Raw genomic sequence first — 87,425 nt, 5'->3', positions numbered from 1 at the left:
GGGTGGGGGCGGGCGTGGCTTCCTCGGCCCAATCTTCGGGATCGTCCTGCGCCAGCAGGGTCATCGCCTGCGCCGTGCGCCGGCCCGCCGGGGTCAGCCGCGCCGCGCCGCGAATATCGTCGAACAGGCGATAGCCCAGCCGCATTTCCAGCGACGCCATGTCGCGCTCGATCACGGCGGATGAAACGCCCAGCGTCTGGGCGCAGCGCGTCAGGCTGCCCGCGGCCACCATCTGCGCGAAAATGTCGAGTTGGCGCAGGGACGGGTTGGTCATGGCCGAGCGATAGAACAAAGACGAGGCCGGGTTAAGAGGCGTTCTCGCGCATTTACCATCAATGGGCTGTTGACGAGCCCCGGTGAATGATGGCAGGGCGCGTCACCTGACGGGCGGGTATAGCTCAATGGTAGAGCACTAGCCTTCCAAGCTCTTTAAAATCCAGCAATCTCGGGCGCTCCGCTGTAAAACTGCCCTAAATCAGCTTGTTTGTTATCAATAGGTTGGATTTTCGGTGTAAACCGATTTCAGGCAAAAATGCGCTGGGTCAGTCTTGTTCACCTGCGCGCCTTTCACTATCGTTTTCCGGCTCCTGGCGCACCTTATCGTCATCGCGGCGCGCGTCAGGGGCACGCTTGACCGCCCGGCCGAGCGCCTTTGCAGCGGTCACGACATAGCCCAGCGCCTCAAACGCGAGCCCGACCTTGCCGAGCCCGCGCGTGATCTTGCCCAGTCCCATTAGCGCGCCCTCGTCAGATAGTTGGCCAGGATGCAGGCGCCGCCGCCGAGGAGAGCCACGGTCAGCCAGAAGGCGGTCATAATGTCGGTTAGGTTCATGGCTGCGGATCCTGCGCAGGAGGATTGGCCGGCGGCGCGTTGGCGAGGCTCTGGCCCATGCGATCAAGGCTCCGCTGCTGCCACCGCTCCTTGATAGCGTTGATGATGGCCATAAGGATCGCAGTCCATGCCGAAGCCTCGCCCGCGCTGTTGTCGCGGATCGCGAGGCCCATCAGCACCATGACGCCGATCGAGATGATGCCGAGCAGAACGATTTCGGAGAAGTGATCGTTGGGCGGGGTCATCGCGCCCACTCCCCGGTCTTCTTTTGCAGCCAGGTCAGGAACTCGCCCACCGTCTTGCCCTTCAAGATCGAAGGGTTTGCCTTGGTTGCGGCAGGGCCGGCAAGGGCTTCAGCGCTCGCCTTCACGTCGGCACCAATGATCGCAGCGGCAGTAACGCGGCCGAGGAAGTGCGCAGCGTACAGCGATGCCCTGTTGATCGGGATGCCCTTGCCGCGCAGATAGGCGGCGTTCTTTGCGGTGAACGTCTTGGCGCGCGCAAGCTGCTCATCGGCCGATGGCATCAGGCCGCCGAAGGCCTTGGACATGTCGGCGCCCCATTTGCCGCCTTCGCCGAGCCAGGTTGATTTGATGAACTGATACAGGCCCGAAGCACTGGAGGTGCTGGCCTTGATGTAAGGCCGGTCACCGCTCTCGATCTTGGACAGCATCGGCCAATAGTCATCGGGCAAGCCGGTTGCCGGCGCAGGCTTGGGCGGTGCCAGCTTGTCCAGCATCGCGATCGTGTCGAGGCCTGCCCAGCCGTCGATCGGCGAAAGGCCGGTGCGCTCCTGAAACAGCCGCACGAAGTCGTCATCGGAAATGGTGGTCATTGCAGTCCCCCTTGCCGTAGCTGTTCGATGTTCGCGCGCTCATGGCGCCAGTGCCGCATCATGCGGCCGATGAAGTAAATAAGGACGCCGATCGAAAAGAGCGTGGTGGCCCAGCCGTCGAAGGGGCTGCGCTGACCTTCCCAGATGACTGTCACCGTCATGAGCGAGCAGCCGGCGGCGAGCGCCATGCCGTTGCGCTCCCATGCATTGAACAGGCCGGGAAAGCGAACCAGCTTCCAGACGAGGATGATGGTTATCGCCAGCCGTGCCAGCGAGTTGAGGATGTCCCACGCGATCATTGCATGTCTCCTGTCCCAATGAGCCGCTCAAGCTTCTGGATGATCCAGGGCAGGATGATGTGTGCGGCGATCGCAAACAGGTAGGTCAGGGCCACGATAGCCCTTGCGTCATCCTCCTTTACCCCGACGAACTCGCGCGCCGCCCACGGCGTCACGAACATCGCGAACGTAGCGCCCATCAGGATCGCAAGCGCCATTTTCGTCTTCGTCATCGATCGCCAGCGCCTTGCGCCAAGCGACGAAACGGCTCCCATCAGCGCGGCGAGCGGGATGTAGACGAACCGCACCATCATATCATCATGTGCCACTGCGCGCCGCCCCCTGTTGTGTGTGCATTGTAGCCTCCCTATCAGCGCGGATGACCCGCTCGTGACGACGCTCGGGTTGCCGGCTGCTCAGCGGTTGCCAGCGATCCCGGCGCCTGGCCTTTGGCGGGGACGCCGGGGTCATCGGTCAATCGGCTGATTTACTGCACCCCAGTCACTGACGCTCACGACACCATGGAGCATCATCTGTTGGGCGGCGGAGGTGATCATGGTTTCCACACTGCGCGTGACCACGCGCTAACCAGCCTCGCTTTCCGCGCCGCGCCCGCAGCCGTCGGATGCAGATCATCACCTAACAGCGTGGCCTTGTTGGCCAGGTTTGCGCCAAACAGATCATGCATAGGTAGAACGGCCACCTGATTACGACGCCCTGCCGCGATGATCGCGTCCTGAAACTCGGACAGATAGACGCCGTTTACGTTAGGATTTACATTACTGTCGCCCAGCACTGCCGCTGGCCCGCGCCACCAAGGCGTCACCAGCGCCAATTCGATTAACGGGTAGGCGGTCAGAATGCGGCTGATGGCCAGATTGATACTGCCGCGCAGGTCATATTCGGAGGCGCTATCCGCAGCGCCGATGGCTCTGCCCGCCGACCAGTCGTTGGTGCCCCAATCCATGATGATGCGGGTGACATTTGCATAGTTTGTCGCCGCGAGCGCCGCCGCCTGCGGTCGGTTGTCGTCGCCGTTAAATGCAAACAGGCTATCCGCCGCATTGATCAGCGGCGTCCATATCCCGGTACGGACGCGCTCTGCCAGCCGCACCATGCTCATCTCGTTGGTGTAGGCGTCCGGTTCGCTCGACGTGACGCGCGGCGTCCAGCGACATCCGCCAAAACCACCGTTAATGACCGTCGCACCTGTAAGGGCGGCGACCGCCGCAGGGACGCCGAAGCTCTCGGTGATGCTGTCGCCAAAATAAACCCACGTCTCTCCCGCAAAGGGTAGCTTGGCGACCGTATCGACTTGGCGCTTGATGTCGCGCAGGCGATCGCGACGGGTGATCGCCGGATACCAATCGTCCTGCACTACATCATCGATCGTCAGTGCAGACTTGTGCTGCACATAGGACCATCCGCCGATCTGTGCCGTGCCGGTCACGGTCGCCAGCACACCTATGCGTAGCGCGGTCAGGTCAGCGCGGTCAGGCAGTTGACCGGCCACATGATAGAGCCGAGTTGTGCTGTCGATCTGGATATAGGAGGTCATAGTCAACCCGCCCACATAGATGGCTCCGGCATACCAATAGACGCCGCAAACCGGCCACGTCACACCATCCGATGCGTATGCATATAGGCTGGCGACAAAGTATTGGCCGCTCGATCCGGCATTGAGTATTGCGGCTTCCCGCAACCGGTTGCTGCCGCCCGTCCCGACATTGACGGCTTTGTATATTCCGCGCGCCATCATCTCCGCAGATGCCGGATCGACGGTCGAACTGCCGTTAATCCAGATCGGCGCGGCCTCCAGCGGATCGTTATTGCCGTTCGGCCAGATGTTTGACCATGGCTTGTCGCCGCGACGCAGCTTGTCAGCGCGTGCGTTGATGGCTGTGTTGTTGGTCGCTATCGCGCTGTCAGTAGAATCGCGCCATGCATCCCGCGTCGAGTAGCCAGACCAATCGACCATGCTCACCGCATTTGGGCTTAGTGCGTTTTCGGCGATAGCAGCGGTCCATCCGCCAATCTCGACCGCCGCGCCCGCCGCAAGTGTGTTAAGACCGTAAGCCATTGACGCCAGTGTCCCGCTGGCAGGCAAACGCGATCGGCCCCAATACCAACGCACCTTGTCGCTGATTTGCACATGGCCGCCGATCGCCTCAGATTGACCTGATACCTGCGATCCCCCCGAAAGTGCGTTATAGACGTAGATGGAGAGCATGGGCGAGGCGGGCCAGGTCGTGCCATCGGCGGACCTGACCAATGCGCCGACAACTACATATTTGCTTGCCGTTTGCGCTGGCAATGCATCACGCTTGTAGAGGGATGCCGCCGTGGTGCCGGTCCCGATCGGATGCACGCGCGACACGCCGAGCGCGGCCAGTTCAGCGCTGGCCGCCACCTGGACGGGTATTGATCCAGAGCCCTGGTAAGCACCTGCATTGAGCGCGCCAGACGCATCATAGGCGATGTTGCGCGCCCGCGATGCCTGCGCTGGCGGTACGTCGATCAGGCGCGGCGCAAGCATGAGCGGGGTCGCGGTCGCCGAATTGACCAGTACGCCGGTCGCCAGCTCGTGATAGTCGATGTCCAGCGTGATCTGGATGCTGCTGCTGGCGATAACACGCCGGGTCGGCCCCGATGCAGACTTGGCGATGGTCGCCTCCGTCGTGTCGATGACCGCGACATTGTCCGATGCGCGCCGTATGATGATGCGATCACCCACCGCGCCGTCCCCATGTGCGAACACGGCGATATAATAGTGATCCGCGCGATCCCACCCATAACCGACAACCTCACGAACGCGGATCGCCCGCGCGACCGACTTGTGCGCGCTGGTCCATGTCAGTCCGCTCGCAGGCCCGGTCAGGCTGAGCGCATCCGGTGCAAGCCACTGCGCCCGAAGCCCCTCCCGCTCCCCCGCCGCCATGCTGACCTTGGCGGTGCCGTCCGCGATCTGATCGGCCGTGCCGATCGCCGGGACGGACGGGTCCACCGCAGGAAAGTTGCCCAGCGTCTTAATCGGACTCGCAATATCAGCCATTATTTGACCTCCACCGGCACGGTGCCGGTCAGCTTGTTGGTGGATCGGATGAGGATGTAGTCGGCGGTGTGGCCGGCGGCGGTGGTGACGCTGACCACCGTCTTGACGTAGGACTCGCCAAAGCCGCCGATCGCGTAGCCGGTCGGATCGCCCAGGCTCGCCAGATAGGCGATATAGACATATTGGTCGGCCGCCGTGACGGTGAACGCCTTGGCCCGCGTGCTGGATAGCTCGCTGCCCGCCAGCGCAATCACCTGCGCCCCTGTCAGCGCCGTGTTGGCCGACACGCCCCAGAACCTGGCTGGAACCGGGGAAGTGCTATGCACCCATGCGCTGACGACCTCCGCATACTGCGCACGGGCGACAAGCTGCGGATGGGTGCTGTCCACCATGCTTTCGACACGCGCTCCCGTCAGCGCATCGGTGCTGTCCGTCGAGACCCCCCAGCCAGTCTCGCCGCTGATATGCTGATACCCGCCGATCAGCCAAACTTTGGCATCACCGCCAACGCGCTTGATCTCGATCGCGTCAGTCAGCCATGTGAGTATCGGCCAGTAAGCCTCGTACCATTCTTCGTCGGCGCCATCCGTCCGTCCTTCGCCGCCGACCATGAAGCCGATATGTGCGTCAGGGCAGGCGGATCGACTGCTGTCATAGAATGCGTTGAAGGCGCGCTGCACCTGCGCCAGTGCAGTCGCAGGTGTCTGGAAATTAATGTCATTGCGCAGGACATCGAAAAAGATGTGCGTCGGATCATCATAACCGAAGCGGGTCAGATAATGATCCATACTCCAGCGCTGTCCGTTATAGACGTTCGCGCCCGGAGAACTGGCGACCAGATATGGATTATAGCCGCGCTTCTGCTCGTCGGTCATCGCGCGATAGGCTGCTTCCTGACCAGCAGGGAGCGGGATAGCATAGTCCGTCAGTTCGTTGGTGTAGTGAGCAGACTGAATGCCCTCGCGGCCCTCGCCGCCATAAGACGGGGCATTGTTGGTTCCGCCGCCACCATTGATCATCGTCCCGACGCACTGAACCGCGTAGCCCAACGCCTCCAGAACCTTCGCAGCTCGAACTGGCGCTTCCCGGTTGACGATGCTGTTGCCCACAGCATGCAGCCGGACGGCGCCTGCCCCAGACAGGGGGCCGACATGGAAGGTTGTATCCATCGTGAATCGGCGCGACGGCTTGTCATGCGGGCGCAGGGTTACGCCGCCAGCAGCCTCCTTGATCTTGGCAGCGTCGATATAGATGCGATCACCCTGGCGCTCGTAAGGAGCATTACCGAACGTCGCCCCGCCGGCATAGATCGTGGCGACTAGATCAAGGAAATCATCCTTACGCTGGCCAATCTGACTCATGTAGAAAGGGAGATCGCGACCGCTGGTCAGGAAGATATGGCGAGATGCGCAAAAGCGCCGTGACGCCGTGCAGACCGGATAATCCTGCAACCCGATCGTGTAGACTTCGCGATCACCGACATAGAGTTGAGCACCGGTCAACCCAGCCTTGGCAGCGCCTGAAACGCCTGCTGCAAGACCGACGCGGATTTCGCGGACATTGTCCTGGTCAATGATGAAGCGACCGGCGAACACATATTCGTAGTCGGACAGCTTGCGCTCGCACGGCACGTCTTTGGTCGCGAGATAAGCGCCGCTGTCATTGAACAGGTGGAGTTGCATCACCGCGCCGGAAAGATCGGTAAGCGCGTCCAGCCCGACATACATACGGACAAAGCCGAACTCGCCACGCGACCGGATAGACCGGGAGCGCCAGTTCACCAGCACCTGACCGCCGTTGACACCAGCCTGCCACCATTTGGTGAAGCCCCGTCCGGTGATGTTGCCGCCAAGCGTCGGGCCATATACGCCGGTTGCCCCGTCAGTCGTGACTCCAGACATGTCCCAGCCGTCCATGGTCCGACCGTTGGCGATCAGGTTTTCGCCCACTGCATTGGCGAGGTCCACGACATCAAGCGTGGTATCGAGCGTTTCGCCCCATTTGCTGATGAGGATTTTGACGCGGCCGGGCTTGCTGTCGAGCAGCGCCTTGGCGTCGTTGAACAGCATGCCAGCCAGCAGCTTCGTGTCCATGTCCAGCACCAGCGCCCAGGCGGCATCAGTGGCAGACAGGACGATCTTGCTATAACCGAGCAGTTCCTCGCATTCGGCGTTCGCCACCGTGTTCGCGAGGTCGTCGCCCATGACGATATCATAGGCCCGCGAATTGAGCGGCCAGTAGATGCAGTTCATGCCGCCGCCCATGAGGTCGTGGCGGTCCCAGATGACGCGGGGGCCTTGGGCCGCGACGGATTGGGGGCGGATCGTAGCGAGATTGGCGTACAGGAGCCCGTCAATCCGGGTATCCAGGCGCTCGACTTCCGCATCGAGCCGGAGATTTTCCGGGGTGATTTGGATGACCTCATATTCTTCGATGATCGCTATGCTCACAGCTTGGTCACCCCTGGTTTCACGATGAAATCGCCCTCGATCCAGACACTCGGCATCCCGCCCGGCGGCACCACGCGCAGATCATACGGAAAGGCCTGGGCGGCATTGACTGCCGGCACATGGAGACCGGGCAATCCGTTTATGTCCGCCTCCGGAATGACGAGGTGCAGGCGGCCCTGGGCCGCGTCGACGATGCGGATGCCTTTGGCGTTCTCGGTCGTGGTCATCGCAAGATCGATCAGGACAGCAGCGGCGGCGCCATATTGGCGAAGCTGCATGGCGAAGCTGTAGCCTGTCAGGTCGATCGGCGTGAGCGCGCTCATCACCTGGAAGCGCCATTCAAAAGGCGCGTTCCTTCGCGCCTTCAGCGTCTTGTTCGCTGCGGTCGTCATCTCATCTCCGATGTTGGTCGGTCAGGTCAGGGCCAGGTGATGGCCGAATAGGCCGCCTGCTTGGCGGCGCTGGTTGTTGCGGCGCGGATCGCGCGCTTGGCCTTGGTTGCTGTCGCCTCCACGGCGGCGATGCGGCTGCGGGATATCTCCATGCCGGTTTCAAATCGGGAAATGACCGTCGCCAGATCGTCGGCGCTCGCGCTCGCCTCGGCCATGGCGAAGGGGTAGCGGGCGGTGCGTTGCGGTATGGTCAGCGCCGTCAGCAGGGTGCCGACGACATTGCGATAGTCATAGACCTCCTGCGCCTTCTGGGCATAGGCGTAGGACTGGCCCTCACCTTGCGTCATGACGGCCGCGCGCAGCCTTTCGCGCTCATGGTCGACTTCCGCCAGAAGCCGTGCCTCCAGTTCGATCAGGTCGCCAGCGGCATAATGGTCGGCGGGCAGCACCTCGATCACCGCCGCGTCATAGCCCTCAGGATAGACCAGCGATCCGTCGGCCTTCAGCCGGTGAGTGGGTCGAGCCATCAACCGTTCCACCCCACGGTCAGCACCGCTTCCGGTCCGACGGTCAACGTGCCCGTGCCGATATAGCGCCGGGTGAGCAGTTGGAATTCCCAAGTCGCGCCGGTCGCCGGCCCGGCGATCGAGGCGGAAATCGACAGGGTCGACGGCTCGCCCACGCTCGCGCCGTAAGGATCCTGCGTTTCCGCTGCCAGATCGGTCCATGTGCCGCTGCCGGGCGTGGTGCGATACTGGATCTTGCCGGCGAGCGCGCCTGATCCGGACGACGCGCCATAGGGAAGATTGACGTCCACGCTGACCGATCCGTCCGGCCCGACCGCCAATGATAGCGGGCCGCCGCCGACCGGGCCATAGCTGGCGCTGTTGTTGATCGACAGCGTCGTGTCGGTCGCCGAATTGACCGATCCGCCATCACGCACCTTGGTGAAGTTGACGTTTGCGACGCCGACGGCCGTGCCGTTATAGCTGGCGATGATCTGCGCCGTACCGCGATCGGCGGTGATGGCATCGATCGTGAGCGTCCGGTTGCTGGTGCCGCCAAGCGATGCGACCAGGTTGGAGGTGGTCAGGCTGTAGGTGGTCAGCGGATCGTCGCTGATATCCTCGGCACCCCGGTAGACGAGAAAGCTGGTCGACAGCGGGAACTGGCCGGCCTTGGGAACGCCGGCATAGGTGCAGCTGATCGCGCGAACCCAGCCTGATGGAGCCATGGAATAGCCGTCGGCGCCCTTCACAACCTCGGTCGCGATGTCGTCGCGATCCTCTCCGGTCGACAGCGCGGGCGTCGGCGGCGCGGTGCCGGTGCGGCCCAGCGCGAAATCATGCTTGCCGGCCGTCTCCGACATCAGGGTGAAGGTGACCACCATGGTCTCCGGGTCCAGCTGCCGCTTCAGGATGATCGCATCCTTGCCGGCCAGGCCATGCTCGGGCAGTTGCAGCGTGATCATGTCGCCCGGCCCGAAATGACGCATGTGCGGCTTGCACGGGATGATGATCGGCGCCAGCTCGCGCCCGTTCAGCAGTTTGTAGGCGGCCAGCTGGGCGGCCTGGTCCTTGTTCTGGACCAGGTCATATTGCTGTTCCTCGATCTTCGGCTCGCCATCCTCGGTCACATAGCTGGCGATGCTGACGAGATCGGACTGGACATATTCCCACTTGTTCGCCTCCGACCGATACTTCGGGCGGATGCCGTTCAGCCGCTGCGCCCATGGCTGCATGGCGGTGACTTCGGCGTCAGGGTCAGCCAGATCCGCGTCGGTCAGCGTATAGAGCGAGATCCGGGGGGCGTTGAACTTGAGGCCCAGCTTGCCGCCGCGCCACATCGGCTCGGCCGCACCTGCCTCCAGGATGCGCTTCAGGTTCGCCCAGCGGTCGCCCGGCTCATAGACCACGCCGCCGACCTTCCAGCCGTTGGCATCGCAGATGTTCGACAGGGTGACGAAGTCCTGAATGATGATGCCGTCCGCCGGCAGACCGACACCGAACACCTTCTTCCCATTGCGGAACCGGCCCAGCACATAGGCCAGAGCATGCTGGCCTGGGCATTCCGAATAGGCCCAGGTCGTCTCATCCGCGATGCGGTGCGATCCCGAGCCGCCCGCATAGGTGCTGTCCTTGCGCGCGTCATAGGTCATGACGCCCTGCCAGACTGCGCCCGAGGCGGGGAAACCGGATGCGAATCGCTTCCCGTCCTTGTCGAACAGCGCGTTCCACAGGATCGCCGCCTTACTCGACAGCTTGTATGCACTGCCCCATCGCGGCATTCCCGACCAGTGCGGCACCAGCGCCGTTTCGCTGAACAGGCCGCGCCGGAAATCGCGGTAAAGGAACCCGGAATAATAGCCGGTCGCAGCGGATCCGCTCACCGGGATCTGGGCATAGTCGAGATAGATGCCTTCCAGCGACTGGCATGGGCCGGCGACCGAATATTCGATCACCATGCCGCGATAGGGGTTCTTCACCTTCTTGAGCGTCGCGCCATAGCCGACATCATGACGCAGCACGCCGCCGCTATAGGTCCGGCCCAAGAGGCCGGGCGCTACAGGCTCGGCGGCGATGATGACCTGATTGATGGTGCCGCGCGCTGGCGGCTTCTTGGCCGTGATCTGGGCGCCGATTGTGGCCACAGTAGCGGCGAGCGTCGCATACGTCGCGATGCTCGTGGCCGTTGCAGATATGGCGGCGGCCGAAGCAGCACCCGCCGTGGTGCCCGCCGTAAACAGTCCTGCGCCCGCCGCTGCACCGACGCCAGTTGCCACAAGCGCGACCGCGCCTGCGATAACTGCTACAGTTCGCAACGTCTTGGACATATGGCGTAGGTCCCTTTGGAGGAATTGAATGCGATTTGCAGTTGGTGCGGCGCTGGTTGCGCTCGGCGGATGCGTCTCGGTCAGTGACGTTCGGGCAAAGCCCGCCTACTTCACTGGCAGCTCTGTAAAGCCTCCGAACTCTGTGGCTGCTTGCGCCGCTAGCGCGCTTCAATCTGGAAGCGGAACTTCGGTTGCATCCGTTCCGATCGAGAATGGCACTTCCGTCGTTCTGTCGGCTCAATCGCCCCAAGGATTGACGCCTTTTGTGATTGTGGACGTTCGGGGGCACGGGAATGGTTCAGCCATCGAAATACGCGCAAATGGTCCTAGGCCTGACGATCCGAGCAAAAACTTCGCGAACGTGATTGCCTGCCTCTAAAGTCGCCAAGCACCGACGACCTGATTCAGCGACAAAACCAGCTGCGGCTTTACGCCGCTGGGATCATCCTCATGCCAGCCGACCAGCTTGCCTGCCGTGTCGGCAATGACGATCGAGTCAAAGGCGTCATCGCCGGGAAGCAGCGCGAGATCCCCGACCCACATTTCTGCGGGAGTGATGCGCGGCAACAGGCTGTCGAGCAGCGCGGCGACATCGGCGAACCCTGTCTTTGCCAGGGCCGTGCGAGCGCCCAACGCGGATCGGAAATCCGGGATCGCCGGCGGCGTGTGCCCCATGTTGCGCATCTGGGTCCGGGCGAGATGAATGCAGGTCGCCCGGTTCTTCCAGCTGAAAGGCCGGTCGAACTTGGCCAGGGTTTTCAGCGTCGCGGCGACGCGGCGATTCATCTCAGACATTGTCTCTTGGGTTCCAGAAGTTGATCGCGTTCCACCCGCTCGACGGATAGATCTGCGCGCTGCCGCCGTTCGATCCCGGCTGCGCCTCGGTGCCCCACGCTACGGCCGACGTCAGGCCCGTCGCATTCTGCTCGCCTAGCTCGCCGGGATAGACGTCTTGATGGAAGGCGTCCGACAGTGAGTTGCCGTCATTGGAGTTGAAGAACCGCTCACCCATCGGCACGAAGCTCATCTCCAGCTCACGCTTGCCCTTGCCGATGATCAACTTCGTCTGGTCCAGTTGACCGTCGAATTGTTGATCCGGTTCGCCTATGATCTGACCGGTGGCCATGTCCAATTCGGCGATCCAGAGCCGCAGGCGCGATCCCTGCATTCCTGGCGCGGACAGCTCGGCCGCAGCCGCCGTGCTGACCGGCAGGAATGTCATGGCGAAAGCAGGAACCTCGTCGCTGACACCTTCCTCGAAACCCTCCATCGTGCCGACGACGCCGAACGTGTCATCCTTCGACATGAAGGTTTCACTGCCCCATTGCGAGAAGCCGCCGTCGCACAGACGAATGGTCCGTCCGTCCCGAAGCTCCAGCTTCAGGAGGCCGGTGAGAGCCACGCTTTGCATGGATCAGGGCCGGGCCAGCACGCCGCCCAGGGCGAAGCCTGTGCCGATCAGGAAGCAGATGAGCGACAGGATGGCGGCCGCGATCGCGGCGATCTGGGCATTCTGCCCCCGCCGCCATGGCGCGCGCGGATCATGTCGGGCGGCGGCACCAATCATTTCATCTTCCACCTTCCACGCCGAATATTGGGCAGTCAGGTAGAACTGGTCCTGCGACAGATGCGCAGCCAGATAGGCCGCCATGTTGCAGACCAGGCCGGCCGCGAAAGCCGCAAACGCCGTCCAGATGCACTGGAAATCGAACCGCACGACATTGGCAGAGCCGATGAAGGTGAACAGGGCGACCAGCGCCCCGCCATTCACCAGCGTCAGGGCCTGCAATCCTGACTGGGCGAAGCCGATGGCGAAACCAAGACGATGCTCGGCTTCCTTCGTCTGCTGGTCATAATGGCGCATGCTGGCCGCTTGCCGCATCGCCCTATCATCCTGCATCACGCCGCTTCCTCAATGGTGAAAGACAGATTTTCGACCAGCCCGCCCAGCGCGAGCGACCATCCCATTTCATTGCCCTCCACCAGTCCTTCGATGGTGGGCCTGGCCAACTCGACAATCGCTCCGTCGGCAAAGGGGTAGCGGAGGTTGGGCTGCACCTTCAGCACGATCTTGCCATCCGCGTCGGCGAAAGACTGCGCGCCGACCTGGTGCAGATAGCCCTGGCCAGTTGCATCATGGATGGCGAGCCAGAAACCTTCTTCCGCGGCATAGTGCGGGGTCAGTCCACGCAGATTGATCAGCGCGCCTGACTGCCCGGCGCCATCAACGACCGGAGCACCGGGGTATCCCTGGTCGACACCCTGAAGCGGATATTCGACTTTCAGGCCCGCCGCCATTCCTTGGACCAGACGGGACACGATGCGCTGCGCGGGCAGGCCCATGCTGACGGGGATGGTCATGGCCACGCGGAAGCGGTTGCCGTTCCGGTTGATGCGCAGCGCCGCACCGCCGGTCGCGCCCTTCTGCACGCCGCCGAAATCGACCAGCGCCGGATTGGCGCCGTTGGGATGACAGCCCTCGGGCAGTTCGATCACGCAAGCCTCCGGCCGTTACGGCGAGCGGTCGCCCGCTGCGCGCCCACCGATGCACCAGTCGCCGCCTGCACCGACATGGGTGCCGCCACGCGCGCCGCGCGCCCGTCGACCACGACATCGAAATAGGCGGACGGGACCACCTCGACCCGGCTGCGGCCGCCGCCAGTCGCTTCCGACCCGTTGGCATGGACATAGCCCGAGCGCTTCGCGGTGAAGAGCTCCGGCCCCCGCTCGCCCACGACATAGGTGCTACCGGCGGAAACCGGCCCGCCATTGGCGCGAAAGCCCGATATTGGCGTGAAGTTGGCGAAGGACGTTTGGAGGTTCTTGCCGAACGCCCCGGTGCCAGCGATCGCGCCGAAGGCATTGAATGCGCTCGACAGGATATCCAATATGCCGCCGCCCTTGATGGCATTGGCCAGATTGGAGAGGGCGTTGAGCGCCGTGTTCGCCATGTCGACGAAGGATTTGCCGGCATTGTCATTGGCGGCCCTGAGCGACTTTGCGGCGTCTTCGCCCGCCTTGGCCAATGTCGCATAAGCATCATCCAGCATGCCGGTGACGGGCGTGATGTTGCCCAGCGCCGGCGACGTTTCTTCGCGGGCAGCATCGCGCGCATCCAGCACCCGGCCAGTCTGCTTGTCGATCGCCGCCTTGCGCGCATCGCCCGTCAGTGTGGTGTCGTTCTGGAGGGCGATCAGCGCAGCCTCTTCCTCGCGCAGCTGGGCGACCTTGGGAAACAGATCGTCCATGATGCCGCCGACCTTCGCCGCCATCTCGCGGAACTTGTCGGCGGTTTTCTTGGTCGCCTTGTCCGTCTTGTCGACCATCAGGGCATCGAGGCGAGCCATGTTGGCGCCGATCGCGTCGACCATGTCCGGCACATAGGAATGGCCGACAACCACATCCCACAGCCATTTGAACTTGTCGGCGACCGCCTGAATTTGCTGCTTGGCCCGACCCCAGATGACATCGAGCTTCACGCCCATCCACTGGCCGATGCCGACAACCAGGCGCTCAATTCCCGCCATGGCGGCATCGTAAAGGCCGCCGATGACACCGCCAATGGCCTGCACAGCGGCGACCACCGCCCCCTTTGCATGCTCCCATGCGCCGGAAAAGTCGCCGGACAGGAGCGCCGTCCATGCGCGGATCCCTTCGGCAAAGACCTTGAACACGCCGCCAACCAGCGAAGAGAAGGCCCTGAAGAAGCCGGGCAGCTCGGCGCCAATAACGCTGGCGACCAGCGAGGCAAACTTGCCGATTTCGGTCAGCACGGCGCCGATGACATCGACGAAGCCGCTATTCCATAGAGCGGTCGCCGCATCCTTCAGCGCATCGAACAGGGCGATTGCCGACGGTCCGATCGCCGCCACAATGGCATCGCCGACTTCCGACAACAGCGGCCCGATCTTGTCCCAGTTCTGCCAGGCCAGCCAGCCCGCAGCGAGAACCGCCGCCACAGCCGCAACCGGCGGCACCAGCGCACTCATCACCGCCGCCCAACCGCCCGCCGCCGTCGCGGCCGTACCGATCATCGCAGCGATCGGCGCAACCGCGCTCAGGAAGCCGCCGATCGCGACGGCTACCGGGCCAAGGATCGCGGCGACGCCGGCGACGATGGACACGAATTTCAGGATGGCCGGGTTCGTCTCCGACAGCCGATCGACGATATTGCCCACGGCCGTCACCAGCTGCGTCGCCCATTCCAGGAAGCCGGATTGGGCGATGGCGATCGACAGGGTTTCTACCGCACCTTTCAGCTGCTCCATCTGGCCATTGAAGCCCTTGAGGCGCTGGGCCGACTGCGCAGCGGCATCGGTCTCGGCGATCTTTTCCTTGATCGTGTCGATGCCCTTGGCGCCCTGGTCCATCAGGCCGATGGCCGTGCTCATGGCATCGGTGCCGAAGATCGTCTTCATGACATCGGTCTTGGCCTGGTCGTTCAACCCGCCAAGCTTCGTGCGCAGCTCTTCGGCAATCTCGGCCATCGACCGCAGGTTCCCCTGCGCATCATAGAATTGAAGGCCATATTGCTTGATCGCCGCAATCGCGGGCTTCGAGTTGCCAGGCAGGGCGAGCAGGAACGTCTTGAAGCTGGTACCGGCATCCGACCCGCTGGCGAATAGCGAGGATGTTCCAGCCAGCACAGCATTGAAATCCTGAAAGGATACGCCGACGCTGCCGGCAACGCCGCCCGCCTGGGCGATGCCCTGGGCAAAGTCGGTGAAGTCGAGCTTCGACTGATTGACCGCACCGGTGATCTGATTGACGGCGTTGGGCAGTTGATCCGTGGTCAGCTTGAACTGGGCCATCACGTCGGTGATCGCGTCAGCAGCGGGGGCAAGCTCCGATCCCGCCGCCGATGCCAGATTCACCGCTGCGGTCGTGGCCCCGTCCAGGATCTGACGCGCATTCAGGCCGTTCTTGGCCAGCATGTCCATCGCGTCGGCCGCGTCGGTGGCGCCGAACACAGTATCCTTGCCCAGCTTCAGGGCCAGATCATTCATGGCCTTCATCTCGGCCGCAGTGCCCTGCGTCGAGATGGCGACCTTGTTCATGCTGCTTTCGAAATCCCCGCCCATCTTGAGGACGGCAGCAGCCGCGCCAGCGACGGGCAGGGTGACATATTTGGACAGGTTCTTGCCGATGTCGCTAAAGCCGTCCGCAGTGCGCTGGATGGACTTTTGCGCGGCCTTCAGGCGCTTTTCCGCGTCCGTCAGCCCCTCTTCGAAAGCGAGGCTGTCAAAGCCCAGCACATAGCGCAGGTAGCCGAGCACGACCCCCTTACCCTGTCCGTTCGCCATTCAGCACTCCAGTTTCATGATTGTCGCGCGGCTGCGCGTTCGTCCTGGTCCGCCTTGAACCGGCGAACCATGGCCAGCATTGCCGAAGTCCCGCTGGGCTTGGGCGCATTGCCGGGCTTGGGCAGATAATGTTTGACCTCCCGGAGCGTCTTCTTCCGGGCCATCGATTCAATCTGATGGGCAAGGATGACGATCCGCTCCTGGTGACCGCGCGCGCGACCACGCATGATCACGCCATAGGATCGGAACGTCTGCCTCCAGAAGGCCGCGGGCTCTAGGCCTTCTGCTGCCCAGTCTTCTTGCGCTTCGTCCCAGTCCCAGCGCTTGGCATCGCCTTTCCCTCCGCACTCGGGTCCGGCTTTGGCATCGCCCCCGTCAGCGCCTTGCCGATCGCTTCGCCGGCACCAGGCGCATTGAGCAGACGAATGGCATCGGCATGGCTGACACCGGGATGGTGCGCCCGCAGGCCGCCGAACAGGATGGCGCCCAGATGCTTCAGCCGGGGCTTTTTGATGATATTGCCCTTGGCGTCGACCTTGGGCGACAGCGCCTTGAGCAGATCTTCCACCTCCATATCGGCGGCTTCCTCGGCCTCGGCGAAGGCGTTCATGTCCATGACGATCAGATAGGAAACGCCGCCATGAACGAACGACGCCTCGCCGCGTTCGATATTCGCCATGGGCGTCAGGCCTCGTAGGCTTCGATGTCGTCAATGGTGACGACGCGGAACGTCGCGGTAGCCTCCATCACGCCATCGATCGAAACTTCGCCGCGATCATAGCCGATGCATTTGGCCGTGCCGGTGATCTGCGCGACCGGAACGCCGTTTTCCGGCAACACCGCCTTGAAAGGGCGGACATCGCCGGCCTTCAGCGCCGCTTCGCACAGCGTGTCGGTGTCGGACAAGGCGCGGGTGTTCATGACGACTTCGAAGTCGCTGTCTTCATAGAAGGTGCTGACATATTCGCGGCGCCAGCCCGGCGACTTGAGATGCGTCGTTTCGGTCTGCTCGCGCGTGCCGCCGCTGGGCACGCCGAAGCTCTTGACCTGGTTCAGTTCATACAGCGTCGTCGCGTTCTGGAAGTGGAATTCCCCCATGTAGCCGACAGTGGCTTCCTGCGTTTCACCGGGCATTTCAATCTCCTACATGCCAGATAAGAAGATCCACCGACTGCCGATGGATATATGTGCCGCTGGACTGGGTAGCTTGCCCCGAGCCTACGGATTCCCCAAGGTCGCGCTGGCCATCGACCAGCGCATTCCCGAATTTCTTGCCACCCACGGTCGCCGGCGGCTGCAATGTGTCGATCAGGGCCTTGGCGAGCGCGAGCGCCTGAAGCTGGGTTTCAGCCCAGCAGTCGCCTTGCAGGCGGGTAAAGCGGGCACCATCAATGCCTTTCAGGTGCGCAGGGCGCGGATCGGACACGACCTGCAAGGTCACAGCCGGCAGCGGCTCACCCTGCGGACGGATGCCCCAGTTGATGCGCTGCTCGACAATGGCCGTCACCAGCGGGCTGTCGAGCAACCGGGCGGTAACGCCTTCATGGAAGTTCATGCGCCACCCTTTCGCGCCGCGCGCTTGGCCTTGCGGATTACCGCCGCGTCGATCTCGATCGGCAGCAGGACGGCAAAGGTGTCGTCCATTTTCTGGCGGTTGCTATCGACCGCTGGCCGGAAAACCGGCGTTGCGGCCTGGTCGCTATTGCCGAATTCCAGCTGAACGCCGGCGATGTCGGCCAGCACCACTTCGACCGCGACGCCCTTCTTCTGCTTGGCCGGCTCGACATCGACGCTTTCATAGGTGTCGCCGGTCAGGTTGTGCGGACCAACATTCGCCCGCACGCCCCGCGCAAGGATCTCGGCCGTATCGGTCAGCGCGCGTTTGCCGACATTCCGGGCCATGGCCCGGCTCATGTCATTGAGCTGGCGCGACGCCTCCCGGAAACCCTCCAAGCGCGAAGCCGAGCGGCGTGCCATCAGGGCACCCGCATCACAGCGTTGATCTTGATGCCTTCGCGGCCGATCGGCACGACGGCGCGAATATCCCAATGCCCATTCATGAAAGCGATACGATCAGCGGTCGTGATCGCCTTCGTCATGCTGCTGGCCAGCACTTCGAAGCTCGCGGCCTGCGTCGCCTCAGTCTGCGCGGCGGCGCGCTGCTCTGCACCAGTGCCAAAGAAGACGTTGGCCCAAAGCTTCGCGTGCTCGGTCCAATCCATGATGGGCTGGTTTAAGCTGTCGCGGCTGACCTCAGTGAGGCGCTCGATCACAATGCGGGTGTCGCGACGGCCCGCCCGGAGTGACGATACGGCCATTATACCCGCCAGTCCTTTAGACCTCGGCATAGCGCTTTGGCGGCTTCCTCAACATCGGCTGTCAAGCCCCCGGTCTCGCGGTCATGGTAGTAGCCTGCAATCAGAAGCTTCATCGCGCGCATGAGGTTCGGAGAGAACTCTTTAACGGCATCCGCCGAAGCGAAGCCCGCCGTCAGCTCCACCGTGATGCGGCTGCCGAGGTACAGACCAGGCCAGCTTTTGCCGAGCAATGCGCCGGGCCGCGCTGCAATCTGCGAAACATAGAGCGAGGCATCCAGCAGCTGCCCCACACCGTTCGCGTCGATATACGTCACACTGTCGATCGTATCGATCGGCCAGCTGCGCAAGCGAGAGGTGAAGCGAGGCAACACCTCTCGCACGGTGCGCTGGGTGAGGATCAGCCCCGTATAACTCTCAATCCATCCGCGAGCGTCGACGATGATGTCGCCAATCAATCCGTCTTCATCGCTGCCATCAACCCGTAAATGGGCCTTGGCTTGCTCAACGGTAATAAGCTCCGCCATCGTCGCGCTTCCTGGTTACTTCGCCTGCTCGGCGAGGCTTTTCTCGACCGCCTCTTGGCCGGTCAGGGTCGGGTCGTTGAAGTCAATCTGGTTCTGCTCGACCGTCGTGCCGGCGCGCGGATCATTGTCCACTGCAGGATGATCCAAATCGACGTCGGGGACGATCTGCTGGGGAGCGCCCGACGTGTCGACTTTGTCGGCGGGCGCAATGTAGGCTGCCTTTTTGGCGGTATCTTCCGCCTCGGTCTTCTTGGTGGTCATGGTGTCCTCCTGGGGTTGACCGAAACGGCGCTGCACGCCGCTTCGATGAACCGGGGCGACGTGAGCCGCCCCGGAGGTATTCAGCGGCTTATGCGCCGGTGCCGATCTTGATCGCTTTCATCGAATCGGGGTTCTTCACCCCGCCGCCCACGCGCTTTGTCGCGTAGAAGCAGATGTAGGGCTTGTTGGTGTAAGGGTCGCGCAGCACGCGAAGGCCGATCCGGTCGATAACCAGATAGGTCTCGCGCATATCACCGAACAGCGCCGAGATGGCGTCAGCGGCGACGTTGGGCATGTCCGGCACGTCGATGACCGGGTAACCCGCCAGCGTCGAAGGCTGGCCTGCCACAAAAGTCGGCTGCCAGAGGAAGTTGCCCTGGCCATCCTTCAGCTTCCGGATCGAACCGAGGGACGTGCGGTTTAGATACCACTTGGCGTTGGGGGTATAGGCTGCCGGCAGCTTGTACATGGCATCGACCATGCCATCGGCAGTGAACAGGGCAGCCGCGCCACTGTTCACGACCTCGATCGCGCCCCACGGGTGACGGTCATCATGGGCGCCGCCGTCGACATAACCAAGGATGCCATGCGGCTTATTGGTCCCATTGCCGGCTACAAAGGCAATCCCTTCCTGGCGCGAGAATTCGGTGTCGATTTCACCGATGAGCCATTCGTCCAGATTGATTTCCGCGTCGTCAAGAAGATCCTGGCTAGCAGCGGCATTGGCGTAGATCTCGCCCAGGCCGAACGGAAGGGCGGTGAACTGCGGCGTGGAGGTAGCCGGGCGCGATGCCGTTTCGCCTACCCAGCCGCTGCCGACTGCACGGTCGGTGAAAAGCTTGGTGAAGCCGCGCTTACTGATGCGGATCACGGTCGCTTCCTGCCGCATCGGCGAAATCAGCTTCAGGCGCCCGCTGATGGTGCGGTCCCATTCGACAGGAGTGAGCAAGCCACCGTCGGCGTCGACACCTTCCGACATTGCCGCGCGCGGCCCCTTCTTCTGCTCGGCGCGCAGCGTTTCTTCGTCTTCTCGGCGACCATCGCGCATGAAGCTGGAGAATGCAGTGGTATAGGCAGGGTCGGACGGATCGGTCGGCCCGCCCGGGTTCATCGACGCTGCAGCGATCTTGAGCGCGTGCTCGTTGAGCGTCACCTCCAGCGCGTTCATCGTGCCGTTGAGCGCGTTCAGCTTCTCCGTAACCTCCGCGCCATCGGCCTTCTTGCCGATATTCGCTTCGATCGTGTCGCGGAATTCCTTGTGAGCGGCCTGAAGCTGCTCAATCATGGCCTTCGGATCATTGGTAGCGTCAGCGCGCACGGTTGCGCCGATGAGCGCGCGCGGCAGCACAGGCAGTTCAGCGCGCGCAAGCGTCGGGGGCGTGAGGGTCAGTTCCGCCTTTGGGGCGGCGAACATCGAACGGAACGGATGGGCGAGCAGGGTCGCCACCGCCGTGAGGGCGGTTTTCGTGTGGTAGCGCATAAAAGCTCCTATTTACGTGCGGAGGTCAGTGAGCAGCGACTGCGCGGCAGCCATCCACCCATCGTCGGTGCCTTCAGCGCCAGGCGTGTCGGCGGGGCCAGGGGCAGCGCCGGGCGTGCCCTTGAGGCTCTTGATGCGGGCGCGCGCCTGTGTGCGTGTCATCCCGCTCGAAATCAGCGCCATTTCCATGGCTCGGACGTCGTTGATATCGCGATCAGAAGCTTTAGCCTTTTCATCGACCTTGGTCTGATCGGCGGCCAGCAGCTCGTCAGCAAAGCCGCGATCGATAGCGACCGAGCCGGACATATAGGTCTCGGCATCCATCCACTTCGCGCAATCCGCGACCTTCTGACCGCTACGCTGGGCATAGACATCCGCCATGGCCTGATCGAACGGTGCCAGATAGTCCGCGACCTCCAGCATGTCGTTGCGGTTGCCAGCGGCATACACCCAGCAATTATGGATCATCAAAAAGCTGGCCGCGCCGATCTGTACCGTGTCACCCGCCATTGCGATAATGGAAGCGGCAGAGGCTGCCATGCCCATCACCTTGATTGTCACATCCTGCGGATGCTCGCGCAGGACATTATAGATGGCGAGGCCTTCGAACATGTCGCCGCCGGGGCTGTTGATCTGAACCTCGACGGGCCGGTCACCGATCGCGCGCAGCTGGGCAGCCACTTTCTTGGCTGTCACGCCACCACCGGTCCACCAATCCTCGCCGATGATGTCGAACATCGTAATGACGTTGTCGCCCGTTTCCAGCGCTGCGGGACGGATGCCGGCTGCATCTGCGTTCCAACGATCCAGAACGGTGGCAGGCGAAAATGCACTGACTTCGCGGTTGGCAGGAATTGGCAGCGCTCCTGGTCGGGCGCGCCCTTGCGGGCGGCCGAGAACGGCAGGCGGTCGACCTGGCTTGGGACAAGAGGGCTTGGCACCTGGCAGAGGGCGAGTGCCGACCGTTTTCACAGCAGCCGGCTTACCCGGCGTGGACTTATGATCACTCATCGTCTTTTCCCTTCGCCGATGGCGTTGATTTGGACGGCTGCGGCAGATCGTCGCCGCCATCGATCGGATTGAGATCGAAGGCGCCACGAACTTCGTTGGCGGTCCGATACGGATTGGTTTGGCCCAGCGCCTTTGCGAAGAATTCGGCCTGATCCTTGAGCGAGCCGCGCAGCAGCGCGCCCTCGTTGAATTTCACATAAAGTTCGTCGGCATCCTGCTCTTCGATAGTTAGGCAGGAACGCTCTATTGCCTGCTCCCAAGAGACGAACCAAAGCATGAGGCAGTAGGTTACGAAGAACAGGCCCAGCTGCTCGATCCCACTGCCCCAACTCGTTTCATCGAACATCAGCAATGGCCGAGGCACACCTGTGATGCGCGAGACTTCTTCGGCCTGGCGCTTGCGCATCTCGTCATACTGAGCGTCTTTTGCCGACGTGATGAATGGCTTGGCCTTTAGGCCTTCCTCCAGCACCATCCACTCACCCGCGCTTTCTGCGCCGGAATGATCTTCGCGAAGGCTGTCGCGTAACTGTTCGATCGCTTCGGAGCCGAGCGTTTTGTCCGTCTCCAGTGCGCCGCCCGCCATCACGCCCCCGCTGAGCAGCTTACCAGCGGCCTTTTCGGCCTGACTGGCGATGCCGATCGCATTTGCTGCGATGTCCACCAGGTCGAGGCCGCGCAGCCCGTCGCACGTCACCGGATGCCGGAAATGGAAAACATCGGCTTGTTGGAGCGTGACAGTACCGCCTTTGGGCCGGCGATACTCAAATGTCAGCTTCCAGTCGTCGGACAGGTGCGGGGTCACGCTTTTGCGTGGAAGCGGGATCAGGGCGATAACCTGATTTGATTTACCACGTACCATGCCGCGAACGATCAGAGCATAGGCATTGCCGTCGAGCAGAGCCAATGTCTGCATATAGCTCTTGAACTCGAACGCAGTCTGATACTGGTTCGGCCGTTTGTGCAGGATGCGATAAAGCGCATGATCCCGCGCTTTCTCGATCCGCTCCCGCCCATTGACGATAGACCGGCGCATCAAATGCGTCGGCAACATGCCAATACTGCCTGCAATCAGGTTGACGGCGCGGAAGAAGGTACTGTTACGCAGCGCCATCTTTTCCGAAACGGGCACGCCAGATGAGCTGGTCCGACCGCCCCGCATAAATTCTTGAAGCACTGGACTGTCGAAATCCATGGCAGTCAGCGCCTGTACGGCCGGGCGCATCTTGCGATCGACGCGGGGTCCCCCAGCGCTGGACCGCCGGTAACCGGCGGAGGCGCGATAGTCGTCAGGCGATGGCATCAGCGCTCAGACCCGAACGATGCCACGAGAGCGATATACTGAAAGCGGCTTGGCTGCCGGATTCATCTCCAGCAATTTGGTCGCATTGAGAGCGGCGATCACCGGGTCGATCTTGGCCTTGCCGGAGATCTGCTTCGTGATCACGACTGCATTACCCTTCTGTTCGATTTTTGCATTGCTGACCGACCAGTTGATCAAGCCAGATCCACAATGGACTGCGCGGCTGCGCTTCAATTTTCGTTCCAACGACCAGACAGCCGATGCCAAACGGTACCCCTGAGAGACGGACACCAACTGCGGGAAGACGATCCCGATCTCTGCCAGAGCGTCGACGAGTGCCCCGACACCTTCAGGATCTAGGCCGACGCCGCTTTTTTCGGGCAGTAACCCTCGGTCTTTCACCTTTTCGACTATCGCGACAATCTCGCGCACGTCTCTCTCATCATCCAGCAAATCAGCCGGTGGCGTGTCCTCGTCGTCATCGTCGTCCAGCGGTGGTCCACCGTTGTGACCCATGATGATCAGATCGCCGTCGCGCTCGAAATCGCGCAGGCGGGGCGCAATTTCCGATCGCAATTTCAACACGCCCTCATCGACCCAGGCGCGGACCCAATATAGCCACCGCTTGGTCTCGCGTTCGCGACCTGCAACGCAAATCGCATAAAGGTCATCCAGGCCGCCACCATCGACGCCGATCACAGCGACTTCGCAGCGGTCGAGCAGGCTATCCAGCGTCAGGGTCGGATCAGCCGCCGCCTCCCAGTAGTCTGCACCGCGCCAGCGATCACGGCTCAACCTCAAGCCGATTTCGACATTCAAATGTTTCGCGAGGAATACCTGCAGCGCACCACCGTCACCGCGCTGGGCTTCCGCCAGCTTTTCGGTCAGCCAGATCGGATCGACTGACCGTCCAATGTTCGGATTGGTGACATAGAAATTCGAAGGATCTAGGTAGGCCTGATCCTCAATCATTGCCGACGGAAACTCGTACAGCACCCCCAGCTTCCGTGGATCGGCGATCACTCCGTCCCGAACATCCCGGAAGAGCTGAAGCTTTTCCTTGAACACTCCCGCCGGAGACTCGTCGCTATGCGTTGAAAGATATACGACGAAACCTTCCGGCCGCGACACCATACCGCCGGTCGCTTCCATCAGCATCGCGTCCGCGTTCGCGCGTTTGCCGAACAACCATAGCTCTTCGACCAGGACGAAAGCGGCTTTCTTGCCGGACACGATGTCGGTGTCCGCCGCGACCACCTTCAATTCAGCTTCGGTCACCCGATGCTTGATGATGCGCTGATGCTCGACAACATGGAGCAGTGCGGCCAGTTCCGGATCGTTCCGCACCATGCCGGCCGCCGGCACGAATACGTTATTCGCTACCTCTTTTGTCGGCGCCAGCACCAGCAACTCGGCCGAGTGCCGCCAGTTGCGGATCAGCGCGGTGACCATGATACCCGCCGCAATCGTAGACTTGGCGTTCTTCTTGCTGATGAGCAGAAGGAACTCAGTGATCAGCCGCCGGGCTTGGCTGTGGTCGTAAGCGCCGAAAATCGCAGCAACGAAATCGAAGACGAACGGCTCGCACGCTTCGCCGAAGGTCGGCATGCCTGGCACGTCGACAATCCGCAGCGATTTGAAAACCGCCAGCGCCGCCGCCGCCTCATCCGGGAATAGCGGGTCAAACGGGATCAATGACCGCCGCTCAACTATCCTCGCCTCCCAATCGAGGCAGGCGGTCGACCAGACCGGCATGCTCAACTAGTTTATCAACCTGGGCGCGGCAGGCGGAGCGAACTTCCCACCGACCTGACCCGCAGCGTCCTTCGCCGCCGCCTTCTTGCCCAGCTTCTCGACCTTGGCTTTCGGTGCATGATCGCGGTGGGCAACGCGATCGGACAGATCAGCGAGAGCAGCTTTGTCGAGCCGCTTCAGCAATTCCTTCTCAGCGGCGACATTGCCGCCCTGCGCCGCCGAGTTGAGGCGAGCCAGCTGCGTCATTTCCATGCGCAGACGGGCGGCTGCTCGTTTCGCAACCTCGGCAAAATAATGTTTGCGCAGCGTGGGGACCGAGACCCCGATAGCCATTGCCGCCTCTTTGACACTCAGACCCCGCGCGAAGGCCAGCAGCACCTTGTTCGAATTTTCGAGCGACCAGCTATGTTCCGGTCGCCCACGGCCTTCCTGACGCGGAACAATCGGGTCACCGAATAGATCGACACCCGGAAATTCCTCTGTCACGAAAAAAATCTCCAAATGAGAGGGACGGCGGTGATGAGGCCGCCCGTCTCCTAGACTTTTTACCCACCCCCCTCCGGCAGAAAGGACACGACCACGAGGCCGGTCACCCGCTCGATCGATACCTGTCCGCGCACCCGGTCGATGACCACATCGCCCGCCACGTCGACCTCGTGTCGGTCGACCCATCCGGCCTCGGCATCGTAAGCGACAACACGATGTTGCTCGGTGCCGTTCAGTTCGATCCGTAGCCGGGCAGCGATGTCCCAATCGATATCAGCGTCGTCAATGGAAAGGCGTGATGGGATATCCATCATTGATTACTTCCCCAATGTCTCGCCCCGCGCCCTCGCGGCACGGGCTCGCGCCGTCTTCGCCTGATGCTCCGAGTTGGTCAGCCATTCGGTGTTGGCCGGATCGAGGTCCGCGCCACCATCCTTGCGCTCGACCTTGTGATCGAGGATCAGCCGCTCGCCGCGCTTCGCCCGAGCTTTGGCCGCCGAATAGTCAGGGTCGCGCTTGCGATCCCGGACCAACTCTCGCCACGCTGGCGACGAGTAGAAGCCTTCAGCAACCTTGGGCGCAGCTCGCACCTTCGCAGGCATCGAACCAAGCCGGGAGCCAAGGGCTTTCAATCGTCCCATACTCTGGCTCCGGTTCAGTTCACAAAGTTCATAATGACGATGGCAGCGTGAACCGCCGACCGTCGCGCCTCGCCCCACCGCACTAGGCGGCCCCACCCCGGAAGGACCCGAAGGGGGGAGGGGTGACCCCGCCTTGCCGGAAAACGACAACGCCCCGCTGGGCAAGGGCCAAGCGGGGCGTTGTCTAGGTCAGGAGAGGATCGCCTTGAGCCGCCATAGGACTGCCCCGAGCGTAGATAGCTATATGCTCAAACAGGCCGAGAAGTGGACAAACTTAATTGTAAGGCCGCAACTTATACCGTTTGACATGTGTATCATACTGAAATTACGCGATTAGCTGCCTTTGTGACCAGATGCATGGCCCGTTCGTAGCGCTTGCGAAGGCCATGCGCGCCCAGCTTGATCCCCATCGGCTTGCGCAATCGCATCCATGGTATCCGTTTCTCGCCCTGCGCCAGCGCCCCGATGGCCAGCGCGATCAGCCGCCGGTCCTGTTCCTTGGCCGCCAACACCCATGCGAACGCTTCCTCCATCTCGGCGATGTCGCGGCGCGTGGCGGGCAGGGGGCGCAGGCTCGGCGCCTCCATGTCGACGCCGCGCGCATCATAGTCGCCCATGTTGCGCTCCCGCACGATGTCAGGCCAGCAAGCCTTGACCCGCAACCAGCCCGCTTCCCGGTCCGAAAGCCGCCGCATCACCAGCACCGCCTGCACCAGGCGCTCTTCCACATCGGCAAAACTCTTTATCCTCCCTTCCTCCCTATCTTGGGAGGGAGATTTGGGAGGGAGAATAGTAATAATATCAATAGATTGAGTATCATCTGGGAGCATGGGAGGAATATCCTGTAAAGTCTGCGCGCGCGTGCGCATGTGTGTATACGCGCGTACGTGCGCGCCCGTGGGTTTTGAACTTTTCCCTCCCAAGCTCCCACAAGCTCCCAAACTCGCGGAAAACTGCGAAAAATGAGCTTTGCCCATCCTCCCAGTTTTGGGAGTGTGGGAGGATCAAGGCGGCAAATGCATCATGCTGGGCCTTCATGGTTTCGCCACATCGGGGCGGGAGTGAATGCGCGTTTTCAATCATTCTTCACGCGCTCTATAAAAGTTTGCTCGATCTCCCTCCCAAGCTCCCATTGCCTCCCAAAGGCGCAGAAAACTGCGGAAAATGATCGTTTTCTATCCTCCCAATCATGGGAGCTTGGGAGGATCAGGGCGGCAGATCGTCGTCATCAAATCCTGCCGGCGGTAATGGAGAGGGGGGCACGGGGGGCGCTTCAGCAGGCCCGGGTGCAGGCGCACCAGCAGGCAGACCGGCCGACGGCTTGTCCGCATGTCGTGGCGGCGGCAGGTCGCGTTCCACGGGCTTGCCGCCGTCCATGAAGTCGATCGGATCGAAGCGCAGGGCGATGTCCTGCCACTTCATCGTGCTCGACTTGTTGATCTTGAAGCTCTTTCGCTCCATCTCGGCGCGGAGCTTCTTGGCCGACCATGCCTTGCCGGTCTGGGGCAGGTTTTCAGACCATGTCTGCCAGGCGACGAACAGTTCGTGGAGCGCCATGGAGCCGACGGTGTTGCCGGCGTCGCGAGCGACGCACTTGGTCAGAAACTGGCCCAGCAGGTCGTTATCTTCATGATAGGCCTGCGTGGCCTCGATCATGGCATCCGGCTTCGTCAGCCCTTCGGTCAGATAGGCGAGAGCTCCCCTGATCATCTGGTTTAGGATGCCCGACATTTCATCGCGCAACTTCGCCTTCAGCAGCGGGTCTTGATCTTCCTTGGCGATGATGATGGTCCAGGGGGCGACCTGCATGCGCCGCCGGATGCCGAAGTCGGTGCCGATGCGGGGAAGGTTGTTCGCCATAACCGTATTGGTGAAGGTGATCAGCAGTTCGAACGCAGGGCCGTAAAGCTCGCGCACGCCGCCGATCGGCTCGTCCGATGTCAGCGATTTGACCAGGCCGTCGGAGAACTTACTGTTATCCTCCGGCTCATTGGCATAGACCATGCGCCGACCTTGCAGCGCCGCCAGATGGGGGGAGGGGCCTCCGCCACTCTTCTTGAAACCCGAGTCCATGAATGTGTCGATGCCGGTCGCCCAGGCATAGTCGCCAAGGATATGGGCATGGGTCTGCACCCAGACGCCCTTGCCGTTCGATCCCTCGCCGTAAAACAGTGCCATGACCTGCGCATCGGCAATGCCGAGCGCATTATAGCCCGACCAGCGCATTAGCCATTCGCGCATATCCTCGGCAGGCTGCACCTGCGCAAGGAAGGCATTGAACTGCGGGCACGTCGCACCGGGTTCATAGGCCGCCCGCGCCAGCTTCGTTATCTTGTCCTCGCGCCGATGCTCGCGCAGCTCGACGCGTGCCGGGACGGTCGTCCCGTTCCGGTCCTTTTCCGGCCGATGGAAGATCAGCGTGCCGTTCTGGACGTTCAGCGCCAGCGGATCGGCGTCGAAATCCTCCGGCCGCGCCGATAGGCGAGGGGGCGCCAGCTTGCGCAGGCACTCGATATGGCCGCTGCTCTCCGACGTGCGGCCCCATGCCGCCAGCTTGTCGGAGAACAGGACGATATCGCCATTGCTCTTAACCTGAAAGATGAAGTCATAGCGCGGCCCGTCATGCCGGTGTTTCCGGGCGAGGGAGCGCTGCAGATACCACATGGCGCTGCGCCGCCGCTCTCGCTTCGCCTCGGCCGTCATGAAGGCCTTTTCCGCCGGCGACCGATCCTCTTCGGCGACACCGTCGTCGGGTTCTTCTGACGCATCCTCATCATCGTCGGGCAGGTCGCCTTCCTCCGGCGGAAACGGCACACCGCTGGCGCGGATGAAATCGGCCTCATCCTGTATCCGCCGCACCATGTCCTGCACCGCGATGCCGAACAGGGCGTCGGCCATGCTGCGGTTCCAGCGGCTGCCGTCCCATGCGATATAGCCCGGCGACGAACTGCTCTCTGCCCAGGCCGCCACGCACAGGAAATCGCGCCCCGAATAGGCCAGGAACCGCTCCAGATTGCCAAGGTCCGTCATCGGGTACTGCGCGCATTTCAGCGTCAGGGCCGGGTCTATAGGCTCCCCCGCCCCCTTTTTGCCGTCTTGGCGTCCTTCCCCTCCCGCGTGGGAGCTTGGCTCGCCATTATCAGTCGAATGGGGAGGGGCGGAGGCCGAGGAGGAAGCGGAGCGGGAGGGACGATGCGGACGCTCCGCGCGCTGGCGCGCGCGCGTCGCGACGTCGGTCAGGTCACGGGGAGTTGCCTCCCCGGCGGTCCAGCCGCTGTTGATCGTGGCGGCGAGCTGCCGATCGTCGTCGTCGCCGGGATTGTCGCGCGCGGCCGCCTCGATCGCGGATCGGGCAAAGCGGGCGTCCAGCGCCGGCGTCGGCGTCGACACGGTCAGCGAGGCGATCTTGAGCGCGCTCTCGTTCAACTGATCGTTGCGTGCACCGGACTTGGCCGTCCGCACCAAGCGGCATTCGGCCTCCAGTGCCGATAGGCCATATTTGCGGATCGCGTCGAACTCGGCCTGACCAACGTCGGCCGGGCGCGAAGGGGCGGCCGGGCGCGAAGGGGCGGCCGATCCCGTCGCCGGCGATGCGCCCGGCCGATCGGCCGCCTCGCGATCCGCCTTCTTCTTCCCCTTCGTCCGCAATATCTCGACCAGCGCCGCCGGCGCCTCTGCCGGATCGTCATGTCGGTTCGACAGCCAGCGATAGCGGCCTTCGCTCCCGTCGGCGTGATAGAGGATGCTGGGCGGGGCGATGACATAGCCGCCCAGGCCGCGCACATCGACATGCCGGGGCAGGTTGCCACGATTCCTGATCGGTTCCCCGCCGTCCTGCGGCTGTTTCAGATAGACATGGACACCCTCGCTCTGCGTGACGGCCGTCAGGCTGCGGGGCAGGTCGCACCCCATCTGCTCGATCAGCGCCTCCTTCAGCGTGTCGAGCGTGAAGACTTCGCCGCTGTCCGCGTCGATGCGAGGATCGAAGTCGAGCGCGAACAGGCCATTATGCCCCATCGCCAGCCCGATCATGGCATCGGGCCAACGCCGCCACCATCCCGTGATCACGCTCTCGTCACGGGTCGCGTCCTTCACGCCGCTGCCGCTATAGGGGGCTTTGGCCTTGAGCATCAGCTTGTCGCCATTGCCCTTGGTCATTTCGAAATCGCGTTCGCGGCACGGGAAAACCGGCCAGCCCCGACGCGCATAGGAGAGGGCGGCCTGGCCCAGCGGCGACAACAGTGGCTTCTGTTCGTTCACGGTCAAAAATTCCCCCCGGCGCAGCGCATCCGCCCCCGGTCAAATCATCGTCATGTCAGCTGGCGTCACGCGGGCGCTGCCCGCGCCGGCGTCAGAATGGTACCTGATCGTCCAGGTCGTCGCCGGCGGCCCGGTCACGCCCCGACGGCTCCTGCCGGGGGGTATCGTCCTGCCGGCGATCCATCAGCTTCAACTCGCCCCGGCCGGGCGCCAGCACGATCTCGGCAATCGTCCGCTCGACCTGGTTGCGGTCGGTGTAGCGGCGATAGCGCAACTGACCCTCGACATAGACGGCGCTGCCCTTGCGCAGAAACTGCATGGCGATCTTGCCGAGACCTTCATTATGGACGGCGACGCTATGCCATTCGGTTGCGGACTTCCGATCGCCGTTCGCCGCCTTCCAATGCTCGGTAGTGGCCAAGCGCAGATTGACGACGCTGCCGCCATTCTGGAATTCCGCCCGCTTCGGATCCTCGCCCAGAAAGCCGAGCAGCGCCGTCTTATTGATGCAGGACGTCACCAGCTTTTCCTTTTGCCATTGTTCCAGTTGGCGATGGCAGCGGCATCGTTGCGCGCGCTATCGATCGTCTCGGCACCAGCGCGCTGATCTCCGGGACATTCCACCCAGGTGGACACATCGCCATCCTCGACCACGCGACTGCGAATGATTGGGTTGCGCCCACAGGCGCAGCGCTCAGGACGCTCGACACTCATCATGCCGCCTCTCCGATATCGGTCAGCAGGCTGAACAGGTCGCCTGTAGCGCGGCCCGCATCCTGCTCGCGCAGCAGGCTCACGCCGTCGCGGAAATAGTCGGGATTGAGCTCGGCCGCGCTGCCCCGACGCCCATGCTTCACGGCGCGCAGAGGCACGGTCATCAGGCCGCCGAACGGATCATAGATCAGGTCGCCCGGGTTGCTCCAATTGGTGATTGCCCGGTCGACGATATCGAAGGGCAGGGGGCACAGATGCTGCTCGTGGCCCTTGGCCGACTGCATCGTGTTGGCGCCATACATGCGCGCGACATCGGTCCAGACGTCTGGATGCCAGCTTTGCACCGGCATCAGCGCGAAATCGGTGGGCAGCGACCAGCGGGCTTCCGCGCCCTCCATCAGGGCGACATGGCCCTCATGATCATAGGGCGTGGCCCAGCTCCATGCGCGCACCCGCTGATAGACCGCGTCCCACGGCAGGCCCGCCAGATCCTCGGGCAGCAAGGTGCGATTGCCGTTCGACCGCCAATAGCCGGCGGCATCGGTCTGCCAGCGCGCCCGCGAATAGCCGGTGCCCGGCACAGGCCGGGCGCGCAGCTCACGCACAGCCTTGTCGTCCCACGGCTCCAGCACGTCGGACAGACCTTCATCCTCGATCAGATCCTCGTCGCGGACGAACTCGACCAGAGGCTTCTCCTTCGTGACCGGCACATCGGCATAGCCGTTGCTCCGGTCGGTCGGCGGCTTGCGGAACAGCAGCAGATATTCGGGCAGGCCGACGCCCATGCCGCTGGCATCCTTGCACTGCTCGGTCCAGCCCAGCCGATAGGTGCCCGCATTCTCGCGAACGACATCGGTGACGATCGTCACCATGCCCAGATAGGCGAAGCCATGCCGGCGATAATGCTCGATACAGCGCGCATGGAACGGCTCGATCGTGCGGAAGCCCAGACCCGTCATGCCCGACGGAACAACGCGATCCTTCACATGCACCGCCAGGCGCCGGCCCGGCTGCAAGACGCGCAGCAGCTCGGGCGTCAGATAGTCCATCTGCGCGAAGAAATGGTCGGCGTCGTCGGTATGGCCGAAATCATTATAGCTCGGCGAATATTCATATTGGGTACCGAACGGCACGCTGGTGACAATCAGGCCGACGCTGTCGCTCTCCATCTGGCCGGTCTGGATGACGGTATCGCCTTCCCATACCTTCCAGCCCGACCCCTCCGCGCAGTCCACCGCCGGGGCCGTGGTAACCGTCCGCGCCAGCACGTCGCGCGCGCCGGCAAGGCCCAGACCATAGGTGCGGATGATCTCGCTCATCCGCTCGGCCGTCTTCTTGTGCCGCGCCCATTTGGCTTCCAGCGACCGCCGCACCGCGCGCTCGGCCTCCGAATAGATCAGGTCGATGCGGACGCGATGCGTCTGCAGAAACCGCTGGATGCGGTGGATAGCCTGAATGAAGTCGTTGAACTTGAAACCGATGCCCAGGAATATCGCCCAATGGCAATGGCGCTGGAAGTTGCAGCCGGAGCCGGCCAGCACCGGCTTTGCCGCCAATTCCTGCAGGTTGCCGTCGGAAAAGGCGATGATCCGTTTTTCGCGCTCGTCGAGGCCCTGCGCACCATAGATGCTGGCGACATTGGGCACGGCCCGCTCGATCGCCTCGCGCTCGCGCTCCAGATCGTGCCAGATGATCCGGTGCGCTGCCGGGTCTTCCGCCCGGATCTCCATCATCTTGGCGATGCGTGCATCCAGGCTCTCGCGCTTCTCGCGGGACGCGTCGACGATGCCGATCGCGTCTTTCTTCAGCAGCAGTCCCTGGCCGCCCTTGTCCTCGCCGGCGGCACTATGGTCGGACGGCACCTCATGCCAGCGCACGTCCAGCTCGGGCAGGTCATAGCCCTCGTCGGAAAAGCCCAGATCGCTCGGCCGCTGGACGAACGCGGCCCAGCTATTCACCCACAGCCAGAATTCCTCTTCCTTGTGCGGGTGAATGGTCAGCTCGTCGGCCTTCTCGCTGTTCCGCTTGAAGAACCGGGTCTTGGCCTGGCCGACATCCATGATCTCCAGGAAGGCGGCATAGGCCAGCAGCTCGATATAGTCGTTCGGCGACGGCGTGGCCGTGGCGACGAACTTATATTGCATGCCGTCGAACAGCCGCATGAACTCGCGGAAGGTCTTGGTCCCGCCAAAGCCGCGAAGGCACGACGCTTCGTCCAGGGACGCGGCATTGAAATGCGTCAGGTCGATCTTGCCTTCGCGGACAGATTCATAGTTGGTCAGGTAGAGCTGCCCGCCCGGCCGATCCGCATGCAGCGCGATCTCGGCCGTGCTGCGGATGAAGATCGGGTCCATGCCCAGCATCAGCGCGTCGCGCTTGAATTCGATCAGCACGGTCAGCGGCACGACGATCAGCTGCCGCCCACCCAGCTGGGCGCCAAGCTGGCGCATGATCTCCAGCTGCATGACCGACTTGCCTAGGCCGAATGCAGCAAAAATCGCGCGGCGCCCGCCCTCGACGGCCCATCGGACCAGCTCGGCCTGGTGCCCCTTCAGGATCGGATGCACGTCATTGGCGGCGACCGGCAGGCCCAAAGGCGGCAAGGTAATTATCTTGGCGCGGATGAAGTCCAGATAGTCGAGCGGTTGCGCGGCCGTGCTGGCCTTGAGCGCCGGAGCGTGCCTCATGCCATCACCTCCGGCATATCGTTATGGTGGCGGCCGTCGAGATATCGACCGGTCATCGCCTTCACCGCATGCAGCGAGTGCCCGCTACCATTTGACCAGATTTTGCCGCCGGCGGTCATCTGGCCGCAGGGGAGCCACTGGCCCCATTGCTTGAAGAAGAACGGTACGCCTGCATCAGCGCACTGGTCGCGCAAGCTGCGTGCGGCCTCCAGATCCATAGCCCGTGCGTTAGGTCCGCTCTCGCCGCCGACAACGACCCAATCGACTCCTGACCGTTGCGGCGCACCCGGCTCATATTGCCGACCATCACGCTGGCAATTCCACATCGGCGGATGACCGTTCTTGCACCAGCCGCAATCACCCCAGCATTCGCTGTTGAGAGCGCTTTCGCCATGCCACGCCTCTTCCAGGCTGATGAAGTCCAGCAGCGGTTCGCAGGAAAGCCAGCGGACGGCGGCGGGCGATGCCATCAGATTTGGTATGCGCTCATTCGCACGTTGCTGATCTTCGACCGATACGCCCAACCAGACGTTGGGCAGGGGCCACGTCATCGCTTCAATGGCGTCGATCCCCCGCTCTCGGGGAAGGCCTGCCACCTGCGCAACATGAGCAAGAGCTTCGCCGAACGCTTCCGGCCGCTCTTCGAACGTCGCCATATAATCGCGCATCCGCACAGAGCGTTTCGTCAGCACCTGATGGATATGGTGGGGCGTCAGGGCCATTACGGCGAAGCACCGGTCGATCCATTCACCGGGCACGGCATCATGAAACGTGTCGCCATGCGCATTCCAGAAGATCATGCGCGGCTTGGCCCAGCGCAAAGGCTGCAACAAGGCTGCCTCATTCAACCGGACATCGCCGGTCCAGCGAGGCCCGGCACTGGTTTGCCGTGTCAGACCCTCGCGCGTGGGATGGCTGCGCATGCGGGTGCCGGCCAGTCTTTCGGCATAGCAGCCGCCATGCGGACCAGGGCCACCACAGCCAGGAGAGACGCGCGTGCAGCCATTGATGGCGTTGACTGTGGCGTCAGTCCACTCGATCTTGGTGCCGTCAGCCATGGGCTGCCTCCAGATTATCGATATTGCCCTTGCGGACGTCGAAGCTGACCGCCGTTACCCAAGGATTGCGGGCCCAAGCGCCTTCGCCGTTGATGCTGTCCCAAAGAGCAATCCACGCATCAAAAGCGCGTTGAACGGGCTTGAAGTCGTAGATGCTGGATCCGAGCCCTTCGGCGCAGATGTCGCCCAAGGTGATCGCCTGTAGGCGTTGAACCCGAACGTCTGTAACTACCAGCGTCAGGCGGCTTGCCCAGCGCGGCATGAAGCGCCCATGGCGATAGCGGCCATGATAGTCGCAATTGTCCCGGTCCAATTCAGGCCAGACCGTTTCTTCGCCGCCCAGCTCGCTAGGCTTCAGATCGTCATAGGCCTTGTGGGTGCGCCATGCTTCGCGCACCCAAAGCCGGTCGCCCGGCGCATAGCCGGAGAAGAAACGCACATCGCCTTCCTCATCACCGAACCAGCCCGGCTCGCTCGGTACGTCAATCTGGACGACATGAACTAGATGTTCGTCATTGGCGTGCCGGCATAGGCGCCGGGTCTGCGTCTTGCGTCCAGCCAGCAGGGCTTCGATCATAGGGCCTGAGAAAAGGATCGGGCGGTCCGTCATGCCGCCAGCCTCTGCAGCGCTCTATGAACAGGCGTCGGGCTATAAAGGCCCAGCTTGCGAGCGATGGCGGCAGCGTTGCGCGGCTCGCCCTCGGCCAGGAGCGACCGCACTTGCGGCACGATCTCCAGCGCGACACTGGCGCGAACGCCCATCCGCTTGTCCTGGGGTTTTGTGGCCGGCAGGAGGCTTGCTGCCCTCCCGCCGGCCTGCGACCCGCCGGCTCGCGGGAACTGCTTGCCCGTGCGCCGGGCGTAATAGTGGAAATTCTCGTCCCCACTGCCGTGCAGGCGACGCTGGCGATACAGCTCGACCACGCCGGATGCCGCCAGATCGCGCAGCCGTTCGGCCACCCGCGATCCATGGGGCAGGGACGTTGCTCGCGCATAGGGCAGGACATCCCCCTGCACAGCGGTTTCCAGCCAGCTGGTGACCTGCCTGTCTGTGACGATCATGCCGCCAGCCCTTCGGCGCGGGGCGCATCGACCCGGTTCCAGAATTCCCCGGCGCTACGCTGGCGCCGAATGAAGTCGATGCCGCTGTCGAGCGCCGCGCGCATTGCGACGGCCGTGCTTTCATTGAGGCACAGCGCCAGGCCGCACCCATTCAGCACGAAGCCTTCAGTAAAGCGCGTATCGTTGATCGTGTGGAACAGCTGTCCTGGCGGCAGCGCGCCGCCGAGCGCGCCGAGCGCGGGCAGGTCGGCCGCTTGCGAAGGCGCCGAAGCCGGGGCAGGGGTGGTAACCCCGGGCTCCGGCGCCTTCTCGACCGCGCCTGCGCGGGGGGAAAAGTCAGGCGCGATCATCTCGGTAAGCGGAACCGGCAGGCCGAACATCTCGGGCAGCACCGTGCCCTCGGTCATTTCGGCCAGTGCCACCGCGAAATCTTCCTCGGGCAGGATGTCACCGGCCAGGATGCGCTCGATCGCGCAGCCACTGTGCAGCGGGTGACCGCCCGGCTTGGGCTTGGCGATGAAGTCGGCATGCAGGATGATCCAGTCGGCCAGCGCCTTCGCGCCCTTGTTGACCGGCTTGCCATCGACGAAGCCCAGATGCTTGACCTGGCATGCGATGATCAGCTGCATCGGCTGATAGATGCCGGGCGTCAAATGCTCGGCGAAATCCTTCAGCGAAAAGGGACGAAATCCCGTCAGGTCCATCATCATTGGCCTCCCTTGATCTTCGATTGAAGCTTGTGGCGTAGCTGGGCGGACACCCGATCCAGATCGTCCAGCGCGGCGAGAGCGGTGCGGGCCTCGGCGGCGTTGACCTCTTCGCCATCTGGCCCGTGCGGGCAGACGGCATCGGCTACCGCGCGGGAGACATCACCGAATTCGGCCGCCATCTCGGCCACGGTGCGCATCATGCCATCGGCATCGGCCCCGCCCTGCGGCAGCGGCACGAACACACCGCCGCGTCGCCGGCAGAGCCAGCTGGTGACATGCGGCCAACCGGGCAGGCCGACGGTGCGATCTTCCAGCAGGTCGATCAGATCCAGTGTGGGGTATTCGGCGACATTGGCCAGGCCCATGTCGCTGATCTTCTGCCGCCGCACGCCGCTTTCCTCGGCAGCGGCGTCCTGCCCGCCAAAGGCCTTGACCAATGCCTTGAAACCGGCCTTGCCCGATTGCTGGTCGGGCGATAGGGCGACAGCGCGCGACATCACGCTGCCTCGCTCTGCTGCGTGGCGGCAAAGTCGTCCGTTTTGCCGGGTGACTGACAGGCGAGCTCGACCGATACGGTGTCGTCATGACAATCGAGGCCATAGAAATCGTTAGGCATGACCTGCCCGGCAGTCTCGCGGACGATGAACGACATCGTTTCGCGGTCAGGGATGCGGCTGCCATTGGCATACCGTCGCACTGCCTCGGCCGTGCGAGAGATCGCGCCTCCGAACTGACCATATGTCAGGCCCTCTCGCGCCAACCAATCCTGAAGCTGCATGCTGTTCCTCCGTTCGACACCGATATGGTGTTATCGACACCAACTTGTCAACACCAAATTGGAGTATGGGCGCATTGCACCAAATTGGTGCAAAAGGAGGCATGACAATTGCCAACAATATCGCTGCTCTGCGCGAACAGCGCGGATGGGCGCGCCCGGAGCTTGCCAAGCGCATGGGCACCTCGACGCAGCAGGTCGAGCGATTGGAAAAAGGACAACGCGGCCTGACGACCGATTGGATCGACAAGGCTGCGCGCGCATTGGGCGTGCCAGCAGGCGACATCATCACGCCTGGTGCTGCGAACTCAGATGATCCGCTGCCCCATCTTGCTCCTGATCGCCTCCCCACGCGTGGAGCGTCGGACGATGACGGAACCGTCGACGTCATTGCGCTCGATCTCTCCATTTCGATGGGGCCGGGCACACTTGTTGATGATTTCGTTGAGCAGTCGCCGGTGAAGTGGGACATCGGGCTCCTTCGCGTCATCACGCGATCGCCGTTCCACGTCCTGCGGGAGGTACGGGGTATCGGCGACAGTATGGAGCCGACTTTGAGAAGTGCCGACCGGGTACTGATCGACACGTCGGAACAGATGCTTTCGCGGGTACATGGCATCTACTGGATCGACCATCTTGGTGCGCATGGTTTGAAGCGGCTGCGTGCCGCCGGGCAGGGCCGGGTGCTGATCATGTCGGACAATCCGAACGTGCATGACTATGAAGTCGCGGCCGATGAGCTGCGCATCCACGGTCGGGCAATCTGGTACGGGCGCGAGCTTTGAAGAGGCTTTCGTTGGCAGTGGTCGGCGCCGACCATCCCAACAAGAAGGGGCCGACACGCAGGTTTGAGATCGCCCTTTGTCTGCCGGGCGAAGCCGTGCACCTAATTCCTGAGCCCAAGAACAAATTCGATCGCAGAGCCATCGCCGTCTATTCCGAGCGTCATGTGCAGATCGGCTATGTTCGCGCGGAGCGCGCCCAACTGATTGGAACAGCCATGAGCAAGGGCCCCGTCTCAGCGATCTTTCAACGAGCGGAGCAATGGGGGGCTTCGATACGGGTGCATCTGGACGGCACCCCGGCCGCGCTTCCCGAGGTCGATGATAGCCGTGCGAATGACTGGCCACCGCCCGGATCCGATGACCCGGATTGGTGGCCTGACGAGGTATACGACGACTAGCACCAAAATGGTGTTGACTTAGAACACCGATATGGTGTTAAAGGCTTCCCGTCACCAACGGGAGGCATCCATGTCCCACATCGAAATTCGTACCCCTGCGTCGATCATGCGCGCTCAGGCGCGCGATGATCTGGCGGCGGCCCAGCGGCTCAATCGCCAGTCGTTCGGCTATCTGATCGTTTCCGTCGCTGCCTTGCTGGCCGCCTGCGCGCTCGTTGCATGGGCGATCTGGGCATGAGCCCCTTCGAACAGTCGGTCGCCGACGCGATCGAGGACGGGCGCTTGGCGCTCGACGCGAAGGTCGGGCTGGGGACCATCCGCCAGATCGAGCGTGATACGCTCGCCATGCTGCTGGAGGCTGTTGCCGGCCCCGGCATCGAACTGCGCACCAAGGCGACGATCGCCGCCACCCGTGCCAGCGAGGCGGTCCATGAGCTGCTGCTGTTCGCCCGCGAGGGCAATCAGATGTCCAGCGCCGCCTTCTCCATCTCCGTCGCCGAAAATCTGGCTGATGCCATCCGCCTCGCGATCGATGCGCAGGGCGGCCCGGAGGATGACGAGGAAGCAAAATTTTACGCCGCCGTCGCGCGATACCTGGATGGGGAGGGGGAACAATGAAGCACGCGCTTTTGCTCGATGCCGAGCGCGCAGCCGCCACTCGCGATTGGAGCGATGGTATCATCGTCGACAACTTCGCCGGCGGTGGCGGCGCGTCGACCGGCATCGAGCTGGCGCTGCGCCGGCAGGTCGACGTCGCGGTCAACCACGATCCCGAAGCGGTCGCGATGCACGCCGCTAATCATCCGAACACGCGGCACCTGTGCCAGAGCGTCTGGGCGGTCGATCCGCTGGAGGCGGTCACCTTCGCCAACGATAATGGCGAGATGAAGCCGCGCCCGGTGCGGCTCGCCTGGTTCTCGCCCGACTGCAAGCATTTCAGCAAGGCAAAGGGCGGCAAGCCGGTCGAGAAGAATATTCGCGATCTCGCCTGGGTGGTGCATCACTGGGTCGACCGGCTCGGCCCGGCCCTGCGCCCAGCGATCATCATGCTGGAGAATGTCGAGGAATTCCGCACTTGGGGGCCGCTGGGCGCCGATGGGCGGCCATGCCCGGCGGGCAAGGGCAAGACGTTCGACCAGTGGGTGGCGAAGCTGCGCCGCGCCGGCTACCGCGTCGAATGGCGTGAAATGCGCGCCTGCGACTATGGCGCCCCGACCTCCCGCAAGCGCCTGTTCCTGATCGCACGCTGCGACGGGCAGAAGATCGTCTGGCCTAAGCCGACCCATGGCAAGCCAGATGCGCCCGCCGTCCGCAGCGGCAAGCTGCTGGCCTGGCGCACGGCGGCCGAGATCATCGACTGGTCGATCCCGTGCCCGTCGATCTTCACCCGCGCCCGGCCGCTGAAGGAAGCAACCTGCCGCCGTATTGCCGCCGGCATCATGCGCTATGTCATCAATGCGCCGCATCCGTTCATCGTGCCCGTCTGCAATGGCAACTGGGCCGCTGATCGGGCCTACGCAGGCGACGAACCGCTGCGCACGATCACAACGGCCAAGGGCGGCGAGTTCGCCGTGGTGACGCCTTATTTTGCGCCGCTGACGCATCAGGGCGGGCGTGATCGGATCTATGGACCGAAACAGCCCCTGCCAACCGTGACGAGCGCCAATCGTGGCGAGATAGCTCTGATCGCCCCGCACGTCATGACGATGCGTAACAGCGGAAAGCCGCATACTGGCTCGGATGAGCCGACGCACACCATCACGGCAGGCGGCGCGCATCAATATCTGGTCGCCGCGTTCATGGCCCAGCACAATGGCGGTGCGATCGGCCGCGAAGCGTCGGCGCCGCTGTCGACCATCGTTCATCGCGCGACCCAGCAGCAGCTGGTGGCGAGCCATATCGTCAAGCTGCGCAACAACCAGACGGCACAGAGTCATGGCGAACCGATCGGGACACTGACCAGCGGCGGCGGTCACTATGGCGAAGTTCGCGCCTTCCTCGTCAAATATTACGGCAATGAGCAGGACGGGCACGGCCTGGCCGCGCCGCTGGGCGCCGTGACAACGAAAGACCGCTTCGGCCTGGTCATCGTCACGATCGGCGGCGAGGATTATGCGATTGTCGATATCGGCATGCGCATGCTCAGCCCGCGCGAGCTGTTCTTGGCTCAGGGCTTCCCGCCTGATTACATCATCGACCTGATGGTCAACGGCAAGCCGCTGACCAAGACGGCGCAGGTCCGCATGTGCGGCAACAGCGTCTCTCCCGTCATGTCCGAAGCGCTCGCGCGCGCGAACGTCGCCAATGACGACGGCGCAGGCGAGGAAAGGATCGCCGCATGACCGGCCTGACGCGATGCGTCCCGCTGTCGCGCGAAGCCGCCGCAGCGCTCGAGCGCCGGCAGGAGCTTTATCCGGCGCTGGTGGAAAAGGGCGCGCTCTCGGCCGAGAAGGCCGCGTGGGAAATCCGCGTCTGGACCGCCATCGCGGCGGACTGGCACTGGGTGGTGACGATGGAGCGCCGAGAGGTGGCCAAGGTCTGGACCTATGAGAAGATCGAGGCACTGGAGGATAGCGTCAAGCGCGCGAACCGGGCGCTGCTGAAGGCCATCGACGCAGCGCCGGGCGAACTGCGCCGACAATGCCAGGAAGGCGAATGCCTGCACGACCTGCTTGATCGCTATGGTGACGACTTTGCCCCGATCCTCGCCGCCCATCATCAGCGCGATCGTTTCATCGACCTGCTCGACTGGTATCGCCGGGAACGACCGTGCAGCGGCCAGGCGCCGATCAGCTTTTACGTGGAAACCAACTTCGCGCTGAAGGAGCGCGCTCGCCTCGATCGCGAGGCAAGGGAGGCCGCATGAACGCGCATGCCACACCTGCCCGCCGGCGCCGGGAAAAGGCAATCTATCCCGGCAAGGTCGCGATCCGCCACGCCAAAGAGGCGGCGGTAGAAATGGGGATTGACCCCGCCGGCCTAGAGATATGTCCTGATGGGACGATCCGTATTTTTGACCGCGCCGCGATTCCTAACGCCGCGCCAAAGGATGAGTTCGACGAATGGCTGCAAAGCGGACGACTGGGGTAGAGGGCGTTCACATCGTAACGTCGCGCAAGGCGGGCAAGCCAGTGCGCTATTACATCTATGCCTGGCGCGGCGGCCCGCGCATCCGCACCGTCGAGGGCGGTGAAAAGCCGACTATCTCAAAAGACGACGTGAAGGCCATCGCGGCCGCGCTGGAAGCGGCAAAGCCCGTGCCCAAGGACACGATCGGCGGCCTCGCTGTTTCCTATCGCTCTAGCCCCGAATGGAAGGCGCTGGAGGCATCTACCCGCGACACATGGGGCAGGGCGCTCGACAAGATCGAGGCAAAGTGGGGAGAGGTGCCGCTGCGCCTGTGGTGCAACCCGCGCATGGTAACGCAGGTCGTGAAGTGGCGCGACGCCATGGCGGAAACACCGCGCGCAGCCGATATCGCCATCGCCCAGCTTAGTCGCCTGTTGGAGTTCGCACGCCTGCGCGGGCAGGTGACCGTCAACATCGCCACCGGCATTCCGACGCTCTATCGCAGCGCCCAGCGCGCGGAGATCATCTGGACGGAAGACGACTTTGCTGTCTGGAACAGCCACAAGAAGGTCAACCAGGCACTGCGCGACGTTGCGGCTCTGGCCGCCCAGACCGGCCTGCGCCGCGCGGATCTGATCGGCCTGACCTGGTCGGAGATCGGCGAGGTCGCCATCACCCGGATCGCGCGCAAGAAGAGCAAGGGCAAACGCCGGCGTGTCGTCATGCCGATCCTGCCTTCGCTGCAGCGGCTGCTGGACGATCTGAAGGCGCGGCGGCGCAAGCCGGGCGTCGAGACCGTGCTTGTGACCAGCCATGGCACCAGCTGGTCTGGCAATGGCCTCTCGGGTGCATTTGGCAAGGCGATCCGGGAAACGGATCTGCATCACGTCGACAGCGATGGCGAACGTCAGTGGAAGCACCTGCACGACATTCGCGGCACCTTCGCGACGAAGCTGATGGCCACCGCAGGTCTGAATTTGACCAATGCAGAGATCGCCAATTTGATGGGCTGGTCGCCCGAACAGGTCGAAGAAATTCGCACGCACTATGTTGACGACGCGGCCATTGTCGTGGCAGTGGGCGAACGTCTCGCACAGGCAGCTGTAAAACGCTCTGTAAAACGCTAGGCTGAAATGGCTCTAAGTCATTGAAAAGCGGGTATAGCTCAATGGTAGAGCACTAGCCTTCCAAGCTTGTGATGCGGGTTCGATCCCCGCTACCCGCTCCAGTCCGTCATCCCCGACATATCAGCGGCACCGCAGCTTGATCCGCAGGATCGGGCCGGGTGCCGCTGCGGCGTTCAATCCTCCTTCGTCCAGCCCATCGCCTTCAGCATCACATCGAACAGGCGGGTGTTGGCGAAGAAGCCATGGACCTGATCGGCGCCCGGCCCGGCGGCGGCGGCAATCACTTCCTCGCCGGTGTGACTGTCCTCGACGCCGATGATCGCATTGCTGGCGACCGTTGCCCCCGGCTTGGCGGCGGCCGCCGCATATTGCTGCGCCATCGGCGCGTTGCGCTTGCCGCTGGTCATGCGCAGGCCGAAACTATGGTCGGCGGTGAACAGGATCAGCGTATCCTTGCCCGCGATCGCGCTGACCCGGCGGATCATCTCGTCCATCTCGATCACATGTTTCAGGCCATTTTCCGGCTTGTCGGTGTGCATGTCCCATTCGACCATCAGGAAATAGCCCTTGGGATTGCGGGCAAGCTGGCCGATCGTCGCCTCGACCGCCGGGATCGGCGCATAGTCGGCATCGCGCAGCACCGCCGCCCGGCCGCTATCCTTCACCAGTGCCGGATCGTCCCCGAACCGATAGCCCGCCCTGGCAAAGGCCGCTTGCGGGGTGGTGCCATCCTTGGCGAAGGACGCGACCGCATCGGCCTGCCCCTTGCCGATCAATATGTCGACGCCATTGCCAAAGCGGGGCGTCAGCATCTGGCGGAAAATCTGGTCCTTGTCCTTGCGCGTGGCGACATGGGCGAAGCAGGCCGCCGGGGTCGCGTCCCAGATCGGCATGTTGGTGACGACGCCGGTGGAAAGGCCGCGCTGCTCGGCATATTCCAGGAAGCTCTTGACCGGGGTGATCGCACCATCGGCCGCCGGCAGCGCCGATATCATGCCGCTGTTGGTCTTGTGCCCGGTCATGATCGCACTCATGCCCGCCGCCGAATCCGTCACCCAATTGTCAAGCGCCGACGTATCGGACAGGCCGACATGGGGCATGGACTGGATGAACAGCGACTGCGGCCGGTCATGCGCCATGATGCCCGCGGCGTTCAGCGTCGGCACGCCGCCGGCATCGCCCAGGAACAGGATGATGTTACGCGCCCGCTGCGGCGCAGCCCCGTCATCATTGCGGGCCTGCGCCGGAGCGGCGGCGAGCATCGTGCCCGCCGCCAGCATGATCCCGATCGATCGCATCGTCATTGCCGTCCTTCCGTTCAGAAACGGGCGCGCACGCCGGCCATCAGCGTGGTGCCATAATCGGTGTAGCCCGCGAAGCGATCGTCCCGGACATATTGCCACTGGACGCCGCCGGCCACGTTGATGCCCTGCACCACGAATGTGACATTGGGCGTGACCTTGTAGGAAATGTCGAAGTCCAGGCTGCCGAACGCCGCGTCGTTATTGGCCGCCAGCCCCGCGCCGCCGACATCGCGCAGCACCTTGCCGCGCCAGCTATAGCTGGCCCGTGCGCCGACCGGCCCCTTTTCGTAGAAGGCGGTCAGGTTGAAGCTGTCGCCCGCCACATCGGTCAGGTCGTCGCGGAAGGTGGTGCCGTCGGACAGGGCATAGGTGCCCTTGCTCTTGGTATGGGTATAATTGGCCTGGAAACCCAGGCCATCGAACGGCGCCGGCAGCATCTTGAACAGTTGCTGATAGGCGATCTCGATCCCCGCGACATAGGCATTGCCGCCATTTTGCGGCGCGGTCAGGCGATAGATCTGGCCGTCCAGGTCGAAATTGCGGGTCTGCTGGAAGACGAAGGTCGTGATGTCCTTGTAGAAGGCGCCACCGATCAGCGCGCTGCCCGGCGCGAAATACCATTCGACCGTGCCGTCATATTGCCACGCCTCGAACGGCCGCAGTTCGGGATTGCCGCCCACCGCCGTCAGCACCGTCGGGTTGGAATTGATCGTCAGGCGCGGCGCCAGGTCGGCCAGCGACGGCCGGGTGATGACCTTGGACGCGGCCAGATGCATCTGCAGATTCGATGTGAACTCCGCGACCAGGTTGAGCGAGGGAAGAAAATTCCCGTAATTGCGCTCATAGCTGACCGGCAGCGCTGCACTGCCATTGTCGGCATAGCCCGACGATGTCTGGCGGGTATGGGCATAGCGCAGGCCCGCGTCGCCCCGGATGGTCACGCCGCCCAGCGGCAGGCTGAACTCCGCCATGCCATAGCCGCCGATGATCCGTTCATCGATGGCATAGCTGTTGCGCCGGTCGCCACGGGTCAACGGCGCGTCGAGCAGCGCCTCCTTGCCGGTCGCCGCGTCCCAGAAGCGGTCAGGATCGGGCATGACCCAGTTCGTCGGCAGATTGCCGCCCACGCCGCTCAGGAAATCGTCGACCGGGAAGGCCTCGAAATAGCTGTCGTCGAAGCGCTGGCCGGATATGCCGCTGGTGAAATTGATGTCGCGGCGATTATAGGTGCGGTCGCGCTTTTCATATTTGGCGCCGAAGCGCAGCGCCTGCACCACGCCGCTCAGTTCGCGCGTCACGTCGAAGGTCGCGGCCCGCTGGCGATCGAGCGAGTCATTGACGCGATATTCGATCCGGCGGCCGGGCAAGGTGGTCGATTCCGTCAGGTCGGCGGTCAGGAACTCCAGGTTCGGCAAGCGCTCGCCCACCTTGCCATAGTCGAATGCGACCTGGCCCACGCTGCCGAGCAGGCGGGGGGGGAAGGAGGGGGGGGGGGGGTTGGGAATAGGCCGGGCCCAGGCTCGCGTCGGCGGCCAGCGTCCAGCCATTGGCGGACCATTTGGCGTTCGCGCCGATCAGCCAATTCTCATATTCCAGCCGTGACGTCTCGCGCCCGATCTGGGTCGACGTAGTGACGGTCGCAGCGGTCAGCACGCCATTTTCGATCACCGCCGTGCCCGGCACGATCGCACCCGGCGTGGTCGCGGAAAAATCGGTCGAATAGGTCAGTTCGTCATAATCGATGTTGAGCCGGCTCCACAGGCCATCGACATTCAGTTCGAACCGGTCGTCGGGCTTCCACTGGATCGCGCCATTGAGGCCGATGCGGTCGCGGTTCTCGCGCTCCAGCGTCGGGCGCGTGCTGGTCGGCACCAATATGGTCTCGCTGTCCAGCGTGCCGTCGCCATCCGCATCGATCCGCCCGTCGGCCCAGCCCACGCCGGTGACACGGTCTTGCCGCGTGGTGCGCTCGTCATAGACCGCCGCGATCAGCGCGCCGAACGTGCCCTCCTCATTGACCCAGCTGGCCATGCCGGACAGGCGCGGATCGACCGTATCGGCCAAGCGCGGCGAACTGGCGGTGGCGGACAGCGCCAGCACCGGCTTCTTGAGGTCGATCGGGCGGAAGGTCTGCAGGTTGACGATGCCGCCGATGCCGCCTTCGGCCAGGTCCGCGCGCGGGCTCTTGATGACTTCGACCGCCGACATGAGTTCGGACGGCAGCGTGTCGAAGCGGAACTGGCGCCCGCTCTGGCCGCTGTCGCGCACATTCTCGTTCACCGCGGCCGACCGGCCATTGAGCGTCACGACCTGGAAATTGGCGCCCAGGCCGCGGATGCGGACGAACACGCCTTCGCCGCGATCGCGCACGATCGATACGCCGGGCACGCGCTGTAGCGCTTCGGCGATGTTCTGGGCGGGGAATTTGCCGATATCCTCGGCCTTCACCACGTCGACGACATTGGTCGCCTTGCGCTTTTCGGCCAGCGCGCCGGACAGGCTGGCGGCATAACCGGTGACGATGATGTCGGGCGCGACTTCGACGCCGCCGCTGGCCACCGTCTCCTGCGGCTCGGCCGCCGCCGCCACGATCAGCAGCGCGCCATTGCCCTGCCGCCGCACCGCCAGCGGCTTGCCCTGGATCAGCCGCTCGACCGCGACCATGGCGTCCATCCGGCCGCTCAGCGAAGGGCCGCTCATCCCGGCCACCAGTTGCGGCGCGAACAATATGTCGGTGCCGGTCTGGCGGGCCAGCGCCTCCAGCGCGGTCCCCAGCGGCTGCGCGGCGATCTGGACGGTCGCCTGGCGCGGCTGCGCCTGGGCCGGAACCGCGCAGAAGGCGGCAAGAGCGGCGCCCAGCACCAGAGAGCGGCGCAAAGTGCGCGAAGAAGAAACGGTCACGATCATCCCCCGTGGACAGCGGCAGAAGGCGCCGCGCCTCCCCGACGCGCCAGCGGGATTTTACCCCACCCCGGCATCGGCCTTTTTTTCAGCCGCCCAGCAGCACCCGGTCGTCCACCTCGCGGACGGGCACGGACAGCAATTGCGACAGCGCCTGGCCCAGCGCGACATTGTCGCCCATCCGGTACATGCCGCTCACCCGCAGCGCGGCGGTGGCGGGATCGGCGATCACCAGCCGGGTCAGGCTGTAGCGATTGGCCTCCGCCGCCACCGCATCCAGCCGGTCGTCGTGAAAGGCCGCCCGGCCGCTCAGCCAGGCCTGGGTGGTTTCGACATCGGGCCGATCAAGCTGCACGACATTGGCGGCATCGGTGCGGATGCGCTGCCCGGCCGACAGGCTCCGCTGCCCGCCGGCGACCGCGACATCGGCCTGTCCCGCCAGCGCCGTCATCGCCAGCCGGTCATCGCTGTCGCGCCGTACATCGAACCGGCCGCTGCCGGCGACGAAACGCCCCCGGCCGGCATCGATCGCAAAGGGCACGGCGGACGGCTTCACCGTCAGCGCCACGCGCCCGCGCTCCAGCCACAGCCGCCGCCGGCTGGCGCTTGCCAGCACGCGGACATCGGTATCGGCATCCAGGAACAGGGCCGATCCTTCCGGCAGGGTCAGCCGGCGCTGCTCGCCGATGGCGGTGCGATAGCGGGTGCCCGCCATTGCCGTCTGCATGATCGCCATGCCACCGCCGCCCACCACCAAAGTGCCGGCGCAGGCCGCCATCATCCGCCGGCGCGACAGGGGGCGTGCGGACGCCGGCGCAGGACGCACCGCCGCGTCGGTGCCGGGCACCAGCGCCCAGATATCGGTCGCCCGCTCGAAATCGGCCGCATGCGCGGGGTCGGCGGCGATCCAGGCGCGAAAGGCCTGCTCGTCGTCCACCGTCCGTTCGTCCGCATTCAGCCTTGCAATCCACTCGGCGGCGGTCCGGGCCATGGGGCGCTCACCGGGCATGTCGGGGCTCACCAATCCTTCGTCCATTCGCCAAGGAAGCTCATCGCCCTGGCCATATGCTTCTCGACCGCGCTCTGGCTGATGTCCAGCCGTTCGGCAATTTCGCGATATTTAAGATTGTCGATCCGCTGCAGCAGGAACACCTCGCGGGTCCGTGGCGGCAACTGGTCGATCCCCTCCGACACGCGCCGCAGCCGCGCCTGGGCCATCAGCGCCTCGTCCTGCAACGGCGCGCCGTCGCGCAGCAATGCCAGCGCATCCTCGCCGCCTGCCGGCCCGCGCACCTTTTCCCGCCGATAGCTGTCCCGCGCCCGGTTGACCGCCGCACGGACCAGAAAGGCTTCCTCATTGTCGGGCCGTTCGGGCCGGGCCGCCATGCGGACATAGGCATCGTGCAACAGATCCTCGCTGTCGGAACGCCGGGTCATCCGCTCGACCTGCGCCAGCAGCCCGGCCCAGCCGGTCCATAGCCGCCGCGGCGCCCGCAGCGCCTGTTCAGAAGGATGCTCGCTCATGCGACCGGCCGCTTAGCGGGCGCTGCGGTCAGTTTGATGACCAAGGCATTTCAATTGGATGACGCTGCCATCTTGTGACATGCCGACGTGAACACGGGGGATTGTCCGAAGCGCTGCAAGCGGCAATATGCGGCTGTGCAGGGCGAAGTGCCAATGGGTGCTGGGGTTCGATCTGATTACAGGGGCAAGACCGGTCGATGGATATGGTGGACAATGCGGCGGCAATTGGCCGGATCATCGCAACCTGCCGCGCGCTCTGCCTGGATTTGCGCTGGCATGATGCCTACGCGCTCGCGGCGTCGGTCGAGCCGGAAGAAGTCAACACTGCTCTGTTGCGCATGAAGCTGACAGCCGCCTGCGCGCTGAACGACAAAACGCTGGTCGCGGCCGTGGGAACGGAAATCGGGGCCTTGCCGGATGGCCATGCCCTTTTCTTTCCGCTGGTCGGGCAGTTGCAGCGAAGCGGTCATGGCGATATCGCGGCCGACATGCTGCTGGCGCGCGCCAATGCCGCGGCCGATCAGCGATACGCCCTGTTTCTGCGCCGTTCGATCAGCCTCAATCGCGGTGACGACGGGCGCATAGCCGCGCTGGAGGCGGCGCTCAATGCCGCGACAAATGGCGGCTGGGACATGAAGGGCGAACCCTCGTCCCATCATTTCCCCGCGCCGCTGCCGGCCCTGATGGGGCCGCCGGTGCAGATCGTTCCCGCGCCGGGGCTGGATCGCCAGCATATCGACCGGCTGACGGGCGACACCGCGAAATTCCTCGTCAGGATGCAGAAGCCCGCGCCCGGCTATGTCGTCGAAGAAGCTTTCCGCCATTTTCGATGCCGACTTGCCGTCGCGCGACCGGGTATAATCGCCCCTGGTCCACAGCGCCAGGACTTTCGACGGATAATCGTCGGGGCATTGCCCTGATATTGCCACAGGATATTGTCGCGGATCGTCCGCCGGGCGCCGCAGTCCACAGCGTTCTGGGGCACCACCTTGGTCAGGTGATAGGGCATTCGGTCCGTCGACGTGAGGTCGCGCCGGTTCTTGCAGCGCGCATCGGTGGGGATCATGCCCATGATGATGCTCCAGGCAGGTCGACGGGGCAGGGCGCGCATGAACGATAGGGGCGCGAATGAGCATGACGGCCCGCGCCGCTTTCGGTTCCCTGTGTCGGGGCGGACGGACGGATTTTTCGCTGGCAATGCCGGGCCTTGCTTTCGTTTTACGGCGTCGCCGCTCCCGTGCTGCCGCGCGCGACCAGCGAGAAGGTGAAGCGCGGCGGTTCGCCCGGACCGTTGATCAGCGCGTCGATCGCGGCGCGGCCCATATGGTCCAGCGGCTGGCGCACGGTGGTCAGCGGCGGCCAGCTGGTGCGGCTCGCGGGCGTATCGTCGAACCCGGCCACCGACAGATCCTCGGGCACGCGCAGGCCCAGGTCATGCGCCAGCGTCAGCACGCCCAGCGCCATCGGGTCGTTGGTCGCAAAGATCGCGGTCGGCCGGTCGTCCCGCTGCAACAGCGCCTCTGCGCAGGCGATACCCGATGCGAAATCGAAACTGCCCTGCATGAACAGGCTGTCGTCGATCGGCAGGCCGGCCGCCGCCATCCCCTCGCGAAAGCCCTCGACGCGCTGCAGGGCCGCCTTGTGGGTCGGGGGCGGGGTGATCACCGCGATCCGCTTATGGCCCAAGGACGCCAGATGATCGGCCACCATCCGCCCGGCGGCATGTTCGGGCGTCGGCATGTTGATGCCACCCCTGGATGCGTCCGCCGTGCCGGCGATCCGCGCGCAGGGCAGGTTCATTTCCGCCAGCCGGTCGAGCAGCAGCGCATCGTCGGACAGCGGCGGCACCAGGAACACGCCGTCCGGGCGCAGCGCCGCGACCAGCCGGTCCAGCACTTCGATCCGCTCCTCGCCGCCGTCGGAAATCGGCTCCACCACCAGATGATAGCCAAGGTCGCGGCAGCGCGCCGCCGCACCCGACTGGATGCCGCCGGTATAGGCGGGGGCGGGGTTGCTGTAGAGATAGGCGATCATGAACGACCGGCCACCGGCCAGCCGCCGCGCCGACTGGTTGGGGCGATAGCCCAGTTGCTCGATCGCCGCGTTCACCCGCTCGCGCAGTTCGTCGCTGACGTTCGGCGCCTTGTTGACAACGCGGGACACCGTCTTGATCGAGACTTTGGCGAGAGCGGCGACGTCATGGATGCTGGGCATGATTTTCCTGTATGGCCGGGCCGAAGGCGACTGGTGCTGCCGCGGATCTTTGTGGCACTATTCCCCATAGGACCAAGGATTGAAGATGAGCAACGTCATTAATTTTCGTCTGGCGCGCAAGGCCAGGGATCGCGCCGACAAGGCACAGGCGGCAGACAGCAATCGCGCCAAGTTCGGCCGGACCAAGGCGCAGAAACTTGCCGATGAATTAGAAGAACGTCGAAAGACATCTCTGCTGGATGGTGCGCGTCTTGAACGGAAGGATGATGATGGAGAGGATATTTGAAGTTGTGAAGTCATGATGTAAATCTGTTGTTCATATTCGGAATGAACATCCGTTCATATTGAGAAGGCATTTTTCAATTCATCGATATTGAAAAACAGATCGTCCCGCATTTGACGATATGTTTGAGGCCAATGGAGATGGTCGGCGGTTGATCTATCGCTATGACCAAGAATATTCGATCCATCCGTCCCGCCTCGGCCGCGATCGCCGCTGTCCTGGCATTGTCCGCAACGCCCCTGTTCGCGCAGGAGGTGATGACGCCCCCGCCGGCCGCGCCCGCAACGGCGCCGACCGCGCCGGTCGACATCGCCCCCGCAGTGCCGGCGGCAGAGCCCGCACCCGCTGCGCCTGTCACAGCGCCTGCAACCCCGGCGGCGGCGGTCTTCGCGCCCAGCCAGCCGGTCGTGCAACAGACCCCGCCGACCCCGGAGCCGCAGGCTGAAGCGCCCGCCGCGCAGGAAAGCCGCGCTGCCCCGGCCACCCCGGCACCGCGCCGCGCGGAAGTCCGCCAGTCTGAACGTGCTTCTGAACCCGCCCCGGTGCCTGCTCCGACCCCGGTCGCGGCTGAACGTACCGAAGCGCCGGCACCCGTAGCCCCGGCCGCAACGCCGGCTCCGGAACCGGCCGCCGTCACCCCGGTTGCCGAACCGGCCCCGGCTGCCGCGCCGGCCGAACAGCCTTCGGCCCTGATCGATCCGGCGCTGCTGCTGGCGCTGGGCGGCGGTTCGCTGCTGCTGGTCGGCCTTGGCGCCACCGCCATCGTCCGTCGCCGCCGCCAGCGTGTCGAAGCCGAGCGCGAAGCGATCGCGCCGATCGAAGCTGGCCCGGCCCCGGCACCGATGCCCCTCCCCCCGGCTGCTCCGCCTGCTGCTCCGATTGCGGCACGCACCCCGCTTGCCGCCGCCGCGCCGGGCAATGATGTCGAAGCGATGGTCGCCGCTGCCCCCAGCCGCGACAATCCCTTCCTGACCCAACGCAACCGCCGTCGCCGCGCCCATTTCCTGCTCGCCCAGCGACAGGCGCTCCGCACGGCCGATCCGGTCGCCCGCGCCGCACCGGTGGCAACCCCGGCCAGCGCCGCGGCGACCGATCGCAGCCAGACCGTCTATCGCTTCGGCAGCGACCGCGCCCGTCCGGGCCTGTTCAAGCCGCGCACCAGTTGATCGACGCCCTTAGCTGACAATGAAGGGGACGGTGGCCCGCCATCGTCCCCTTTGTCTTGCCTGTCCTACAGTCCGCTTTGCCTGATAGAAGCAGGGGATAGGGGAGGACATCGCCCTTTCCGATAGGATCAGCGTTCAGCAAGATTATGTCAAAATCTGCGGGAAATATGGGAAGTTAAGGCCCGCAGCTTCCAACAGGCGCCCCCGCGCTGTTGCGCTTGCCCGTCCCGCCTGTTACCGGCGCGCGGTTTATATCCCACGCCAATATTGGCCTGCAGAAGAGTCGCCCACCATGTCCGACAAGATCAATCGTATCGTCCTCGCCTTTTCGGGCGGCCTCGACACCAGCGTGATCCTGAAATGGCTGCAGCAGACCTATCAGTGCGAAGTCGTCACCTTCACCGCGGATCTCGGCCAGGGCGAGGAACTGGAACCCGCCCGTGCCAAGGCCCGCCTGATGGGCGTCAAGGAAGAGCATATCTTCATCGACGACCTGCGCGAGGAATTCGTGAAGGATTATGTCTTCCCGATGATGCGCGGCAATGCGCTCTATGAAGGCCTCTACCTGCTCGGCACCTCGATCGCCCGTCCGTTGATCGCCAAGCGCCAGATCGAGATCGCCAAGAAGCTGGGCGCCGACGCCGTCAGCCATGGCGCGACCGGCAAGGGCAATGACCAGGTCCGTTTCGAGCTGGGCTATTACGCCCTGCAGCCCGACATCAAGGTGATCGCCCCCTGGCGCGAATGGGATCTGACCAGCCGCACCAAGCTGATCGAGTTCGCCGAACAGCACCAGATACCGATCCCGCGCGACAAGCGTGGCGAAAGCCCCTTCTCGACCGACGCGAACATGCTGCACACCTCGTCCGAGGGCAAGGTGCTGGAGGATCCGTGGGAGGAAACCCCGGACTTCGTCTATTCGCGCACGGTCAACCCGGAAGACGCGCCCGACGCGCCCGAATATATCACGGTCGATTTCGAGCGTGGTGACGGCGTCGCGATCAACGGCATCGCCATGTCGCCCGCGACCCTGCTCGAAACCCTCAACGACTATGGCCGCAAGCATGGCATCGGCCGTCTCGACCTGGTCGAGAACCGCTTCGTGGGCATGAAGTCGCGCGGCATGTATGAAACGCCGGGCGGCACCATCTATCACCTCGCCCATCGCGGCATCGAGCAGATCACGCTCGACCGTGGCGCTGCCCATCTGAAGGATGAGCTGGCCCCCAAATATGCCGAGCTGATCTATAACGGCTTCTGGTTCTCGCCTGAGCGCGAGATGCTCCAGGCGGCGATCGACCACAGCCAGGAAAAGGTGACCGGCACCGTCCGCCTCAAGCTCTACAAGGGCGGCGTCTATGTCGTCGGCCGCAAGTCGCCCTACACGCTCTACAGCGAGAAGGTCGTCACCTTCGAGGACGACGCCGGCGCCTATGACCAGCGCGACGCCGCGGGCTTCATCAAATTGAACGCGCTCCGCCTGCGCCTGCTGGGCCGCCGCGACGGGCTTTGATCTAGCGCGACACTGATGTTTCGGGAAAGGCCCCGGTCCGCACATAAGCGGACCGGGGCCTTTCTCTTTCCTTCCCGATACAAATTGCGACAAACTATTGGGTGACATGACAAAGTTGCGGGACAAGTCTTGCCGATAAGCGACGTCAAGGATGGTCGACACCATCCACGACTGAACTTGGAAGGAAAGACCCAATGCTCCGCAAATTCTTCACCACCGTCGCGGTTGGTTCGCTGTTCGTCGGCGGTCTGGCGGCGTCGCACCTCGCCTTCGCGCAGGATGGTGGTCCGGGTCCGCGCGGCATGCGCGGCGGCCCCATGATGATGGCCGACGCCAACAAGGACGGCACCATCACCAAGGCGGAACTGACCGCCTCGCTCGAAGCCCGCTTTGCCCAGCTCGACGCCAACAAGGATGGCAAGCTGACCAAGGAGGATCGTGACATCCGCCGCCAGCAGCGTCTGGACGAACGCTTCGCCGCGCTCGACACCGACAAGAATGGCCAGATCAGCAAGGCCGAGTATCAGGCCGGTCATCAGCCGCGCGCCGATCGCGGCCCGGAAGCCGGCAAGCCCGGCGGCCCCGACGGCAAGCGCTGGGGCGGGCGTGGCCATGGCGGTCCCGGCCGCGGCATGATGCACCGCGGTCCCGGCTTTGGTGACGCCGGCAAGGACGGCACCGTGACGAAGGCAGAGTTCATGGCCGGCCCGCTCGCCATGTTCGACAAGGCCGACGCCAACAAGGATGGCAAGGTCACGGCGGAGGAAATGAAGGCCGCCCGTCAGGCGATGCGTGGTCCGGGTCGCGGACATGATCGTGGTCCGGGCCGTGGCCCCGGCGCCGACCAGGCACCGCCGCCGCCGGCCAACTGATCGGCTGACAGCGCTGACGATCCGGAGCGGGGCTTTTCCCCCTAGCGCCCCGCTCCAGTCGATCGTCCCAAGGGGGAAGGGCGAAGGTTCCCCTGCCTTCGCCCTTCCAACCCGTTCCCCGGCATGACAGACAGGCACAATGAGCGAACGACCCCATCTCCTGCTCGTCGATGACGAGCGATCGATCCGCGAGCCGCTGGCCCAATATCTCTCCCGCAACGGCTTCCGTGTGACCGCCGTCGAAAATGCGGCGGAGGCGCGGCTGCGTCTGGCCGCCAATGCCATCGATCTCGTCATCCTCGACATCATGATGCCGGGCGAGGACGGCCTGTCGCTGTGCCGCCATATCCGCGAAACCAGCGAGATTCCGGTGATCTTGCTCACCGCCCGCTCCGAAGAGACCGACCGCATCGTCGGGCTGGAAATGGGCGCCGACGATTATGTGCTCAAACCCTTTTCGCCGCGCGAACTGGTCGCCCGTATCAAGGTCATCTTCCGCCGCGTCGCCACCGGCGGCCAGCGCGTCACCGCGCCCGACGGCGCCACCTATGCCTTTGCCGGCTGGCTCTTGAAGACGCAGGAACGCACCCTGGTCGATGCCGAGGGCGTGTCGCTGCCGCTTTCCACCGCCGAATATAATCTGATGCTCGCCTTCGCCACCCGGCCCAATCAGGTGCTGAGCCGCGACCAGCTGCTCGACATCACCCAGGGGCGCGAGGCCAATGCCTTCGACCGGGCGATCGACAACCAGATCAGCCGCCTGCGCAAGAAGATCGAGCCCGATGCGAAGAACCCGACGCTGATCAAGACGGTCTGGGGCGGCGGCTACACCCTGTCGTCGGAGGTTCGCAAACTGTGAAGCAACTGCGCCTCTGGCCGCAAAGTCTGGTCGGGCAGATCATCATCCTGGTCGCGATCGCGCTGTTCGTGGCGCAGGCGATCAATTTCGGCCTGCTGCTGCGCGAACGCAATCGGGTCGAGCTGACCAGCCAGACCGCGCCGGTCGTCTATCGGGTGATCAACGCACTCGATATCCGGCCCGATCGTCGGCCAAGGCGCGGCGATCACGAGCAGGAAGAGGAACGTGACCGGCGCAATGTGGAATTTTCGACGACGCGGCCCGTCCTTGCCGGCAAGCCGCGACCAGATGTCGAGACGCGAGCCGTCGCCATGTTCGAGGATATCGGCCTGACCGTCCATTCGGTGGTCGCGACGGAAGATAGTCGCATCATGCCGCAGCGTCGCTGGGAACAGATACGCCGTCGCGCGACGGGAGAGCAGCCGGGCGATCGTCGTCTCGGCCGTCTCTCTCTGGCGGTCGAATATGAACCGGGCAAATGGGTGACCGCGATGGCCCGCATCGGCAGCCGCCCGCCGCGTTTTGGCGGCTGGCTGGTGGCCCAGACGCTGATCCTCAACGTCATCGTCCTCATTCCGCTGCTCTGGATGGGCCGCCGCTTTGCCCGCCCGCTCAAGCAACTGACCGGCTCCGCCCGCCAGTTCGCGAAGACCGGCGCGGCCGATCCGGTCGAGGAAAGCGGGCCGGGCGACGTGCGCCAGCTCACCACCGCCTTCAACGCCATGCGCGCGCGCATCATCGCCATGCTGGACGAGAAGGACCGGATGCTGGGTGCCATCGGTCATGATCTGCGCACGCCGCTCGCATCGCTACGGGTCCGCACCGAATCGGTCGAGGATGAGGGCGAACGCGCCCGCATGTCCGAAACGATCGAGGAAATGAACCGGATGCTCGACGACATCCTCTCGCTCGCCCGCGCCGGCCGCAGCAGCGAGACGGCGCAGAAGGTCGACCTGACCTCGCTCGCCGATGCCGTCGTGGAGGATTTCATCGAACTGGGTTCACCGGTCGACATGATCGACAGCGATCGCGCCGTCGCCTTCGTCCGCGCCCAGCAGATCCGCCGCGCGCTGCGCAACCTGATCGAAAATGCGATCGTCTATGGCGACCGCGCCCATGTCAGCGTCCAGCATCAGGACGGCATGATTCGCATCATCGTTGCCGACGAAGGCCCCGGCATTGCCGAGGACAAGATGGGCGAGATGATGGAGCCCTTCACCCGGCTCGAAGGCTCGCGCAACCGCGAGACCGGCGGCGCTGGCCTCGGCCTGGCCCTCGTCCGCGCGATCATGGCCGAACATGGCGGCGCGCTCCAGCTCGCCAACCGCCCCGGCGGCGGCCTCGAAGCCAGCCTCGTCCTCCCGGCCTGACTGGGTCATTCCTCCCCAAGCGCGCTTGGGGAGGGGGACCGCTCGCGTAGCGAGTGGTGGAGGGGCACAGGCCCGATGGCGCAGCGTCGGAAAAGCGCTGGCCCTAGCTCGCCAGCGGCCGGATTATCGCCGGCGTCTCGACTGCGACCGGCGCGACCGGCGGCAGGTCGGGCAGCGCCTTGTCCACTGTCACCGGTTCGCCGCTTTCGACCAGCGCGATCGCCTCGGCTTCATTCGCCACCGCCGGCGGCGATCCGCGCAGCGGCATGCCCGCCGTCTCGCGCACCGTCAGCATGGTCAGCAGGCCGATCAGCGCCGCCCCCATCAGATAATAGGCCGGCACCAGCGGATCGCCGGTCTTCTGCACCAGCCAGGCGGTGATCAGCGGCGTCGTGCCGCCGAACAGCGAGACCGAGATGTTGAACGCGATCGACAGCGCGCTGTAGCGCACCGGCGTATAGAAGAGCGCGGGCAGGGTGGAGGGCATGGAACTGGTGAAGCAGACCAGCGCAATCCCCAGCAGCATCAGCCCCAGAAAGATCAGCGCGTCATTGCCCGTGCCGATCAGCAGCATGCACGGCACCGACAACAGCATCAGCGCGACGCAGGCGCCGATGATCATCGGCCGCCGGCCCAGCCGGTCGCTGAACAGCCCGCCCACGACATTGAGCGGCATCATCACCAGCATCACGATGATGATCAGCAGCAGCCCCTTGGTCTCGGCATAGCCCATGGTCACGCTGAGATAATTGGGCATGTAGGTCAGCAACATATAGTCGGTGACGTTAAACACCAGCACCAGCCCGACGCACTTCAGCAGCTGTCGCCAGTGGACGCGGAACAGGGTTCCCAGCCCCGGCCGCTCGCTTTCGCGCGCATCGATCTGTTCGCTATAGGCCTGGAATGCCGGCGTCTCCTCCAGCTTCAGCCGCATATAGAGGCCGAGCAGGCCCAGCGGCCCGGCGACCAGGAAGGGAATGCGCCAGCCCCAGTCGAGCATCTGCGTCTCGCTCAGCGACATCTGCAGGGCGGTGACGGTGCCGGCGCCGGCGATATAGCCGCCCAGCGTCCCGAACTCCAGCCAGCTGCCCATCAGGCCGCGCTTCCGGTCGGTCGAATATTCCGCGATGAAGGTTGCCGCGCCGCCATATTCGCCGCCGGTCGAAAAACCCTGCACCAGCCGCGCGGCCAGCAGCATCAGCGGTGCGCCGATGCCGATCTGCGCATAGGAGGGGATGAGGCCGATGGAAAAGGTGCCGACCGCCATCAGGATCATGGTCATCGCCAATATCTTGTGCCGGCCATAGCGATCGCCCAGCGGCCCGAACACCAGTCCGCCCAGCGGCCGGGCCAGGAAGGCGACGGTGAAGGTGGCGAAGGTCGCGATCAATTGCAGCGCCGGATCGCTCGACGGGAAAAAGACATGGCCGAGCGTAACCGCGATATAGCCGTAAACGCCGAAATCGAACCATTCCATCGCATTGCCGAGCGCTGCCGCGCCGACGGCGCGGTTCAGCAGGGACCGGTCGACGACGGTGACATCATCGACTTCCAGGTCGCGGCGGCGCTTGAACCAGCCGAAATGGGTGTGGCGCGCGGCATGCGCGGCAGATGTGGACACAGTAATCTCCCGGCCCGTCCAGGCGGGCACGCGGGGCGCGCCTCACAGCCATCGGACAGGCAATGTCGGCCAATAATCAGGGCCTTGGAACGTTGCGACGCCGCATGGGGCATCAAGCGAGGAGGAGCCCATATAGGCAATCGCCCGCAAAAAGGTGCAACAAAGGGGCAGGCCGTGTCCCTACGGGGGTGAGCCGACCCCGGCCTGTCCTATTGGCGCATCATGGCTTATGCTGCGTCGCGATGGAATTGCGGGCGGACATGACGAAGCAGGGGTTGGAAACAAGATTTCCAACCCCTGCATCAAAATTGCCGAATATGCGGGAAATATGGGAAGTTAAGGCAGCGATTTCCTATTTTGCCGCCCCGACTGTCTGCCTCAATGCTTGCCCGGCTTGGACGATGTCCCGGCCGCCGTCGGGTTGATCAGTGCCGCGCCGCTGGGCAGGCCGGTGCCGCCCATGTCCAGCTTCTGCGCCTGTTCCCGCGCGACCCGCTGCGGATCGTCCCGCTCCTTGATCGCCGCCTGGGTTTCGGGATCCTGCGCGTCATCCTCGTCGGCCGAGGCATTGCCACCACGGGTCCAGCCCAGGATGACCGACATGCGCCGGTTGCGCGGATCATAGGCGTCGGTCTTCACGAACGGCTCGCGATCGGCGACCCCCTCGATCCGGGCGAAGCGGGCATTGGGAATGCCGGTTTCGGCGAGCGCCTTGCGGGTCGATTCCGCACGGGCCGACGACAGCATCCAGTTGTTCATGCTCCGGCCCGACGCATAGGGCAGGCCATCGGTATGGCCGCGCACGATCAGCGGGTTGGGCATGGTCGCCAGTGCGTCCGCGACCTCGGCGATCAACGCCTTGGCTTCGGGCAGCAACTGGTCGGTGCCCGACCGGAACATCGCGAAATCCGCTTCGTCGATCAGGTCGATGCGCAGCCCTTCGCGGGTTTCGGTGAAGCGGACATTCTTGCGCAGCCGGGCCAGGCCCTTCTTGGACATGCGCTCCTCAAGCTGCTTCTTGATATTCTCGAACTTCTGCCGGTCGGCCGCGCGCAATGCCTTGCCGCCCTGGTCCTTGGTGCCGGTGGCGTCGCGCGGGATGGTGATGGCCAGGTTGCCCTGACCGCCGGTGGTCGGGTAATTTTCCTTCGCCATCAGGCTGTCGCCGCCGAACATCCCGGTGGACCCCGCCGAATTCATCTTCAGCTCGACCAGCGTCGGGGTGAAATAGTCGGCCAGCGCCTTGCGCTGCTTTTCGGTGGTCGCACCCAGCAGCCACATCAGCAGGAAGAAGGCCATCATCGCCGTCACGAAGTCGGCATAGGCCACCTTCCAGGCGCCGCCATGATGGCCGCCATGCCCTTCGACGATGATCTTCTTGACGATGATCGGCCGGGGTTCGGGCTCGTTCGCGCCGCGCTTCTTCTCCGCCATGGCTTATTTGTTCCGCATGCCGTCGAACACTTCGGCAAAGCCGGGCTGGTTCGCATGGATCAGGCTGGAACGGGCGGCCTCGATCACCAGCGGCTGCGGATGGCCGTGCAGCGAGGCGATGATGATCTGCTTGACGACATGATAGATGGCGCCGTCCTGCTCGATCACCGCGCGGCAGCGATTGGCGAAGGGATTGACCATGCCATAGGCGAGCAGCACGCCCAGGAAGGTGCCGACCAGCGCCGAGCCGATCATCGCACCCAGCACCGAAGGCGGCTGGTCGATCGAGCCCATGGTCTTCACCACGCCCAGCACCGCGGCGACGATGCCGAGGGCCGGGAGAGCGTCGGCCAGGCCCTGGAGATTGTCGGCGGGCTTGAGCGCTTCATGATGATGGGTCTTGAGGCTGTTATCCATCACTTCCTCGACCGCGTGGGGATCGAGCGTGCCGGACGACACCACGACCAGGCGCAGCGTGTCGCTGATCAGGTGGATCAGCGTCTTGTCCTTCATCAGCTTGGGATATTCGCCGAAGATGGGCGATGTGCCCGGATCTTCGATATGCGGCTCCAGCGCCACCGGGCCTTCGACGCGCAGCGTCTTCATCAGCTTGCTGACCAGGAAGATGCAGTCCAGGAAGTCCTGCTTCTTGTACTGCGGTCCCTTGAACACCTTGCCCAGGCCGCCGCCCAGCGCCTTCAGGTCGGAACCCGAATTGCCGATGATCAGCGCGCCGACGGCGGCGCCGCCGATGATGATCATTTCGTGGGGCAGGGCGTGCAGCACCGGTCCGATGTCGCCCCCGGTGAAGATGAACCCACCGAAGACCATGCCCAAAAGCACGACAAGGCCGATGACTGCAAACATGTTGATCCCCGAAAATGCGCCTGGAGGCGGTGGCTCCGTCGGCGCCCCGTGGCGCCAGTCCCTTTCTGGTTAATACGGACTGGTTACCGTCCCCTTTAGGACGGCGACGCTTTTTCGCCGCCTTTAACTGATCAGGTCGAACAAGGTCTGCTGGTTGATCCGCGCAAAGGCGGACTGGGCCGCCTCCAGCTGCAGCAGCTGCGCCTTCACGTTCGAAATGACCGTGGTCAGATCGGCCGATTCCAGCGTGTCGCGCCGTTCCGACAGGTTGATGTCGACATCGGTCAGCCGCGTGCCGATCACATCCAGCCGGTCGGCGCGCACGCCTTGCTTGGCGCGCTCCACCACGACCCGGTTCTGGCCGATCTGGATCGCATCCAGCGAGCTGGCGAGGTCGGTGTCATTGCCGCCCTCGACCGCGTCGATCGCCTTGCCCAAGATATCGTCCAGCGACATCGATGTGCCGTTGACGTCGATATTCTCGGAAATTTCCTGCTTGGTGCCGACCACTGCCAGGTTGAGGCCGCGGCTCACCGGCACCAGCACGCTCTGGCCGTCGTCGAACACCGACACGCCCTGATAATCCTTCTGGTTCAGCAATTCGCCGACCGTGGTGCGGATCGTCTTCAATTCCTCGGCGATGGCGGCGGCGCTGGTGTCGTTCAACGCGCCATTGCGCGCCGACGTCACCAGTTCCTGCGCCCGCGTCATCAGATTGTTGATTTCTTCCAGATTGGCTTCGGCATTGCCGGCGCGGGTCGTGCCATAGCTGACATTGGTCTGCCAGGCCGACTGCTGCGCCTGGGCGCGGCCGATGTCGGACACCTGGACCCAGGCAAGCGCGTCGTCCGACGGCTTGTTCAGGGTGATGCCGGTCGAAATCGAGGTCTGCCCGTCGACGATGCTCTGCGACAATTGCTGTTGCCGACGGATCTCGGCGAGCATGATCTTGTTGGTGATACCTACCATGTCTCAGCGTCCTTCCGTCACATGATCTGCAGGATCGAATCGACCGTGTCCTTGGCGACCTGCAGGATCTTGGCGCAGCCCGAATAGGCCTGCTGGATCCGCAGCAGGTCTGCCGCCTCCATGTCGAGATCGACCCCGCTCACCGCTTCGCGCGCGGCGACCGCCTGGTCGCTGCGGCTCTGGGCCGTGGTCTTTTCCGCCGTGCTGGCAGTCAGCAGATTGGCGTTGCTGGTGATCAGGGTCGTCCAGCCCTGTTCGACGCTGCCGCTGCCGCGCAGGGTCGATGACACCGTCAGCAGATTGCCGTTCAGCGTGCCGTCGGCCGACTTGGTCGCGAGCGCGTCCGGCTCCACGTCCAGCGCGACCAGCGTCGCGGCGCTGCCGCCATAGGACAGCAGCGGCACGCCGCTGGCGCCGGTATCGGTATAGCCCTGCGCATGCCAGGCATTGACGTCGGTGGCGAACTGTTCGGCCAGCGTGTCGAGGCTGGCACGGCGTTCGGCGGTGGTGTCGGCCGATGCGAACAGACCGCCCAGCGTGCCGTTGGACGGGGCGGCAAGTGCCGTGCCGTCGGACAGGGCCAGCGACAGGCGCCCATCGGTGGCGGACGCGGTCACCGCGACCGACGCGGCGGTATCGCCCGACACCAAAGTGGTGCCGTTATAGCTGACTTCGGCGCTGTCATGCGCGCCGAAGCTGATCGTCACATTCAGGTTGGAAGACAGCGTCTGCAGCGCGGAATCGCGGCTGTCGAGCAACTGGGCATAGGCCGACGTGCCCGGCTGCGCGCGCAGCAGGCTGTTGTTGATCGCGGCCAGCGACGACAATTGCTGGTTGATCGTCTGGGCCGACGCCTGCGCCTCGGTATTGATGCCGGTCGATATGGTTTCCAGATCGGCGGCGGTCTGGCGGAAGGATTCGGCGACGCGGCCGATGCTGTCCAGCGTGGTGACGCGCAGCGACGTGTCGCTGGGACTCGCTGCCAGCTTGTCCAGATTCTGGTACATCGTCGTCATCAACTGGCCGACGCCGGTGGCGGTGTCATTGAGCGCGGTTTCGATGTCGGTCTGCCAGCGGACGCGCGCGTTCGCGCTGCCCAGCGCCATGGCGGTGATGCGCACCGACGCATCCAGATAGGGGTCGGTGCCGCGATTGATGCTGGCGACCTGGGTGCCGCCGAAATTCGCCTTGGCGACATAGGTCGCCATGGTCGCGGTCGACGATCCCGATTCCACCGTCGTCACCGACCGGCGGGCATAGCCGTCGGTGCTGGCATTGGCGATATTCTCGGAAATGGCGGCCATCGCCGTGCGATAGGCCTTGGTGCCCGACGCACCGATGATGAACAGGTCGCTCATGCGCCCTTAGCCGTGGTTGCCGTGCCGGTCGCGGCCGTGCTGCCGGTCTGGGCCGGGCTGTCGTCCTTCACGCGGGCGCCGAACTGGTGCATCAGCAGTTCGGCGATGCCCATCGCGCCCTTGGTCGACATGGCGTCGGCGGTGCGCGCATCGGCCATGTCCTGGAATTGCTGGGTCGCGCTCGAATCGGTGATGCCCTCGGCCAGGCTGGCCGATCGCATCGCGCCGATCATCTGGCGCAGGAACACTGCTTCGAACTGCTGCGCCGCCTTCTGCAGCGCAGCCTTGGTCTCGAAGGGGTTGGACGTGCCGCTCGCCGCGGTTGCGTTCGATACCTGCATCACAACACCACCAGTTCCGCTTTCATCGCGCCCGCCTGTTTCAGCGCCTCAAGGATCGCGACCATGTCCGCCGGGGATGCCCCGATGGCGTTGACCGCCTTGACTATATCGGCCAGCGACGCCCCACCTTTAAAATTGACCATCGGTTTTTTCTGTTCGTCGATGCTGATGTTCGACGATTGCTCGACGGCGGTCTGGCCCTGGCTGAAGGGCGCGGGCTGGACCACGCGCGGGCTTTCATTGACGCTGACGGTCAATTTGCCATGGGCGACGGCGGCCGGATGGATCTTCACCGCGCCGTTGATGACGACGGTGCCGGTGCGCGCGTTGACGATCACGCGGGCCGGGGCATCGGCGGGCGTGATCTCGATATTCTCGATCATGCCCATCATCAGGATGCGTTCCTCGGCACCCGGCGTCGCGTCGATCGCGACCGACACGGCATCCATCGCGCGGGCGCGGCGATCGCCGAAGGTCTTGTTGATGCCGTCGGCCACGCGCAGCGCGGTGGTCAGGTCGGCTTCGGACAGGTTGAAGGTCAGGGTCGGCGCGGTGTCGAAGCCGGTGGCAACCGCACGCTCGACCGTCGCCCCTTCCGGGATGCGGCCGGCCGACGGGATGTTCACTGACACCTGGCTGCCATCGGCACCGGACACGCCCAGGCCGCCAACGGCCAGATTGCCCTGCGCCATCGCATAGATTTCGTTATCGGCGCCGCGCAGCGGCGTCATGATCAGCGTGCCGCCACGCAACGACTTGGCCTTGCCCATCGCCGACACGGTGACGTCCAGCCGCTGGCCGGGCTTGGAAAAGGCGGGCAGGTCGGCCGTCACCAGCACGGCGGCGGCGTTCTTGAGCGCCGGGTTGACGCCGGCAGGCAGGGTCAGGCCAAAGCGCGAGACCACGCCCTTCATGCCCTGCACCGTATATTCGATGCTGTCGTCGCCGGTGCCGGCCAGGCCCACGACGATGCCATAGCCGGTCAGCTGGTTGGGACGGACGCCCTGGAAGGTGCCCAGATCCTTGACGCGTTCGGCATGGGCCGGCGCGGCGATCAGCGCCAGCAGCGGCAGGAGGAAGCGGAACAGGCGTGTCATGGCGGTCCGGGTCTCCATCAGAAGGGGCTGATCATCGAGAAGAAGCGCTGCAGCCAGCCCTGGCGGCTGGCGCGGGCGATTTCGCCCTTGCCGGTATAGATGATCTTGGCGTCGGCCACGCGGGTCGACAGGATGCGGTTGTCCGGGCCGATATCGGCCTGGCGGACCAGGCCGCTGATCTGGATGAACTCGTCGCCGCGATTGAGCGTCAGCGCCTTCTCGCCCTTCACCAGCATGGTGCCGTTGGGATAGGCGGCCGCAACCGTCACGGTGATCTCGCCGTTCAGCGCGTTCGACTGGGTCGCCGCGCCCTTGCCGGTGAACGTGTTGTTGCCACCCATAGCGATGTCGCTGGACGAGAAGAGCTTGGACAGCGGGCCGGTGGTCGGCGGGTTGAGGCCGATCGAGCCGCTGCGGTTGGTGTCCGCGCTGTTGCTCTTGGTCGCCTGGGTCCGTTCGACCAGCACGATGGTGATGATGTCGCCGACATTGCCGGCACGCGCGCCGCTGGTCAGCGGCGTGTAGCCGGTCGACACCTGGAAGATCGATCCATTGGCCTGCGGGGCCTGCGGCTGGGCGATGACGGTCGGCGCATAATATTCGCGCTCGACCTCGCGCTTCTTCTTGGCAGCGAAGGCGGGCGACGCGGCCATGGAGACCATGGCGAGGGCGACGAGCGAAGTGGAGAGCGCGCGCATCAGTCAGCTCACATATTCTGGTTGGCGTACTGGAGCATTTCGTCCGTCGCCTTGATCATCTTGGAATTGACCTCATAGGCCCGCTGGGTCTCGATCATGTCGACCAGTTCCTCGACGATGTTGACGTTCGAGGTTTCCAGATTGCCCGAGCGGATGAGGCCGCGGCCTTCCAGGCCTGCGGTGCCGACCTGCGGCGTGCCGCTGGCGGCGGTTTCGACCAGCAGGTTGCCGCCGATCGACTGAAGCCCTGCCGGGTTCATGAAGCTCGCCAGTTCGATCTGGCCCAGCTGGGTCGGTTCGCTCTCACCCTGCAGCGTCGCCGACACGGTGCCGTCATTGCCGACGGTGACCGACGTCGCGCCCTGCGGCACGGTGATCTGCGGGATCAGCGGCAGGCCGTCGCTGGTGACGACGGTGCCTTCGGCGGTGACGCTGAAATTGCCGGCGCGGGTATAGGCGGTCGAACCGTCGGCCTGCTGCACCTGGAAATAGCCCGATCCCTCGATCGCCATGTCCAGCGCATTGCCGGTTTCCTGCAACGTGCCCTGTGTGTTGATCTTGCTGGTGCCCTGCAACGAGACGCCCGAACCCAGATTGAGGCCGGTGGCGAACTTGTTCTGGCTGTCGCTGTTGGCGCCGGCGGCGACGATCTGCTGATAGGCCAGCGTCTCGAAGTCGGCCCGGTCCTTCTTGAAGCCGGTCGTGTTGACGTTCGCCAGGTTGTTGGCGATCACGCGCATCTTCGTGTTCTGCGCGTCAAGGCCGGTGCGGGCGACATGAAGGGCGGCGTTGGTCATCGTTCAATCTCCGTGCGGCTCCCCGAAGGGATGCTCATGCGTCGTTCACAGCAAGATGCGTGCCAAAATTAACCATCCAGTTTCATGAGCGATGCGCCGCCGTCGTCCATCTGCTTGGCGGTGTCGATCATCTTGATCTGGGTTTCCCACGCGCGGCTGGCCTCGATCATCTGGACCAGCGCGGCGGTCGCGTTGACGTTCGATCCTTCCAGCGATCCCGATGTGACGGTCGCGATCGGATCTTCGGGCAGGGCGCCGCCATTCACTTCGCGGAACAGCCCGTCGGTGCCCTTGGCGATGCTGGAACCGGCGGCATTGACCAGCTTCAGCTTGTCGACCTGCTGCGGATTGGCCGGATCGCCGCCCTGGGGCACGCCCCAGATGCTGCCATCCTGGGCGATCGACACGCTGTCCATCTGGGGCAGGGTGATCGGACCGCCCTGGCCCAGCACGGCCAGGCCGTCGCCGGTGGTCAGCAGGCCGCTGTCATTGACCTTCAGGTCGCCACGGCGCGTATAGGCTTCCTGTCCGTCCGGGGCCTGAACGGCGAGCAGTGCGTCGCCGTTCATTGCCACGTCCAGCGGATTGCCGGTTTCGGTGACCGCCCCCTGCGCCATGTCGGCGGCGATCACCTGTTCGGATGCCTGGGCTCGGGTATCGAAGGTATCGCCCTTGATCCAGCGCGTCTCGGCATTGGCGATTTCGGCACGAAAGCCGACCGTGTTGGCGTTCGCGAGATTGTTCGCGATCGACGCCTGGCGGGCCATCGCACCGCGCATCGCGGTCAGTGCCGTGTTGACGAGCCGGTCCATGGGCTACCCCTTCTACCCTAAGCCTTAGCTACGGATGTTGACGATGGTGGTGGTCAGCGTGTTGGCCGCCTCGATCGCCTTCGAGTTCGCCTGGAAGTTGCGCTGGGCAGCGATCAGCTGGACCAGTTCGTCGGTGATGTCGACGTTGGAACGTTCCAGCGAGCCCGAGTTGACGGCGCCGAACATGCCCTGGTTGGGCGTGCCGATGATCGCGCTGCCGCTTTCCACGGTCGAGGTCCAGTGCGCGTCGCCCTGCTGGCGCAGCCCTTCCAGGCTGTTGAACGACGCCATCGCGACCTGGCCCAGATAGACGGTCGAACCGTCGGCATAGATGGCCGACACCAGGCCGTCCTTGCCCACGCCCACGCTGGTCAGCTGCGCGCCATCGGCCTCGCCCTTGTAGGTGGTCGGGATCTGCAGGTCGGTCAGGTCGTTGGGCGTCGTCGAATTGGTCGGCGGGGTGGTGATCTCGCCGGTGTCGGGGTCGACCGCGAACACCTGGATGCGCGAACCGGTGGTGTCGACGGCATAGCGGTCATTGTCGACCGAGAAGGCGCCGTTGCGGGTATAGCTGATGGTGCCGTCTTCGCCCTTCACGGTGAAGAAGCCTTCGCCCGAGATCGCCATATCCAGCGTCTTGTCGGTGGTTTCGATCGTGCCCTGGGTGAACTGCTGGGTGATGCCCTGCACGCGCACGCCCTGGCCGGCGACCTGGTGGGTGGTCTGCATCGGCGCAGCGGCGAAGATGTCGCCGAACTGGGCCTTGCTCTTCTTGAAGGCGGTCGAGTTCACGTTGGCGACGTTGTTCGAGACGGCGGACAGGTCGGCCTGTGCGCCCTTGAGGCCGGAAAGCGAAACATAGAAGGACATGGCGTAGCTCCTTGGGTGAAAAGGATGGGTGAAATTACATCAGGCTGATCGCGTCGGTCGGCGCATAGCTGCCGAGCGCGGTGATCAGTTTGGAGGAGGAACCGTCGGCGGGTGACTGGACGGCGGCGATGGTGGCCCAGGTCGCGACCTGGCTGGTGGTGCCGCCATTGACCTTGACCTGCAGGGCGGAGGAGGAAACGGTCTCGCCCGCATCATCCTTGCCGTCCCAGTAGAAGGCGACTTCGCCGGCGCTCTGCGCGCCCAGGTCGATCGACTTGACGACATTGCCGTCGCCATCGACCAGGTCGACGCTGACAGCATCGCTGGCGCCGCTCAGCGTAATCTGGCCGGCATAATAGCCGCTGGAATCGGGCACCGCGACATTGCTCTGGACCAGCATCGACTTGCCGATCCAGCTGGCCGCATCGCCAAGCCGCGTGCCGCTCAGTTCCGAGGCCAGGGACTTCAGCGACTGGTTCATTTCGGCAATGCCGGTCGACTGGGTGATGGTCGCCATCTGCGACACCATCTCGGTATTGTCGACCGGTTCGAACGGATCCTGATACTGCATCTGTGCGGTCAGCAACGTCAGGAAGCTCGACTGATCCATGGTTGCGCTGCCCGTGCCGACATTGGCATTCGGGTTGTAGACCGAGAGGCCTGCGCTATCGGTGACGGTAGACGTCGTCGTCATTTGCCGATCCTTATGGTTTCGAGCATCAGGGATTTGGCGGTGTTGAGCACCTGCACATTATTCTGGTACATGCGGGCGGTCTCGATCATGTCGACCATCTCCGCATTGCTATCGACCGCAGATTCCCAGACATCGCCATTGGCATCGGCCAGCGGATGATTGGGGTCGTGGCGCTTGGTCGGTTCCGCATTGGTGGTCACGACATTGGCGACCTTGACCGTCGACACGCCGGGGCTGTCCGTAACCGACTGGAAAACCGGCTTGATCGCGCGATAGGCTTCGGCGGCGCTGCCGGTGACATTGCCGGCATTGGCCATGTTCGATGCGGTGGCGTTCAGACGCACCAGTTGCGCGCTCATGGCGCGGCCGGCAATGTCGAACACATTCATGGGGCCTGAACCGCTCATGCTCATTCTCCCTTCAGCGCGCGGTTGATGGTGTTGATGCGGCCCTCCAGGAAGGAGAGGGTGGTGCGATATTTCACCGCATTTTCCGCAAACAGGGTCTGTTCGGTGCTCAGTTCGACGGTGTTGCCGTCAAGGCTGGGCTGCAACGGCACGCGATAGCCCATGGCATCGTCCACAGCCTGGCCGACATCGGTCGGGCCGCGGTCGCTCTGGGCCGTCGCTTCCTTGAGCGCGGCATCGAAATCGATGTCGCGCGCCTTGTAATTGGGGGTCGAAGCGTTCGCGATGTTGGACGCGAGCAGGGACAGACGCTGCGAGCGAAGCGCCAGCGCCTTTCCGTGGATCCCGAACAAACCGTCTTCCAGCGACATTTCCCGTCAGTCCCTTTTTGCCCTTTCGGGCCTAAAGCTTTCGATCGTCCCGCCGTTCTCCTGCCTGATGGCGTTCGATGCGAGCGATCCAGCCGGATATCCGCAAGGACCGTGCCAATTTGCGTGGGTGACGCAGGATGGCGCGGCAAACTGCCGGAAATCCGGGCTTTCGCGGCATCGGGCGGCAAGGGCGGCAAAAATTTGCCGGGTGGCGGCAATCTTTTGCCGCCCGGTCAGCATGGCGGAACGGAAGGTGGGATGATCGGGATTTTAGCGCATCTGTTCGATCCGCTCACGCTCGCCGCAATGCTGGGTGGCGTTGCGGTCGTGGCGCTGGCGCAGAATGGCGTTCAGGCGGTCGGCCGGGCCTGCGTGGCGTTGCGACCTTTGCTGCGCGCCGATCCGCTGCGCGACCGGGATGCGGCGCGCACGGCCCTGCTCCAGATCGACCAGGTGGCCCAGTTGCGCGGCCTGATGTGCATCGACCGGGTGAAGAGCGACAGCGGCTTCATGGTCGATGCCGCGCGTCGCCTTGCCAATTGCGATCGCGTCGAACAATTCGAAACCTGGGCGTCGCAGGCGCTGGCCGATCGCGCCCAGCGCCACGCCAGCGTGCGCAATGTCTGGCTGTCGGTCGCCGATGCGGCGCCGGCGCTGGGCATGGCCGGCACGATCATCGGGCTGGTTGGCATGTTCGCGGCGATGGATGATCCGTCCGCGCTTGGCCCTTCCATGGCGCTTGCGCTGCTCACAACCCTTTATGGCGTGGTTATCGCCAATCTGCTCGCCGCGCCGATCGCCGCGCGGCTGGCGACCCTGTCCGAACAGGAACTTGCCTGGCAGCAGGAGGCGGTGGCCCGCATGCTGGCGATTGCACGGCGCGAAAATGCGCCGCTGCGCCGCGCATCGATCCGCGAAGTCGCATGACCGCGCCTGCAATCCCATCGGCAGCAACGGCGGCCCGGCGCAATCGCTGGGCCGTCAGCTTTGCCGATCTGCTGATGCTGTTGCTCGGCTTCTTCGTGCTGCTCCAGGCGACCGGCAGCCAGCGCCGCGATGCGATGCTGGCCGAGGTCAGTCGCCAATTTGGCGGCCGTCCCGCCCGCACCGCGATCGAACTGCGCGCGGCAGAGCTGTTTGCGCCGGGCGAAGCGATGCTGACGCCGCAGGGGCAGATACGCCTGCGCGCGGCGGTGCGGCCCTATATGCAGGATGATCGCATCATCGAACTGCGCAGCCAGGGGCAGGACCGGGCGCGACAGCGTTTCGACGATTGGGATCTGGCGGCAGCGCGGCTTGGCGCCGTGGCGCGCGCGCTCAAGGCGCAGGGCATAGGGGGCGATCGCCTGCTCATCCGCGGCCTGGATCAGGCGGACAGCGCCGACGGGCAGGGGCAGGTGATCCGCATCGCGCCGGGCGAGACCGTGAAGCCCTGAGCCTCAACTGGCACGTTTGTTGCTTTTAATCATGGCGAAAGTCCGCATTTTCGGAGAAGCGCCGTGACCAGACCCGTTCAGTTCCTCGCCATCGCCCTGGCCTGCGCCGCTGCGCAGCCCGCGCTGGCGCAGCAGAAGTTCGAGAATCTGGATCGCATCGACAGCCTGGTCGCGATGACCGTCGGCGCGAATATGGGCGAACCCGGTGGTCCGCTGGCGCCGGTCGATCGTCGCCTCCGCCTCGCAGCCTGCCCGACCACGCCCAGCGTCGAGGGGCCGATCTTTGGTGCCGCCATGGTCAAGTGCGATGCACTAGGCTGGCGTATCCGCGTGCCGCTGGTCGCGGGCGCCGCCGCAGCTGCCTCCGGCCCGGTCGGTCGCTATGCCCCGGCCGCGCGGCCGGTCGTCAAGGAATCGGTCGTCAAACGCGGCGATCCGGTTCAGCTCATGGCCGGCAATGCCAGTTTCAGCGTCTCGCGCATGATGATCGCCGATGAAGATGGCGCAATTGGCGAGACGATTCGCGTGCGCGAAGACAAGAAGTCATCGCCTGTACTTGCCCAGATCGTGGACATGGGCGTAGTGCGCATTCCGGGATTTAATAATTTTTGAACTTGTCCGTTATAGCGTTCAAGGGACGAGTGAAGGAATGAACCAATGATCAACTCAGTCGGCCAGAGCATCAGTTCGGCAATCGAGGCAAACCGCTTGCGCGAAGGGGGCAAGACCCGCGCCGCATCGGCAACCGGATCGACCGGCACCACCGCGTCGGCATCGACGTCGGCCAGCCCGGCGGCGCGCATGGCGGCCGAAGGCGCGCCTGTCGACATGGACCGCATCGCCGCCATCAAGGCTGCGATCGCTTCGGGCAATTACCCCGTCAACCCGTCGGTGATCGCCGACCGGATGATGGCGCTCGATCTTCCCGCCTAAACAGGACATTCCTTCATGCCCCTCGGCCTTGCTGCACTGGATGGTCTCTTCGCCGCATTTGACGACCTGCGCGCTGCGCTGGACGGCAATGATGCGGCCGCGATCGAAGCTGCCAGCACCAGGGTCAGCACGGCGGCGGCCGCCGCCCGTGCGATCGGCGCCTGGCGTTCCGAACCCGATGTGGTCGAACGGCTCAACCGGCTCCTGCCGCTGATCGAAGCGGCGCGCGTGCGCACCAATGTGCTGGCGGATTATACCAGCCAGCGACTCGCGATCCTGACCTCCAATGGCGCTCGCAATGCGCCGCTCACCTACGGTCGGCGCTGACAAAAATAAATTTTGCTTTCGGGCTAAAGCGGCGCCAATCGGCGCCGTTTTTCGTTTTACGCAGAATCTTGTTTAACCGCGTTAACCAAATCTTGGCACAAGCATTGCTCTAATAGCTCACGGTACCAAATGGGGATTGTGGGTCAGTGTCGGCACTTGCAGACATTTCAGCAACGGGAGCTTCGGCCGGTAATCGCGTCACCAACGCGATTGCGATGGCGAGCCGCCGTACCGGCGTGGACTTCTCCTACCTGCTTGGTCAGGCCAAGATCGAATCCAGCCTGAACCCCAGCGCCCGTGCCGCCACCTCTTCCGCTACCGGTCTCTATCAGTTCGTCGACCAGAGCTGGCTCGCGGTCGTCGACAAGCATGGCGCCGAATATGGGCTGGGCTGGGCGGCTGATGCGATCAGCAAGGGCAGCAATGGCCGCTATTATGTGTCGGACCCGGACCTGCGCCAGCAGATCCTCGACCTGCGCAAGCATCCCGAGACCGCCTCGGTCATGGCGGCGGAACATGCCGCCGACAACAAGGCCTATCTGGAAAGCCGCCTGGGCCGTGAGGCCGAGCCGGTCGATCTCTACCTCGCCCATTTCCTGGGCGTGGGCGGCGCCTCCAAATTCCTGTCGATGAATGATCGTGCGCCTGGCGCAACGGCGGCCTCGATCTTCCCGGCGGCGGCCCGCGCCAATCGTTCGATTTTCTATGACAAGCAGGGCAATGCCCGCAGCTTCGCCGATATCCGCGATCGCTTTGCCAGCAAGCTGCAAAAGGGTGTCGATTCGATCGGCACCGGCAATGTCCAATATGCCGATGCTTCGCTGCCCAGCGGCGCGAAGACCGTCGCTCCCGCCGATTATGTGCGGATCGAAACCCAGCGCCTTGCGACCCAGGCCGACGTCACCGTCCGCCCGGAACCGCAGACCGCGCGTCTCGCCTATCTCATGCTCGCCACCCTCGGAAGGTAACGGCCTCTCATGACTCCCACCCAAGTCAAAGCGAAGATCTGGATGAGCGCCGCCAAGGGGGCGGTGTTGCCGTTCGCCACGCTGATGGTCGTGCTGTTCATGATGGTGCCGGTGCCGGCGGTGATGCTGGACATCGGCTTCATCACCAACATCATGATCAGCCTTGCCGTGCTGATGGTGGCGCTGAACGCCGCCAAGCCGCTCGACTTTTCCAGCTTCCCGACGGTGCTGCTGTTCGCGACCCTGCTGCGCCTGGCGCTCAACGTCGCCTCGACCCGCGTCGTGCTGGTGTCGGGCCATGAGGGATCGGACGCCGCGGGCCAGGTGATCGAGGCATTCGGCCACTTCCTGATCGGCGGCGATTATGTCGTCGGCATCTTCGTCTTTGCGATCCTGATGATCATCAACCTGGTGGTCATCACCAAGGGCGCCGGCCGCGTGTCGGAAGTGTCGGCGCGTTTCACCCTGGACGCCCTGCCGGGTAAGCAGATGGCGATCGACGCCGACCTCAATGCCGGCCTGATGACGCCGGAAGAGGCGAAGCTGCGCCGCGCCGAAGTCGCGACCGAGGCGGATTTCTACGGGTCGATGGACGGTGCGTCCAAGTTCGTGAAGGGCGACGCGATCGCCGGCATCCTGATCCTGGCGATCAACATCATCGGCGGCATCATCCTGGGCGTGCTCAGCCATGGCCTGGCGATGGGCGATGCGGCCCAGACCTATATCCTGCTCGCCATCGGTGACGCGCTGGTCGCGCAGATCCCGGCGCTGCTGCTGTCGATCGCCGCCGCCTCGATCGTGACCCGCGTCAAGTCCGAACAGGACCTGTCGGCGCAGGTCGCCGGCCAGTTCGGCACCGGCAAGGCCTGGGTGCCCGTGGCCGCGATCCTCGGCTTCCTCGGCATCCTGCCGGGCATGCCGCATCTCATCATCCTGACGGCCGCCGCCATCGCCGGTGGTATCGCCTGGCAGCTGCGCAAGGCCGGCCAGCGCAAGGCCGCCGAACCCGAACCGGTCGCGCCGCCGCCCAACCCGGCCATCATCGAATGGAACGACGTGTCCGATGGCGCGATCCTGGGTCTGGAGATCGGCTATGGCCTGATCGGCCTGGTCGACGAGCGCAAGGGCGCGCCGCTGATGGCCCGCATCACGGGCATTCGTCGCCAGCTGTCGAAGGAACTGGGCTTTGTCGTGCCGATGGTCCGCGTGAAGGACAATCTGGCGCTCGAACCCAATCAGTATCGCATCACCATCGCCGGCGTCGTCGTGGGCGAGGATGATATCTGGCCCGACGATCTGCTGGCGCTGGACAGCGGCATGCTGGAAGGCACGGTCGCCGGTCGCCCGGCCAAGGATCCGACCTTCGGCCTCGACGCTGTCTGGATTTCCCCGGCCAAGCGCAGCGAGGCGGTGGTCGCCGGCTATACCGTGGTCGATCCGCCGACGGTGGTCGCCACCCATCTCAACCAGCTGATCGCGATGAACGCGGCCGAGATGTTCGGTCTGGACGAAGCGCGCAAGCTGCTCGACAATCTCAAGGATGTCGCGCCGCAGCTGGTCGACGGCCTGACCCCCGGCACGCTCAGCCTGACGCAGATTTCCGCGCTGTGCCGCGCGCTGCTGTCGGAAGGGATCGCGCTCAAGGATTTCCGCCGCATCTGCGAGGCGATGGTCGATGCGGCCCGCCCCGACATGAACCACGAACAGCTTGTCGAAGCGGTGCGCCAGCGCATCGGCGCGCTCATCATCCAGGGCCTCGTCCCGGTGAAGATGCCGCTGCCGGTCATCACCCTCGACGGCGATCTGGAAGCGATGCTGGCGCAGGCGATGCGTGTCGCGGGCGACGCCAAGCATCCGATCGAGCCGAGCCTGGGCAATCGCATCGTCGAATCGGTCGTGCATGCCGCCCGGCCGATGCTGGGCCAGGCGCGCAATTTCGCCATCGTCACCTCGCCGGTCGCGCGCCGCGCGCTCGCCCGGCTGTTCAAACCCCATCTGCCCGAGACCCCGGTGCTGTCCTTCCTGGAAATCCCGGACGGCAAGGGTGTCGAGGTTGTCGCCGTCGTCGGTGGCGAGCAGCGTCCCACGCCCCGGCACGATCCGCTGCCGCGTGAACGCGTCGCCTGAGGAGACTGACCAATGTATATGAATAAGGTCGCTGCAGGCTCGGATGTCCTCACTTATGGACGGGCAGGGCTTGCCAATTCCCCCGAACAGCTGGCGCGCCGCTACATGCCGCTCGTGCGCAAGATCGCCTGGCATGTCCATGGCCGCGTTTCCAGCGCGATCGAGGTGGAGGATCTGCTGCAGATCGGCATGGTCGCGCTGGTGGAATCTGCCAACAGTTTCGAGGATCGCGGCCTGGGCTTCGCCTCCTATGCGCAGCTGCGCGTGCGCGGCGCGATGATCGATCATCTGCGGCGCCATTCGACCCTGTGCCGCTCCGCCATGGCGACCCGGAAGAAGCTGGCCGCCACCCGTGCGAAGCTGGAACAGAAATTGGGCCGGACGCCGCTGGAAGCGGAAATGGCCGCTGAACTGGGCATGGACGCCGCCGACTATCGCGAGGCGGCCGATGGCGCCGAGATGGTCCAGCACACCAGCATGGACGAGGTCTATTCCGACCAGTCCATGTGGTTCGCCGATGTCGAGGATCGTGCCGACGACATCATGGAGCGCGAATCGCTCAAGGGCGCGCTCGCCAAATGCATCGGCGAACTGCCCGAGCGCGAGGCGCTGGTGCTGCAACTCTATTTCGTCGAGGAACTCAATCTGGAGGAAATCGGCCAGACGCTGGACATCGGCGCGGCGCGCGTGTGCCAGATCAAGAAGTCGGCGCTCGACAAGCTGCGCGGCAAGCTCAGCGACTGGAACTGACCAGCCCGCGCGCCCGTCAACCGTCGTTGGCGGGACGCGATACCGATGCCTTGCGACCCGGAACCGGCCAACGGAAACGCAGCGGCCGGTAATTCTGTGTCCGCCACCAGGGTTCGGGCACCTGGAACAGGCCGCTATTTTCCGCCCGCTGGCCCAGATCCTTGCGCGCGGTCAGCGCGGCCAGAATGGGCGCGGCGAACAGGCCGGCCAGCACCGGGCTCATCCAGCCGATCGCATTGGCGCGCACCGCCAGCACGGCCAGGCCGACGCCCAGCAAGATATGCCATTTGAACAGCCAGATCGCGCCCAGGATCGCCATGCCGTCGCGGTCGCGGGTCTGGCCGTTCCAGCTCGCCTTGCGGCCCATCAGTATGCTGAACAGGTTGATCGTCTGGGTCAGCATCGCGACCGGCGCCATCAGGATCGACAGGAGGATGTCGGCGATCACGCCGCGCGTCATCCGCACTGCGCCACCAAAGCCGATCCGCCGCGACGGGTCGGCCATGGCCCAGCCGATCGCCAATAACTTGGGACCGAACAGCAGTACTGCGGTCACCGTCAGCAGCGTGCTGGACGGCAGCACGGCGGCCGGCGGCCATACGCCGGTGGCGACGCCGCCCAGAACCACCAGCATCATGGCCAGCCATAGCGGCGAGGTGCAATAGGCCGATGCGCCGACGAACAGCTGGAACCGGCTGACCGGGTGCAGCCCCTTGATCTTCGCCAGCAGTGGGACATGCTGGATATTGCCCTGGCACCAGCGACGATCGCGGGTGAACAGGTCGGGCATGGCCGGCGGAAATTCCTCGAAACTGTCGTCGGCAGTGACCATGTGAACGTCCCAGCCACGCCGGCGCAGCAGCGCTGCTTCCAGCATGTCATGGCTCAATATATGGCCGCCAAAGGGCGCCCGGCCCGGCAGTTCGGGCAGGCCGCAGCTTTCGGCGAAGGCGCGCACCCGGACGATCGCATTATGGCCCCAGAACATGCCTTCGGACCCGGCCCACCAGATCATGCCGGCGGCCGAGATCGGCCCGAACAGGCGGCTGGCAAATTGCTGCCAGCGGGCGAACAGCGTGGCCGCGCCCATCACCGTCGGCACGGTTTGAATGAGGCCAAGATGCGGGTGGCGTTCCATGTCGACCGACAGGCGCGCCATGGTCTGGCCGCTCATCACGCTGTCGGCATCCAGCACGATCATATGGTCATATGCGCCGCCGAAACGGGTCACCCACTCCTCGATATTGCCCGGCTTGCGACCGATATTGCGGGCGCGGCGGCGATAATGGACCGGGCGCGAGAAGGCCTTGCGCATTTCCAGATAGGCCTTGCGCTCGGTTTCGCCATTTTCCGGGTTGGAATCCGACAGGATGAAGAATTCGAAGCGCTCGCCCCCCATCACCTGCGACAGCGATCGTTCCATGATCGACAGGCGGCCGAGCACGCCCAGGAAATCCTCGTTACAGACCGGCAGCAGGATGGCGGTGCGCGCCTTGAGCGGCGTGCGATCGCGCGGGATATAGGGGCGAACGCCCTTGCCCTTGCCGACCGTCAGCAGCAGGAAGCCGATCGCGGCAGTGGCAAAGCCGAAGGCGATCCAGGCGAAAAGCGGGATGAACAGGGCAAGATAGACGCCCTCCCAGAAGGAAATACCGTCCAGGCCGATCGACCGGCGCATCTCGTGCGCGGCAAGCGCGGCGGGCAGCAGTGCCAGCAGCACGACCAGCAGCCGGCGGGCCCACAGGTCGATGTTCAGGGGGCGATGGATCCGACCCGGCGCGGTCGCGAAATCCTGCACCGGCATGGCAAGCGGCGCCTCTGCCGGCACGCTTTCGAACGCCCGGACAAGCGCTTGCGACCCCGTGGCCCCATCGGCCACGTTCGTGCCTCCTGTCGATGTCATGTCAGACCCATTCCTGGTTAACCCGAGCGCTAGAACCTTTCGCTACCCGCGTGGTTCCCTTCATGCGCCTATCGGATAATGCACATATTCACTGAACGCGCGATTGCCAGAGCGAAGTTGGACCCGGATATCCGCCGCCCTGTCGCCCGATTTGCGGATGTCGATCGCCACGCGATACAATCCCGCCTGGCCCAGCACCGGATATCCGCCCTTCTTGACGATGGTGCCGTTGCCGATGTCGGTCCACAGGTCAGGCTTCGCGTCGGCGGGCAGGCCGGCAAAGTCGATCACCAGTCGTTCGACTCCGGCTTCGTCGCCACGGCCGCGCCATACCGCCTGCACGATCGCCAGATTGCTGCCGGCGGGCGCCCGGTCCGCCGTCCAGTCCAGGCGATAGGCGGCGTCGATCCGGCTGCCGGGACGCGCGGCCTTGGCCGGCGTCCAATAGGCGCAGACATTGTCGGTATATTCGCTGTCGGTCGGAAAGGTGTAGAGCCGCACCTGTCCCGCGCCCAGCGGCGCAGACGGGGTCGCCCATAGCGAGGGGCGACGGTCATAATAGACGCCGTCATCCTGATAATGGTCGAAATTGCGGTCGCGCTGTAACAGGCCAAAGCCCTTGGGGCTGGTTTCGGCAAAGCCATCGACGCGCGGGACGGACGGGTTCACCAGCGGCCGGGCCTGCCCGCTGCCATCGGCGCTGGCGATGGAGAGCAGGTCGGAATCATGGATTTCCGGGCGCCAGTCGGTGCCCTTGGTCCGGTGCGCCTCGTCGTACCAGAACATGCTGGTCATCGCCATCAGCCCCAGTTCGGGGATCGGCCGGCGCGGGAAGAGGGCAGCGGTCACGTCCTGTGTCACCCCCTTGGCGCCAAGCCGATTGACGAAGCGGAAGGCGCCGGTGATCGATGCCCCATCTAGCAGGGCATAGACGGTGACGCTGCTGTCGCCGGTCCGCTCCAGCCAGAAATGGGTGAAGCGGGGAAATTCCTCCTTGCCCGGAATGCTGGTGTTGATCGCGATCGCGCGGGCGGACAGGCCGAACTGCTTGGTCGGGCCGGGCGCGCGAAAATAGCTGGCCCCCAGGAAGGACAGCCAGTCGCCGTCGCGCTTGGCATTCATGATGCGGAAGCCGGCATAGCCCGCGTCTGGGCCAAGGTCCGCGACGGCATTGCCGTCCGGCGTCTCGAACATGGCGGGATCATAACGCAGCGGCGTCGCCACGCCCTTGTCCACCAGTGCGATCTGCACCGGCTGCTGGGCCGTGCCGCTCAGCGGGAACAGGCGGACGCCGGTGTCGCCGGGCAGGTCGCCCCAGATCGTCTTCTCGTCGCGGAACCGGGCCTGGTGCATCTGGTCATAGCCGACCTTGGCGGCGACCGGATTGGGCGGGGTTTCGGCAAAGGGCGTGCGCGCCAGCTTCTGCGCCATGGCGATGATGCCATCCCACGAGAAACGGTCGTTTCGGGCTTGGGAGAGGGCGGGGCGAGGGAGCAGCAGCGCTGCGCCCGAAGCAGCGATCAAGGCGCGCCGGTCGATCATGGTCATGCGTCCATCATGGGTGCTGATCGCGCCATTGCAAGATGGGCCTGTAATCAAACGCGATGAAGCCCCCGTCCGGGGGGACGGAGGCTTCGAATTTGGCCGTTTGATCGAAGGTGTTACCCCCGGCACGGTGGGGACTGTTGATGTGCCGGGGGTGACATGGCGGGTTGCCGGTGACCAATACCTCAACCCGTCATTTTCGGTGTCCGATCTGGATTACTGGATCAGCTTCATGACGTTCTGCTGGCTCTGGTTGGCCTGAGCCAGCATCGCGGTCGATGCCTGGCTCAGGATCTGGGCCTTGGCGAGCGCGGTGGTTTCGGTCGAGAAATCGGCGTCTTCGATGCGGCTCTTGGCGTCGGTCAGGTTGGTGACGTTCGCGGTCAGCGTGTTGACGGTCGATTCCAGGCGGTTCTGCACCGCACCGAGATTGGCGCGCGAGGTGTCGATCGCCTTCAGGGCGTCGTCATACAGATCCAGAGCGGCGCCGACATCGAAGGTGCCGGCCGTGACATCGAGGGCAGCGGTGGTCGCACCGCCGGTCACCACTGCGGCGACATCGGTGTCGTCTTCGACATTGCCCAGGTCGATTTCGATCGCGTCGCTGGAGTTGGCACCAGCCTGGATGTTGATCTTGCCGTCAGTGTTGGGGCCGGCCGAACCGTCGAACAGCTTGATGCCGTTGAAGCTGGTGTCCGACAGAACCTTGCCGATCTGGGTGGCGAGCTGGTCGATTTCCGACTTGATGTTGCCCTTGGCGGTGTCGTCGTTGGTGTCGTTGCCGGCCTGGACGGTCAGTTCACGCATGCGCTGCAGCATGTTGGTGACTTCGCCCAGTGCGCCTTCTGCGGTCTGCGCCAGGCTGATGCCGTCATTGGCGTTGCGGATGCCCTGGGTCATGCCCTTGATCTGCGAGGTCATCGACGAAGCGATGGCCAGGCCAGCGGCGTCGTCCTTGGCCGAGTTGATGCGCTTGCCGGTCGACAGGCGCTCCATGGCGGTGGACAGAGCCTTGCTGGAGGCGGCCGAAGCATTGGTGGCCCGCAGCGCCGACGAGTTGGTTCCGATAACAGTCATGATATTCCCTTTCCGTTCATCAGGTCGCTGTCGTCTGACGCTTGCGGCCTCGAAAGGGGATAACGGCGGGCCGCGAAAAGCTTTTAGGGGGCGATGCGATTTTTCTGGAAAAAGACGGAAAAACAGCCCTCTACGCGTGCGCGTATATAGAGTGCGATTTTTCTGCGGGGGGAGCGGAAAAAAATTGCCGGTCACCGGCAAGTTAATGGCCGCGTTAACCATCTAATAACCACGCTGGCGTAAATTTAAGTCATCGAAGGGGGTAGGGGCGTGCGGGGGCACAAACCTGCCAAGACACTGGGGACAGTTCATGTCATCGCTTGACGTGAGCCGTGGGGTCTGCGCGCTCGTTCCGGGCTTGCAGCACTGGCTCGAAAATGCCTTGTACACGGTGCGGATCGTGGATGCGCAGAGCCCGCGTGAGCGGGATAGCCGCCGCGTCCTTCTCGCGACCGAGATCGGCCATGCCACCCATCGCGATATCCTCATCAACCTGGTCGACGGCAAGCCGTCGCTGGTGCCGGCGGCCAATGGCCTGCCCGCCCGCGTCGCCTTTGGCCTCGAAGACATGGGTTTTGCCTTTGCGCTGATCGCCGAGCTGGCCCGCCCAGCTTCGGTCCCAGCGGTTGGCGATGCCGCCAGCGCCCGCCTGATGACGCTCGCCGGCCGCGTGGCCCGTAGCGATGCCACCGTCCTGATCCAGGGCGACACCGGCACCGGCAAGGAAGGCATGGCGCGCTTCCTTCATACCCAGTCCGGCCGGGTCACCCATGACTTCATCGCCGTCAACTGCGCCGCGCTGCCCGAAACCATGATGGAAGCCATGCTGTTCGGCCACAAGAAGGGCAGCTTCACCGGCGCATCCAATGCCTCGGACGGCCTGTTCCTGGCCGCGGACGGCGGCACCCTGTTCCTCGACGAAATTGCGGAGCTGCCCCTCGCGCTCCAGGCCAAGCTGCTGCGTGCCCTCCAGGAAGGCGAAGTGCTGCCGGTCGGCGCCACCCATCCGGTGCCGGTCAATGTCCGCATCGTCGCCGCCTGCAACCGCAACCTGGCCGACGAAGTCGCCGCTGGCCGCTTCCGCGAAGATCTTTACTGGCGCCTCAATGTCATGGCGCTGGAACTGCGCCCTCTGGCCGAACGTCCCGGCGACATCGCCGCGATCGCCGCCGCCATGCTGCTGCGCCACCAGGATGCCGGCAAGGACGGCTTTGTCTGGCCGACCGCCGCCGCGCTCGACAAGCTGGCCGCCCATCGCTGGCAGGGCAATGCCCGCGAGCTGGGCAATGTGCTGCAGCGCGCGCTGGTGCTGCGCGACGGTGAACGTATCGAGGCCGACGACCTGCATGTCGCTGGCGCGCCGCAGCCGCTGCGTATAGTTTCGGCCGCGCCGGTTGCCGCAGTCGCTGCCGCGCCGGCCGAGCCGATCCGCCTGCGCGACGTCGCCCATCATTCCAAGCTGGAAGCGATCCGCACCGCCCTGCGCGAGACCGACGGCCATCGCGCCGCCGCCGCCCGCAAGCTGGGCATTTCCGAACGCACGCTGCGCTATCGGCTCGCCGAGATGCGCGAGCTGGCTGCGGCTTAAGGAGGGTTAGGGCATGACCGGTATCTCTCCCACCGACAGCGTGATGGCGATGCGCAATGCCATCCTGCAGAAGAACGCCGCGCTGCGCGACGTCGCCTCGACCGGCAATGTCGGTTCGGCTGGCGGCGCTGGCGCAACGCAGGGCACGGCGCCTGGCGGCTTCACCGATGCGCTCAACAACGCGCTCCAGCAGGTCAACGGCCTGCAGACCCAGGCCGGCGATGCCGCCTCGGCGTTCGAGCGGGGCGAAACCACCGATATCGCTGCGGTCATGCTGGCCAAGCAGCAGGCGTCGGTCAGCTTCGAGGCGACCCTCCAGGTCCGCAACAAACTCCTGTCCGCCTACAAGGACATCATGAGCATGCCGGTCTAACCCATGAGCGAGAACGCACTCACCATCGATGGCGGCTCGGCCGCTGCCCCGGCCCTCCCGGCCGTCACCGGTGTCAGCTTCGGCAATGCCAAGGGCGTGGATGCGCTCAAGGCGCGCTTCGCCGGCTTCATCAAGCAGCCGGCCGTGGCCAAGAGCCTGCCGCTGCTCGGCCTGCTCGGCACCGTCGCGGTCGCCGGCGCGGCCTGGCTGGCCCTGCGCGAACCGCCGCAGCGCGACCTGTTCCGCGGCCTGCCCGATGGCGACAAGTCTGCCGTCGCCCAGGTGCTGGACCAGAATGGCATCAAATATGACTTCGACAATGCCGGCGGCATGACCGTTGGCGAGGGCGATTATTTCAAGGCGAAGATGATGCTCGCCGCCCAGGGCCTGCCCAAGAGCGCGCCCGACGGCAACAGCATGATCGACAGCCTGCCGATGGGCGCCAGCCGCGCGGTCGAGAATGAGAAGCTGCGCGGCGCCCGCGAGACTGACCTCGCCCGCACGATCGAGGCGATCGACAGCGTCGAGAGCGCCAAGGTCCATCTTGCGGTCGAAGCGCCCAGCGTCTTCCTGCGCGAACGTACCAAGCCGTCCGCTTCGGTGATGCTGCGCCTGTCGCAGGGCCGCACGCTCACCGACGCACAGGTCAGCGCCATCGTTCATCTCGTCGCCTCGTCGATCCCGGAACTGAACCCGGAAGATATTTCGGTCGTCGACCAGAATGGCCGCCTGCTCAGCAATAATGACGGCAATGCCGCCGACGATCGCCAGCTCGCCATCCAGACCCGGATCGAGGATCGCTATCGCCAGTCGGTGGTCGCGCTGCTGACCCCGATCCTGGGCGACGGCAAATTCTCGGCCGAAGTTCATGCCGAACTGAATTTCGCCGAACGCCAGGCGACCCGCGAAAGCTTCCCCCAGGACGAGGCGCGCCTGCGTGCCGAGCAGGGCAGTTGGTCGTCGGACGAGCGGGGCCAGAAGGCTGGCGAGGCATCGGGCATCCCCGGCGCGCTCAGCAACCAGGCGCCGGTCAACCCGACCGTGACCCAGACCAACCCGAACGGCCAGGCCGTGACGCAGGGCCAGACGGCCGAACAGCAGCAGCCGGCCACGCCGGGCCTGCCGCCGATGAAGACCGAGGAAACCTTCAACCGCAGCTTCGAGCTGGGCCGTGAAGTGTCGGTCACCAAGGATGCTGTCGGCACCGTCAAGCGCCTGTCGGTCGCCGTCGCGCTCGACACCGGCGCCGATGGCAAGCCGCGCTCCGCCCAGGAAATCGCCGCGCTGGAAGCGCTGGTGAAGGGCGCCGTCGGCTTCGACCAGGCCCGTGGCGACGTCGTCGCCCTGTCGGCCCGCAGCTTCGCCAAGGCCGAAGAGGTCAAGGCCCCCTGGTATGAGGCCGACTGGATGTCGCTGCTGATCCGCAATGTCTCGGCCCTGCTGGTCGCGCTGCTGGTGATCTTCGGCATCGGTCGCCCGCTGCTCAAGCGCCGCGCCGCTGCCCAGGAAGCGAAGGTCGTGGAGACCGCCGAAGCCGGGCAGCGCCTGGGTCGCGAAATCTCGGGCGAACTGACCAAGCAGGCGACCGAAAATTCCGATCCCAGCCGTCCGGTGACGCTCGACATGATCTCGTCCACCTATGATTATGCCCAGCGCGCCGACCTGATCCGCAACTTCGTCAAGCAGGATCCCGATCGCGCCGCCCTGGTGGTCCGCGACCTTCTGAAGGAAGGGAAGAAGGAAAATGCCTGAGATCGTCCCCGGCCGTCCCGAGGCGCTCAAGGGCAGCGCCGCCGCCGCCGTCCTGCTGATGCTGTTCGATGAGGATGAGGCGGCGCAGATCCTGTCGCGCCTGGAGCCCGAAGAAGTCCGTCAGCTCGGCTATGCCATGTATGACGTGCAGGATGTCGATCCGGAGGAAGTGAACGAGGCGCTCGACCATTTCGTCACCAAGGCCAAGAAGCGCACCACCATCGGCTATGGCGCGACCCGCCATATCCGCGGCGCGATGACCAAGGCTCTGGGCGAGGAGCGGGCCGAAACCATCCTGGCCCGCATCACCCCGCCGACCCGCTCCACCCAGCTGGAAATGCTGAAGTGGATGGACGCCAAGGAAATCGCCGTCCTGATCGAGATGGAGCATCCGCAGATCATGGCGATCGTGCTGGCGCATCTGGAAGCGCCGGTTGCCGCCGACGTGCTGCAACTGCTGCCGACCGAATATCAGGAAGAGATCGTCTACCGCATCGCCACGCTCGGCCCGGTGTCGAACGAGGCGCTGGACGATCTGGAGCAGTTGCTGCTGCGCGGTCCGGTGAACAAGCAGGGCGCGGCGTCGCAGCGCGGCGGCACGGTCGAAGCGGCCGCGATCATGAACAATGTCCGCAAGGACAATGAGCAGCGGATCATGAAGGCCGTCGCCAAGCGCGACAAGATGATCGCCCAGACCATCGAAGAGGAAATGTTCGTCTTCGATAACCTGATCGACATGGATGACAAGAATCTGGGCACGCTGATGCGCACCGTCGACAGCCAGGTGCTGGTCGTGGCGCTCAAGGGCGCGAACGACATGCTCAAGGCGAAGATCTTCAGCTGCATGTCGGCCCGCGCCGCACAGGCGATCGCCGACGAGATCGAGGAACGCGGCCCGATCCGCCTGGCCGAAGTCATCGACGCGCAGAAGCTGATCATCGCCACCGCCCGCCGCATGGCGGATGCCGGCACCATCATGCTGGGTGGCAAGGGGAACGACTTTGTCTAAGATCTGGGCCGCCGAAGCCAGCCACGACGTATCGAGCGTGCCGATGATCGGCGTTGGCCAGGTGGCCAGCAACGGCTTCCGCAGCCTCTATTCGGCGCTGCCCGGCGACGTCGTCGCGGCGCCCGCCCGCGCGCCGATCCATGCCGAACCGGAAACCGACCCGATCGACGAAGCCCATATGGCGGGCTTCTCGCAGGGTTTCGAGGAGGGCTATCGCGCCGCCGGTGAGGATCAGGCGAACGAGATCGAGGCGCGCAACCGCCTGACCGCCGCGCTCGAAATGCTGGCGCCGGCCCCCAGCGGCAGCCTGTCGACCATGTTGTCGGCCACGGTCGTCCGCCTGGTCGAACAGATTGTCGGCGAAGTGCAGATCGATCTCGACCGGCTGACCCAGCGCTGCGAAGCGGTCGCCGCCTTCATCGATGACAGCAGCGACAAGAGCGCACTGCATCTGCATCCTGACGACGTCGCCCTGCTCGAAGGCGAGCAGATCGGCGTGCTGCTGGTGTCGGACAAGAACATGCAGCGCGGCTGCGTGCGCCTCGAAACCGCCGATGGCTGGGTCGAGGATGGCCCGGACGTTCGTCTGGCGCGCCTGCGCGCCCTGATGGACGACATGGAGGGTAAGGCATGATCCGCGCCGAGCTGGCGCAGGCCGAAACCCTGTTCGAGCATCTTCAGGTCCAGAATCGCCAGCCGCGCCATGTCGGCCGTCTGGTCAGCCATGATGCCGGCATGCTGGAAGTCACCGGCTTCCGCCGTCCGATCGGTTCGGGCGCCCGCGTCCTTGCCAGCGACGGGTCGGTCTGCCGCGCTGAAGTCGTCGGCTTTCGCGGCGAACGCACCCTGCTGGTGCCGCTCGACGCTGACGCGCCGCTGGAAAACGGCATTCGTGTCGAACCCGACAGCCAGGCCAATATGGTGCAGGTGGGCGAGGGGCTGATCGGCCGTGTCATCGATGCCATGGGCCAGCCGCTCGACCGCAAGGGGCCGATCATTGCCGGCGGCGTCTGGCCGCTCAACGGGGTGAAGGGCAATGTCCTCGATCGCGGCCGCGTGACCGAGCCGTTCGACCTTGGCGTGCGCGCCGTCAACGCGCTGCTGACCGCCGGGCGCGGCCAGCGCATCGCCATCATCGCCGGCTCGGGCGTCGGCAAGTCGGTGCTGATGGGCCAGATGATCGCCGGCGCGGAAGCCGATATCGTCGTCACCGGCCTGATCGGCGAGCGTGGCCGCGAGGTCAGCGACTTTCTCGAAACCAAGCTCAAGCATGCGATGCACAAGAGCATCGTGGTTGCCGTGCCGGCCGATCATCCGCCGGTGCTGCGCCTGCGCGCCGCCGCGCGTGCCACCGCCATCGCCGAATATTTCCGCGCTCGCGGCAAGAAGGTGCTGCTGCTGATCGACAGCCTGACCCGCTGCGCCCATGCCCAGCGCGAGATCGGCCTGGCGCTCGGCGAACCGCCGGCGATGAAGGGCTATCCGCCCTCGGCGCTGGCGCTGATCCCGCGCCTGGTCGAACGCGCCGGCGTCGACGCTCGCACTGGCGGCTCGATCACTGCGCTCTACACCGTTCTCGCTGATGGCGACGACACCGACGATCCAATCGTCGATGCCGCCCGCGCCATTGTCGACGGCCATTTCGTGCTGTCGCGCAGCCTGTCGGAACAGGCGATCTTCCCGGCGATCGACATCGGCAAGTCGCTGTCGCGCGTGATGGCCGACGTCGTGCCCGACGAGCATCGCCAGGCCGCTGCCGCCTATCGCCGCCTCTGGGCCGCCTATGAGGAAAATCGCGACCTCATCCTGATGGGCGCCTATCGTCCCGGCAATGATCCGGTGATCGACGAGGCGGTGCAGCGTCGCCAGGAAATTCTGAACTTCATCCGCCAGGACCAGAAGAGCCGGATCGACCTTGATACCAGCGCCAACGCGCTGATCGCGGAGTTCGGCGCGTGAAGGGGCTGGTGTCCCGCCGTCACCGCGTGCTGCGCGTGCGCCATGTCCAGCATGCCATGGCCATGGCCGAGACCGCGCGCGCCCGTGACGAGGCGGAGGGGATCGCCACCAACCTCGAACGTCTGCGCCGGGTGCGGGGCGAGCTGTTCGGCGTTCAGGGCGGTGCCACCGGTGCCTCCTTTGCATCGATGCAGGAACTGGCCAGCCGTCTGGAGCAGGCCGGTCGCCAGCTCGACGGCGCGCTCTACGACGCCCGCCGCAAGGTGGAGGCGAAGGAAGGGCTCAGCATCGCGGCCAACCGCGAGAAGGAAATTGCCGCGCGCCTGAAGGATCGGGCCCGCGTCGCGCTGGAAGAATGGCGCGAGAACAAGCTTGCCGCGTTGCCGCGCTATCGCCGCATGCAGCGCACGGGGGACAATTGACATGACCATGCTCGCCAGCCTCAAATCGCTGCTCTTCTCCTCGACGCCGCTGGCCGGTGCGACGGCGGCCGGTGCTTCGGCCGTGGTCGAGGGTGCGGCCGACTTCGCCGCACTGCTGAGCGATGTCGATGGCGCGCCGCAGCCGGCTGCGCCTGCCACGACCGTGGGCGCGCCAGCCCTGCCGGTGGAAGCGACGATCAAGGGTGATGCGCCGGTCGTGACGCCCGAAGCAATCGAGGCGCCGGCTCTGCCGGACACCGCCGAATTTCTGACCCAGCGTGCCATGCCGGTCCAGCCGGCCGCAGAACCGGCGCTGCCGGTCGTTGAGGCCGCGCCGGTTGCCGAACCGGTCCTGCCCGTTGCTGCGCCAGTCCAGGATCAGGTGGCCGTTGCGCCCGTATCGGCCGAGCCCGCCCCGATCGTCCTGCCGGAGGGTGAGGCTGTCGCCGAAGCCCTCCCGCTGCCTCTGCCGACCCCGGCGCTGGCGGGCGCGCCCGCCCCCGCCCGTCCACTCT

96 protein-coding genes, 1 tRNA gene and 1 pseudogene are annotated in these 87,425 nt (G+C 64.5%); 33 read left to right on the top strand and 65 right to left on the bottom strand.

Features of this window, described 5'->3' with window-relative positions:
* From CG471_RS08075 to CG471_RS30575, 42 genes are all read right to left on the bottom strand, one after another.
* Nucleotides 1-274, bottom strand: a 274-nt coding sequence (locus tag CG471_RS08075) for a LysR family transcriptional regulator (protein ID WP_180275643.1), incomplete at its 3' end; no start/stop codon positions are given.
* 268 nt (nt 275-542) lie between these two features.
* Nucleotides 543-734, bottom strand: a complete 192-nt coding sequence (locus CG471_RS08070; RefSeq protein WP_099231501.1) for a hypothetical protein — start codon at nt 732-734, stop codon at nt 543-545.
* Between the two features lie 94 nt (nt 735-828).
* Nucleotides 829-1,077: a hypothetical protein gene (locus CG471_RS08065; RefSeq protein ID WP_010336112.1), complete on the bottom strand. Its 249-nt coding sequence runs from the start codon at nt 1,075-1,077 to the stop codon at nt 829-831.
* The gene (locus CG471_RS08060) at nt 1,074-1,667 is read right to left on the bottom strand and encodes a hypothetical protein (protein ID WP_099231500.1); all 594 of its coding nucleotides are present in this window, start codon (nt 1,665-1,667) and stop codon (nt 1,074-1,076) included. Before CG471_RS08060 ends, CG471_RS08065 begins: the two co-directional genes overlap by 4 nt.
* Nucleotides 1,664-1,966: a hypothetical protein gene (locus tag CG471_RS08055; RefSeq protein ID WP_099231499.1), complete on the bottom strand. Its 303-nt coding sequence runs from the start codon at nt 1,964-1,966 to the stop codon at nt 1,664-1,666. Before CG471_RS08055 ends, CG471_RS08060 begins: the two co-directional genes overlap by 4 nt.
* A complete protein-coding gene (locus CG471_RS08050; protein WP_099231498.1) occupies nt 1,963-2,259 on the bottom strand; it encodes a hypothetical protein in 297 nt (98 codons plus the stop codon). Before CG471_RS08050 ends, CG471_RS08055 begins: the two co-directional genes overlap by 4 nt.
* 239 nt (nt 2,260-2,498) lie before the next feature.
* Nucleotides 2,499-4,997 carry an SGNH/GDSL hydrolase family protein gene (locus CG471_RS08045; protein ID WP_099231497.1) on the bottom strand — a complete coding sequence of 833 codons (2,499 nt, stop codon included), beginning with the start codon at nt 4,995-4,997 and terminating at the stop codon, nt 2,499-2,501.
* The gene (locus tag CG471_RS08040) at nt 4,997-7,447 is read right to left on the bottom strand and encodes a hypothetical protein (RefSeq protein ID WP_099231496.1); all 2,451 of its coding nucleotides are present in this window, start codon (nt 7,445-7,447) and stop codon (nt 4,997-4,999) included. Before CG471_RS08040 ends, CG471_RS08045 begins: the two co-directional genes overlap by 1 nt.
* A complete protein-coding gene (locus tag CG471_RS08035; RefSeq protein ID WP_099231495.1) occupies nt 7,444-7,839 on the bottom strand; it encodes a hypothetical protein in 396 nt (131 codons plus the stop codon). Before CG471_RS08035 ends, CG471_RS08040 begins: the two co-directional genes overlap by 4 nt.
* Nucleotides 7,840-7,865: 26 nt before the next feature.
* Nucleotides 7,866-8,366, bottom strand: a complete 501-nt coding sequence (locus CG471_RS08030) for a hypothetical protein (protein ID WP_099231494.1) — start codon at nt 8,364-8,366, stop codon at nt 7,866-7,868.
* On the bottom strand, nt 8,366-10,672 hold the full coding sequence (locus tag CG471_RS08025) for a phage tail protein (protein WP_099231493.1): 2,307 nt from the start codon (nt 10,670-10,672) through the stop codon (nt 8,366-8,368). Before CG471_RS08025 ends, CG471_RS08030 begins: the two co-directional genes overlap by 1 nt.
* Before the next feature lie 375 nt (nt 10,673-11,047).
* Entirely contained in the window at nt 11,048-11,467 is a 420-nt protein-coding gene (locus tag CG471_RS08020) for a hypothetical protein (RefSeq protein ID WP_143560170.1), read from the bottom strand.
* Nucleotides 11,460-12,083: a hypothetical protein gene (locus tag CG471_RS08015; RefSeq protein WP_143560169.1), complete on the bottom strand. Its 624-nt coding sequence runs from the start codon at nt 12,081-12,083 to the stop codon at nt 11,460-11,462. Before CG471_RS08015 ends, CG471_RS08020 begins: the two co-directional genes overlap by 8 nt.
* A 3-nt stretch (nt 12,084-12,086) precedes the next feature.
* Nucleotides 12,087-12,572, bottom strand: coding sequence for a hypothetical protein (locus tag CG471_RS08010; protein WP_099231490.1), 486 nt, complete (start codon nt 12,570-12,572; stop codon nt 12,087-12,089).
* Nucleotides 12,572-13,168: a hypothetical protein gene (locus tag CG471_RS08005; protein WP_099231489.1), complete on the bottom strand. Its 597-nt coding sequence runs from the start codon at nt 13,166-13,168 to the stop codon at nt 12,572-12,574. Before CG471_RS08005 ends, CG471_RS08010 begins: the two co-directional genes overlap by 1 nt.
* Nucleotides 13,165-15,975: a phage tail tape measure protein gene (locus CG471_RS08000; RefSeq protein WP_099231488.1), complete on the bottom strand. Its 2,811-nt coding sequence runs from the start codon at nt 15,973-15,975 to the stop codon at nt 13,165-13,167. The genes CG471_RS08005 and CG471_RS08000 overlap by 4 nt, the downstream gene beginning before the upstream one ends.
* A 14-nt stretch (nt 15,976-15,989) precedes the next feature.
* Nucleotides 15,990-16,202, bottom strand: coding sequence for a hypothetical protein (locus CG471_RS07995; protein ID WP_143560168.1), 213 nt, complete (start codon nt 16,200-16,202; stop codon nt 15,990-15,992).
* Between the two features lie 47 nt (nt 16,203-16,249).
* Nucleotides 16,250-16,654 carry a hypothetical protein gene (locus CG471_RS07990; RefSeq protein WP_099231486.1) on the bottom strand — a complete coding sequence of 135 codons (405 nt, stop codon included), beginning with the start codon at nt 16,652-16,654 and terminating at the stop codon, nt 16,250-16,252.
* A gap of 5 nt (nt 16,655-16,659) precedes the next feature.
* On the bottom strand, nt 16,660-17,109 hold the full coding sequence (locus tag CG471_RS07985) for a phage tail tube protein (protein WP_099231485.1): 450 nt from the start codon (nt 17,107-17,109) through the stop codon (nt 16,660-16,662).
* Between the two features lies 1 nt (nt 17,110).
* Complete coding sequence (locus CG471_RS07980; protein WP_099231484.1) at nt 17,111-17,530, bottom strand: DUF3168 domain-containing protein; 420 nt, start codon at nt 17,528-17,530, stop codon at nt 17,111-17,113.
* Nucleotides 17,527-17,877 (bottom strand): hypothetical protein, encoded by a 351-nt coding sequence (locus CG471_RS07975; RefSeq protein WP_180275642.1) that lies wholly within the window; start codon nt 17,875-17,877, stop codon nt 17,527-17,529. The genes CG471_RS07980 and CG471_RS07975 overlap by 4 nt, the downstream gene beginning before the upstream one ends.
* A gap of 74 nt (nt 17,878-17,951) precedes the next feature.
* Nucleotides 17,952-18,293 (bottom strand): phage head closure protein, encoded by a 342-nt coding sequence (locus CG471_RS07970; protein WP_180275641.1) that lies wholly within the window; start codon nt 18,291-18,293, stop codon nt 17,952-17,954.
* The gene (locus CG471_RS07965; protein WP_099231481.1) at nt 18,293-18,817 is read right to left on the bottom strand and encodes a head-tail connector protein; all 525 of its coding nucleotides are present in this window, start codon (nt 18,815-18,817) and stop codon (nt 18,293-18,295) included. Before CG471_RS07965 ends, CG471_RS07970 begins: the two co-directional genes overlap by 1 nt.
* A 15-nt stretch (nt 18,818-18,832) precedes the next feature.
* Entirely contained in the window at nt 18,833-19,078 is a 246-nt protein-coding gene (locus CG471_RS07960; protein WP_099231480.1) for a hypothetical protein, read from the bottom strand.
* A gap of 88 nt (nt 19,079-19,166) precedes the next feature.
* Nucleotides 19,167-20,558, bottom strand: a complete 1,392-nt coding sequence (locus CG471_RS07955) for a phage major capsid protein (RefSeq protein WP_099231479.1) — start codon at nt 20,556-20,558, stop codon at nt 19,167-19,169.
* A 12-nt stretch (nt 20,559-20,570) separates the two neighbouring features.
* Entirely contained in the window at nt 20,571-21,569 is a 999-nt protein-coding gene (locus CG471_RS07950; RefSeq protein ID WP_099231478.1) for a head maturation protease, ClpP-related, read from the bottom strand.
* Nucleotides 21,562-22,764, bottom strand: a complete 1,203-nt coding sequence (locus CG471_RS07945) for a phage portal protein (protein ID WP_099231477.1) — start codon at nt 22,762-22,764, stop codon at nt 21,562-21,564. The genes CG471_RS07950 and CG471_RS07945 overlap by 8 nt, the downstream gene beginning before the upstream one ends.
* Before the next feature lie 114 nt (nt 22,765-22,878).
* Entirely contained in the window at nt 22,879-24,627 is a 1,749-nt protein-coding gene (locus tag CG471_RS07940) for a terminase large subunit (RefSeq protein WP_099231505.1), read from the bottom strand.
* A gap of 6 nt (nt 24,628-24,633) precedes the next feature.
* Entirely contained in the window at nt 24,634-25,005 is a 372-nt protein-coding gene (locus CG471_RS07935; RefSeq protein WP_257211462.1) for a hypothetical protein, read from the bottom strand.
* Between the two features lie 167 nt (nt 25,006-25,172).
* Nucleotides 25,173-25,427 carry a hypothetical protein gene (locus CG471_RS07930; RefSeq protein WP_143560166.1) on the bottom strand — a complete coding sequence of 85 codons (255 nt, stop codon included), beginning with the start codon at nt 25,425-25,427 and terminating at the stop codon, nt 25,173-25,175.
* A gap of 3 nt (nt 25,428-25,430) precedes the next feature.
* Nucleotides 25,431-25,715, bottom strand: a complete 285-nt coding sequence (locus tag CG471_RS07925; RefSeq protein ID WP_143560165.1) for an HNH endonuclease signature motif containing protein — start codon at nt 25,713-25,715, stop codon at nt 25,431-25,433.
* Nucleotides 25,716-26,068: 353 nt separating this feature from the next.
* Nucleotides 26,069-26,584: a DUF6362 family protein gene (locus CG471_RS07920; RefSeq protein ID WP_143560164.1), complete on the bottom strand. Its 516-nt coding sequence runs from the start codon at nt 26,582-26,584 to the stop codon at nt 26,069-26,071.
* Nucleotides 26,585-26,960: 376 nt separating this feature from the next.
* On the bottom strand, nt 26,961-30,014 hold the full coding sequence (locus CG471_RS07915) for a phage/plasmid primase, P4 family (protein WP_143560163.1): 3,054 nt from the start codon (nt 30,012-30,014) through the stop codon (nt 26,961-26,963).
* A 91-nt stretch (nt 30,015-30,105) separates the two neighbouring features.
* Nucleotides 30,106-30,534 (bottom strand): single-stranded DNA-binding protein, encoded by a 429-nt coding sequence (gene ssb / locus CG471_RS07910; protein ID WP_099231472.1) that lies wholly within the window; start codon nt 30,532-30,534, stop codon nt 30,106-30,108.
* On the bottom strand, nt 30,531-30,731 hold the full coding sequence (locus CG471_RS30100; RefSeq protein WP_143560162.1) for a hypothetical protein: 201 nt from the start codon (nt 30,729-30,731) through the stop codon (nt 30,531-30,533). The genes ssb and CG471_RS30100 overlap by 4 nt, the downstream gene beginning before the upstream one ends.
* Nucleotides 30,728-33,415, bottom strand: coding sequence for a DNA methyltransferase (locus CG471_RS07905; RefSeq protein ID WP_099231471.1), 2,688 nt, complete (start codon nt 33,413-33,415; stop codon nt 30,728-30,730). The genes CG471_RS30100 and CG471_RS07905 overlap by 4 nt, the downstream gene beginning before the upstream one ends.
* Nucleotides 33,412-34,473: a phage Gp37/Gp68 family protein gene (locus CG471_RS07900; RefSeq protein ID WP_099231470.1), complete on the bottom strand. Its 1,062-nt coding sequence runs from the start codon at nt 34,471-34,473 to the stop codon at nt 33,412-33,414. Before CG471_RS07900 ends, CG471_RS07905 begins: the two co-directional genes overlap by 4 nt.
* Nucleotides 34,466-35,050, bottom strand: coding sequence for a hypothetical protein (locus CG471_RS07895; protein ID WP_218964241.1), 585 nt, complete (start codon nt 35,048-35,050; stop codon nt 34,466-34,468). Before CG471_RS07895 ends, CG471_RS07900 begins: the two co-directional genes overlap by 8 nt.
* Before the next feature lie 29 nt (nt 35,051-35,079).
* A complete protein-coding gene (locus CG471_RS07890; protein ID WP_099231468.1) occupies nt 35,080-35,535 on the bottom strand; it encodes a hypothetical protein in 456 nt (151 codons plus the stop codon).
* Nucleotides 35,532-36,245, bottom strand: coding sequence for a hypothetical protein (locus CG471_RS07885; RefSeq protein WP_099231467.1), 714 nt, complete (start codon nt 36,243-36,245; stop codon nt 35,532-35,534). The genes CG471_RS07890 and CG471_RS07885 overlap by 4 nt, the downstream gene beginning before the upstream one ends.
* Nucleotides 36,242-36,742, bottom strand: a complete 501-nt coding sequence (locus CG471_RS07880) for a phage regulatory CII family protein (protein WP_099231466.1) — start codon at nt 36,740-36,742, stop codon at nt 36,242-36,244. Before CG471_RS07880 ends, CG471_RS07885 begins: the two co-directional genes overlap by 4 nt.
* Entirely contained in the window at nt 36,742-37,023 is a 282-nt protein-coding gene (locus CG471_RS30575; protein WP_099231465.1) for a hypothetical protein, read from the bottom strand. Before CG471_RS30575 ends, CG471_RS07880 begins: the two co-directional genes overlap by 1 nt.
* Before the next feature lie 65 nt (nt 37,024-37,088).
* On the opposite strand from CG471_RS30575, the gene CG471_RS07870 reads away from it, so the two are divergent.
* The 9 genes from CG471_RS07870 (at nt 37,089) to CG471_RS07835 (ending at nt 42,500) form a co-directional block, all read left to right on the top strand.
* The gene (locus tag CG471_RS07870) at nt 37,089-37,805 is read left to right on the top strand and encodes a helix-turn-helix domain-containing protein (protein WP_180275640.1); all 717 of its coding nucleotides are present in this window, start codon (nt 37,089-37,091) and stop codon (nt 37,803-37,805) included.
* A gap of 17 nt (nt 37,806-37,822) precedes the next feature.
* Entirely contained in the window at nt 37,823-38,203 is a 381-nt protein-coding gene (locus CG471_RS07865; protein ID WP_257211463.1) for an HIRAN domain-containing protein, read from the top strand.
* Nucleotides 38,204-38,273: 70 nt separating this feature from the next.
* Nucleotides 38,274-38,441: a hypothetical protein gene (locus tag CG471_RS30570; protein ID WP_180275639.1), complete on the top strand. Its 168-nt coding sequence runs from the start codon at nt 38,274-38,276 to the stop codon at nt 38,439-38,441.
* The gene (locus CG471_RS07860) at nt 38,438-38,821 is read left to right on the top strand and encodes a hypothetical protein (protein WP_099231463.1); all 384 of its coding nucleotides are present in this window, start codon (nt 38,438-38,440) and stop codon (nt 38,819-38,821) included. The genes CG471_RS30570 and CG471_RS07860 overlap by 4 nt, the downstream gene beginning before the upstream one ends.
* Nucleotides 38,818-40,545 (top strand): DNA cytosine methyltransferase, encoded by a 1,728-nt coding sequence (locus CG471_RS07855; RefSeq protein ID WP_099231462.1) that lies wholly within the window; start codon nt 38,818-38,820, stop codon nt 40,543-40,545. Before CG471_RS07860 ends, CG471_RS07855 begins: the two co-directional genes overlap by 4 nt.
* The gene (locus CG471_RS07850; protein ID WP_099231461.1) at nt 40,542-41,069 is read left to right on the top strand and encodes a hypothetical protein; all 528 of its coding nucleotides are present in this window, start codon (nt 40,542-40,544) and stop codon (nt 41,067-41,069) included. The genes CG471_RS07855 and CG471_RS07850 overlap by 4 nt, the downstream gene beginning before the upstream one ends.
* Nucleotides 41,066-41,293, top strand: a complete 228-nt coding sequence (locus tag CG471_RS07845) for a hypothetical protein (protein WP_099231460.1) — start codon at nt 41,066-41,068, stop codon at nt 41,291-41,293. The genes CG471_RS07850 and CG471_RS07845 overlap by 4 nt, the downstream gene beginning before the upstream one ends.
* Nucleotides 41,266-42,399: a tyrosine recombinase XerC gene (xerC, locus tag CG471_RS07840; protein WP_099231459.1), complete on the top strand. Its 1,134-nt coding sequence runs from the start codon at nt 41,266-41,268 to the stop codon at nt 42,397-42,399. The genes CG471_RS07845 and xerC overlap by 28 nt, the downstream gene beginning before the upstream one ends.
* A 27-nt stretch (nt 42,400-42,426) precedes the next feature.
* Nucleotides 42,427-42,500: transfer RNA gene (locus tag CG471_RS07835), tRNA-Gly, on the top strand.
* 72 nt (nt 42,501-42,572) lie between these two features.
* Here CG471_RS07835 and CG471_RS07830 read toward each other — a convergent pair.
* The 5 genes from CG471_RS07830 to CG471_RS07815 all read right to left on the bottom strand — a co-directional run bounded on the left by CG471_RS07830 (nt 42,573) and on the right by CG471_RS07815 (nt 48,128).
* Nucleotides 42,573-43,703 (bottom strand): alkaline phosphatase, encoded by a 1,131-nt coding sequence (locus CG471_RS07830; RefSeq protein WP_099231458.1) that lies wholly within the window; start codon nt 43,701-43,703, stop codon nt 42,573-42,575.
* 14 nt (nt 43,704-43,717) lie between these two features.
* Nucleotides 43,718-45,118, bottom strand: a complete 1,401-nt coding sequence (locus tag CG471_RS31195; RefSeq protein ID WP_257211461.1) for a TonB-dependent receptor — start codon at nt 45,116-45,118, stop codon at nt 43,718-43,720.
* On the bottom strand, nt 45,036-46,604 hold the full coding sequence (locus tag CG471_RS31190; RefSeq protein ID WP_257211460.1) for a TonB-dependent receptor: 1,569 nt from the start codon (nt 46,602-46,604) through the stop codon (nt 45,036-45,038). Before CG471_RS31190 ends, CG471_RS31195 begins: the two co-directional genes overlap by 83 nt.
* A gap of 88 nt (nt 46,605-46,692) precedes the next feature.
* Nucleotides 46,693-47,595, bottom strand: a complete 903-nt coding sequence (locus CG471_RS07820) for a FecR domain-containing protein (RefSeq protein WP_257211459.1) — start codon at nt 47,593-47,595, stop codon at nt 46,693-46,695.
* Nucleotides 47,596-47,621: 26 nt separating this feature from the next.
* The gene (locus tag CG471_RS07815; RefSeq protein WP_099231457.1) at nt 47,622-48,128 is read right to left on the bottom strand and encodes an RNA polymerase sigma factor; all 507 of its coding nucleotides are present in this window, start codon (nt 48,126-48,128) and stop codon (nt 47,622-47,624) included.
* 197 nt (nt 48,129-48,325) lie between these two features.
* Between CG471_RS07815 and CG471_RS07810 the strand changes: the two genes are divergently transcribed.
* Nucleotides 48,326-49,048, top strand: coding sequence for a hypothetical protein (locus tag CG471_RS07810; protein ID WP_257211458.1), 723 nt, complete (start codon nt 48,326-48,328; stop codon nt 49,046-49,048).
* 298 nt (nt 49,049-49,346) lie between these two features.
* Here CG471_RS07810 and CG471_RS07800 read toward each other — a convergent pair whose 3' ends face one another.
* Complete coding sequence (locus CG471_RS07800; protein WP_004208225.1) at nt 49,347-50,342, bottom strand: LacI family DNA-binding transcriptional regulator; 996 nt, start codon at nt 50,340-50,342, stop codon at nt 49,347-49,349.
* Nucleotides 50,343-50,427: 85 nt separating this feature from the next.
* Here CG471_RS07800 and CG471_RS07795 point away from each other — a divergent pair, with 85 nt between their 5' ends.
* The 6 genes from CG471_RS07795 to CG471_RS07770 all read left to right on the top strand — a co-directional run bounded on the left by CG471_RS07795 (nt 50,428) and on the right by CG471_RS07770 (nt 56,405).
* Nucleotides 50,428-50,628, top strand: a complete 201-nt coding sequence (locus CG471_RS07795) for a DUF4169 family protein (protein WP_099231455.1) — start codon at nt 50,428-50,430, stop codon at nt 50,626-50,628.
* A 161-nt stretch (nt 50,629-50,789) separates the two neighbouring features.
* The gene (locus tag CG471_RS07790; protein WP_099231454.1) at nt 50,790-51,791 is read left to right on the top strand and encodes a hypothetical protein; all 1,002 of its coding nucleotides are present in this window, start codon (nt 50,790-50,792) and stop codon (nt 51,789-51,791) included.
* Between the two features lie 292 nt (nt 51,792-52,083).
* A complete protein-coding gene (locus CG471_RS07785; protein ID WP_099231453.1) occupies nt 52,084-53,304 on the top strand; it encodes an argininosuccinate synthase in 1,221 nt (406 codons plus the stop codon).
* A 194-nt stretch (nt 53,305-53,498) separates the two neighbouring features.
* Nucleotides 53,499-54,176, top strand: coding sequence for an EF-hand domain-containing protein (locus CG471_RS07780; protein ID WP_099231452.1), 678 nt, complete (start codon nt 53,499-53,501; stop codon nt 54,174-54,176).
* A gap of 139 nt (nt 54,177-54,315) precedes the next feature.
* Nucleotides 54,316-55,035, top strand: coding sequence for a response regulator (locus CG471_RS07775; RefSeq protein WP_004208220.1), 720 nt, complete (start codon nt 54,316-54,318; stop codon nt 55,033-55,035).
* On the top strand, nt 55,032-56,405 hold the full coding sequence (locus tag CG471_RS07770; RefSeq protein ID WP_099231451.1) for an ATP-binding protein: 1,374 nt from the start codon (nt 55,032-55,034) through the stop codon (nt 56,403-56,405). Before CG471_RS07775 ends, CG471_RS07770 begins: the two co-directional genes overlap by 4 nt.
* A gap of 103 nt (nt 56,406-56,508) precedes the next feature.
* Here CG471_RS07770 and proP read toward each other — a convergent pair whose 3' ends face one another.
* The 14 genes from proP to flgB form a co-directional block, all read right to left on the bottom strand.
* The gene (proP, locus tag CG471_RS07765) at nt 56,509-58,056 is read right to left on the bottom strand and encodes a glycine betaine/L-proline transporter ProP (protein ID WP_218964240.1); all 1,548 of its coding nucleotides are present in this window, start codon (nt 58,054-58,056) and stop codon (nt 56,509-56,511) included.
* 348 nt (nt 58,057-58,404) lie between these two features.
* Nucleotides 58,405-59,460: a flagellar motor protein MotB gene (locus CG471_RS07760; RefSeq protein WP_004208217.1), complete on the bottom strand. Its 1,056-nt coding sequence runs from the start codon at nt 59,458-59,460 to the stop codon at nt 58,405-58,407.
* A gap of 3 nt (nt 59,461-59,463) precedes the next feature.
* Nucleotides 59,464-60,327 carry a flagellar motor stator protein MotA gene (gene motA, locus CG471_RS07755; RefSeq protein WP_072893715.1) on the bottom strand — a complete coding sequence of 288 codons (864 nt, stop codon included), beginning with the start codon at nt 60,325-60,327 and terminating at the stop codon, nt 59,464-59,466.
* Nucleotides 60,328-60,450: 123 nt separating this feature from the next.
* The gene (locus tag CG471_RS07750) at nt 60,451-61,296 is read right to left on the bottom strand and encodes a flagellin (RefSeq protein WP_004208215.1); all 846 of its coding nucleotides are present in this window, start codon (nt 61,294-61,296) and stop codon (nt 60,451-60,453) included.
* 17 nt (nt 61,297-61,313) lie between these two features.
* Nucleotides 61,314-62,654, bottom strand: a complete 1,341-nt coding sequence (gene flgK, locus CG471_RS07745) for a flagellar hook-associated protein FlgK (protein ID WP_010338866.1) — start codon at nt 62,652-62,654, stop codon at nt 61,314-61,316.
* Nucleotides 62,651-62,995 carry a rod-binding protein gene (locus tag CG471_RS07740; protein WP_099231450.1) on the bottom strand — a complete coding sequence of 115 codons (345 nt, stop codon included), beginning with the start codon at nt 62,993-62,995 and terminating at the stop codon, nt 62,651-62,653. The genes flgK and CG471_RS07740 overlap by 4 nt, the downstream gene beginning before the upstream one ends.
* Nucleotides 62,995-64,110, bottom strand: a complete 1,116-nt coding sequence (locus CG471_RS07735) for a flagellar basal body P-ring protein FlgI (protein ID WP_004208212.1) — start codon at nt 64,108-64,110, stop codon at nt 62,995-62,997. The genes CG471_RS07740 and CG471_RS07735 overlap by 1 nt, the downstream gene beginning before the upstream one ends.
* Complete coding sequence (locus CG471_RS07730; RefSeq protein WP_004208211.1) at nt 64,110-64,790, bottom strand: flagellar basal body L-ring protein FlgH; 681 nt, start codon at nt 64,788-64,790, stop codon at nt 64,110-64,112. Before CG471_RS07730 ends, CG471_RS07735 begins: the two co-directional genes overlap by 1 nt.
* Nucleotides 64,791-64,798: 8 nt before the next feature.
* Nucleotides 64,799-65,587, bottom strand: a complete 789-nt coding sequence (gene flgG / locus CG471_RS07725) for a flagellar basal-body rod protein FlgG (RefSeq protein WP_010338863.1) — start codon at nt 65,585-65,587, stop codon at nt 64,799-64,801.
* Nucleotides 65,588-65,655: 68 nt separating this feature from the next.
* Entirely contained in the window at nt 65,656-66,399 is a 744-nt protein-coding gene (locus tag CG471_RS07720; RefSeq protein ID WP_004208209.1) for a flagellar basal body rod protein FlgF, read from the bottom strand.
* Nucleotides 66,400-66,423: 24 nt separating this feature from the next.
* Nucleotides 66,424-67,269, bottom strand: coding sequence for a flagellar hook-basal body complex protein (locus tag CG471_RS07715; protein ID WP_004208208.1), 846 nt, complete (start codon nt 67,267-67,269; stop codon nt 66,424-66,426).
* A gap of 34 nt (nt 67,270-67,303) precedes the next feature.
* Entirely contained in the window at nt 67,304-67,963 is a 660-nt protein-coding gene (locus CG471_RS07710; protein ID WP_004208207.1) for a flagellar hook assembly protein FlgD, read from the bottom strand.
* Entirely contained in the window at nt 67,960-68,370 is a 411-nt protein-coding gene (gene flgC / locus CG471_RS07705; protein WP_004208206.1) for a flagellar basal body rod protein FlgC, read from the bottom strand. The genes CG471_RS07710 and flgC overlap by 4 nt, the downstream gene beginning before the upstream one ends.
* Nucleotides 68,371-68,372: 2 nt before the next feature.
* Entirely contained in the window at nt 68,373-68,741 is a 369-nt protein-coding gene (gene flgB / locus CG471_RS07700) for a flagellar basal body rod protein FlgB (protein ID WP_037517559.1), read from the bottom strand.
* A 258-nt stretch (nt 68,742-68,999) separates the two neighbouring features.
* Here flgB and CG471_RS07695 point away from each other — a divergent pair, with 258 nt between their 5' ends.
* The 8 genes from CG471_RS07695 (at nt 69,000) to CG471_RS07660 (ending at nt 75,282) form a co-directional block, all read left to right on the top strand.
* Nucleotides 69,000-69,668 carry a motility protein A gene (locus CG471_RS07695; RefSeq protein ID WP_004208204.1) on the top strand — a complete coding sequence of 223 codons (669 nt, stop codon included), beginning with the start codon at nt 69,000-69,002 and terminating at the stop codon, nt 69,666-69,668.
* Entirely contained in the window at nt 69,665-70,177 is a 513-nt protein-coding gene (locus tag CG471_RS07690) for a flagellar motor protein MotB (protein WP_037507670.1), read from the top strand. The genes CG471_RS07695 and CG471_RS07690 overlap by 4 nt, the downstream gene beginning before the upstream one ends.
* Nucleotides 70,178-70,240: 63 nt before the next feature.
* The gene (locus CG471_RS07685; protein ID WP_037517563.1) at nt 70,241-70,789 is read left to right on the top strand and encodes a flagella basal body P-ring formation protein FlgA; all 549 of its coding nucleotides are present in this window, start codon (nt 70,241-70,243) and stop codon (nt 70,787-70,789) included.
* Between the two features lie 45 nt (nt 70,790-70,834).
* Entirely contained in the window at nt 70,835-71,110 is a 276-nt protein-coding gene (flgM, locus tag CG471_RS07680; RefSeq protein ID WP_004208201.1) for a flagellar biosynthesis anti-sigma factor FlgM, read from the top strand.
* Nucleotides 71,111-71,125: 15 nt separating this feature from the next.
* Nucleotides 71,126-71,437, top strand: coding sequence for a hypothetical protein (locus CG471_RS07675; protein WP_004208200.1), 312 nt, complete (start codon nt 71,126-71,128; stop codon nt 71,435-71,437).
* 146 nt (nt 71,438-71,583) lie between these two features.
* Nucleotides 71,584-72,405, top strand: a complete 822-nt coding sequence (locus tag CG471_RS07670; protein WP_004208199.1) for a hypothetical protein — start codon at nt 71,584-71,586, stop codon at nt 72,403-72,405.
* Between the two features lie 9 nt (nt 72,406-72,414).
* The gene (gene flhA, locus CG471_RS07665; RefSeq protein WP_099231449.1) at nt 72,415-74,532 is read left to right on the top strand and encodes a flagellar biosynthesis protein FlhA; all 2,118 of its coding nucleotides are present in this window, start codon (nt 72,415-72,417) and stop codon (nt 74,530-74,532) included.
* Nucleotides 74,533-74,544: 12 nt separating this feature from the next.
* Nucleotides 74,545-75,282 carry a FliA/WhiG family RNA polymerase sigma factor gene (locus CG471_RS07660; RefSeq protein ID WP_097384312.1) on the top strand — a complete coding sequence of 246 codons (738 nt, stop codon included), beginning with the start codon at nt 74,545-74,547 and terminating at the stop codon, nt 75,280-75,282.
* Between the two features lie 16 nt (nt 75,283-75,298).
* On the opposite strand, the gene mdoH is transcribed toward CG471_RS07660, so the two are convergent.
* A complete protein-coding gene (gene mdoH / locus CG471_RS07655; RefSeq protein WP_099231448.1) occupies nt 75,299-77,185 on the bottom strand; it encodes a glucans biosynthesis glucosyltransferase MdoH in 1,887 nt (628 codons plus the stop codon).
* Between the two features lie 60 nt (nt 77,186-77,245).
* Nucleotides 77,246-78,733 (bottom strand): glucan biosynthesis protein, encoded by a 1,488-nt coding sequence (locus CG471_RS07650; RefSeq protein ID WP_099231447.1) that lies wholly within the window; start codon nt 78,731-78,733, stop codon nt 77,246-77,248.
* Between CG471_RS07650 and CG471_RS30095 the strand changes: the two genes are divergently transcribed.
* Nucleotides 78,726-78,992, top strand: coding sequence for a hypothetical protein (locus CG471_RS30095; RefSeq protein ID WP_143560161.1), 267 nt, complete (start codon nt 78,726-78,728; stop codon nt 78,990-78,992). The genes CG471_RS07650 and CG471_RS30095 overlap by 8 nt on opposite strands.
* Here CG471_RS30095 and CG471_RS07645 read toward each other — a convergent pair.
* On the bottom strand, nt 78,947-79,807 hold the full coding sequence (locus tag CG471_RS07645; protein WP_017500443.1) for a flagellin: 861 nt from the start codon (nt 79,805-79,807) through the stop codon (nt 78,947-78,949). The genes CG471_RS30095 and CG471_RS07645 overlap by 46 nt on opposite strands.
* A 310-nt stretch (nt 79,808-80,117) precedes the next feature.
* Here CG471_RS07645 and CG471_RS07640 point away from each other — a divergent pair, with 310 nt between their 5' ends.
* The 8 genes and pseudogenes from CG471_RS07640 to CG471_RS07605 form a co-directional block, all read left to right on the top strand.
* On the top strand, nt 80,118-81,395 hold the full coding sequence (locus CG471_RS07640; RefSeq protein ID WP_004208193.1) for a sigma 54-interacting transcriptional regulator: 1,278 nt from the start codon (nt 80,118-80,120) through the stop codon (nt 81,393-81,395).
* 13 nt (nt 81,396-81,408) lie between these two features.
* A complete protein-coding gene (gene fliE, locus CG471_RS07635; RefSeq protein ID WP_010338848.1) occupies nt 81,409-81,768 on the top strand; it encodes a flagellar hook-basal body complex protein FliE in 360 nt (119 codons plus the stop codon).
* A 3-nt stretch (nt 81,769-81,771) separates the two neighbouring features.
* Nucleotides 81,772-83,520, top strand: a complete 1,749-nt coding sequence (fliF, locus tag CG471_RS07630) for a flagellar basal-body MS-ring/collar protein FliF (protein ID WP_099231446.1) — start codon at nt 81,772-81,774, stop codon at nt 83,518-83,520.
* Entirely contained in the window at nt 83,513-84,529 is a 1,017-nt protein-coding gene (gene fliG / locus CG471_RS07625; RefSeq protein WP_004208190.1) for a flagellar motor switch protein FliG, read from the top strand. Before fliF ends, fliG begins: the two co-directional genes overlap by 8 nt.
* On the top strand, nt 84,522-85,163 hold the full coding sequence (locus CG471_RS07620) for a FliH/SctL family protein (protein ID WP_099231445.1): 642 nt from the start codon (nt 84,522-84,524) through the stop codon (nt 85,161-85,163). The genes fliG and CG471_RS07620 overlap by 8 nt, the downstream gene beginning before the upstream one ends.
* Nucleotides 85,160-86,488 (top strand): FliI/YscN family ATPase, encoded by a 1,329-nt coding sequence (locus tag CG471_RS07615; RefSeq protein WP_010338846.1) that lies wholly within the window; start codon nt 85,160-85,162, stop codon nt 86,486-86,488. Before CG471_RS07620 ends, CG471_RS07615 begins: the two co-directional genes overlap by 4 nt.
* Entirely contained in the window at nt 86,485-86,910 is a 426-nt protein-coding gene (locus CG471_RS07610; protein WP_010338845.1) for a hypothetical protein, read from the top strand. Before CG471_RS07615 ends, CG471_RS07610 begins: the two co-directional genes overlap by 4 nt.
* A gap of 1 nt (nt 86,911) precedes the next feature.
* Nucleotides 86,912-87,425 (top strand): annotated as a pseudogene (locus tag CG471_RS07605) (flagellar hook-length control protein FliK); the annotation flags it as partial.

The sequence above is a fragment of the Sphingobium sp. IP1 genome (genome assembly GCF_002708645.1).
GTDB classification, from domain to species: Bacteria; Pseudomonadota; Alphaproteobacteria; order Sphingomonadales; family Sphingomonadaceae; genus Sphingobium; species Sphingobium yanoikuyae.
This window is presented reverse-complemented; position numbering and strand designations above follow the sequence as displayed.

Bases quoted from the DNA above. Each gene is read 5' to 3' on its own strand.
- CG471_RS08070 (WP_099231501.1), bottom strand. From the start codon at position 734: ATGGGACTGGGCAAGATCACGCGCGGGCTCGGCAAGGTCGGGCTCGCG.
- CG471_RS08065 (WP_010336112.1), bottom strand. From the start codon at position 1,077: ATGACCCCGCCCAACGATCACTTCTCCGAAATCGTTCTGCTCGGCATC.
- CG471_RS08060 (WP_099231500.1), bottom strand. From the start codon at position 1,667: ATGACCACCATTTCCGATGACGACTTCGTGCGGCTGTTTCAGGAGCGC.
- CG471_RS08055 (WP_099231499.1), bottom strand. From the start codon at position 1,966: ATGATCGCGTGGGACATCCTCAACTCGCTGGCACGGCTGGCGATAACC.
- CG471_RS08050 (WP_099231498.1), bottom strand. From the start codon at position 2,259: ATGATGGTGCGGTTCGTCTACATCCCGCTCGCCGCGCTGATGGGAGCC.
- CG471_RS08045 (WP_099231497.1), bottom strand. From the start codon at position 4,997: ATGGCTGATATTGCGAGTCCGATTAAGACGCTGGGCAACTTTCCTGCG.
- CG471_RS08035 (WP_099231495.1), bottom strand. From the start codon at position 7,839: ATGACGACCGCAGCGAACAAGACGCTGAAGGCGCGAAGGAACGCGCCT.
- CG471_RS08030 (WP_099231494.1), bottom strand. From the start codon at position 8,366: ATGGCTCGACCCACTCACCGGCTGAAGGCCGACGGATCGCTGGTCTAT.
- CG471_RS08025 (WP_099231493.1), bottom strand. From the start codon at position 10,672: ATGTCCAAGACGTTGCGAACTGTAGCAGTTATCGCAGGCGCGGTCGCG.
- CG471_RS08020 (WP_143560170.1), bottom strand. From the start codon at position 11,467: ATGTCTGAGATGAATCGCCGCGTCGCCGCGACGCTGAAAACCCTGGCC.
- CG471_RS08015 (WP_143560169.1), bottom strand. From the start codon at position 12,083: ATGCAAAGCGTGGCTCTCACCGGCCTCCTGAAGCTGGAGCTTCGGGAC.
- CG471_RS08010 (WP_099231490.1), bottom strand. From the start codon at position 12,572: ATGCAGGATGATAGGGCGATGCGGCAAGCGGCCAGCATGCGCCATTAT.
- CG471_RS08000 (WP_099231488.1), bottom strand. From the start codon at position 15,975: ATGGCGAACGGACAGGGTAAGGGGGTCGTGCTCGGCTACCTGCGCTAT.
- CG471_RS07995 (WP_143560168.1), bottom strand. From the start codon at position 16,202: ATGCGTGGTCGCGCGCGCGGTCACCAGGAGCGGATCGTCATCCTTGCC.
- CG471_RS07990 (WP_099231486.1), bottom strand. From the start codon at position 16,654: ATGGCGAATATCGAACGCGGCGAGGCGTCGTTCGTTCATGGCGGCGTT.
- CG471_RS07985 (WP_099231485.1), bottom strand. From the start codon at position 17,109: ATGCCCGGTGAAACGCAGGAAGCCACTGTCGGCTACATGGGGGAATTC.
- CG471_RS07980 (WP_099231484.1), bottom strand. From the start codon at position 17,530: ATGAACTTCCATGAAGGCGTTACCGCCCGGTTGCTCGACAGCCCGCTG.
- CG471_RS07975 (WP_180275642.1), bottom strand. From the start codon at position 17,877: ATGGCCCGGAATGTCGGCAAACGCGCGCTGACCGATACGGCCGAGATC.
- CG471_RS07970 (WP_180275641.1), bottom strand. From the start codon at position 18,293: ATGGCCGTATCGTCACTCCGGGCGGGCCGTCGCGACACCCGCATTGTG.
- CG471_RS07965 (WP_099231481.1), bottom strand. From the start codon at position 18,817: ATGGCGGAGCTTATTACCGTTGAGCAAGCCAAGGCCCATTTACGGGTT.
- CG471_RS07960 (WP_099231480.1), bottom strand. From the start codon at position 19,078: ATGACCACCAAGAAGACCGAGGCGGAAGATACCGCCAAAAAGGCAGCC.
- CG471_RS07955 (WP_099231479.1), bottom strand. From the start codon at position 20,558: ATGCGCTACCACACGAAAACCGCCCTCACGGCGGTGGCGACCCTGCTC.
- CG471_RS07950 (WP_099231478.1), bottom strand. From the start codon at position 21,569: ATGAGTGATCATAAGTCCACGCCGGGTAAGCCGGCTGCTGTGAAAACG.
- CG471_RS07945 (WP_099231477.1), bottom strand. From the start codon at position 22,764: ATGGATTTCGACAGTCCAGTGCTTCAAGAATTTATGCGGGGCGGTCGG.
- CG471_RS07940 (WP_099231505.1), bottom strand. From the start codon at position 24,627: ATGCCGGTCTGGTCGACCGCCTGCCTCGATTGGGAGGCGAGGATAGTT.
- CG471_RS07930 (WP_143560166.1), bottom strand. From the start codon at position 25,427: ATGATGGATATCCCATCACGCCTTTCCATTGACGACGCTGATATCGAT.
- CG471_RS07925 (WP_143560165.1), bottom strand. From the start codon at position 25,715: ATGCCTGCGAAGGTGCGAGCTGCGCCCAAGGTTGCTGAAGGCTTCTAC.
- CG471_RS07920 (WP_143560164.1), bottom strand. From the start codon at position 26,584: ATGCTCCCAGATGATACTCAATCTATTGATATTATTACTATTCTCCCT.
- CG471_RS30100 (WP_143560162.1), bottom strand. From the start codon at position 30,731: ATGATGAGTGTCGAGCGTCCTGAGCGCTGCGCCTGTGGGCGCAACCCA.
- CG471_RS07905 (WP_099231471.1), bottom strand. From the start codon at position 33,415: ATGAGGCACGCTCCGGCGCTCAAGGCCAGCACGGCCGCGCAACCGCTC.
- CG471_RS07900 (WP_099231470.1), bottom strand. From the start codon at position 34,473: ATGGCTGACGGCACCAAGATCGAGTGGACTGACGCCACAGTCAACGCC.
- CG471_RS07895 (WP_218964241.1), bottom strand. From the start codon at position 35,050: ATGATCGAAGCCCTGCTGGCTGGACGCAAGACGCAGACCCGGCGCCTA.
- CG471_RS07890 (WP_099231468.1), bottom strand. From the start codon at position 35,535: ATGATCGTCACAGACAGGCAGGTCACCAGCTGGCTGGAAACCGCTGTG.
- CG471_RS07885 (WP_099231467.1), bottom strand. From the start codon at position 36,245: ATGATGATGGACCTGACGGGATTTCGTCCCTTTTCGCTGAAGGATTTC.
- CG471_RS07880 (WP_099231466.1), bottom strand. From the start codon at position 36,742: ATGTCGCGCGCTGTCGCCCTATCGCCCGACCAGCAATCGGGCAAGGCC.
- CG471_RS30575 (WP_099231465.1), bottom strand. From the start codon at position 37,023: ATGCAGCTTCAGGATTGGTTGGCGCGAGAGGGCCTGACATATGGTCAG.
- CG471_RS07870 (WP_180275640.1), top strand. From the start codon at position 37,089: ATGGGCGCATTGCACCAAATTGGTGCAAAAGGAGGCATGACAATTGCC.
- CG471_RS30570 (WP_180275639.1), top strand. From the start codon at position 38,274: ATGTCCCACATCGAAATTCGTACCCCTGCGTCGATCATGCGCGCTCAG.
- CG471_RS07860 (WP_099231463.1), top strand. From the start codon at position 38,438: ATGAGCCCCTTCGAACAGTCGGTCGCCGACGCGATCGAGGACGGGCGC.
- CG471_RS07855 (WP_099231462.1), top strand. From the start codon at position 38,818: ATGAAGCACGCGCTTTTGCTCGATGCCGAGCGCGCAGCCGCCACTCGC.
- CG471_RS07850 (WP_099231461.1), top strand. From the start codon at position 40,542: ATGACCGGCCTGACGCGATGCGTCCCGCTGTCGCGCGAAGCCGCCGCA.
- CG471_RS07845 (WP_099231460.1), top strand. From the start codon at position 41,066: ATGAACGCGCATGCCACACCTGCCCGCCGGCGCCGGGAAAAGGCAATC.
- xerC (WP_099231459.1), top strand. From the start codon at position 41,266: ATGGCTGCAAAGCGGACGACTGGGGTAGAGGGCGTTCACATCGTAACG.
- CG471_RS07830 (WP_099231458.1), bottom strand. From the start codon at position 43,703: ATGACGATGCGATCGATCGGGATCATGCTGGCGGCGGGCACGATGCTC.
- CG471_RS07820 (WP_257211459.1), bottom strand. From the start codon at position 47,595: ATGGCCCGGACCGCCGCCGAGTGGATTGCAAGGCTGAATGCGGACGAA.
- CG471_RS07815 (WP_099231457.1), bottom strand. From the start codon at position 48,128: ATGAGCGAGCATCCTTCTGAACAGGCGCTGCGGGCGCCGCGGCGGCTA.
- CG471_RS07810 (WP_257211458.1), top strand. From the start codon at position 48,326: ATGGATATGGTGGACAATGCGGCGGCAATTGGCCGGATCATCGCAACC.
- CG471_RS07800 (WP_004208225.1), bottom strand. From the start codon at position 50,342: ATGCCCAGCATCCATGACGTCGCCGCTCTCGCCAAAGTCTCGATCAAG.
- CG471_RS07795 (WP_099231455.1), top strand. From the start codon at position 50,428: ATGAGCAACGTCATTAATTTTCGTCTGGCGCGCAAGGCCAGGGATCGC.
- CG471_RS07790 (WP_099231454.1), top strand. From the start codon at position 50,790: ATGACCAAGAATATTCGATCCATCCGTCCCGCCTCGGCCGCGATCGCC.
- CG471_RS07785 (WP_099231453.1), top strand. From the start codon at position 52,084: ATGTCCGACAAGATCAATCGTATCGTCCTCGCCTTTTCGGGCGGCCTC.
- CG471_RS07780 (WP_099231452.1), top strand. From the start codon at position 53,499: ATGCTCCGCAAATTCTTCACCACCGTCGCGGTTGGTTCGCTGTTCGTC.
- CG471_RS07775 (WP_004208220.1), top strand. From the start codon at position 54,316: ATGAGCGAACGACCCCATCTCCTGCTCGTCGATGACGAGCGATCGATC.
- CG471_RS07760 (WP_004208217.1), bottom strand. From the start codon at position 59,460: ATGGCGGAGAAGAAGCGCGGCGCGAACGAGCCCGAACCCCGGCCGATC.
- motA (WP_072893715.1), bottom strand. From the start codon at position 60,327: ATGTTTGCAGTCATCGGCCTTGTCGTGCTTTTGGGCATGGTCTTCGGT.
- CG471_RS07750 (WP_004208215.1), bottom strand. From the start codon at position 61,296: ATGGTAGGTATCACCAACAAGATCATGCTCGCCGAGATCCGTCGGCAA.
- flgK (WP_010338866.1), bottom strand. From the start codon at position 62,654: ATGAGCGACCTGTTCATCATCGGTGCGTCGGGCACCAAGGCCTATCGC.
- CG471_RS07740 (WP_099231450.1), bottom strand. From the start codon at position 62,995: ATGCAGGTATCGAACGCAACCGCGGCGAGCGGCACGTCCAACCCCTTC.
- CG471_RS07735 (WP_004208212.1), bottom strand. From the start codon at position 64,110: ATGGAGACCCGGACCGCCATGACACGCCTGTTCCGCTTCCTCCTGCCG.
- CG471_RS07730 (WP_004208211.1), bottom strand. From the start codon at position 64,790: ATGCGCGCGCTCTCCACTTCGCTCGTCGCCCTCGCCATGGTCTCCATG.
- flgG (WP_010338863.1), bottom strand. From the start codon at position 65,587: ATGACCAACGCCGCCCTTCATGTCGCCCGCACCGGCCTTGACGCGCAG.
- CG471_RS07720 (WP_004208209.1), bottom strand. From the start codon at position 66,399: ATGGACCGGCTCGTCAACACGGCACTGACCGCGATGCGCGGTGCGATG.
- CG471_RS07715 (WP_004208208.1), bottom strand. From the start codon at position 67,269: ATGTCCTTCTATGTTTCGCTTTCCGGCCTCAAGGGCGCACAGGCCGAC.
- CG471_RS07710 (WP_004208207.1), bottom strand. From the start codon at position 67,963: ATGACGACGACGTCTACCGTCACCGATAGCGCAGGCCTCTCGGTCTAC.
- flgC (WP_004208206.1), bottom strand. From the start codon at position 68,370: ATGAGCGGTTCAGGCCCCATGAATGTGTTCGACATTGCCGGCCGCGCC.
- flgB (WP_037517559.1), bottom strand. From the start codon at position 68,741: ATGTCGCTGGAAGACGGTTTGTTCGGGATCCACGGAAAGGCGCTGGCG.
- CG471_RS07695 (WP_004208204.1), top strand. From the start codon at position 69,000: ATGATCGGGATTTTAGCGCATCTGTTCGATCCGCTCACGCTCGCCGCA.
- CG471_RS07690 (WP_037507670.1), top strand. From the start codon at position 69,665: ATGACCGCGCCTGCAATCCCATCGGCAGCAACGGCGGCCCGGCGCAAT.
- flgM (WP_004208201.1), top strand. From the start codon at position 70,835: ATGATCAACTCAGTCGGCCAGAGCATCAGTTCGGCAATCGAGGCAAAC.
- CG471_RS07675 (WP_004208200.1), top strand. From the start codon at position 71,126: ATGCCCCTCGGCCTTGCTGCACTGGATGGTCTCTTCGCCGCATTTGAC.
- flhA (WP_099231449.1), top strand. From the start codon at position 72,415: ATGACTCCCACCCAAGTCAAAGCGAAGATCTGGATGAGCGCCGCCAAG.
- CG471_RS07660 (WP_097384312.1), top strand. From the start codon at position 74,545: ATGTATATGAATAAGGTCGCTGCAGGCTCGGATGTCCTCACTTATGGA.
- mdoH (WP_099231448.1), bottom strand. From the start codon at position 77,185: ATGACATCGACAGGAGGCACGAACGTGGCCGATGGGGCCACGGGGTCG.
- CG471_RS30095 (WP_143560161.1), top strand. From the start codon at position 78,726: ATGGTCATGCGTCCATCATGGGTGCTGATCGCGCCATTGCAAGATGGG.
- CG471_RS07650 (WP_099231447.1), bottom strand. From the start codon at position 78,733: ATGACCATGATCGACCGGCGCGCCTTGATCGCTGCTTCGGGCGCAGCG.
- CG471_RS07645 (WP_017500443.1), bottom strand. From the start codon at position 79,807: ATGACTGTTATCGGAACCAACTCGTCGGCGCTGCGGGCCACCAATGCT.
- CG471_RS07640 (WP_004208193.1), top strand. From the start codon at position 80,118: ATGTCATCGCTTGACGTGAGCCGTGGGGTCTGCGCGCTCGTTCCGGGC.
- fliE (WP_010338848.1), top strand. From the start codon at position 81,409: ATGACCGGTATCTCTCCCACCGACAGCGTGATGGCGATGCGCAATGCC.
- fliF (WP_099231446.1), top strand. From the start codon at position 81,772: ATGAGCGAGAACGCACTCACCATCGATGGCGGCTCGGCCGCTGCCCCG.
- fliG (WP_004208190.1), top strand. From the start codon at position 83,513: ATGCCTGAGATCGTCCCCGGCCGTCCCGAGGCGCTCAAGGGCAGCGCC.
- CG471_RS07615 (WP_010338846.1), top strand. From the start codon at position 85,160: ATGATCCGCGCCGAGCTGGCGCAGGCCGAAACCCTGTTCGAGCATCTT.